The organism is Lentzea sokolovensis (assembly GCF_033949975.1).
Lineage (GTDB): Bacteria > Actinomycetota > Actinomycetes > Mycobacteriales > Pseudonocardiaceae > Lentzea > Lentzea sokolovensis.
Window position 1 is genome coordinate 1 of record NZ_JAXAVU010000019.1, and the last position, 114,696, is coordinate 114,696.

The following is a 114,696-nucleotide window of genomic DNA, read 5'->3' on the forward strand; positions in this document are numbered from 1 at the left end:
CCTTGCCTCAAAGGAACTACCTCGACGAGGAGGTAATTCATATATTACTGGCTGTGTTTCGGCACGCTGTTGAGTTCTCAAAGAACACGCGCTCACCGGATCCTCACTCCGTTTCCGGAGTTTCTCTCTCGGGGCTGTGTTTGAAGCTTATTTGGTGTTGCTTCCCGGTGTCAAATCGGCCTCTTGGAGGCTCTTTGTCTTCCGGTTTTTTGGCCAGGCCCGTTCCGGTCTGTATTTCCCGGCCCGCTTCGCTCTGACATGGAGAACATTACACGGGCCTGTTTCGATCTCCAAATCGGGGGGTCCTGGTGACCGCGAAACGTGCGATCACCAGGACAAATGCGTTCGTCAGGGCGCGGAGACCCCGACATCGGCCTTCGTCAGCGGCTTCCGCACCGCCGACGAGTTGTACTCATCCGCCCCGACATCAGGCTTGCCCGAGCGAGCCTGCGGATCGAAGTCACGCGTCACATAGGAGTAGGTGCCCACCGACGCGTCGATGGCAGGGCTACCGGAAGACAGCCGGAACAGTCCGTTGGCGTCCTTCACCAGCTTCGGGTCCACGGACTTGTAACCGGACGCCGGCATGTTGCCGCCGGTCCCGCCCCAGATGACGTTGCCCTCGTACTTCACGGTCGAACCCGAGTGCATGGAGACGACGCCACCCGAAGAACCCTTGATGACGTTGTTCGCGAGCACGCAGTCCTTCGGCTTGAAGTCCCCGCCGTCGCTGTCGACCACTGCGCCGGTACCGATCAGCGTGTTGAACGCGACCGTCACGCGGTCAGGACGATCGTGCAGCTTCGAGTCGGGGCCGCTGTCGGCCTCCTTGCCGGAGCCGAACACGATCGCGCGGTCCTTGGTGGTCTCCACGTAGTTGTTGATGACCTTGTGGTCGTTTCCGTGGAAGCGGATGCCGCTGTTGAACAGCAGGTTGCCCTCGACCGTGGTGCGGTGGCCGTGGCGCAGGACGATGTAGCCCTTGCTGTTGCGGATCGTGTTGTAGCGGACGATGTTGTCCGACGACTTGATCGAGATGGCCTCGGCGTCGCCGTCCGCCTTCTCGAACAGGTTGTGCTCGACGATCGCGTTCGCCGACTTCGACTGCTTGTGGCTGTAGCCGAGCCGGATCGACTCACCGCCGTTCGCGCCGGTGAACTGGTGGTTGTAGAAGTAGTTGTGGTGGATCCACGACCGCTTGGCGATCTCGCTGCCGGGGCCGGTGATCTGCAGGTAGACGCCCTCGTTGGTCCGGTTCTGGAACGTGTTGTGGTCGATCTGGACGTCGTCGGCGCTCACGCTGAGCGAAGCGCCGTCCTTGTTCCCCGAGTACGTGTTGCGGGTGATGCGCGTGGCCTGCGCTTCCGCGGGGATCGAGAGCGTGCTGGTTCCGTTGAAGACGAAGCCCTCGATCGTCACGTCTCGAACGGCTCCGAGTTCGAAGCCGCCGCGGGTGAACACCGTGCCGCCGACGGTCTGCGCGGCGACGGTGATGCCCGATTTGGTGATCTTGATGGGCTTCTCGGCGGTGTGCAGGCCCTGGGCCAGCACGATGCGCTGACCAGCACGCGCGGTGTCGAGAGCGGCCTGCAGGGAGGACACGCTCGAGACGCTGACGACAGCCGCGTAGGCCGGCACCGGGACGAAGGACGACAGCAGGGCGGCCGCGCCGAGTGCGGCCAGTGATCGGATCATTCGCCAACTCCATTGGAGGCAAGTTGGCGGCGGTAGAGCGAAATCTACCGCAAGATTCCGGCAGGTGGGGCAGTTCGATACAAACCAAGGGCCGTATCGAGGGACGGCACGCGTTCCAGTTGTCCGACCTCTGACACGTGGAACCACTGCGCGAGGTCGGTCGAGCCGCCCACCTCGTTGCGCAGCTCGCCGCCCACGATCCGCACCTCGTACATGATGCGAAGCGCGTGGTAGTCGCGGTCCGGCTCCTCGCGGAGCTCGGAGTCGATGCCGAGCAGGCGGAGCACCTCGACGGTGTGGCCGGTCTCCTCCGCGAACTCCCGGATGACCCCGTCGTACGGGTGCTCGCCGTGGTCGATGCCGCCTCCGGGCAGGATCCAACGTTTGCCCTTTGGGCCAATCCAGCGCGCCAGCAGGATCTCGTCGGCGTCGTTGATGCACACCCCGTACGCGGCCACGCGCTGCTTCTTCGCCCTCATGCGATCCAGCCTACTGGCGATCACCACGTAAAAGTGATATCACTTAGATACTACTTCGCTAGGGGGTCCTGGATGACTGCATCCATCGATACGACGGTCCAGATGCCGGCACCTGTCGTCCGCGAGAAGCAAGCGCGGGAACTGCCCGGTCTCCTCATGTTCTTCGCTGGGTTGGCGGTGCTCGGTGTGGGCGTGTGGACGATCATCGAGGGGATCAAGGCGACCGACGCTGCCAACGGCGACCCGGCGGCCGGGCTGCTGCTCACTGGAGTGCTGCTGTTCCTGGCCGCCGCGGTGATCTGGAAGGGGCTGTTCACCGTCGCGCCCGGCGAGGTGCGCGTGCTGCAGTTCCTCGGCCGTTACGTGGGCACGGCGCGCACGGACGGTCTGCGGTGGGCGAACCCGATCACCACGCGGGAGAAGATCTCCGTGCGGATCCGCAACCACGAGACGGCGACGCTCAAGGTCAACGACGCCGACGGCAACCCGATCGAGATCGCAGCCGTGGTCGTGTGGCAGGTCGAGGACACTGCGCGCGCACGGTTCGAGGTCGACGACTTCGTGCGGTTCGTCGGCATCCAGACCGAGACCGCCGTACGGCACATCGCGAACAGCTACCCGTACGACAACCACGAGGAGACCGGTCTGTCGTTGCGGGAGAACGCGGACGAGATCACCGAGACGCTCGCGATCGAGATCTCGGCACGGGTGCAGTCCGCGGGCGTGAAGGTGATCGAGTCGCGGCTCACGCACCTCGCGTACGCGCCGGAGATCGCCCACGCGATGTTGCAACGGCAGCAGGCGAGCGCGGTCGTCGCGGCACGGACCCGGATCGTCGAGGGCGCCGTCGGCATGGTCGAGCTCGCGCTGGCCCGGCTCGCCGAGCACGACGTCGTGGAGCTCGACGAGGAACGCAAGGCGGCGATGGTGTCGAACCTGCTCGTCGTCCTGTGCGGTGACCGATCCACCCAGCCCGTGGTGAACGCGGGATCGCTCTACACCTGATGGCTGAGCGTAAAAGCGTTCTGCTCAGGCTGGACCCGGCGGTGCACGACGCGTTGAGCAGGTGGGCGAACGACGAGCTGCGCAGCACCAACGCGCAGATCGAGTTCCTGCTGCGACGTGCGCTGGCGGAGGCCGGCCGGTTGCCCGATGGGGCAAAGAAGATGCCGCGTCGGGGCAGGCCACCGAAGAATCCTGAGCAGAACGCCGAGGACTGACCGGACGGTCGTGCGTACGGTGGAAATCGATGACAGATCTCCACACATCTGACGCACGATCGCTTGCGTTGGCTCTGCAGGGGTTGTTGGAGGAGGCCAGGAAACTGGTCTCCGACGGCGCTGAGTCGACGCTGGTCCGGAAGGTCTCCGGGCACATGGGCATTCCGATGGCACAGGTTCCCACCGTGACGGCCAAGTTCATGGCCTGGGAGCACGTCAACGTCCACCGCGGGATCGAGACGTACCTCGCCGAACACTCTCCGGAGGCGGAGTGGTTCGGCATAGCGGGAAAGCGCGCGTTCCAGTACCTCGTGGACATGGTGAGCGGGGCGGTCCACGACGGCAGCTTCGGGCTCGGGCCCGTCGACTACGCGACGGTGGCCACCGGTCCCGACACCGCGGTCGAGGCGGTGCAGCTCGGACTGGTCCTCTCGCGGTCACCGGACGGCGAGCCGGTGGTCCTCGCGTTGCAGGGGCCGGGAGAGGACTGCGACTCCCTTTGTTCGTTGCAGGTGCTGGCGGGGTCGAGAGAAATCGCGACGGCCACGCGTGAGGCGGTCGAACGACAGATCGCGCGGCACAACCTGTTCCAGGGCAAGGTGATGGCGTTCGGGCTCAGCGAGCACCGGCGCAACCAGCTCCTGACCTTCTTACCGAGACCGTCGTTGCGGTCCGAGGACGTTGTTCTGCCAGAAGGCGTGCTGGACGCGATCGAACGCCACGTGGTGCGCACGGCCGAGCAAAGCGCACGGCTGACGGCACACGGACAACACCTGAAACGCGGACTGCTGCTCCACGGACCGCCCGGCACCGGTAAGACGCACACGATCCGGTACCTGATGGGACGGCTGGAGTCCTCGACGGTGATCGTGCTGAGCGGCGTCGCGATGCTGAAGCTCCTGAAGGTGGCGACTTCGATGGCGCGGAAGCTCGCGCCGTCGGTGATCGTCGTCGAGGACGTCGACCTGATCGCCGAGGACCGGCGGCACACCGAGTCGGGCAGCCCGGCGTTGTTCGAGCTGCTGAACGAGATGGACGGCATCGGTTCCGAGGCGGACGTGACGTTCGTGCTCACCACCAACCGCGTGGACGTGCTGGAGCAGGCCCTCACCCAGCGGCCCGGCCGGATCGACCTCGCGACGCACGTGCCGTTGCCCGACGCGGACGCCCGCGAACGGCTGCTGCGCCTCTACGCCTCCGGCACCGATCTCGATCTTCCCGACGCGTCGGAGATCGTGGCGGCGAGTGAGGGCGTGACGGCGTCGTTCGTGAAGGAGCTCGTGCGGCGGGCGACGCTGCTCGCGTTGGACGAGCAACCGGGCGTCGGACGCGTGCGGCTCGACGAGGCCACGATCTCGGCCGCGCTGGCCGGGCTGATGGAAGAAAAACAGTCACTCACCCGCACTCTCCTGGGCGGCTGAACAGGCGTTTCACCAGCATGAAAACGCTGTCATTTAGTTCAGCCGTTCGGGGGTGTTTTGACCGACTCCTCCACGCGATCGTGTGCGGCGGGCGCACCGGGGTACGTGGAGGAGTCTTGTCTTTGTTCTCCCGCAAGCGCGCTGGTCTCGGCGTGCTGGGCGTTGCTGTGGTGATCGCGTCGCTGACACCGGCGGGTGGTCTGGCGGCGGGTAAAGAGATCTATTTGGACAGTCGGGCGTCATCGGAGCGGCGGGTCGAGGACCTGCTGCGCAGAATGACGGTCGAGGAGAAGATCGGGCAGATGGCCCAGATCCGCGTCGGGAAGCTGCGCGGTGACTGCAACAACGTCAACGGGCCGTTGGTCGACTCCTGCCTGAAGGCGGTGCTCGCGGACGCGCACGTCGGCTCGATCCTGTCCGGCGGCGGTGACGCGCCGCTCGACAACACGCCCAGGGCGTGGGCCGAGATGAACAACGCGATCCAGCGCTATGCGTTGGAGAACAACAGGTTGAAGATCCCGATCATCTACGGCGCGGACGGCGTGCACGGGCACAACAACGTCATCTCCGCGACGATGTTCCCGCACCAGATCGGGCTCGGCGCGACGTGGGATCCCGGGCTGCAGGAGAAGATCGGTGTGTCGGCGTCGAAGGCGTTGCGCGCGACCGGTGTCTTCTGGAACTTCGCGCCGGTGTCGGACATCGCGCGGGACACGCGCTGGGGCCGTTTCTACGAGACCTACAGCGAGGACCCGTTCCTGGCCGGGCAACTGGCGGCGGCGAACGTGCGCGGGCAGCAGTCCAAGGTGGACGACACCGCGCAGCTGACCGCGACGGCGAAGCACTTCGCCGGGTACTCGGCGCCGGCGAACGGGCACGACCGCGCGGCGGCGCAGATTCCGATCCGGCAGTTGCAGGACCTCGTGCTGCCGTCGTTCCAGGCGCAGTTCGACGCGGGCGTGAAGACCGTGATGATCAACTCCGGCTCGCTCAACGGTGTGCCGGTGCACGCGTCGAAGTACATGCTGCAGACCCAGCTGCGCGACAAGATGGATTTCAAGGGCGTCGCGGTCTCGGACTGGCAGGACATGAAGTACCTGGTGGACCGGCACAAGGTCGCGCCCGACTACAAGACGGCGATCGCGATGAGCGTCAACGCCGGTGTGGACATGGCGATGGAACCGTCGAACGCGGCCGAGTTCACGTCGTTGCTGCTGGCGAACGTGCGCGATGGTTCCGTGTCGCGCGGGCGGATCGACCAGGCCGTGCGGCGCGTGCTGAAGCTCAAGTTCGACCTCGGGCTGTTCGAGAAGCCGTACGTGGACCCGGCGAAGGCCGACGGCAACGTGGTGAACGTGGATCGCTCGCTGGCACGCCAGGCGGCCGCCGAGGGCACCGTGCTGCTGAAGAACGACGGCGCGCTGCCTCTTTCGGCGTCTGTCAAGAAGATCGTCGTGACCGGGGAGACCGCGGACGACGTGCGGCGCCAACTCGGCGGCTGGACCGTCGAGTGGCAGGGCGTGCCGGACGACTCGCCGTTGCCGCCGACCGCGACCGTGCTGACCGGTGTGCGCGAAGCCGTTCCTGGTGCGTCTGTCGTGCACGCTCCGACTCAGGCCGCGGCGGTGGCTGAGGCGGACGGCGCGGACGCGGTCGTCGTCGTGCTGGGTGAGAAGCCCGGTGCGGAGGGTCCCGCCGACACGGAGAACCCGGTGCTGACGCCCGAGCAGCAGGCGTGGGTGGACGCGGTGCAGGCGACCGGCAAGCCGGTGGTCGTGGTGCTGCTGACCGCGCGTCCGCAGGTGCTCGGTGCGGCGGCGGACGCGAACGCGCTGGTCGCGGGCTGGTTGCCGGGCAGCGAGGGTGGCCGGGCGATCGCCGACGTGCTGTTCGGCGCGGTGAACCCGAGCGGCAAGCTGCCGGTGTCGTGGCCGAAGGCGCTGGGCGACCCGACGCTGACCTACGACCAGCTGCCCGGCGCGAACACCTCGGCGGGCGCGAAGTACGACCCGCTCTACGCGTTCGGGCACGGGCTGTCGTACACGTCGTTCACGACCTCGGGGACCTCGGTGTCCGTTGATCGTTCGAACGGGGTGGTGAAGTTCACGGTGGCGAACACCGGCGGGCGTGCGGGCACCGCTGTGGTGCCGGTCTACGTGCGGCAGCCGGCCTCCCCCGTGCTCACGCCGGACGCCCGGCTGGTGGGCTTCACGCGCGTGGACCTCGCCGCGGGACAGTCGAAGCAGGTCGAGGTGTCGTTCAAGCTCTCACAGCTGGCCCTGACGGTCGGCGACGTGGACGGTGACGGACGGCGTGAGGTCGCCCGCGGCGGCTACGAGGCCGTGGTGGGTGCCGAGAAGGCCACCTTCACGGTGCGCTGAGCTGGCCTGATATCCTTCGTCGTCGTGAACGCGCGGCTCTCCGCCGTGGAGGAGACCTGGCCCTTGTGGCCGGTGCCGACATAGCGCGTCACGAACTCCGGTTTCGACAAGAAGGGTGATGTCGCATGGCGAACATCAAGTCCCAGCTCAAGCGGATCAAGACCAACGAGAAGGCTCGCCTTCGCAACAAGTCGGTCAAGTCGTCCCTGAAGACGGCTGTCCGCAAGTTCCGCGAGGCTGCCGAGGCCGGTGACAAGGCGAAGGCCCTGGAGCTGCTGCAGGACGCGTCCCGCAAGCTCGACAAGGCCGCCAGCAAGGGCGTCATCCACGCCAACCAGGCCGCCAACAAGAAGTCGGCGATGGCACTGCGCGCGAACTCCCTCGAGGGCTGATCTCGCTCGTAGCTCGCATCGAGCTTCTGCAAAGGGCTCCACTTCCTCGCGGAGGTGGAGCCCTTTCGCATGCGGCCTCGGGCACGGTAGGCGTAGCTCCATGGAATCGCTTCCGCGCATCGAGTTCGTCGAGCTCCACGATCTCGACGGCACGCCGGCCGTGTTGCGCACGCTGCACACGGAGTCCATCACGACCATCTACCGGCTCACGGACGCCGCGCGCGAGTACGCACGCCCGTTGGCGCTGGCCCTGCGGTCGGGCGCGGACCACCGAATCGTCGACCTCTGTGCCGGTTCGGGCGGGCCGGTGCCGCTGATCCAGCGCCGGCTGCACGCTTCGGGTGTCCACACCCAGGTCACGCTGACGGACCTGGTGCCGAACGTGCCCGCGTTCGAGCGCGTCGCCGCGGGGAATCGGCGGCGGCTGCCGGACCCGTGCTGCTCGGTGGACCACGTGCCGTCGTCGGTCGACGCCACGGACTGCCGGCTGGAAGGGACGCGGACGATCTACGGCGCCTTCCACCACTTCCCGCCCGCACTGGCCACGCGCATGCTGCAGAACGCCGTCGACACCCGGCAGCCGATGGTCGTCGTGGACACCAAGCGGTCGTGGCTCTACGTGCTCGTCTTCCCGTTCTTCCTCACGCTGGCCGTGCTGCTGGCGGCGCCGTTCCAGCGCAATCCCCTGCCGCGCTACCTGCTGCGGCTGGTGCTGACCTACGTCGTGCCGGTGCTGCCGTTCATGATGTTCTGGGACAGCGTCGTGTCGTTCCTGCGCATGTACGGGCGCGCGGAACTGCGGCGGATGGTCGACGGCCTGGACGGCACCGAGTCGTTCACCTGGACGATCGGCGTCGAACCCGGTTTCACGGGAGCCCAGTACCTGATCGGGATCCCGCGCTCGCGGTGATCTCGCGGATCAGCGGCGGCTGTGCGCGGCCACGATCCGAAGCACGGCACGTTCCAGCGCGTAGTCGGCGTCGGCCGCCACGCCCTTCACGTCGGCGTTGAGCCCCGCGACCACCTGCATCGCGTCGGCGAGCCCCGCCTGGTCCCAACCACGCGACTGGGCCTGCGCCTTCTTGATCTTCCACGGCGGCATGCCGAGCGGACCGGCCAGGCTGAACGGGTCGGCGCGCCCCACCGCGGTCACGCGTGCGACCGTGCGCACCGCGTCCGCCAACGCGTCCGCGACCAGCACGTGCGGCACGCCGAGCTGCATGGCCCAGCGCAACGCCTCCATGGCACCCGCCCGGTCACCGACAACGGCTTTCTCCGCGACGGCGAACCCCGTCACCTCGGCCTTGCCCTGGTGGTAGCGGCGGATCTCCTCGACCGTCACCTTGCCGTCGGTGTCGGAAACGAGCTGCGACGAGGCCGCCGCGAGCTCGCGCAGGTTCGTGCCCACGGCGTCGATGAGCGTGGCGACGGCGTCCGGGTCGATCTTGCCGCCCGCCCGCCGCACCTCGTTGCGCACGAACGCCTCGCGCTCAGCGGACTTGGTGACCTTGGCACACTCCGTGACCACGGCACCGGCCTTCTTCAGCTGTCCGGGCAGGTCCTTGGCCGCCTTGCTGCGACCACCGCCCGTGTGCACGACGACGAGCGTGACCCCGTCCGCGGGCGCCTTGACGTAGGAGAGCACCGTGTCGGCGACCTCCTTGCTGATGTCCTGCCCGTTCTGCAGGACGATCACGCGCCCCTCCGCGAACAGCGACGGACTCACCAGTTCGGCCAGCTCCGGAGCCGTGAGATCAGTCACCTGGACGCGGGTCAGATCGGCGGTCGAATCGACCTCGCGGGCAGCCTCGAGAGCCGCCCGAACAGCACGTTCGACCAGCAACTCCTCCTCGCCGATGACGAGGTGCAGTGACTCCGGTGCGCTCACGCTCCGCATCTTCCCACGTCCCGAATCGTGGACGTTGGTGGCTGACCACCGGACGGGTGCCGTACGTTGGTAGCCACAACTGAACACCGCTCATCCAGAGGGGCAGAGGGAACGGCCCGACGAAGCCCCGGCAACCGGCGTCACCGCTGTGCGCAGAACTGCGCGTAGAAGACGATCACGGTGCCAATTCCGACCCGTTCGATTTCGCGGGAAAGATGAGGAGATACCTCGCGATGACTGCTGTCTCTGTGCCTACGAGCACCAAGTTCGACCTCGGCCCCGCCCGCGCGCTGCTGTGCCGTGAGTGCGGAAATGAAACGCCTCTCGCTCCTGAGTACGCCTGTCTCGAGTGTTTCGGGCCGCTGGAAGTGGCCTACGACTTCGGGAAGATCCGGCGCGAGGACATCGAAGCCGGCCCCAGGTCGATCTGGCGCTACCGCGGCCTTCTCCCTGTTCCGTCCACTGTGGAACAGCACCCGAACACCGATCCCGGCGGCACCCGCCTGGTCGAGGCGCACAACCTCGCCAAGGCCCTGGGCGTCCGCAAGATCTGGGTGAAGGACGACACCGGCAACCCCACCCACTCGTTCAAGGACCGCGTCGTCGGCGTAGCGCTCGCCGCCGCCCGTGAACTCGGCTTCAAGGTGCTGGCCTGCCCGTCCACCGGCAACCTGGCGAACGCCGTCGCCGCGGCCGCCGCCCGCGCGGGCTGGAAGTCGGTCGTTCTCGTTCCCTCCAATCTTGAGCGCGCCAAGATCCTCATGAGCGCCGTGTACGACGGCGCCCTGATCGCCGTCGACGGCAACTACGACGACGTGAACCGCCTCGCCCAGGAACTCGCCGCGGAGAACGAGGACTGGGCGTTCGTGAACGTCAACGTCCGCCCGTACTACGCGGAAGGCTCGAAGACGCTCGGCTACGAGGTCGCCGAACAGCTCGGCTGGCGCCTGCCCGACCAGATCGTCGTGCCGATCGCGTCCGGCTCGCAGCTCACCAAGGTGGACAAGGCGTTCCGCGAACTCGGCCAGCTCGACCTGGTCGAAGCGACGCCGTACAAGGTGTTCGGCGCGCAGGCCACCGGCTGCTCCCCGATCTCGGCCGCCTTCAAGGCGGGCCACGACGTCATCCGCCCGGTCCGCCCGGACACGATCGCCCGCTCGCTGGCGATCGGCGCACCGGCCGACGGCCCGTACGTGCTCGACGCCGTGCGCCGCACCAACGGCGCCATCGACGACGTCACCGACGAAGAGGTCGTCGAGGGCATCAAGCTGCTCGCCCGCACCGAGGGCATCTTCGCCGAGACCGCCGGCGGCGTGACCGTCGCGACGGCGAAGAAGCTGTTCGAGTCGGGCCAGCTCGACCCGGACGCCGAGACCGTGCTGCTGATCACCGGCGACGGCCTCAAGACCCTCGACGCGCTCGGCGACACGATCGGCCCGCGCGCGACGGTCCCGGCGTCCGCCGAGGCCGTCATCAAGGCACTGGGTTAATCACCTCCCTCCGGTTCGGGGACGCGCCCGCGTCCCCGAACCGCGTTGTGCTTGATCATCGGCTCCTGCCATGCTCCGGGCGTGGACCTGTGCCCGACCTGTTCTGCACCGCTGAACGGCCGCACCGTGCGCCGACCTGCACCTGATGAGCCTCTTCAGGTACGTGAGCTTCGGCGGTGCAAGACCTGTGACCACGTCGCATGGCGACCGGAAAGCGACACGGGCCCGTGGTCCGATGCGGGCTCTGGTCCCGAACACGACTACCTGTTCGCGACGCTGCAACCTCTGCCTGAGCCGTGGTCATTCATCCCGCACGGCGAGAAAGCGGAGCTGGAAGCTCAACTGCGGACCGAAGTCCCGGACGAACACCCGTTGCGTGGCAAGAAGGTCATCGCGATCGCTCGCTGCGGCGGCTGCGACGAGGTCGTCTACAGCGTCGAAGAAGACCCTGGGTGGTTCGCCCGAGTGCATCTCACCTGGCGATCGGCTCCAGGCAGCTTGCCGTGGCCCACAACGACACCGCTGGCCCTGCCACTGGTCAACAGTCTTGCCGACCACGCCCACTGAACGCGTTGCTCACAGGGAGATCGCCTCCGTCTTGAGCCAGCCCGTGCGCGGGAAGCGCTGCAGGCCGTCCACGACGTGTGGTCCGACCGGTTCCACGTTCGCGCGCCACGCCACGATCCGTTGCGGCCACGGGGCTTCCGCCTTGAGCGCGTTGTAGTGGTAGTCGTGCCAGGTGTCCGGCGCGATCCGCAGGCCGTCGTCGAACACGTGCTCCGCGGCGAGGTCGTACGCCTCCTCCGGGGCCGCGGCCTTCGTCGGCGGCAGCACGTGCGTGGTCGTCGCCCGGTACGTGACGGCGCGTGTGCCGTCTTCGAGCGTTTCGCAGATGTAGTAACCGAAATCGGGTTTGAGCTCGTCGTGCGGCCACGGCGTCGCCGAGTAGTTCGTCTGCCACAGCGCCCATGCGAGTCCTGGCGTGCCACCGGGAATCGGGTAACGCGCGTTGAACAACCTGACCCAGACCATCTCTTCTCCTTCGTACGATTCGGTTTCCCGGCAACACCGCCAGGTCTCCGTCCTTGTCCGTGCGCAACACCAACGCGCCTCCCGTTCGCAACACGTCGAGGACGTGCGGACTCGGGTGCCCGTACCTGTTGCCCGTGCCGACGCTCACCAGCGCCACCCGCGGCCGCACCGCCTTGAGGAACGCGGGCAGCGAGTACCGCGAACCGTGGTGCGGCACCTTGAGCACCTCGGCATTGAGGTCCCGCTCCCCCAGCAACGCCGCCTGGCCGGCCAGTTCGACGTCACCGGTGAGCAACACCCGGCCTGCCTTCGTGTGCGCCTTGAGCACGAGCGAGTAGTCGTTCACCGTCGTGTTCTCGTCCTGAGCGACCGGCGGCCGCCTCGGTCCCAGCACCTCCAACTCCAGTCCTGGCAACGTGAATCGCTCACCCACCTTCGGCTCGACCACCCGCACGTTCCGGGCGCGGGCTCGTTGGCCGACCTCCCTCCACGCCCACGCGGGCTCCTTGAGCGGCCCGACCGCGACCGCCCCCACCGCACGCCCGGTGAGCACGGCGTCGAGACCGCCGATGTGGTCCGCATGCAGGTGCGTCAGCACCACCAGCGGGATCTTCTTGATTCCCAACGTCTTCAGGCAACGGTCCACCGCGCCGGGGTCGGGCCCGGTGTCGACGAGAACCGCCGTGTCCGCTGTGTCGGTGGCCAGGACCAGCGCATCGCCCTGGCCCACATCGCAGCTGACGACCTTCCACCCGTCGGGCGGCCAGACCGGCGCCACGACTCTCATGGGCACCAGCACCACGAACCCGCCGACGAGCACAGCGACGACCAACGTCCGCGTCTTCTTGAACCGCAGCAACGACACGACCACGACGGTGACGGCCGTCAGCGCGATCGCCCCGGCCCAGCCGGCGGGCCAGCCGACCGCCGCACCGGGCACGGAAGCCGCCTGCCGGCCGACCTGGATCAGCCAGGTCACCGCGGGTCCGGCAACGCGGGTGATGACCTCGGCCGCCCAGGGCGAGAGCGGCGCGACGGCCGCCGCCAGCACACCCAGCACCGTCGCCGGCGCGACCACCGGACCGGCGACCAGGTTGGCCACCACCGACACCAGGCTCACCTGCCCGGACAATCCCGCCACCAACGGAGCCGTGGCGAGGCTCGCGGCCATCGGCACGACGATCGCCTCGGCCAGCCCGTTCGGCACGCCACGCCGTTTGAGCGCACGCGCCCACCTCGGCGCGACGAGCACCAACGCCGCCGTCGCCACCACGGACAACGCGAACCCCGGATCACCGCCCAGCGCCGGATCGTGCAGCACCAGGACGACCACCGCCGTCGCGAGGCTCGGCACCGCGGACCGTTGCCGGCCCAGCACCAGCCCCACCAACGCCACGGCACCCATGACCGCGGCCCGGAGGACGCTCGGCTCCGGCCCGGCCAGGATGACGAACCCGACCAGCGCCGCCAGCGCGGCCAAAGCCGCCGGACGGGGACCGAGCCGCCTCGTCAAGAGGTAGACCGCACCACAGACGATGGCCAGGTTCGCCCCGCTCACCGCGAGCAAGTGGGAAAGGCCCGCCGTGCGGAACTCCTCCACGATGCGCGGTGCCATCTGCTCGGTGTCGCCCACCACCAGCGCCGGCAGGAGACCGGCTTCCTCGTCGTCCAGCACTGTGCTGGCTTGCCGCAGGCCGTCACGGAGCTCATCGGCCCAGGCCTGCCAGACCGGCGGAGGCTGCGGATCGCCCGGCGGACCTCGTACCCGCAGCAGTGCCGACGCCAGGTCGCCGCCCCTGGGTGGAGCGAGCGAGCCTTTGACCGTGACCTTCTGGCCTGGCAACAGATCCCGCCACTTGTCCGCCGGGGCAAGCAGCACGAGCTGGGCGCCGTTCGCGGTCGCTCTGATCACGACGTTCTCCACGCCTGCCTGGGTTCCGCCGAAGCCCGCGGCCCGGATTCCCTTCGGTCTGGTGGTGAGCTCGACGGTGAGGGTGGTGGTGCGGCCCTCGTTGGCGGCCAGGTGGAGCGGGTGGGACTCGGCTCGCAGGACGTGGCCTCCTACCCAGGCCGCCGCCAGCGGGCCGGAGACCAGGAGGGCTATCGCACAGGTCCTGGCCCACCACGCTCTTCGCCAGGCGATCAGGCCTACGGCTCCTGCTGCCAGGCCGGTGATCGCCGCTGCCTGCCAGCTCACGAAGAGGCCTGCCACGGCGGTGGTCCAGACTGCGGCGGCCGCGGGGACCAGGCGGTAGTCGTGGGTTACCGGGTGTTTGCGAGACATCGGGGCCTCCCCTGGTCGGTGGGAGGTCTCAGGTCAGGAGTGGGGCTGCCCTGGCGGGGTTGGGGCAGCTTCGGAGGGCGCGGCCGTGAGTGGCGTGGGAGAACTTGCGGCTGGACCTGGGGGCGTCGGGCTGTGGGGTGGTACCAGGCGGTGTCGATGCGGGTGTGACGGGTGATGCGGACCGAGGGCATGGCTGACTCCGATCGGTGGGTTGGGGGTGTGCGGCCGTTGCTCGGGGGTGAGCGCGAACCGGCGGCCGATCCGGGTCTGGAATCACGGCTCGGCGGGCAGGTCGCTGGTTTTCGTTGGGATGGCAGCACGTTCCAGGACTGCGGCACGGTGCAGCGAAGAAGAGGGCTGCGGTGGGAGAGGAAGCGGATCGGACGGCAGGGCGCGGAGAAGCGGCTGATTCCGTTGTGCCGGCCGCAGATTCAGGGTTGGACGGTCGCCGCGCACAGGCGGCATGGTCGTGGGCGGGGAACCGCCGGGCTTGAGGGCGGAGCGGGTGGCACTGGGCGCGGTGGTGCGGGCGGGGGGAAGGCTTCGGTCAGCAGGTGGCGGAGGGCTGTCGTCAGCGGGCGGGATCGGCGGCGGGGTGGGGTCGGGGAGCGGTGGACCGGGAAGGCGACGGCCAGTGGGCGGGTCACGTGGTTGTGGTCGGCTGGGACGAGCGACGGCCTGGTCAGGTGGCGGTACTGGGCCCTGGTGCGGTGGTAGAGGCCCAGGACTTGGGCGGCGAGGCTCATGTGTGGACCAGGTCGACCAGCTTGGCCAGCTTCGAATCGCCGATGCCCTCCACGTCGCGAAGCTGGTCGACCGAGGCGAAGGGACCCTTGCGGGCGCGGTGGTCGACGATGCGCTGAGCCGTCACCGGGCCCACCCCGGGGAGGGCGTCCAGGTCGGTCGCCGTGGCGGAGTTCAGGTTCAGCTTCGGCTGCGACGCACCGGCCTGGGCCGCGCCGCCCTGGGGTGGGGGCGGGATGCCCACCGCTATCTGCTCGCCGTCGGTGAGTTTTCGGGCCAGGTTCAGGTTGTGGAGGTCGGTGCCCGGTTTCATGCCTCCTGCCAGGCGGATGGCGTCGGCCACCCGTGCGCCTGACGGTGCGGTGATCAGACCTGGGGTGGCCACCTCGCCGATCACGTTCACGACCAGTTCGGGGGCCGACGCCGAGGTGCTGACCAGCGCCAGGTCCGGAGCCGGTTCGGCGGCGGGGCTCTGCCACCAGCTGCCCAGGCCTATCACCGCGCACGCCACGGCCACGCCCAACGCCAGCAGGCCTCGGCGTGGGAGGCGCGGCAGGGAGAAGCGGCGGCGAGGCGGGCCGTGTTCGTCCGAGTCCTCTGATCGTGCGTAGACCAGGGTCGGGTCGGCTCTCACCTTGTCGGCCAGGGCGGCCAGGCGTTCGGTCGGGAGGGTGTCCTGGTGGGAGCGGGGGAACATGCGAGCGACGTTACGGAGCGGGGTGGGCGGGGATGTGGGGTTGGCTCCGGGGCTGTGGATTACTCGCGGGTTGTGGACAGGTCGCGATCACTCGGGCCGTGAGGACGGGGAATTGTCGGGGGTCTGTGGGAGACTGTCCGGTCCTCCCGGCAGCACCACGACTCCCAGCACGCCTGGGCCCGTGTGCGCGCCGATCACCGCGCCCACCTCCGAGATCACGCATCCCGTCGAGCCGGGCAGCCGTTCGTCCAGGCGGGTCGCCAGTTCCGCGGCGCGTTCGGGAGCGGCCAGGTGGTGCACGGCCAGTCCGACCGGGCCGTCACCCGCCGCGGCCGCCGCCAGATCGACCAAGCGGCCCACGGCGCGGCTCATGGTGCGCACCTTCTCCAGCGGCACGATCCGGCCGTCGTCCATGTGCAGCAACGGTTTCACCGCCAGCGCGGTCCCCACCAGCGCCGCCGCCGTGCCGATCCGGCCGCCTCGGCGCAGGTGCTCCAGCGTCTCGAGGCAGAAGAACATCCGGGTCTGGGACGCGGCCGCGGAAGCAGCGTCCTCCACTTCGGCGTGCGAACCTCCAGCCGCCACGGCCGCGCACGCGCGCAAGACCGCGAACCCGAGTCCCATGCCCGTCGACCGCGAGTCGACGACGCGGATCTGCGAGGGGCCGACCTCCTCGGCCGCCAGCCGTGCGGCCTCCCACGTCCCGGACAGCTCACGAGAGAGATGTACGGACACGACGGCATCGGAGGACGACAAGGCTTCGCGGTAGACGGCGGCAATTTCGCCAGGCGTGGGACGGGACGTGGTCACCCGGCGGTGCTCGGCGAGGGCAGCGGCCAGTTCGAAGGGACCGAAGTCGACGCCGTCGAGGCGTCCGGCACCGTCCACCGCCACGTGCAAAGGCACGACAGTGATCGCATGGCGCTTCGCGAACCCCTCAGGCAGGTATGCCGTCGAGTCGGTGACGATGGAGATGCGCACGAGCGACGAGCCTACGGGGCTCACTCCTCCGAGGGACTCAACGCCACGGACGAGATGGCGTCCAAGGAAGAGATCAACTCCGCCATCGCCTTGCCCACCAGCTCGTGTCCCTCCCAGCCCCAGTGCATCCCGTCCGGATTTCCGGCACCGGATCGCACGTGCTCCCCGATCACGGCGGGCAGGTTCAGCAACGGCACTTCCGCACCTGCGGCCCACCCGCGCACAGCCGCAACCGCAGCCGCGTGCCCCTGATGCGCGTACGCGTACGTAGCCGCGCGGTGCACCGACGGCACGATCCCGACCGCCGGCATCGTGTACTGAAGATTGCGGACCGACTGGTGCATGTCCCGCAGATAGCGCGCCGTCAGCGCAGGAGGCAGCGACGCGCGCGTATAAGGCGCCAACCGCGGCTGCACGGCCTGATAACCCGCACGCACCCACCGCCGCAGCCAGTCCGGCCGCACATAACGCAGGCCCTCGCGCAGGTACGTCGGCAACGGCGAGGGCAGCGTGTCCATGCTGCCCACCGCGAACACCAGCACGTCCGTGCGAGGCAGCAACGACCAGATCCGCGGGTCCCCGGTCAACGCCCACCAGGCGTCCCGCGCCGTCCACCCGAACCCGGCCGCGAGCTCCGCCGATCCACCCAGCGCCTCGGCACAGATGTTGTGCCACAGGCGTGGATGATCAGCGGGCAGCGGCCCGGAAGGCCCGAAGAACGACAGCGAGTCCCCGAGGACGAGCAGTCTCAACGCGTGGTGCCCGCGTTGTACGACGACAGCCGCCACCGGTCGTTGCGACGGGTGAACACGGTCCAGTGGCAGTTCGAGATGCCACCGAGCTGCGACCAGTTCGCCACCGGCAGTTCCAGCAGTCGCCCGGTCAACGCGCTGATCAGGCCGCCGTGGGCGCACAGCAGGACGGTGCCGGAGAACTCCGCGTCCACCTCGTTGACCACCTGGATGGCCCGTTCGGCCACCTCGACGCGCGACTCGCCGTCCGGCGGCGCGAAGGTCGGATCGGTGCGCCACACCGTGACCGCGCCCGGCCACTCCTGCTCCACCTCGGCCACGTTCAGGCCCTGCCACTTGCCCAGGTGGGTCTCGCGCAGCCGTTCGTCGATCCGCAGCGGAACGTCCGTCGACGAGGTGAAGACGCCGGCGGTGTTGCGCGCGCGTTGCAGGTCGGAGGCCACGACGATCTCAGGTTCGAACCCGGCGAGCACCGGCACGGCGAACCTGGCCTGGTTCAAGCCGGTCTCGGTGAGCGCCGAGTCCAGATGACCCTGCAGACGACCTGTCGCGTTGTAGTCGGTCTCACCGTGCCGCCACAGCACGAGCCGGCTCAGGGCCATCAGCTACCTCATTCAGCCGTGGACTCGGCGGGGACGTCCGCTTCGAACTCGATGCGCGGGCAGTCCTTCCACAGCCGCTCCAGGCCGTAGAAGCTGCGCTCCTCCGTGTGCTGGACGTGCACCACGACGTCCACGAAGTCCAGCAGCACCCACCGGCCCTCGCGGGCTCCTTCGCGGCGCACCGGCTTCGTGCCGGCCTCCCGCAGCTTCTCCTCGATGTTGTCGACGATCGCGCCGACCTGCCGCTCGTTGTGAGCGGACGCGATCACGAACACGTCGGTGATCACGAGCTGGTCGGAGACGTCGAGCACCGTCACGTCGTGCGCCTTCTTGTCGGCCGCTGCGTTCGCCGCGACCAGCGCCAGCCGTCGTGCCTCGTCGGTGGCTGCCACGTCACTCCTCTGACTTCCGGCGAGCGTCGATACGCCCACACGAGTTACTGAGGGTACCGGCGCGCGCCAACGTGTACTTCACACCCACGCATGACGAAGGCCACCTCAGCGCCCTGAGGTGGCCTTCACCGGTGCCGAAGCCTTAGAGCGGGCGGACCTGCTGGGCCTGCGGCCCCTTCTGGCCCTGTCCGACCTCGAACTCGACCTTCTGGTTCTCTTCGAGCGAACGGAAACCCTTGGACTGGATCTCCGAGTAGTGCACGAAGACGTCAGCCGAGCCGTCGTCGGGCGCGATGAAGCCGAAGCCCTTTTCGGCGTTGAACCACTTCACGGTGCCTGTAGCCAAAGTCTTGCCTTCCACGAACCAGCAACAACCCGCTGATTGTTGCTCCCCGAGCGCTCGGATGCACGCAAAATCCACTCGAACGTGGTTACGACTCGGAGTACAGACCTGTTTTTGCGATGTATTGGACGACCCCATCGGGGACCAGGTACCAAACGGGCTGACCGGATGCAGTACGCGCGCGGCAGCCGGTGGACGAGATGGCCATGGCAGGGACCTCGACGAGCGACACGGACCCCGGCGGCAGGTGCCGGTCGTTCAACGTGTAGCCCGGACGGGTGACGCCGATGAAGTGAGCCAACTCGAACGCGTCCGCCGCGCGTTTCCAGGACAGGATCTGCTCCAGCGCGTCCGCGCCCGTGATGAAGAACAGGTCGGCGTCCGGGTACTGCTTCTTGAGGTCTGACAGCGTGTCCACGGTGTAGGTGGGGCCCTCGCGGTCGATGTCGACCCTGCTGACCGAGAAGCGTGGGTTGGAGGCCGTGGCGATGACCGTCATCAGGTAGCGGTCCTCGGCGGCGGAGACCTCCCGCGACGACTTCTGCCAGGGCTGTCCGGTCGGCACGAAGATCACGCGGTCCAGGTCGAACCTGGCCTGCACTTCGCTGGCGGCCACGAGGTGGCCGTGGTGGACGGGATCGAACGTGCCGCCCATGACGCCGATGCGCATCGAAACAGCGTAGACCGGCGTCGGGCCGCTCCCATGGCCTGACGCCGGTCGTGCTGATCACACCGCACGGCCCAGGGGGAGGACGGGCCGTTCGGGTCGCGGCTTACCCCGAAGCAAAGCCGCGCGCACTGGAGGAACGCGCGGGCCGGTCCCCCATTACGCGAGTTGGTCCAAGATTTTTCTCACCAGGCCACGACGAGCCTCAGCGGGCCCCTGACCAGCGATCCCTTGCGGAACTCGACGGGCTCCGCGAGGCGCAGACCGGGCATCCGGCGCAGCAGCGTGCCGAGTGCCACCCGCAGTTCCATCCTGGCGAGCTGCGAACCGAGGCAGAAGTGGATGCCGTGGCCGAACTGCAGGTGCTGGCCGACCTCGCGTTCCAGGTCCAGTTCGGCGCTGTTGGCGTACATCGCCTCGTCGTGGTTCGCCGACGACAGGACCACCAGCACGGCGTCGCCTTCCTTCACCAGCGCGTTGCCGACCTGGACGTCCTCGGTCGCGATGCGGGGGAAGCCGGCGCCGCTGCCCAGCGGGATGAACCGCAGCAGTTCCTCGATCGCGTTCGGCAGCGTCTCGGGGTGGTCTTGGAGGCGCTTCATCGCGTCCGGGTGGTCGAACAGCGTCACGACGCTGTTCGCGAGCATGTTCGCCGTCGTCTCGTGTCCCGCGACCAGCAACGTGATGCCGAACCGGACGAGTTCGTCCTCGCTCAGCCTGTCGTCGTTGTCACGGGCGGCGACGAGCGCGCTCATCAAATCGTCCGTGGGGTGCGCACGGCGTTTCGCGACGAGATCGGTGAAGTAGGCGTACAGCTTCATCACGCCGTCCATCGCCTCTTCAGGCGTGTAGCCACCGACCGTGGACAGCGCCTGGTTCGACCACTTGCGGAAGTCCTCGCGGTCTTCGAACGGCACACCGAGCAGTTCGCAGATGACCGTGATCGGAAACGGCATGGTGAAGCCTTCGACCAGGTCACCGGGGTTGTCCAGCCGGTCGAGCAGCTCGTCGGTGATCTGCTGGGCGCGCGGCCGCAGTTCCTCGATCCGGCGCACCGTGAACGCCTTGGACACCAACCGGCGCATGCGCGCGTGGTCCGCGCCGTCGTGCGTGAGGATCGACCCGCCTGGTGCGATGAGGGGCTGCATCCGCGGCACGTCCTGGTCGACCGTGCGCGCACGACTGAATCGCGGGTCGCCCAGGACGAACTTCGTCTCTTCGTAGGACGTGACGAGCCAACCCTCGCCGCCGTACGGGTACGTCACGCGCGTGACGGGCTCATCACGCCGTAGACGTTCATAGGTCGGATCGAGGGTCAGGCCGTCAGTTTCGGAGAACGGGTAGGTGGGAGCCATGTCTCCGAACGTAGAGCTACGCCTTCGGGCGTGTGTGTCCTTCGCCCCACACGACCCATTTAGAGGACGTCAGCTCGGTCAGGCCCATCGGGCCGCGGGCGTGCAGCTTCTGCGTGGAGATGCCGATCTCCGCGCCCATGCCGAACTCCGCGCCGTCCGTGAAGGCCGTGGAGGCGTTGACGAACACCGCCGCCGCGTCCACACGGGCCGTGAACCTGCGTGCGGCCGCCACGTCGTTCGTGACGATGGCCTCGCTGTGGCCGGAGCCGTACGTCGCGATGTGCTTCACCGCCTCGTCCAGCGAGTCGACGACCTTCGCGGCGATGTCGAGGCTCAGGTACTCGGTGCCCCAGTCGTCGTCGTTGGCGGCGACCACGTCGGACTGCTGAGCGAACTGCTCATCACCGTGGATCGTCACGCTCTCCTGCTGCAGCGCCTTGGTGATGCGCGGGACGAACTCGTGCGCGACGTCCTTGTGCACCAGCAGGGACTCCGCCGCGTTGCACACGCTCGTGCGCCGTGTCTTGGCGTTGAGGACGATCGCTTCGGCCATGTCGAGATCGGCGTTCGCGTCCACGTAGACGTGGCAGTTGCCGACGCCGGTCTCGATCGTGGGAACCGTCGCCTGCTCGACGACCGCGTTGATCAGACCTGCGCCACCGCGCGGAATCACCAGGTCCACCAGGCCGCGCGCGGTGATGAGGTGCGTGACGGACGCTCGGTCGTGGCACGGCAGGAGCTGCACGCAGTCGGCCGGCAGATTCACGCTTTCGAGTGCGTCGCGCAGGACGGCGACGAGCGTGGTGTTGGAGTTCTCGGCGGTCGAGGAACCCCGCAGCAGCGCCGCGTTGCCCGACTTCAGGGCGAGACCGGCGGCGTCGACCGTGACGTTCGGGCGGCCCTCGTAGACCATGCCGACGACGCCCATCGGGACGCGGACCTGCTTGAGCTCCAGCCCGTTCGGGAGGATGCCGCCGGTGATCACCTGGCCGACCGGATCCGGAAGTCCCGCAACGGTTTCGAGGCCTGCGGCGACGCTGTCGACGCGAGCTTCGGTGAGCGTGAGACGGTCCAGGATGTTCTCCGGGAGGCCCGCCGCCCTGCCTGCTTCGAGGTCCTTCTGATTGGCCTCGATGATCTCTGGCGTGCGCTTGCGGAGCGCGGCGGCCATCCCGAGCAGCGCGGTGTCCTTGCGCTCACGGGTGGCGAGGACTAGTTCGTCGGCGGCGACACGGGCGCGGCGAGCTGCCGCGTGCACCTGATCGCGCAGGTCATCAGTCACGCCACACAGCTTACGACCTGCGACAATCACAATTGTCAGAGTGGCCTGGCAAGCTTGCCCCTCATGGACGACATCGCGTTGCGAGAACTGGCGGAGGAACGGCTCCGGGCACTGGCGGGCCCGGAGGCGGTGCTGCGCGAGGACCAGTGGACCGCGATCCACACCCTCGTGGCCCAGCGCCGCCGGGCTCTCGTCGTCCAGCGCACCGGCTGGGGCAAGTCGGCCGTGTACTTCATCGCGACGGCGTTGCTGCGTCAGCTCGGTGAGGGCCCCACGATCATCGTGTCGCCGTTGCTCGCGTTGATGCGCAACCAGATCGACGCGGCGGCACGGGCCGGTGTGCACGCGGTGACGATCAACTCCGCGAATCCCGGCGAGTGGGACGCGGTGCAGGAGCAGGTCGCGGCCGGCGAGGTCGACGTGCTCCTGGTGAGTCCGGAACGGCTGAACAACCCTGACTTCCGCGATGCGGTGCTGCCGTCGCTGACGGCGTCGGCGGGTTTGCTCGTGGTCGACGAGGCGCACTGCATCTCGGACTGGGGTCACGACTTCCGGCCGGACTACCGCAGGCTGCGGACGTTGCTGACGGAGCTGCCCTCGGGCGTGCCGGTGCTGGCGACGACGGCGACGGCCAACGACAGGGTGGTCCACGACGTCACCGAGCAGCTGGGGCTCGGCGCGGACGAGGGCACGCTGGTGCTGCGCGGGCCGCTGGACCGCGACAGCCTGCGTCTGTCGGTCGCCCTGCTGCCCACGGCGGAGTCGCGCCTCGGGTGGCTGGCCGAACAGCTCGACCGCATGCCCGGTTCCGGGATCATCTACACGCTCACGGTCGCGGCGGCGGACGACATCGCGGCGTTCCTCGCCTCACGGGGCTTCGCGGTGGCCTCGTACTCGGGCAAGACCGAGCCCGCCGAACGGGAACGCGCCGAGGAGGACCTGCTCGGCAACAAGGTCAAGGCGCTCGTCGCCACCTCCGCTCTCGGCATGGGGTTCGACAAGCCGGATCTGGGGTTCGTCGTGCACGTCGGCGCCCCGTCCTCGCCGATCGCGTACTACCAGCAGATCGGCCGTGCGGGCCGTGGCGTCGAACGGGCCGAGGTGGTGCTGCTGCCGGGCCACGAGGACCGCGACATCTGGGCGTACTTCACGTCGCTGGCGTTCCCGCCAGAGGCGGTGGTGCGGCAGGTGCTGTCCGCGCTCGACGGCGCGAGCAAACCGCTCTCGACGGCGGCGCTCGAACCGATGGTCGAGCTGTCGCGCGGCAGGCTCGAAGTGGTGCTGAAGGTGCTGGACGTCGACGGCGCGGTACGGCGGGTGCGCGGCGGCTGGGAGTCGACGGGCCGGCCGTGGGAGTACGACGGTGAGCGGTACGCGCGCATCGCGGAGGCGCGCAAGGCCGAGCAGCAGGTGATGATCGAGTACCAGCGCACCGGTTCGTGCCGGATGAAGTTCCTGCAGGACCAGCTCGACGACCCGACCTCGCACGACTGTGGGCGTTGCGACAACTGCACCGGCGAGCGGTTGTCGGTCGAGGTGTCCGAGGTGGCCGCGGAGGCTGCCCGCGAACGGCTGCTGCGCCCCGGCCTGGACGTGGCACCGCGCAAGATGTGGCCGACGGGCATGGGCGCGATCGGCGTCCCGCTGTCCGGCAAGATCCCGGCGGGCGAGGTGGCGGCCACGGGAAGGGCACTCGGCCGGCTCACCGACATCGGCTGGGGCAACCGGCTGCGCGACCTGCTCGCGGACGGCGCCGACCGCGAGATCCCGGACGACGTGTTCGCGGCCTGCGTGAAGGTGCTGACAGCGTGGGGCTGGGACGAACGGCCTGTCGGCGTGGTGACGGTCGGCTCGCGCCGGCGTCCCGAGCTGGTCGGCAGCTTCGGCCAGAAGATCGCGTCGATCGGACGGCTGCCGTTCCTGGGCACCGTGTGGCTCGGTGAGTCGACGCACCGGGCCAACAGCGCGCAGCGGCTGGCCGGGCTGGTGCGGGCGGGCGAGGTGCCGGACCTGTCCGGTGTGGACGGTCCGGTTCTGCTGGTGGACGACCACATCGACACCGGGTGGACGATGACGGTGGCGGCTCGGATGCTCAGGAAGGAGGGGGTGTCCGCAGTGCTGCCGTTCGCGCTGGCGGTGACGAACTGACCCTCCCGCGAGTGGTGTGGCCCGGAACGTTGCCGGGCGAATTCGCGGTCGGACGGATGCATCGTGGTGCCGCCCCCACGTCCGCCTACCGGAGTCGTCGGGGGCGCGGGCCGGCACCACGATGCGCCCTGCTGAGCGTGAACACGCCCGCCAACGGGTCGGGCCACACCGCTAGCAGTTGTGGATGGCCGAGGTCGCGGACGACACCACCAGGTCGACGCCGGGCAGGGTGATGTGGGCGCCGTTGACCTTGAGGCCGCCGGGTACCGGGACCTGTTCGTTGATCACGATTTTGCCGCCGGGCAACGAGATCGTGGTGTTGGGTGCCGTTGTCACGGTGACGGGGAGGCCGGCGACCGTCAGCGCGCCGATGGTGACGGTGCCGGTCGCGGTGCCGCAGGTGCTGCGGGAGGTTGCCACCACGTCTCGCAGAGCGACCAGGCCTACGCCCAGTTCCGCGACGGACGTGCGGGTGGTCGAGGTGCCGGGGGCCAGGGTCGTGGTCGCCGACGTGCACAGCGCCCAGGCTCCTACCGGGGCTGAGATCGTCGCGGCGCAGGGTGGTGCGGTGGTGGTGGCTTGGGCCGTGCGGACTTCGCCGGTGTCCGGCGTCGGCGCGACGGTGAGGCCCGCTGCCTTGCCGGAGAGGCCGAAGCCTCGGCCTGTCATGTGTCGCAGGGCGAGCGTGGCGGAGGTGGTGCTCGGTTCGTAGAACTGGTCGCCGGGGAACGTTGCTGTCACCGGGACGGTCGCGGCGGCGTTGAGCGGTTGGTCCGTGGAGGCGATCGTGCACTCCGCCAGGCCTGCGGCGTCGGTGGTGTCCACACAGGACTGGATGCCGCCCAGGGTGAGCTGGATGCTGCGCCGGGCGACCGGGGTGGTGTCGTCTTCGGTCAGTTTGACCGCCAGGCGGGCTGGTTCTGCGTTGGCCACCTTGGAGTCGCCGAGGTAGGTCAGGCTGGTTTCTTCTTTGGTCACCACGAAATCTGTGGTGGCGTTGGAGGGGAGGAGCGCCTTGCTGCCGGTGAACGTCGCGGTCAGCTGGTAGGTGCCTGCCGGTTCGCCGGGCGTCAGGGAGCACGAGGCCGCGCCGTCGGCGTTCGTGGTGCCTGTGCAGGTTTCGGTGTTGTTCAGCTTGAACGCCACGGGCTGGGACGCGATCGGGGTGCCGGAGCCGGTCAGGGTGAGGCGGGCGGACACCGTTGCGGGGTCGTGGAAGTCGCCGGTCAGGGCGCCGGTGTAGGTGAGCGTGGTCGGTTTGCGGGTGACGGCGAACTGGACTTCGGTGCTCGACGGCTGGTGGGTCACGTCGCCGCCGTAGCCGATCGCCAGCGGGTAGTTGCCCGCGGACTCGGCGGGGGTGATCGAGCAGGTCGCGACGCCGTCGGTGTTGGTGGTGCCGGCACAGGTCTCGTCGGCGTTGAGCCGGAACACCAACTGGGCCCCCGGCACCGGGCCGGTCGCGGTGGTGAGGCGGGCGGAGAGGCTCACCGGGTCGCCGGTGAAGCCGGACGTGGGGCCGGTGTAGGTGATCGTGGTGGATTCGACCAGGTAGCTGATGGTCACGGACGGCTCGTCGGTGGTTTCCGCCGTGGCGAAGTTCGAGACGCCGGCGCCTGCCCGTGCGGAGCCGTGGCCGCCGTCGCCGCCGTCCACGGCGACGGCCAGTGGTGTCGGCGCCTGGGAGCCGGATGCGCCGCCTCCGCCGCCGTACCAGCCACCGCCGCCTCCTCCACCGCCGCCACCGCCCGCGGTCGCGGGGTTGCCCGGCGCGCCTACGCCGGCGAGGCCGAAGATGCCCGGGAAGCCGGGGAATCCGCCTGGGCCGGGGATGCCGGGCGTGCCGCCGTTGTTGTCACCGCCGTTGCCTCCGTCGTTGCCGGAGAGGCAGCCGATCGCGAAGCAGCGTCCGCCGCCGCCTCCACCGCCCGGGGCCACGACGACCTTGTCGCACGACTGTCCTGAGCAGATCCGCACGTCGCTCGCGCCACCGCCCGCGCCGCCCGCGAACGGGGTGCCGAAACCGCCGGACGCGCCACCGCCGTAGCCGGGGTCGCCGCCGGTCGCGCCGTTGCCGTCGCCGCCGTTCTGGCCCACGCCGACCACCAGCTGCGTCACGCCTGCGGGAACGGCCAGGTCCGCCTCGGCGCGGTGGCCCGGTCTGCCGCTCGGGCCCGAGTCGTCGCCGCCGTCCGCGCCCTGGCCGCCGCGTCCGCCGATGGCGACGACGTGGAGCTTCTTGACGCCCGCGGGGATCGTGTAGGTCTGTTCGCCGCCGGTGGGATTGAAAGTCTTCGAGACGAAGTGGTCGGCGAGTGCCGATGGAACTAACACGACGCTCGCGCCTACAAGGCCGATGGTGAGTGCCATCGCGAGCCTGGCTCGGGACATCAAGGATGCCTTCCGTGCAGAGAGTCCCCCGACCCGGCGAAAGGGTCTCGCAAACCAGTTCGGGATGACACGATCTTCACCCGAAAGCGAGTCGATGTGAGCCGTTTGGCCGTCAGGGCAGGAAACGCAGCACGGCGTCGCGGAAGTCGGCGGGCCGCGTGCTGTGGATCCGGTGGCCCGCGTCGATCGTGGTCAGCTCGGCGTGCGGGATCTCGGCGGCCATCGCGGCGAGCCTCTCCCCCGGAATGGTGCTGCGCGGGCCGCCACCGATCACCAGGGTCGGGGCCTTGATCGCGGACAGGCCGTCCCACCACTGTGGATCCGGGGCGCGGAGCTGGGCCAGGACCGGGGACACCATGCCGCGGTCGAACTCACGCCGAAGCAGGCCTTGCACGGCGAGGAACAGCGACAGTCCACGCCTCAGCGACCGGGGCGGGCCTGATCGCGGCGGCACCGGCGGGTCTTCCAGGACGAGTGTGCGGACGCGGTCCGGGTGCCGGCCGGCCAGCAGAGCGGCGACGTGAGCGCCCAGCGAGTGGCCGACGAGGTCGAAGCCGGCGATGCCGAGCGCGTCGAGCACGCCCACGACGTCCTGCCGCACCGAGTCGAGGAGATAGTCGCCGGTCCACGAGCTTTGACCGTGTCCGCGCAGGTCCACGGCGATCACCTCACGACCGGACGCCACCAGGTCACGGGTGAACGAGGACCACGTCGAGGAACTGCTGGCCAGGGCGTGCAGCAGCACGACGGCCGGACCGGTTCCCTCACGGCGGTAGGCGATGCGCACGCCACCGACGTCCACGGTGGGCAGTGAAACCCGTGCTGCCATTGCGAACCGTCCCCCGGCGCGGTGTGGCACTGTCAGCGCCATGATTCCGGACGTCGTGCGGTACCGGCAGGCAGACCTCCTTTCCGGTCTGCACCGGCGGTTCGGACCGGTCGTGCGGGTGGGGCCGTACACCTACCTGCTCGGGCCGGAGGCGAACCAATTCGTGTTCGGCAACTCCGAGCTGTTCGAGGTGGAACAGGCGTTCCAGTCACTGGTGCCGGTGGACGGGCCCACGTCGTTGATCGTGAGCGACGGCGAGGACCACAAGCGGCGGCGCCGGTTCGTGCAGCCCGCGTTGGCGCATCGGCAGATCGCGAGCTACGTGCCGGTCATGCGGGCCAACGCCGAGACGACGATCGACGCGTGGCGGCCGGGCGAGACCGTCGACGCGTACCAGGAGTTCCGCAGGGCGATCCGGCGCAGCACGATCCACGCGCTGTTCGGCGAGGAACTGGCGCAGGATTCGGACTTCTTCGGCGCGCACCTGCAGGTGCTGATCAACCTGATCGACCGCAACCCGGCGGTCGTCAAGGTGCTCAGGACGATGAAGGCCCCGGCCTGGCGCAACGCGATGAGAGCGCGCCGAGCCGTCGACGCGCGGGTGTACAAGGCGATAGAGGAGACGCGTCAGGGCAAAACGGCCGGTGACGTGCTCACCTCTCTCGTGCAGGGTGACGGACTGAGCGACCTGGAGGTGCGCGACCAGATCGTCACGCTGATCGCGGCCGGGTACGAGACGACCAGTGGCGCGATGGCGTGGGCGGTGTTCAACCTGTTGCGGCACAACGGGGTCTGGGAGCGAGCGCAGCAGGACGACGACTACCTGGCCAACGTCGTCAACGAGACGCTCAGGCTGTACCCGCCGGCGGTCGTCTCGGCACGGGTCGCCGCGCAGTCGTTCGAGTTCGCCGGGAAGAAGATCAAGCAGGGCACGTTCCTGCTGTACAGCCCGTACGTCACGCACCGGCTGGCCGAGGTGTTCCCGGACCCGCTGAAGTTCGACCCGGACCGCTGGGAGACCAAGCCGGCGCCGCACGAGTTCCTGCCGTTCGGCGGTGGCCCGCACCGTTGCGTCGGCGCCGGACTCGCCACGACCGAGCTGACCGTGATGCTGAAAGCGTTGCTGCAAAGGCCGAAACCCGAACTGCTCCCCCAGCGCCTCACGCCGACCGGCCTCGCCGCGATGCGCCCCAAGAACGGCCTCAGAATCCGAGCAGCAGGATGACCATCGACGCGAGGCAGGCCAACGCGCGCACGTGGTTCCAGATCGTCCACGTGCGCAGGTACTCGGGCCAGTAGGCGTCGTCGGTCCGTTCGAGACGGTTGTTCATCGGCACGTTGACGAACATCGTCAGCAGGAACGACCCGACGACGTAGGCCAGGCCGCCGACGATCCGCCCCTGGAAGACCTCGATGCCGCACAGGACGGCGGTGCCGAGGAACACCAGCAGGAACACCGGGTTCTGGATGCGCGCGTTGATCCGGCGCATCGCCTCGCGAGCCTGCTCGGCGGGCAGGTCGGCGAGACCGGGCATGACGGCGACGGAGAAGGCGAAGAACAGACCGGCCATCAGACCGGTGGCAGCGGCTGCGATCAGCGTGATTGTCCCCATGGCGCTCACTCTGACCTGCGAGCGCCGGACTCTCAATGACAATTCATCGCGCGAGCTTGCTCGTTCGTCCAGAATCAACGCCATGACGGACGCACTGGGCGAGGCACTGCACCTGTTGAGGATGTCCGGCACCTTCTACTGCCGCAACGAACTCACCGAGCCGTGGGGCGCGACCATGCCCGACATGGCGGACTGCCTGTGGTTCCACGTCCTGACCAGCGGCCGGTGCGACGTCGAGGTCGACGGCCAGGTCATCTCGCTCGAACCCGGCGACGTGTTGCTCGTCCCCGGCGGTCAAAGCCACCGGCTCTTCCACGGCGACGCGGAGTCGCCGATCGTCACGACGTTGCCGCACGAGTTCGAGACCGACAACTACGCGATCCTGCGGCACGGTGGCGGCGGCGCGGTGACACACCTCGTGTGTGGTGCGGTCCGCTTCGACCATCCGGCCGCGAAGCACCTCATCAACGTGTTGCCGAACGTGCTGTACGTGCGGCGCGCCGACGACATGCGCGCCACGATCGACCTCATGGCCGCCGAGGCTCAAGCCGTGCGGCCCGGCGGCGAAGCGGTCATCACCAGGCTCGCGGACGTGCTGGTCATCCAGACGATCCGCTCGTGGCTCGCCAACGACCCGGCCGCGCGCACCGGCTGGCTCGGCGCGTTGCAGGACCAGCAGATCGGGCAGGCGCTCGCACTGATCCACCGCGATCCCGCCCAGCCGTGGACCGTCGAACGCCTCGCGCACCAGACCGCCATGTCCCGGTCGGCGTTCGCGGCGCGGTTCACCAAACTCGTCGGCGAACCGGCCATGCGCTACGTCACGCGGTGGCGCATGCACGTGGCGATGAACAGGCTGAAGGACCGCGACAGCACGGTCAGCGAGGTCGCCCGCGGCCTCGGCTACGAGTCGGAGGCCGCGTTCAGCCGGGCGTTCAAACGGATCGTCGGGGTGTCGCCCGGTCAGGCGCGGGCGGGCTGAAGCAGGTCCCAGCGGTTGCCGTAGAGGTCCTCGAACACGGCCACGCGACCGTAGACCTCGTCACGCGGCTCCTCGCGGAAGTGCACGCCGAAAGCGACCATGCGGGCGTGGTCGCGGTCGAAGTCGTCGGTGTTCAGGAAGAACCCGACGCGGCCGCCGGTCTGGTCGCCCACTCGTGCCTGCTGCAGACCTGTGTCAGCCTGTGCCAGCAGCAGCGACGTCCCCTGCCCCGCCGACACCACGACCCAGCGCTTGTCGCCCTGCGGGGTGTCCTCGACCAGCGTGAACCCGAGTCCCTCCACGTAGAAGCGGATCGCCTCGTCGTAGTCGCGGACCACCAACGTCACCAAACCAATAGATCGCACGGCGATGAGTATCGCCTTCCGGGAAGGTCTACACGCGTATGGCTGCCTCACTCGTACTTCTGCACCCCGGCGGCGCGGACCCTTCAGCGTTCGGGCCGCAGTTCGACGCGCTCGCCGACTTCGCTCTGCACGCGCCTCATCGCGTCGATCAGGCCACTCAGGACCACACCGAGATGGCGCACGAGACCATCCAGTTCCTGGAGCGGACCGGACCCGCTCACCTGCTCGGTTGCAGCGACGGCGCCACGGTCGCACTCCTCACGGCCGTGCTCAGACCTGATCTCGTGCAACGGCTTGTGGTCGTGTGCGGCGTCTACCACCACGACGGCTGGGACCCGGCCACGGAACTCACGCCGATGCACCACCGTTCGCCCGCGCTGACCGGCGCAGATCTCGGGAAGCTTCCGAACCGGACGCTGATCATGATCGGCGACGATGACGAGGTGACGCTGGAGCACGCCACGGCCATGTACCGGGCGCTGCCGAATGCCGAGCTGGCAGTCGTTCCTGGCACGTCACACGGCTTGCTGCACGAGAAACCCGCGCTGTGCAACGCGATGATCGTTGACTTCCTGACCAATGAACCGGTTGAGACATACGCGCCGATTCGTCGCCGTATGTGATTGGGTGCGTCTATGGCGGTTACTTCGGAGACGCATCGACTGCCCGTACGCACGCTTGTCGCGTCCAGCGCCGGCAACGCAGTGGAGTGGTTCGATTGGGGGATCTACACAGCGTTCAGCATCTACTTCGCGACGCAGATCTTCCCCTCCGGCAACGAAACCGCCGCGCTGCTGAGCACGTTCGCCACCTTCGCGCTCGCCTTCTTCTTCCGGCCGCTCGGCGGCTATCTGCTCGGCCGGTTCGCGGACCTGAAGGGCCGCCGCACCGCGATGATCTTCACCATCGTGCTGATGTCCGGTGGCTCGGTCGCGATCGGACTGCTGCCGACGTTCGAGCAGGTCGGCTGGCTCTCCCCGGCACTGCTGGTGCTCGCGCGCATCGCACAGGGCATGGCGCTGGGCGGCGAGGTGTCGAACGCGTCGGCGTACCTGGCGGAGATCGCGCCCGCAACCCACCGCGGCCGCTACTCGTCGTTCTTCTACATCTCTACGGGCGCCGCGGTGCTGATCGCGTCGCTGCTCGGGTTCTTCCTGTCGCGCAACCTCGACAAGGCCGCCATGGCCTCCTACGGCTGGCGCGTGCCGTTCCTGATCGGCGGTGTGCTGGGCCTGATCGGACTGTGGCTGCGGCGAGAACTCAAGGAGACCGACCAGTTCGAGGAGAACAAGGCCAAGGCCGAGAGCCTGCGCAACCCGTTGATGATGACCCTCAAGGAGCATCCCAAGGCTGTCGGGCAGCTCATCGGCATCACGCTGCTCTCGACGCTGAGCTTCTACACGTTCTTCAGCGCGTTGACGCCGTTCGCGGTGAAGACCAAGGGCGCCAACGACATCGACGTGTTCCTGGCGCTGTCGATCGGCACGGTCGTGTTCATCGCGCTGCAGTACCCGATGGGGTGGATGGCGGACCGCTACGGCCGCAAACCGCAGATGCTCGTGTGGTCGGCGGCGATGGCGTTGCTCGTTGTGCCGCTGTCGAGCCTGGTCAAACCCGGCCTGACGAACCTCGTGATCGTGTTCGCCGTGGGGCTCGGGCTCTACACGGCGATCACGTCGATCGCGCCCGCGATCATGAGCGAGCTGTTCCCGACCGAACTGCGCGGGCTCGGCATCGGGGCTTGGTACAACCTGACCGTCGCGGTGTTCGGCGGCACCGCACCGCTGGTCATCCAGGCCGTGGGCGGCACCGTCTTCTTCTGGTACGTCGCGGTCAGCGCGGTGATCACGTTCCTCGTGGTCCTCACGCTTCCGGAGACAAAGGGTGTTCGGTTGAGCTGAGGCAGAACTCGTTGCCTTCGGGGTCGGTCAGCACGAACCAGACGCCGTCGCGGCTCACCACCGAGGCACCGAGATCGACGAGCCGCGCCACCTCGGCCTCGACGTCGTCGCACCACAGGTCGACGTGCACCCGGTTCTTCACCGTCTTCGGCTCCGGCACGCGGTTGAAGAAGAACCGCGGCGACCCGTCGAGCAGCACCGACGGGTCGTCCTCGGGGTCGTCGATCCCCATGGCGCTCAGCCGTGCCAGCTCGGCCTCGTCGTACGGGGCGATCTCGTGGTCGTCGAGCGCCTGCGCCCAGAACCGGGCGAGCGACGCGGGATGAGCGCAGTCGATGACGACATCGTGCATCCGTGCCATGCACCGACACTAGCGATGTAGTGGCACCAGGTCGTCCGCGTGCACGACTTCGCGGCGCTGTTCCTCCGGCAGGTCGTGGGTCTTGCGGCCGATCAACGACGGGAGCTCCGCCGCGTCGTAGCCGACCACGCCGCGGGCCACGACCTCGCCGGCCAGGCTGACCAGCTCCACGACGTCGCCTGCCTCGAAGTCGCCGTCCACCCCGGTGATTCCGGCGGCCAGCAGCGAACGACGCCTGCCCACGACCGCGGCGACCGCGCCGTCGTCGAGGTGCAGGCGACCGTTGGCGTCGGTGGCGTAGCCGAGCCAGAAACGGCGGGCGGTGAGGCGCGAACCCGTGGCGGCGAACGCGGTGCCGACGTCGGCGGTGGTCAGCGCACGACCGGCCTCGGCGGAACCGGTCAGCAGCACCGGGATGCCCGCGGACGAGGCCAACCGCGCTGCGGCGAGCTTGGAGGCCATGCCGCCGGTGCCGAGGCCGGACGCACCGACGGTTCCGGCCTGCACACCGTCCACATCGGACGCTGACGAGACCTCGGAGATGCGCACGGCTCCCGGCTTGCGCGGGTCGCCCGAGTAGAGAGCGTCCACGTCCGACAGCAGGAACAACGCGTCGGCGCCGACGAGGTGGGCGACCAGGGCCGCGAGACGGTCGTTGTCGCCGAAGCGGATCTCTTCGGTGGCCACGGTGTCGTTCTCGTTCACGACCGGGACCGCGCCGAGAGCCAGCAGACGCGAGAACGTGCGCTGGGCGTTGCGGTAGTGGGCGCGGCGCACCACGTCGTCGGCGGTCAGCAGAACCTGGCCGACCGTCAACGAGTAACGGCCGAACGAGTTCGCGTAGGCGTGCGCGAGAGTCAGCTGCCCGACGCTCGCGGCGGCCTGCTGGGTGGCGAGGTCGCGCGGGCGGCGGGACAGCTTCAACGGCGCCAGGCCGGCGGCGATCGCGCCCGAGGACACGAGCACGACCTGACTACCTGCCGCGGCGCGGGCGGCGAGGGCGTCGACCAGCGCGTCGAGACGCGCCGGGTCGAGGCCACCTTCCGCTGTGGTCAAAGAAGAAGAGCCGACCTTGACCACGATGCGGTTCGCCGAAGCGACCGCGGTTCGAGCTTGTGAGACCGCGGGGGCCGTCACGGGTTACTCCTCGCTGACATCACCGTAGTCACCGGGCGCGCGGCGGGCCTTCTTCAGGGCCTTGCGCTCGTGCGCGCCGATGCGGTCGTTGTTCTCGAGACGGATGTCCGTGCCACGTCCGGTCATCGTCATCGCGATGCCGGCCGGAGTGGTCGGTTCCCAGTCGAAGATCAGGTCGCCGATGGTGACCTGGCAGCCGGGGACAGCACCCATCTTCACGAGCTTTTCCTCGACACCCAGCCTGTTGAGGCGGTCCGCGAGGTAACCGACGGCTTCGTCGTTGGAGAAGTCGGTCTGGCGGATCCAGCGCTCGGGGCGTTCGCCCTTGACGATGAAGCCACCCTCGACCGAGGGGTCCTCGATCACGGTGAAGCCCTGGTCGTCGACGGCGGTCGGCCGCAGGACGATTCGGGTCGATTCCTTCTTCGGCTGGGCGGCGCGGTACTCGCGCACGACCTCGGCCAGCTTGAACGTCAGCTCGCGCAGGCCCTGGCGGGTCACGGCCGACACCTCGAAGACCGGCAGGCCGCGGGCCTCGATCTCGGGACGGACGATGTCGGCGAGGTCCTGGGCGTCCGGGATGTCGACCTTGTTGAGGATGACCACGCGCGGGCGGTCCTCGAAGTTGCCGCCGAGGGACGGGGTGTACTCCGCGAGTTCCTTCTCCAGCGCGTCGATGTCCGCGATCGGGTCGCGGCCCGGCTCGTACGTCGCGCAGTCGACGACGTGCGCGAGAACGGCGGTGCGCTCGATGTGACGCAGGAAGTCGAGGCCGAGGCCCTTGCCCTGCGACGCACCGGGGATCAGGCCGGGGACGTCCGCCATCGTGAAAATGGTCTCGCCCGCGGTGATCACGCCGAGGTTCGGGACCAGCGTCGTGAACGGGTAGTCGGCGATCTTCGGCTTGGCCGCGGACAGCACCGAGATCAGCGACGACTTGCCGGCCGACGGGAAGCCGAGCAGGCCGACGTCCGCGACGGACTTGAGCTCCAGCACCAGGTCGCGCGTCTCGCCCGGCTCACCGAGCAGCGCGAAACCGGGGGCCTTGCGGGCCCTGGACGCGAGCGAGGCGTTGCCGAGGCCACCACGACCACCACTGGCGGCGATGAGCTGGGTGCCCTCGCCCACGAGGTCCGCGACGACCTCGCCGGACTCGGTCAGCACGACGGTGCCGTCCGGGACGCGCAGGACCAGATCTTCACCGTTCGCACCGTCGCGGTTCGCACCGGCGCCGGACTTGCCGCTCGTGGCGGAGGCGTGCGGGTGGAAGTGGAAGTCCAGCAGGGTGTGCACCTGCGAGTCGACGACGAGGATGACGTCGCCGCCACGGCCCCCGTTGCCGCCGTCCGGTCCGCCGAGCGGCTTGAACTTCTCGCGGTGCACTGAAGCACACCCGTTGCCCCCGTTGCCGGCGGCAGCGTGGATCACCACCCGGTCTACGAAGCGGGCCACGGAAATACTTCCTCTCAAAAGACTTTGGACAAACAACGAGGGGCGGGAGCCGGTTGACCGGTCCCGCCCCTCGCAGAGGTATGACTACGTTGCGGAAACGGTCCTCAGACCGCGACCGGAACGATGTTGACGGTCTTGCGACCGCGCTTCGAACCGAACTCCACCGCACCGGGCAGCAGGGCGAACAACGTGTCGTCCTTGCCGATGCCGACGCCGACGCCGGGGTGGAACTTGGTGCCGCGCTGGCGGATCAGGATCTCGCCGGCCTTGACGACCTGACCGCCGAACCGCTTCACACCCAGGTACTGGGCGTTGGAGTCACGGCCGTTGCGGGAACTGGACGCACCCTTTTTGTGTGCCATGAGAAGTCAGGTCCTCACTTACCGGTGATGCCGGTGACCTCGACGCGGGTCAGCTTCTGCCTGTGACCCTGTCGCTTGTGGTAACCGGTCTTGTTCTTGAACTTGTGGATGCGAATCTTCGGGCCCTTGGTGTGCTCGACCAGCTTGCCGGTCACCGAGAACTTCTCCAGGGACGCCGCGTCTGCGGTGACGTCGGTGCCGTCGACCACGAGCAGCGCCTGGAGGGAGATTTCGGTGCCCGGCTCGCCCTCGAGCTTCTCGACCTCGACGATGTCGCCGACAGCGACCTTGTACTGCTTGCCGCCGGTCTTGACGATCGCGTACATCAGGACGGAAGTCTCCTGCTACTCGATGGTGACGGGCCGCGCGCCAACCCGTCTGCGAAGGAAAACAGCAGAGGGGGCACACGACAGGACCCGTCGGATGGCGGGCCGTCCACAAGGTTACGGGAGTGGGTACTGCCGGAGCAAACTGGGGTGCCCTGATCACGTTCCCGCAGGCTGTGCGGTCCCTCACAAGCGAAAACCGGGGCCGCCCGCAGGCGACCCCGGTTCTCACTTCATTCGCGTCAGTCCTCCTGGACCGGCGGTCCCGCGGGCCGCGACACGGCGCGGCGCCTGCGGGTGGTGGTGACCACCGGTGCGGGCATCTGGACCTCGGGCTGCTTGGGCACCTCGACGACGATCGGCGCGGGCGCCTCCGCGGCCGGGGCACCGGCGGCGCGCTTGGCCGCACGACGCCGCGGGCGTGCCGCGGGGGGCTCCGCGGCGGCCACCGGGGCCGCCGCGACGGGCTCGGGCGCGGAGACCGGCTGCGGGGCAGCCACGGGCTCCTGCTCGGGCTCGGCCACCTGCACGGGCCGCTGGGCACCGATGCGTCCGGTCACGAGCGGCCTGGCGATCTCGACCGGCGCCTCTTCGGCGACCGGTTCGACGAGCTCCTCGGCCGTCTCCTCGATCACGTCGGGCTCGGCGTCGGTGACGACGGGCTCGAGTTCGACGGGCGCCGGGTCCTCCGCGACCTCGTGCGGCACGTGTCCGTTGAGCGCCTGCTCCTCGACCACGACCGCGTCGACCACGGCCTGCGGCTCCTTGTCGCGGCCACGGCGACGACGGCGACGACGGCCGTGGGCCTCGTGCTCCTGGTCGGCCGCGACCACGTCCTCGGAGGTGTCCTCGGGCTCGCCGGGTTCGACGATCTCGGGCTCGACCGGGGCCTCCGGCGCCTCGACGGACGCCTCGACGACCTCGCTGGTCTCGGTGGTCTCGGCCGCCTGCTCGCCGCCACCCTTGTTGCGGCGCGACTTGCGGCCACCGCTCTGCTGCTGCGGCTGCTGCTGTTGCTGGCCGCCACCGTTGCCACCGCCGTGCGAGTGCACGGGCTCGGTGGACACGACGACGCCACGGCCGCGGCAGTGCTCACAGGTCTGGCTGAACGCCTCGAGCAGGCCGGTGCCGACCCGCTTGCGCGTCATCTGCACGAGACCCAGCGAGGTGACCTCGGCGACCTGGTGACGCGTGCGGTCGCGGCCGAGGCACTCGGTCAGGCGGCGCAGCACCAGGTCGCGGTTCGACTCCAGGACCATGTCGATGAAGTCGATGACGATGATGCCGCCGATGTCGCGCAGCCTGAGCTGGCGGACGATCTCCTCCGCCGACTCCAGGTTGTTGCGCGTGACGGTCTCTTCGAGGTTGCCGCCGGAACCGGTGAACTTGCCGGTGTTGACGTCGATGACCGTCATCGCCTCGGTGCGGTCGATGATCAGGTAGCCGCCCGAGGGCAGCCAGACCTTGCGGTCGAGCGCCTTCATCAGCTGCTCGTCGATGCGGTACTCGACGAACGCGTCGTTGTTGCCGACGTGCTTCTTCAGGCGGTCCTGCAGGTCCGGCGCCACGTGGCGGACGTACGAGTCGATGACCTCCCACGCCTCGTCGCCCTGGACGACGAGCTGGGCGAAGTCCTCGGTGAACAGGTCGCGGACGACCTTCACCAGCAGGTCCGGCTCCTCGTAGAGCAGCGTCGGCGCCTTGGTGGAGGTGCTGGCCGACTTCTCCTTGATGACCTTCCACTGCGCCTGCAGACGCGTGACGTCGCGGCCCAGCTCCTCCTCGGCGATGCCTTCGGAGGCGGTGCGGATGATCACGCCGGCGTCCTCGGGGACGACGCGCTTGAGGATGTCCTTGAGGCGCTTGCGCTCGTTGTCCGGCAGCTTGCGGCTGATGCCGGTGGCACCGCCGCCCGGCACGTAGACGAGGAAGCGGCCGGGGAGGCTGATCTGCGTGGTGAGGCGGGCGCCCTTGTGACCGACCGGGTCCTTGGTGACCTGGACGAGCACGCTGTCGCCGCTGGACAGGGCCTGCTCGATCTTGCGGGACTTGCCCTCGAGACCGGCGGCGTCCCAGTCGACCTCACCGGCGTAGAGCACGGCGTTGCGGCCGCGGCCGATGTCGATGAACGCGGCTTCCATGCTCGGCAGCACGTTCTGCACGCGGCCGAGGTAGACGTTGCCCACGATCGAGCCGGAGCCCGACGACGTGACGAAGTGCTCGACCAGCACGCCGTCTTCCAGCACGCCGATCTGGGTGCGGTCGCCGCGCTCGCGGACGACCATCGTGCGGGCCACCGCCTCGCGGCGGGCCAGGAACTCGGCCTCGGTCAGCACCGGGGCGCGGCGGCGGCCGGCCTCGCGACCGTCACGACGGCGCTGGCGCTTGGCCTCCAGGCGCGTCGAGCCGCGGATGCTGCGCACCTCGCTCTGCGCGGCCTCGGAGTCGGCCTTGTCGTCGCGCGCGTCCCGCGTCTCGCGGACGTGCACGACCGTGTTCGGCGGGTCGTCCTCGGACGTGACCTCGTCCTCCGCGCCGGTCTTGCGGCGACGGCGGCGACGGCGGCGACGGGTCGAGCTCTCGTCGCCCTCGTCCTCGGCCTCGGCGGCGTCGTCGCTCTCGGCGGGCTCGGAGGCGTCCTCGGCCGAAGCCTCGTCGGTCTCCTCGCCGCCCTCGGCGTCCGTGCCCTTGCCGCGGCCTCGGCCACGACGGCCACGACGGCGCCGGCGACGGCTGTCCGCCTCGTCGTCACCGTCCACCTCGGCGTCGGCTTCGGAGGCTTCGGCGGCCTCGAGCTCGTCCGCGGCGATCTCGCCGACGGACTTCTCCTCGGCGACCGGCTCCTCCTCGACGACGAACGGCGAGGGCGGAGCCTTCGGCCGTTCGATCGGCTGGGGCGGCAGGAACACCGCGCTCGGCGCGGCGAAGATCGGCGCGAGCGCCGGTGCCTCGAACGCCGGGATCGCGGGCGCCTCGTAGTCCTCGGTGACCTCACCGGTGACCACGTCGTCCCAGTCGACGAGCGTTTCGGCGACCTTCAGCGCGACGTCGCGGCTGACGCTCGACTGCGCGCTCTTGGGGACCTCACCGAGGTCCGCCAGCGCCGTCATCACGTCCTTGCTGCTGACGTCCAGCAGTTTCGCCAGAGCGTGGACCCGCAACTTGTCCGGCAGGTCCGCCAGTTCAGGGCGTGCGGCAACCACGCCCTGCCCGCCGGTGACACCGGCAGGCTTGTCCTTGTTCGACATGCAGCTCCTCCACCCCCGGGCGCGTCCCGTGAGGACGCGGCCGCGCAGGGGCCTCTCTTGGTCTCTCTCCACCGCTGCTCGCGGCGGGAATCCTTGCCTCGCGCGCAGTGGCGTGGCGCCTCACTGGGCGCACGCTTGCGCAGGTCCCACGACGACGCCGCTGTCAGCGCCGCTCCTCCTGTATGCGCATCACAAGGTTGGTCCGAACCGAACTGACACCGTCAGCGCTCGTCAGGACTCTCTGTCCTGCTGGAGCGGGTCCACCAGCCTGCCCTCGCCGTCGAGCCTTCCCTGGGCCATCCGGGTTGCTCTCGCAGGTACCGGCGGCACGAGATCGGCCACGACGCGAAGCGCATTCAGCACGTCGTCGGGTCGCACGGTAGGCGTTACCTGCCGTACAACCGTCATGAGTATCCCACACGGTCGTGACAAAGCGGTGTCATCGTGTCCGGCGTCGCTCGAACGTGGTTCGACCAGCGCTGACACGACGGCGGGCCGCACGTCGAGCATCTTCGTGCCGTTCTTGGTGAGCCGCTCGACCTCGACGGACTCCTCCGCGAGGAAGACGCTCACCGCCTTCGCGAGCTCATCGGGCTCGACACCGTCGAGCTCGATCCGCCATTCGCTCGCGTCGATGCGCTCGGTGAGGTTGCCACCGCGCGCCTGGACGATGTCGACGACGTCGATGCCGGGTGGCAACGCCTCGTCGAGCGCGATCCTGAGCGCCTCCGGGTCGAGCTCCTCGACCACCGACACCTCGACGTACTCCGCCTCGCTGGCGACACCGGTCGGCGCGGCGCCGACCCACGACACCTTCGGGTGAGGGCTGAACCCCTGCGAGTACGCCATGGGTACGCCTGCCCTGCGCAGCGCACGTTCGAACGTGCGAGCGATGTCGCGGTGCGAAGTGAAACGCAGCCTCCCCCGCTTGGTGTAGCGAAGGCGCAGTTTCTGCACGGCGACGGCCGACGGGTTGTTGGGCAGGTTGCGGCTCAGCGGTGCTCCCCTTGGTGTTCCGACGGGTGAGCGGTCCCATCGGCGCAGGCTGTTCGTCCAGTAGGACGGTACCGTGAACCTGATTCAGAACGTTCAGCTTGTCTAGATCGTTGCGCGTGGCTACGGTCCGGCTGACTGGACGCCCTGCCGACTGGAGGTCCCTGGTGCCTCTGCCCCACCGCGCTCGAGCGGCGGCGATGACCGCACTGCTCGTCGCCGGGTGTCTGGCGGCATCCCTGCCCGCCGGCGCGGAACCGGACCCCGCACCGGAGGCTCAGTCCTGCATCCAGCCCGGTCCGCTGCTGCGCTACCTGGTGGTGTTTCCGCAGTCCACGCCCGCTGAGACGGCGAACGCGGAGATCACGGAGGCGTGCGGCCTGACCACCGTCTACTACCCGCAGATCTCGGTCGCCGTGGCCACTTCTCCCGACCCGGGCTTCCTCAGGCTGATCGGCCCGGAGCGCGCCTACAGCGCCCAGGGCGAGAGCATCGCCAAGCGGTCGGTGAAGCGGAAGAAGGACGACACGGAGCTGTTCCGGCCCTCTGGCGTGCGCTCGGCCGAACAATGGGACATGGATCTCATCAAGGCGCCGGCCGCGCACGAGATCACGACGGGTTCCAAGTCCGTCGTCGTGGGCGTCCTGGACTCCGGCGTCGACGCCCGCCACCCCGATCTGGTGGGCGCGCTGGCCCCCGAACTGTCCGCGGGGTGCCTGACCGGCAAGCCCGACACGTCGCCGTCCGCCTGGATCCCGACGACCTCCGCCCACGGCACGCACGTCGCCGGCACCATCGCCGCGGCTGACGACGGTCGCGGCACCACAGGCGTCGCACCGGGCGTGCGCATCGCGTCCGTGAAAGTCGTGGACGACGACGGGTTCATCTACCCCGAGTACGCGGTGTGCGGCTTCATGTGGGCCGCCTCACAGAACATGACGATCACCAACAACAGCTACTTCATCGATCCGTACCTGTTCACCTGCCAGAGTGAGCCTGGTCAGCGCATCATCTACGAGGCCGTACGGCGTGCCGTGGACTACGCGACCTCGCGCAACGTGCTGACGGTCGCCGCCGCCGGAAACGCCGGCGCGGACCTGTCCCGGCCGGGCCGCGACTCGATGTCGCCGACCAACGGCGAGGCGCAGACGCGGCCGGTGGACTCGACGTGCGTGGTGCTTCCGGCGCAGCTCAAGAACGTGGTGGGCGTGTCGGCGGTCGAGTCGACCAAGACCAAGGCCGGGTACAGCTCGTACGGGCTGGGCGCGATCGACGTGACAGCACCGGGTGGCGATCCGCGCACCCCGACCGGCTGCGTGCTGTCGACCGTGCCGTCCGGCTACGACTACTCGTGCGGCACGTCGATGGCGACTCCGCACGCGACGGGGGTGGCGGCGCTGATCGCGTCGACGCATCCCGAGACCGACGCGGTGTCGCTGGGACGCATGCTGAACGCGCAGGCGGAGACGCTGGCCTGTCCTGGCGACTACGACCTGAACGGGACCGGTGTGCAGGACGCGTTCTGCACCGGGTACTCGGAGTACAACTCGTTCTACGGCCACGGACTCGTGGACGCGCTGGCCGCCGTCACGAAGTAGGGCCCCGCTTTCGCGGGGCCCTGACCTCGGATCGTGCGTTCGGAGAAGCCTCCTACGGCGTGAGCGACGGGTTCTTCACCGGCGAGCCGACGCCGACCGGGGAGATCGGCAGCAGCTTGCGACCAGTCGGGCCGACCTCGATGTCCGTGCCCATCGCCGGGCAGACACCGCAGTCGAAGCACGGGGTCCAGCGGCAGTCGTCCTGCTCGCGCTCGTCGAGCGCGTCCTGCCAGTCGGCCCAGAGCCATTCCTTGTCGAGGCCCGAGTCGAGGTGGTCCCAGGGCAGGACCTCCAGCTCCTCGCGCTCGCGGGTGGTGAACCAGGCGAGGTCGACGCCGAGCGGCTCCAGCTGTTCCGACGCCTTCGCGGTCCAGCGGTCGTAGGAGAAGTGCTCGCTCCAGCCGTCGAACCGGCCACCGTCGCGCCACACGGCCTCGATGACCTTGCCGATGCGGCGGTCACCACGGCTGAGCAGGCCTTCGATGAGACTCGGCTTGCCGTCGTGGTAGCGCATGCCGATGTTGCGGCCGAGGCTGCGGTCGCTGTTCACGGCGTCGCGGAGCTTCTTCAGCCTGTCGTCGACCACGTCCGGGTCGCACTGCGGGGCCCACTGGAACGGCGTGTGCGGCTTGGGCACGAACCCGCCGATCGAGATGGTGCAGCGGACGTCGTTGCGGCCGCTGGCCTGCCGGCCGGCGCGGATGACGTTCTTCGCCATCTCCGCGATCTGCAGGACGTCCTCGTCCTCCTCGGTCGGGAGGCCGCACATGAAGTAGAGCTTCACCTGCCGCCAGCCGTTGGAGAACGCGGCCGACACCGTCCGGATGAGGTCCTCTTCGGACACCATCTTGTTGATGACGCGCCGCATCCGCTCGCTGCCGCCCTCGGGCGCGAAGGTCAGACCCGAGCGCCTTCCGTTGCGGGACAACTCGTTCGCGAGATCGATGTTGAACGCGTCGACGCGGGTGCTCGGCAGGCTCAGGCCCGTGTTCGTGCCCTCGTAGCGGTCCGCGAGGCCCTTGGTGATCTCGGCGATCTCGCTGTGGTCCGCACTGGACAGGGACAGCAGGCCGACCTCTTCGAAGCCGGTCGCCGCCAGGCCCTTCTGGACCATGGCGCCGATGCCCTCGATGGACCGCTCGCGCACCGGGCGGGTGATCATGCCCGCCTGGCAGAAGCGGCAGCCGCGGGTGCAGCCGCGGAAGATCTCGACGCTCATCCGCTCGTGGACGCTCTCGGCGAGCGGCACCAGCGGCTGCTTCGGGTACGGCCACGCGTCGAGGTCCATCGTGGTGCGCTTGAAGACGCGGAACGGGACCCGGTCGCGGTTCGGCACGACGCGCTGGATGCGGCCGTCCGGCAGGTACTCCACGTCGTAGAAGCGCGGGATGTACACGCCGCCGGTCTCGGCGAGCCTGGTCAGCACCTCGTCGCGGCCGCCGGGGCTGCCCTCGGCCTTCCACGTCCTGACGATCTCGGTGATCTCCAGGACGGCCTCTTCGCCGTCGCCCAGCACCGCCGCGTCCACGAACTCCGCGATCGGTTCGGGGTTGAACGCCGCGTGCCCGCCGGCGACCACGATCGGGTCGTCCTCGGTGCGGTCCTTCGCGTGCAGCGGGATGCCGGCGAGGTCCAGCGCCGTCAGCATGTTCGTGTAGCCCAGCTCCGTCGCGAAGCTGATGCCCATCAGGTCGAACGCCTTCACCGGGCGGTGGCCGTCCACCGTGAACTGCGGGACGTCGTGCTCACGCATGAGCTTCTCGAGGTCCGGCCACACGGCGTACGTGCGCTCGGCGAGCACGTCCGGCAGCTCGTTGAGGATCTCGTAAAGGATCATGACGCCCTGGTTGGGCAGCCCGACCTCGTACGCGTCGGGGTACATCAAAGCCCAGCGCACGGACGCCGCGTCCCAGTCCTTGACGGTCGCGTTGAGCTCCCCGCCGACGTACTGCACCGGCTTCGAGATCCGCGGCAGCAGTGGCTCCAACCTGGGGAAAACCGACTCGACACTCACACGACCAGAGTAACGGCCCCCACAGGCGTGGGCCGAATCGCGCCTCAGTCCAGCAACAACTTGCCCAATCGGCGCGCCGCCACGACCGTTCCGACGGCCGCCAGCACCGCGAAGTACGCGACGTGGCCGAGCATCCCCCAGCCGACAACGCCCAGCGTGAGGCCCCGCATCAGCTCGATCGCGTGGTAGAGCGGCGTCCACGTCACCACGGTCTGCAGCCAGCCCGGGTAGACCGACAGCGGGTAGAACGTCGTCGAGAACAGGAACAGCGGCAGCACCGCGAGCTGCACGAGGTCGAAGTCCTGCCACGACCGCATGAACGTCGTCGCCGCCATGCCCACCGCGGCGAACGCGAACGCCACCAGCAGCGCCGCCGGCAACGCCAGCACCGCCCACGGCGAGAAGATCAGCCCCATCCCGAGCATGACGGCCAGGAACCCGGCCGAGTACAGCCCGCCCCTGATGAGCGCCCAGGCGATCTCGCCGATCGCGATGTCCATCGGCCCCATCGGCGTGGTGAGCATCGCGTCGTACAGCTTCACGTACTTGAACTTGAAGAACACGTTGAACGTCGCGTCGTACACGGCACCGTTCATCGCGCTCGCCGCCAGCAGCGCGGGCGCCACGAACGTCGCGTAGCTGATCGGCCGCCCGTCCGGCCCGGCCACCGCCGTCACCATCTGCCCGAACCCGAGTCCCAGCGACCACAGGAACAACACGGGTTCGAACGCCCCGCCGACCAGCACGAACCACGCGCGCCGGTTCACGAGCGCGGCCCGTTCGACGAGCATGCTCGCCTTGCCGCCGTAGAGCCCCGGCGGAATCACGCGCCACAACAGCCCCACGCTGGCGGGCACGGCCTTCTCGCGATCGAGGGTCTGCGTCATACCGCCAGCCTCCGGTGGAAGAACTTCACGCCGAGCGCGATGCCCGCGGCCGTCAGCGCCGTCAGGTACGCGAGGTGTCCCAACGCCGGTAAGAGGTCCATCGTGCCGAACGCCGTGCCTCTGGCGAGCTCGATGCCGTGCCACGCGGGCGTCAGCCACACCAGCGGCAACAGCCAGTCCGGCAGCTGGCTGACCGGGAAGAACGCCCCGGTGAACAACGTCATCGGCATCATCACGAACCGGAAGATCGTGGTGAAGCCGTCCGGCTTGTCCAACGTCGCGCTGTAGGCGACCAGCGGCGCGCTGAACGCCAGCGCCGCCAGCGTCGCGACCGGGATCGACACGAGGATCCCGGGCCCGGCCGCCGCGCCGAGAACCACCGCGATCCCCACGAACACCGCGGACCGCACGAACATCTGCGAGCCGATCCACAACATCTGCCCGTAGAGCACCTGCGCGGGCGTGATCGGCGTGGCCACCATCCCGACGTACGACTTCTGCCACAGAAACGCCGACATGATCGCGTACGTCGACTCGAACGTGGCCCCTTGCAACGCCGTGACGACGACCAGCGCGGGCGCGAGGTACTCCAGATACGGCACGCCGCCGATCAACGCCGTCGACTGCACCTGCGACCCGAACCCGAGCCCCAGCGCGAGCAGGAACAACACGGGCGTCAGGAAGCTCGACACGACCGTGGCCCGCCAGTTGCGCCGGTACCACGTCCAATGCTTCTCGAACCCGAACCAGGAGGCCCTGAGCGTCTGCATCAGTCCACCAACGTCCGGCCGGTGAGCCGCAGGAACACGTCCTCCAGCGAACTGCGCCGCACGAGACTCTGCACCGGCTGGACCCCGTGCTCGTGGACTCTTTGGAGGGTCGCCTCGCCGTCCTGCGTGTAGAGCAGCAACCGATCCGGCAGCACCTCGACCCGTTCCGCGAACCGTTCGAGATCCGGCTTCTCCGCACCGGGCTGGAACCGCAGCTCCAGCACCTCCTTGGTGGAGTACCTGTTGATCAGCTCGCCGGGCGACCCCTCAGCCGCGATCCGCCCACCGTCCATCACGACGAGCCGATCGCACAGCTGCTCGGCCTCGTCCATGTAGTGGGTGGTGATGATGAGCGTGACACCGTCCTGCTTCAGCCGGAACAGCCTGTCCCACAACAGATGCCGCGCCTGCGGGTCCAACCCGGTGGTCGGCTCGTCGAGCAGCAGCAGCTCCGGGTCGTTGACCAGCGACCGCGCGATCGTGAGCCTTCTCTTCATCCCGCCGCTGAGCGGCTCAACTTCGTGATCGGCCCGGTCGGCGAGCTGCGCGAACTCCAGCAACTCCTCGGCCTTCTCCCGGCACTTCTGCCGAGACATCCCGAAGTACCGCCCGTAGGTCTGCAGGTTCTGCCGAACCGTCAGCTCCGTGTCGAGGTTGTCGAGCTGCGGCACCACTCCGAGCCGAGCCCGAATCCGCGGCCCTTGCGTGGCCGGATCCATGCCCAGCACCTCGAGCTCGCCACCGGTGCGCCCGGAAACGCACGAGATCATCCGCATGGTCGACGACTTCCCCGCCCCGTTGGGCCCGAGAAACCCGAACGCCTCACCTCTGCGCACCTCGACGTCGATGCCGCGCACGGCCTCGAACGACCCGAAGTGCTTGGTCAGAGCCTTGGCCTCAACGAGGTTGTCCACCCGCCCGACGTTAACGAACAGGTCTGACAATTCTCGACGCAATTACGATCACCCCATGCCCACGACGACCCTGCGCTGGCTCTCGGAAGCCGACGACCACCTCCGCACCGAGATCCACACAGTCGTGCACGACGTAGTAGCGGCAGGCGGCGCGGTCGGCTACCACGAACCCCCGACTCACGAGCGCATCTCGACCTGGCTGGACACCGTCCTGAAGCAGGTCCGCGACAACAACGCGGCCTTCACCGTCGCACTCGTGGACGGCGTAGTGCGCGCCGTGGGCCTGTGGCGCCGAGGCACAACCGCCGTCTTCCAGCACCGCGCAGAAATCCAGCAGATCATGGCCCACCCCTCAGCCCGAGGCCTAGGTCTGGGCAAGCTGGTGGTGGAGGGCCTGATCGCCAACGCCCGCGCCCAGGGCATCGAGATCGTCATGCTCGGCGTACGAGGCAACAACCACGGCGCCATCGAACTGTACGAAGCCTTGGGCTTCCAGGAATGCGGCCGCATGCCGAACGCGATCGCCGTGGGAACCGAGCGCTGGGACGACGTGTGGATGTACCTGCCGCTCGGCTACCCGGAGGGCACCACCCTGAACGGCGCGACAGCGGGTGGACTGGGCGCCAGCCCACGACGAGGGGCCTGAGTCCACGCACAATCCGGGCACACAGCCCACCCGCGATGCCGAAGGCGAGCCGTTCTTACCGCGCGGTCCGGGTGGGGTGGTTTCGCCCCACCAACGCAACCCTCTAAGCAACGCGCCTCCGCCCAAAGCAGCAGGCGTGCCATCTACCTGCGCGTGGCGTGGACCCCGGTTTTTGATCAGATTGGCGGGGTCTGGGGCGGAGCCCCAGGAATCAGCGCAACGCGACGCCCGCAAGCTGACCACCTACGAACTCGAAACAGGCACCCGCCAACGAAACAGGGGGACGCCCGCACAAACGCAGGCGTCCCCCCGAATCCTCAAACCCCTCAGAGGTTCGGGAACCAGATCTTGATCTCGCGCTCGGCGGACTCGGCCGAGTCCGACCCGTGCACCAGGTTGTACTGGACCTCGGTCCCGAAGTCCCCACGAATCGTGCCGGGCGTGGCCTTCTCAACGGGGTCGGTCCCGCCGGCGAGCTGACGGAAGGCCGGGACGGCCCGAACACCCTCCACCACGATGGCGACCAACGGCCCACCGGTGATGAAGTCGACGAGGTCGCCGTAGAACGACTTGCCGTCGTGCTCCGCGTAGTGCTGCTCAGCGGTCGCGCGGTCGGCGGTGCGCAGCTCGAGGGCGGCGAGCTTCAGCCCCTTGCGCTCGATGCGGGCGATCACCTCGCCAACGAGACCACGGGCAACGCCATCGGGCTTAACGAGAACCAGGGTGCGCTCGGACACGACGGTGTGACTCCTTGAAGAACAGGTACGGGATGTGCGCAACAGGGTAGCCACCCGCTTGCCCAGGGCTGTGCCTGACCTCATACCAGCGGCGCCGGACGATCTGACCGGGCAGACCCGATGCGCCATAGTTCTGCCTCATGAGCGCAAAGCACACGGGGTCCGCTCTGACCGGCGCCGCTGTCCTGTTCATCCTCCTGCGGCTCCTGGCCGTGAGCCACTACAACTGGCACACGGCGTTCGCGCTCCTTCACACGCTCGAACTGGACGACGCTCCAGGCCTGTTCCTGGGCACGTTCATGGCCGACGACCGCATCAGCACGGTTCTGCTGATGATCGTCACGCCGGCGACGTTCTTCTTCTACTTCCGCACGCGCGAGGACCCCGAGCGTGCGAACACGACGGCGCTTCTCACGCTGATCGTGCTCATCGCGCTGATGGTGTCGCACACGCTCACGTACCACCGTTGGTGGCTTGCCCTCGGGGCCGTGGCGATCGGCGCGGCCATGGTGCTGGCCATTCGCAACGCTCGCTGGCTGCTGAAGTGGTTCGCCTGGCTGCTGGCCGGGTCGGCGCTCGCGGTCGCCGCCATCGTCAGCACGCCGTGGGTGCCCAAGGAGCGGATCAACGACGCCGAGGAGGTCTACGTGTTCGAGACGAGCCCCGGCTTCCTGAAGGTCCTCGGCGCCCACGACCGCAAGTTCAAGATCCTGCGCACGGAAGACGTCCGCAAGCGCGAAGAGCTGGCCGAGCACTGACAATTTCCATAGACATAAAATAAATGCATCAGCAATATTGCCACACGATCTGGAATGCTTCACTCGATCGTGTGATTTCGGGCGTGCCCGTACGACTCCTGCGGGTAAGAAGTAACAACGGCGGTCGCTCTTCAGATGAGCGTAGGTGCCCATTTGGGTGATGAGTACGCCAGGATTCCGCCGAGTAATCTCGAATTAACCCGGAGTGACTTCTGAAACGCGACTACCGTGCCGCATTCGACGTCCTCGCGCACGCCCTGGCGCAATGCCACATTGATCGGCTCACCGGGGCATTGCGCGTCGCGGGCAACGCGGGCGGAGTGTTCCACCTGCGTGACGGCGCGGTGGTCGCGGTGGACAGCGCGGGCTCACCCGGAGTGGAGGTGCTGCTGCTGAGCTCGGGCAGGGTCAGTGCGGAGGACTGGAACGCGGCGCTGGTGGAGAGCGTCGGGACGGGGTCGCTTCAGACGGCGCTCGTCGCTCGCGGGCACCTCGGGCCCGACGAGATCCAGGCCGTCGCGATGGCCGCCATGCAGGACGGCGCGTTCGCCGTTGCCGCCGGTGACGTCGAACGATGCGTCGTCGAGGACAACGCCGACGAACCTCTGCTGCCCTCGGCCGACGGTGTCGCGCCGGAGGTGTTGCTGTCGGACACGGCCGGGCGACTGGACGTGGTCGCCTCGCTGCCGGTCCCGTTGTCGCCCTATCTGGACCGCGTGGTGGCGGCCCGCGGAGCCGATCCGCCCACCGCGGAACGACGGGAGATCATCGCGCTCGCCACCGGCAGACGCAGTGCACGGGACATGGCGTTCGCGACCGGACGGAGTCTGCACTCGGTCACCGTCGAGATCTCCCGAATGCTCGGTGAAGAACTGCTGGAAATCGCCCCGCCGGCGACCGCTTTCAGTTTTTCACACTGGGGCCTGCCCTCGTTGCGCCCCCGCGCAGAAACAGGGCAGACCAGCGGAAAGGAACTGCATTGGACTACGACGCCCTGGCCGCCGAACTGCGGAAGCTCCGAGAAAACGTCGCCGGAGTGACCGACACGGTGCTGGCCGCGTCCGACGGAATTCCCATTCTCACCGACGTGGCGAAGAACGTCGAGCCCGCGCACATCTCCGCACTCGCCGCCGCCGACCTCGGCATCGCACGCCAGGCGGCGGAGGTGATCGGCCTGGGCAAGCTCAACCAGACCGTGGTGTTCGGCAGCAGCGGCTACATGGCCGTGTACGCCGTGAGCAGGACGGCGCTGATGGTCGTGCTCGGGGACAAGGGACTCAACCTCGGGCGTCTTCTCCACGAGTCCCGTCCCGTGATCGAGCGGATCGGCTCGATCATGGCGCCCAACGCACCGTCCACCGAATAAAAATGGTCGCAGCACATGTCCGAATTGGGTTCATTGCTCTCGGCAATGTGGAGACGTGTCCGCATGCGATCGAGGAGCGAGAAACCGGTCACGTCGCCTCGATCACCAGTTGACACAGAAAAGTGGAGTCTGATGAACATCGATATCGCAATGAAAGAGGCCATGTCCATCTCCGGCGCCGTCGGCGTCGCGCTCGTGGACTACGACAGCGGGATGTCGCTCGGCACCAGCGGCGGCGGTGACTGGCTGAACCTGGAAGTCGCGGCGGCTGGAAACACCGAGGTCGTCCGGTCGAAGCTGCGCGTGATGCAGACCCTCGGCCTGAGCGACACCATCGAGGACATCCTGATCACGTTGCACCGCCAGTACCACCTGATCCGGCTGATGAGCGGCATGAAATCCAGAGGCTCGCTCTTCCTGTACCTCGTGCTGGAAAGGGATTCGTCGAACCTCGCGCTGGCACGCCACCACCTCAAGCGCATCGAGTCCGAGCTGCAGATCTAGCCCGCGGCAAAGAAGAAAGGGTGTCGGAGCTGGCTCCGACACCCTTTTCTCCGCATTTTCGTCAGTGCACCAGAACGGGTCCGGCATCCCGCGACACGGTGACCTGCCGCAGCACGAACACCGCCAGCCCCAAAGCCACCGCCACGAGCACGGCCGAGATCCAGAACGCCAGGTGGAAGCCCGAGGTCAGGGCCTCCAGCCGGCCGACGCCCGAGGCCAGCAGCGACGACGTGTAGGTGGTCGAGGTCGTGGCCAGCACCGCGAGGCCCAGGGCACCGCCCACCTGCGCGGTCGTGTTCACGAGACCGGACGCGAGGCCCGCCTCGTCGTGGGAGGCGCCGGACATCGCCAGCGTCATCAGCGCCGGGAACGACAGGCCCAGGCCGATCCCCAGCGGCGCGACGGCGGGCAGGATGTGCGCGAGGTACGAGCCGTCGACCGGCACCTGCGTGAACACGACCATGCCGACGAGCATGAACAGCAGGCCCACGATCAGCATGTTGCGCTCGCCGAACCGGGAGTTCAGACGTGCCGAGAGCGACACCGAGAACACCGCGATCGCGCCGGCGACGGGCATGAACGCCAGGCCGATCTGCAACGGCGTGTACTGCAGCACGAGCTGCATGTAGAGCGTGCCGAGGAAGAACAGCCCGAACATGCCGGCGACCATGGAGATCTGCACCAGGTTCGCGCCGGTCACGTTGCGGGACTTGAACACCCGCAGCGGCAGCAACGGCTTCGCGGCGGTTCGTTGGCGCAGCACGAATCCCGCCAGCAACGCCACCGCGACAGCGCCCAGACCCAGCGTGTGGGCGGAGCCGAAGCCGTAGTGCTCGGCCTTGACGATCGTGTAGACGCCGAGCATCACTGCGGCGACGATCAGCAGCGCCCCAAGAACATCCGCGCCTTCACGCAGGCCGAGGCCGACGGAGTCCGGCACCAGACGCACGGCGGCGATGGCGGCCACGATGCCGATCGGGATGTTCACGAAGAAGATCCAGTGCCACGACATGGCGTCGGTCAGCACACCTCCGAGCAACAGGCCGAGGGACGCGCCCGCCGCCGCGACGAAGCTGAACACGCCGATGGCGCGCCTCTGCTCGTCAGGCTCGGGGAACATCGTCACGACCATGCCCAGCGTCACGGACGTGGCCAGCGCACCGCCCGCACCCTGCACGAAGCGAGACACGATCAGCATCTCGGCGCTGAGCGACAAGCCGCACAGCAGAGACGCGACCGTGAAGACGCCGAGGCCGATCAGGAACACCTTCTTGTGCCCGATCAGGTCGCCCAGACGACCCGCGAGCAGCAGCAGACCGCCGTAGGCGATCAGGTACGCGTTCACGACCCAGGCCAGACCGGCCTGGCCGAACTTGAGGTCTTCTTCGATCGCGGGCAGCGCGACGTTCACGATCGTCTGGTCCAGCACGATCATCAACATCCCTGCGCACAACACGATCAGCGCGAGCCAGCGCGAATCCGTCTTCGGTCCCCCTGAAGTCATAAGAGGAACCGTAGCAGATGGTTTTGTACGGGACTATCTTCTACCCAACGGCATGACGCAGAGCACGCTTGCGGGGCGGCTTCGCACACGGCACGACAGTGCCCAGACGACCTTCCACCAGCCTCGTCAGGCCGTTGACCAGGCCCGCACGCTCGTCGTCCGGCAACGAACCGAGGACACTGCCCACGACTTCCTCGTACACGTCGTCGGCCTTCGCCACGATCTCGCGCCCTGAGTCGGTCACCACCACAACGCGCGCACGACGGTCCGTCGGCGACGGCCTGCGCTCGGCATACCCGGCGGATTCGAGCGCGTCCATCGTCACGACCATGGTCGTCTTGTCGATGTCGACCACGTCGGCGATCTCTGTCTGCGTGCGTTCCGCGTCCAGAGCGACAGACAACACGCAGCGGGCTCGCGGAGTCAGTCCGATCTCCGCGAGCCTCGCCGTCAACTCTGTCTCCAGCGCGTGAGCCGTCCGATGCAGCAGCATCATCAGGTCAGTACACCCCGTCGTGCCCATGAGCACCACGGTACCAAACTAATCTGGAACGAAACTATTTCTCAGCGGGACTATCGCTCCAGCACGACCACCGATCGCGCCGCGCCGGCCTTCTTCTCGCTGGTCACGGGCTTCCAGTCGCCTGGGGGCAGCGTCACGGCCTGGTCCGTCGGGTACGGGTTGATCACCACGACCAGCCCGCGACGAGCCGGGTCGACGTCCGGCCCGGCCGTGTCGTCGACGTGCATGACGATCACGCCGGACGCCGCGGCCGGGAACGACACCTTCTGCTGCACCAGATCCGCCGACCCCAGGGAGAACAGGGGCGACGACTGCCGGATCCGCAGCAGTTCCAGGGTCGCGTCCAGCGAGGCCTTCATGTCCGCGGAGGACGGCTTCGGCCCGGCCAGCAGCGGCTTCGCGTACGGCCACTTCGACTCGTTGTCGGCCTTCGGCGGCAGGCCGCGGCCGAACCCGTTGTCGCGCAACGACGGGTCGTAGGCGTTGAACCAGTCCCCCGAGTCGTAGCTGTTGCGGTCCAACGACTTCGAGCGCAGGAACTCGGTGCCCGCGTGCACGAACGGCCGCCCCTGCCCCAGCAACGCCGGTGCCAGCGCCACCGTCTGCATCTTCACGCGGTCGGCGGCGGACGTCTCGGGCTTGAGCTTGTAGGTCAACGCGTCGAACAACGTCTCGTTGTCGTGCGCGTCGACGTACGTGATCGCCTCCAAAGGCTGTCCGGTGTACCCGGCGGCAGAGCCGTTGTACTTCACGTCCCGGCCGGCGACGACGGGCCCGGCCGTCGACTGGAAGCGGTACGAGGCCATGTTGCCCGCCATGCCCAGCTTCACCAGGTCGCTGTAGTTCTCCAGCCGCGCGGCCACGTCGCCGTTGGCGGGCGAGGAGTTCACGTCCCCGGCCAGACCGGAGCCAAGACCCTGCACCCGCGGGTCGTCGTCGAACGGACCGCCGCCGCGCACGGCATCACGCAGCCGGTCGCTGAACGTGCCGACGCCCGTGCCGGCCATGTTCGCCTGCGTGGCCTGCTCGAACCGGGCGTTGCCGGCGACCTCGCCGAAGTCCCAGCCCTCGCCGTAGACGCCGATCTTGCGCCCGTCCACGCCGTCACGTTCGACGGTCAGCGCGTCCAGTGCCGCGCGCACCGCGAGGATGTTCGCCTTCGGGTGGTGACCCATCAGGTCGAACCGGAACCCGTCGACCTTGTAGTTGCGCGCCCAGCGCACCACCGAGTCCACGACGAGCTTGCCCATCATGGCGTTCTCGGTCGCGGTGTTCGCGCAGCACGTGGAGTTCGCGACCGAGCCGTCGAGGTTGAGCCGCTGGTAGTAGCCGGGCACGACCTTGTCGAGCACGGAGGTCGGTGCGTCACCGAACGCCGCCGTGTGGTTGTAGACCACGTCCACCACCACGCGGTTGCCGTTGTCGTGCAACGACTTCACCATCTCGCGGTACTGCTTCGAGCGCGCTGCGCCGTTTTGCGCGTCCGCCGTGGCGTACGAACCCTCCGGCACGTCGTAGTGGAACGGGTCGTAGCCCCAGTTGAAGCCGTCCTTGCCCGCGACCGCGCCGACGCAGGCCTGCTGCTGGTCGGAGTCCGCCGGCAGCGAGGGCAGGTCGCAGGCCGGGGTGGCCTGCTCGGAGCGCTTCTCGGGGATCGTCGCGATGTCGAACGTCGGCAGCAGGTGCACGGTGTCCATGCCCGCCGCGGCCAGCGTTTTGAGGTGCTTCATGCCGGTCGAGTCGCGATGCGTGAACGCCTTGTAGGTGCCGCGATCCCCTGCCGGGACGGACTGGTCGTTGATCGAGAAGTCCCGCACGTGCAGCTCGGTGATCGCGCCGCCCATGCCCTTCGCGACGTCCTTCGACCACCCGGCGGGCATCGAGCGGCTGTCCTTGAGGTCGGCGAACTGCGAGTGCGTCGAGTTCACCGAGAGCGCCACGGAGTACGGGTCGGTGACCACGACCGTGCGCTGCCAGTTGGTGACCTCGAACTGGTAGTACTTGTTCTTCCAGTCACCCGAGCCGTTCCACGACCCCGAGGCGTCGTCGCGCTTGAGCTGCACGACCTTCTTCGGTTCGCCGGAAGGCTGGTCGAACAGGCGCAGCTTCACGTTGGACGCGGTCGGCGCCCACAGCCTGACCGACGCGCGGTCGTGGTCGAACGTCGGCCCGAACGTCAGTTTCGTTGCGGCAGCAGCGAACCGATCGTCGAGCACGCCCGCGATCTGCACGCTCGTGCGGTGCCGGATCGCGCCACCCGCGTCGACGTGCACGGCGGAAAGCCTGTCCCGCAACGCCTCGTCCACGAACCCGCGCACGGCGAACACCGGCTTGCCCTTGAGGTGCGGGAACTGCGCCGGAACCTCCTCGGTCGTGGGAGCCATCCGCAGCACCCGTGAGCCGTATTCGAGGCGGTAGCCGTCGGACTGCACGGACGGCACGTCCCAGACGACCTTGTCCTTCGAGATCCAGATCGCCTTGGCCTTGGTCAGGTCGTCGTCGGCGGCCGGGCCGACGCTGGACGGCAGCAGGTAGGTCTCGTTGCCCTGCAACTGCCACACCTCGTTCCCCTTCTGCCCCAGGTCGAGGAACTGGTCGGGGCCCGGATCCTTGGCGTCGCCGCGGTGAACGATGTAGCTCAGGCCCGCCGCGCCGGCCGCGAGCGGCACCGACCAGTAGACGCCGAACTGGTCACGCCCGTCCGGCACCCGTGACTGGTTCCAGCCCGGCGACGGCTCCGCGGAACCCGTCCAGTGGTACATCGTCCAGTCGGTGTAGTCGCCGGCCGCGCGGTTGTAGTGGATCACCGCCCGGTTCTCGGCGGCGGCCTTCGTAGCGTGCACCTTCCCGCCCGCGACCCACGAGTGGCCACTCGTGAACTTGCCGGAAGCCTCCACGGTCGTGCCGCGCACGACGGAGAAGTCGGTGGTGGGCGGAAGTTCCGCGATGCCGTTGGTGAACGGCACGTCAGCCCGTCCGGCAACCCGCACCACCGCATCGGAAGCGTCGCCGACGTAGTGCACGACCGCCTTGCCCGTCGCCGCCTGCTCGGACGGATGCACGGCCGGATCGCCCTGCTTCAGCCAGATCTCGGGCGTCACGCTCGGGTCGACGAACCGGTCGACCGACGTGTCCTTCTCGTCGCCCTTGTGCGCGATGAGCCCGACCGACTTGGCACCCGGCTTCAGCTTGATCCACGCGAAGCGCCCGTAGGCGTCCTCCCCCGCGAACGGCAGCGGGGCGTTCCACTCGGTCGGCGTCTCGACGTCGCCCCAGGCGTGCAGGCCCCAGCCGTCGTAGTTGTCGCGCGCGTAGTGCACGACCAGCCAGTCCGGGTTCTTCGTGCCGGGATCGGGGATCGGCGGCGCGGCCACGAGCGACACGAACGCGCCGTCCGCGCCGATCTCACCGGACTTCGCCACCACGCGCAGCTCGACGCGCTTGCCGACGGCCGCGCCCGGAAGTGCGGACAGGTCGGCGAAAACGCGGTAGGGAGCGGCGTCGTCGGTGCCGAGCACGGTCCAGTCGCGGGTGCCCTCGACACGGGCCGCGAAGGTGGTGGCCGCGTTGGGCGCGCTGATGCCGTCCGCGCGGAGTTCGACGCGCTTGTCCAGCACCGTTCCGGTGGCCGGGGCGACCAGGACGGGCGCGGGCTTCGACTTCGCGACGTCGCTGGTTCCCTTGAGCACCAAGGAGGACAGCGCGGGCACCGTCACCGTGACGCGGCCGTTCTGGACCTGCGCGTTCTCAAAAGCCGAGGACGACACGGGCACGGTGACGGTCGCGGGCGAGGTGCCGGCGTTCGCGACGACGAGGTGCTCGCGGCCGAGGATGCGGCTGAACGCGAAGACGTCACCGTCGGCGTAGCGGAGCACCTGGTTGCCGTCACGCCACACCGGATCGCGGTCGACCTGCGCGGCCAGGGCCTTGAGCTGCTGGTACAGCGGGTGGGTCGGGCTGAAGTTGTCCTGGGCGCCGGTGCGGTCGCTGCCGACGAGCTTCTCCGCCATGTACTCCGGCGTCTTGGAGGCGAACATGTCCTGACGTGCCAGCTTGTCGCCGCCCGTGCCCGCGAAGCCCTGTTCGTCGCCGTAGTAGACGACCGGGTTGCCGCGCCACAGGTACATCAGGGTGTTGCCGAGCTTGAGGCGCTCCAGCAGTTCCGCGTCCGAGATGCCCGGCTTGTCGTTGCGGATCATCCACGCGACGCGGCCCATGTCGTGGTTGCCGAGGAACGTGGGCAGCGAGGAGGCGTTGGAGTCGGCGTCGGTGTACCGGTCGTCGTCCAGCAGCACCTCGCCGAGGCGCTGGGAACCCTTGCCGGACAGGAAGCTCAGTGCGCTGCTCTGGAACGGGAAGTCCAGCGTGGCCTGCATCTTGCCGTCGGTCGTGTACTTCGAGGTGTTCTCCGGGGAGGAGTCGAAGACCTCGCCGAAGACGAAGAAGTCCTTCTTGCCCTTGCGGTTCGCGTACTGCTTCACGTGCGGCGCGAGAGCCTGCCAGAACTCCAGGTTGACGTGCTTGACCGTGTCGACGCGGTAGCCGTCGATGTCGAGCGTGTCGATCCAGCTGGTGAAGATGTCCTTCATGCCGTTGACCACGCGCGGGTGCTCGGTCATCAGGTCGTCGAGGCCGGAGAAGTCGCCCTGCTCGCTCGACTCGCCGGAGAACGTCGAGTCGCCGCGGTTGTGGTAGAGCGTGGAGTCGTTGAGCCACAACGGGTACTTCGTCTGGCCGTCCTTGACGGGGGTGTACGGGAAGGACTTCTGGGCGTCGAGCTTCGGGAAGTCCTTCTTGCCCGCGTAGTCCGCGATGTCGAACGGCTTTCCGTCGGCGTCCAGGTACGGCTGCGCGCCCGTGCTGACGTACTGGGTCTTGTTCTCCGCGTACTTGATCACGTCGGCGGTGTGGTTCGCGACGATGTCGAAGAAGACCTTGATGCCACGCCGGTGCGCGTCCTTGATCAGGTCGCGCACCTCCTGCGTGGTGCCGAAGTGCGGGTCCAGCTTGGTGAAGTCGAGCGTCCAGTAGCCGTGGTAGCCGGCGCTGTCGCCCTGCACCCAGCGGTTGAGGAACATCGGCGTCATCCAGATCGCCGTGATGCCCATGCCGTCGAGGTAGTCGAGCTTCCCGCGCAGGCCCTTGAGGTCGCCGCCGTGGTAGAAGCCCTTGTCAGCGGGGTTGAAGCCGTTCTCGGCGGCGTTCGAACGGCCGCGGTCGTTGCCCGGGTCGCCGTTCGCGAACCGGTCGGGCATCACGAAGTAGAAGCGCTCGCCCCGCAGGTCGTCTCGCTTGGGCGGCAACGCGAGTCTCGCGTCCCCGTCGCGCACACCGGGCGCTATGTCCACCACCTCCCCCACGGCCAGACGTTGCGGTGGTGCGGCAACGGCCTGAACGGGTGTGAGGGGCAGCAGAACCAGTGCAGCGAGCGCGGCGACGACCCGACGCATCGCGACCTCCTTGTCGCAAACTCTTGCAGGGTTGCTGCACGAAACCACGACAAACAGCGGGAAACAATACGTCGGGCGTTGCAAATGTTTGCGATCAGCCCGCCGGACGCTTGTAGGTGATCGCCATCCGCAGCGGATGCGAGCGCCACTCGTTGACCGCCATCCCGGCGATCAGGCCGATGCCCACGACGGACTCCCGGGTCGCGGGCGCGCTGCGGCTCGGTGAGCCGGCGAGCGGTCCTTCGGTGGGCGTCGGCGAGAACTGGGCGATGGCCATCGGCTGTCCATCGTGCGGCTGCACGGCCAGCAGGACGTGCGGATCCACCTGCTCGCCCTGGTTCTCGATCGGTTCGAGGGAGAGGTACTCGCCGCGTTCCGCCGCCTCGCCGCACATCTGACCGGCCCACCGGAAGGCGTCCAGGACGTCCTCGTCCGAGAGCTCGGCGTCCGCCTGGTGCAACGTGACCTGGGTCAGGCGCGTGCCGTGCGCGGTCATCTCGCCGCTGGTGGTGAAGCGGTCGGGAATCATCACCTCGCCCGTCTCGGGGTCGATCATGAGCATGTCGCGGAACCTGGTCTCGGCGAGCGGCGACCGGCCCATCAGGCCACGGCCGAGCATCTCCCGCAGCTTCGGGTCCGTCATCCGCCAGAACGTCGTCTCCTCGCCGATCTGCAGGCCGACGAAGTCCTTGACCGGCAGGCTCGGCAGCGCGGTCACCAGCGTCTGACCTGGCGCGACCGGTGGCGGCGACTGAACCTGGAACGGCGGCAGGGAGGCGAACTGCGGATCCACCTGTGCCGTGCGGACCACGTGATGCGCCCACGCCCGTGCGCGCGACAACGGGTGGTCGGGGAACCGTGCGTCGTGGCGCGGGTCGTCGCCCGCGTGGAACGGCAGCACGCCCTGCAGCTCAGGCGCGTACGGGTGCGGCTTGATCCAGTTCTGGAACCCGATCTCGGCGGCCAGGATGGCCTCGCGCGTGCCCGTCATGCCGCGTTCCATCGCCCCGAGCTGCAGCACCGCGCTGCAGTTGGCCTTGGGGATGGTGAAGGAGCAGACGAAGCCCTGCCCGTTCGGCTGGTTCGGCAGCGGCATCTTGACGATCCGCAGCAGCGCGGGCACCCCGCCGAGCTGGACGACGTGCGCCTCGATCAGGCAGCCGGTCTCGCCGTGGATCAGGGCGAGGTGGTGCCTGAGCCTCTGCAGGTCGTCCAGCCCGGCGGGTAGATCCGGGACCACGCCGTAGTAGGTCAGTTCGGCCTGGTCACCGCTCGGGTGCTGCCAGTTGTTCTGGTCGAGCTGACGGAAGCCGGAGGTGTCGAACGAGATGGGCACCCACCGACACTACGTCTCGCGTCAGGCGGCCCTGAGCGTTTTGGACCAGAGCGAAGCGCCGGTCGCGTCGCGCAGCCACACCGTGAGCTCGTGCTGCGACGCCTTGACCTCGCCGAAGTGCTGGAACCCGTCCAGCGGCGTGGTGTTGGCGGCGGGCGGGGCGTGCACGAACACGGCCTGCGGACCGAACGTCGGGTCGAGCGTGTTGGGTCCGAACGCGCCGGCGTGCAGCGGGCCGGACACGAACTCCCAGAACGGGTCGAAGTCACCCACGGCCGCGCGGTCGGGCGAGTAGTGGTGCGCGGCGGTGTAGTGGACGTCCGCCGTCAGCCAGACGGTGTTCTTGACGCGGCGGCGCTTGAGTTCCCTGAGCACCCAAGCGATCTCGTGCTCACGGCCGTTGGGGGCGCCCGGCAAGCCGTTCGCGACACCTTCGATGTCATTGCCGTCCGGCACGGTGAGTCCGATCGGCAGGTCCGCCGCGATGATCTTCCAGGTGGCGGTGCTGCGGCTGAGCCCGTCGACGAGCCACTTCGCCTGCCGGGCGCCGAGGATCACGCCCGGCTGGTCCTTGGGCGAGGTGTTCTTGTCCTTGTAGGTGCGCATGTCGAGCACGAAGATCTCGACGTTCCGCCCGTACGCGAACTTCCGGTAGACGCGGCCGTCCACCGCGCGCTTCTGGTCGATCGGCATCCACTCGTGGAACGCCTGGAAAGCGCGCTGTGCCAACACGTCCACGCGCTTCTCGGTGTACTGCGGAAGTTCCAGGATCTCGCCGGGGTACCAGTTGTTCGTGACTTCATGATCATCCCATTGTGCGTAGACCGGCACCTGGGAGGCGAAGCGCTTCACGTTGTCGTCGAGGAAGTTGTAGGCGAACTGGCCGCGGTACTCGTCGAGCGTCTCGGCCACCTTGGACTTCTCCGGCGTGACCACGTTGCGCCAGATCCGGCCGTCGGGGAGCGTCACGCTCGCCTGCATCGGGCCGTCGGAGTAGACGCTGTCGCCGCTGTGGATGAAGAAGTCGGGCCTGCGGTCGGCCATGGCCTTGAAGATCGGCATACCGCCGATGTCGGGGTTGATGCCCCAGCCCTGGCCCGCGACGTCACCGGACCACACGAACCGCACGTCGTCGCGGCCGAGCGGGGCGGTGGTGAAGCTGCCCGTGACGGGTTCGCTGCGGGTGCGGCCGTGCAGGTCTTCCGCCGTGACGCGGTAGTAGGCGGGGCGTCCCGGCAGCAGGCTCGACACCCTGACCTGCCCGGTGCCGCCGGTCTCCGGAGTGAGCAACGGGCCGCGGACCCGGCGGGAGAAGCGGAAGCTGGGGTCGTTGGACACCTCGACGAGCATCCGCGAGGGACGGTCGGCGCGCGTCCACACGATGCCGCCGTCCCAGGTGACGTCGCCGGACTGCACGCCGTGGGGGAGGATCGGGCGGTCGGTCTTCGCGAGGCTGATGCCCGAGGGCACCAGCGCCGCGGCCGTGCCCAGTGCGCCTGCCTTGAACAACGTGCGACGGTCGAAGGTCATGCGCGGTTTCTAGTCGCCGGTTCTGGCCAGTTCTGAAACCCGAGGTGAACTTCAGCAGCGCAGGTCTGTCCAGCCGCTGACGTAGCCGCCCGGCACGGTCTCGGCGTGAGCGGTGCCCATTCCCGCGGACAGCAGCGTCGCGGCCAGTGCGGCGGCGATGGCGAATGGCTTTCTCACGGCCGCGACGCTCGCGCATTTCGGTTGTGCGGCGGTAAATCCGTTATGTGAGGCGCTTGAGCCAGTCCGTGATGATCTGGCGCGTCGCCGGCGTGGCGTGCACCCACGTCTGGTGGTTGTGGTCGGTGTACTTGACCACGAGCCAGCGGCCGTCCTCGAAGTCGATCGTGGTGAGGAAGGTCTTGGCGCGCTGCCTGCCGTCGCCGTTGCGCTTCGCCGCGTACAGCTTCGCCGTGCCCTGGCGGGGCTGGGCGAGCAGCTGGCGCAACGAGATCGACGGCGACGCCTTGCCCGGCTGGTGCACGTTGATCTCGGTCGCGTGCACGTTGATCGACGCACCACGCCCGGCAGGCACGTCCGGCAACTGCATCGCGAGGACCTCCGGCGCGTTGTCCGGCCGGATCGGGTGCAACTGCACGAACCCGTTGTCGTGCACGGCAAGCACACCGTGCTGCGAGTTCGCCGCCACGACCACGGGCCTGGTCTCGTTCGGAGTGACCGCGATCCAGGCCGAGTAGTCGTGCTCCGCCTTGGCGATCAGGTGCAGCGTCCCCCGGACGTCGGGGTGGTCGAGCCCGACCCGGCGCAGCTCACCGATGACGTCGCGCTCGATGAGCACGCGTTCGTCCTCGGTCTCACCGGGCGAGTCGACGGACAGCGCGGGGTGGTACTCCCCCAGCTTCTCCTGCTTCCACAGGACGTCGAAGGCGAGGTCGGACAGTTGGATGGACGACCGAAGCACGTCACCCCCCGATCGTCGGCGGTGCGACCATCGGCATGTCACCGATGATCTCGTTCGTGTTCTCCTCGGTGATGAGGTAGTCGGCGGACTTGTGTTCCAAGTCGTCCTCGCCCTGGCCCTTCTGGCCCTGACCACCCATCCCGCCCATACCTGCCGCGCCTGCGCGACCAGCCGTGCCTGCCGCACCACCCCGACCGGCCGCGTTGGCACCGGTCTCGCCCATGCCGCCGAACACACCGGCCTTGCCGCCGGGCTGCTGGGTGGACGTGCCACTGGCCGTTCCACTGCCACCGAGGCCGCCGCCGAACTTGCCCGCACCGCCCGCGCCCGCGCCTGCTCCGCCGAACTTGCCTGCTCCGCCGGGACCGCCGGTGCCACCGGGGCCGCGACCGGGGCCGGTGCCACCAGGTCCGCCGGGGCCACCCGTGGTGGGGCGGACGGGCACGCCCATGGGCGGGAGGCCGGTGTTGTTCGGCCTGTCGATCACGCCGCCGACCGGGGGCTTGCCGGTGAGGTTGTCACCGACGGAGGGCCTGCCGGTGTTGCTCGTGTTCGTGTTGTCGGACGAGCTGGTCGTGGTGGTGGTCTGGTCGCCGTTCGTGGTGGGCACGGTCCAGCCGGTGCCGGTCGTGCTCTGCGGCGTGCTCGTCGAGGAACTGCTCGAGGTGTTGGACGTCCGCGTGGTCGTGGTGTTGTTGTTCGTCGTCTTGTCGTCACCGTTGTTGCCGCCGGTGTCGGCGATCTCGACCACGAGACTGTCAGTCGTGACGCCGGGGAACTCCTTCGGCAGCTCACCGCGGTTGGTGTTGCTGGCGCTCTGGAACTCCTTGTAGACCTCGCGGTTGTGCTTCTCTTCAGCGTTGTAGCTGTTGACCTTGTCCTCGGTGTCGGTGTCCCAAGGGGTCGCGTCGTCCCAGAAGCTCGTGTCCGGCTTGGCCGCCGGCATGTCCTTGAGCTGACCCTTGTTCAGGTTGAACTGGTAGACCTGGTTCGAGATCGAGTGATCGGCCTGCCGCAGCGCGTCCTGCATCTGGATCATGGCCTGGTTGATCGGGTTGGCCGCGGTCTGAGCGGCGTTCGCACTCGCTCCGGTCCACGCCTCGCCGAGCGTCTCGCCGACCCTCTTGAGCCTGGCCTCGATGCCCGCGTAGCCGCGCTCCAACGCCGCGGCGGTGGTCGCCGCCGCCTGCGCCGACCCCGTACCGGGACCGCTGGTCATCTGGGAGTAGATCTGCGCTCCCGAGAACCCCTCGGCTCTGGTGTTGTCCTCGGTGAAGCAACTGGGCGCGGGCCGTGTCATTTCGCACCTGCCTTGATCGTCGTTATGGCGAGATTGGCGAACTCGGTGATAGCGGCACACGGGTCGGCGAACCTTGGACTGCCTTGGTCGCTCTGGAGCGAGATGAGCAACGCCTTCTGCTCGGAGACCCCGACGAGCACGGAGCAGTAGCCGTTCTTTCGGCTGTCGGCGACCAGCGCCATGTAGGTCGGGTAGCCCTGGATCGCGGGCAGCGACTCGAACGTCTCGTACGTCGTGTCCTTGTTCGGGAGGATGGTGGAGAGGTTCGTACCCTCCGGCAGAATCGTCACGCTGGGGGCCATCTTCGCCGGAATGCTCAATCCCAGCCAGGCACAGGAAGCACCGGGTGAAGTGGTGTTCACCCTTCCAGCCACCCCAGGCAGCCCGAACGCCTCAACCTGAGCCGGAGTGACCGTGCTGCACGGGTCGGCTTCGAAGGCCTTGACGTCGAGCGGGTTCTCGATCTTGGGAGCTCCACCGCTGTCGCTGGTGCTGCTCGACTGAGTGGCGGTGGTCGGCGTGCCGGTCGTGCCACCGCTGTCGCCGCAGCCGGCCAGCAGTGCGAGTGCTGCGATGCCTGCGACGAGGGTTCGGATGCGCAACAGCTCAGTCCTTCTACTTGAGGTTGTCCAGGTTGCCCTGCTCGGTCTGCTCGTACTGCCGCAGCGTGGCCTTCAAGTTCTCGATACGAGTGTCGAGCGTCTTCTGCAACTGCTCGTTGGACAGTTGGTGCCCCTTGCCGGCGGCGCTCGCCCAGTTCGCGTAGACCTGACTCGGCATGTCCTTGCCCGCGCCCTTGACGGCGATCAGGGCTTCACCGGACTTGTGAGCCAGCGCGAGCTCTTCCTTGACGGACTCGTACTCCTTGATCGCGGCGCGCAGCGTCTCCAGATCGACCTTGGTCCCGCTCATCCCCAGTGCCCTCCCTGCAGAATCGTGCGTCTAACAGCATAGCGCCAGGTCGCGGGACCCGTCCCGGTTTCAAAGCACGATCGGGTGAACAAGGCGAGGTAGCCGCAGCATTGCGACGAGCAACGGTACGAACTGCTTTCTCGTTGGTGTTTCCCATCAACGAGAAAGCAGCGGGTATCAGGAAGGAGACGCAGTGGGACCGCATTACTGGTGTACGGCCATCACCGGTAAGTACTCGTGCGAAATCGTGCGGGCACCTACAAACAGTCCGGTCATGACAAGAACCTTCGCATTCACCTGGTGCCCTATGAGCCCGGGAATGGCGTGTACGACCGAACCTCACCGGTCAGGACTGCTGTTCGGCCTGCTGCTGTTGCTGCGCGGGCAGCCGGCCCTCGGCCATGCGCTTGAGCAGGTCCTTGCGCAGCCACAGCAGGTACGCCCAGACGAGCCCGAAGATCACACCGATCACGCCCATCGCCGGCAGCAGCAGCCAGGTGGCGATCAGCAGCACGTGCAGGCCGACGACGGCGCCGATCGCCCACGGTTTGCGGACGAACGCGCACATCGCGATGAACACCGCGATGAAGCCGAACGCGATCCAGCCGACCAGGGAGGTGACGCCGCCGTGCAGTTTGGCGATCACCGGGAGGGCCAGGGCGACGACGATGACTTCGAGGATCAGCGTGCCGGCCATGATGCCCCGGAACGCCTTCATCGGGTCCTTCTTCAGAGGGGCCGGGGTGGTCATGCCGGCTCCTTTCCGAACAGCGCGCGGGCTTCGCCGGCGGTGACGACGGAGCCGGTGACGATCACGCCGCCGCCGGACTGTTCGTCCTCGATGAGGTGGATGGCTTCCTCGATGGCGTCGACCAGGCGGGGGCGTACCTCGAAGCGGTCCTCGCCGAAGATCGGGACGGCGAGACCGGCGAGGACGTCCGGGTCCATGGCGCGCGGGGAGGAGTTGGTGGTGATCACCAGTTCCTGCACGACCGGCTCCAGCGCGGCCAGGATGCCCTCGGCGTCCTTGTCGGACATGACGGAGACGACGGCGACGAGCTTGCGGAAGCCGAACTCCGACTCCAGCGCGCGGGCCAGAGCCGCGGCGCCGTGCGGATTGTGCGCGGCGTCGACGAAGACGTTGGGCGCGGAACGCACTCGTTCCAGGCGGCCCGGGGTGACCACCGAGGCGAAGCCCTCGCGGACCATCTCGATGTCGATCTTGCGCTCGGGGCCCGCGCCGAAGAACGCCTCGACGGCGGCCAGTGCCAGCGCGGCGTTCTTCGCCTGGTGTTCGCCGTGCAGCGGCAGGAAGATGTCCTCGTAGACGCCGCCGAGGCCCTGCAGGGTGATCATCTGGCCGCCTACGGCGACCGCGCGTGACAGGACGCCGAACTCGCTGCCGAAGCGGGCGATCATGGCGTCCACCTCGGCCACGCGTTCGTGGATCACCCTCATCACTTCGGGCGTCTGCTCGGCGACGATCGCTACGGCGCCCGGCTTGATGATGCCGGCCTTCTCCACCGCGATGTCCTCGGGACGGGTGCCCAGGTATTCGGTGTGGTCGATGCCGATCGGGGTGAGCACGGCGACGCGGGTGTCCACGATGGACGTCGCGTCCCACGTGCCGCCCATGCCGACCTCGACGACGGCGACGTCGGCCGGCGCTTCCGCGAAGGCCGCGTACGCCATGCCGGTGAGCACCTCGAACTTGCTCATCCGGATCTCGGACTTGGCGTCCACCATGGCGACGTACGGCTCGATGTCGCGGTAGACCTCGACGTAGCGCTCCGGGCTGATCGGCTGGTTGTCCAGGCTGATCCGCTCGGTCGCGAGCTGCAGGTGCGGGCTCGTGAACCGGCCGGTGCGCAGGCCGATGCGCGTGAAGAGCGCATCGACCATGCGCGACGTCGACGTCTTGCCGTTCGTGCCCGTCAGCTGCACGACCGGGTACGACGTCTGCGGGTCGCCCAGCACGTGGGCGAGCGCCTTGATCCGGTCCAGCGACGGCTCGAGCTTGGTCTCGGGCCACCGCTGGTTGAGCTCGTTCTCGACGTCGAGGAACTCGTCGAGGTTCGTTTCCACGGTGCTTACGCCTCCGGGAGCGCGGCCAGGCGCTCGTTGATGCGGGCGATCTCGGACTCGGCGGTGGCCTTGCGCTCCTCGATCTTGGCCTTGACGTCGGCGGGCGCCTTGGCGAGGAACGCCTCGTTGCCCAGCTTCTTCGTTGTGCCTTCGAGTTCCTTCTGCGCCACGGCCAGGTCCTTCGCCAGGCGCTTGCGCTCGGCGGCGACGTCGATCGTGCCGGACAGGTCCAGCTCGACCTTCACCGCGCCCTTGGGCAGGCCGACCTCCAGCGTCGCCGAGACGGTGAACTCGTCACCGGGCTCGGTGAGCCGCGTCATCGCGCGCACGGACGGGACCTGGTCGATCAGGCCGACGCAGCACGCGCCGCGGACCTTGCCCGCGACCTTCTGGCCCGGCTTGAGGCCCTGCTCGGAACGGAACCGGCGGATCTCGGTCGCGAGCTTCTTCAAGCCCTCGATCTCCGCTGCCGCGTCAGCATCCCGCTCGGCACCCGAGACGGACGGCCACGAGGCGACGACGAGCGACTCTCCACCCGTCAGCGACGTCCACAGCGTCTCGGTGATGAACGGGATCGACGGGTGCAGCAGGCGCAGCAGGACGTCGAGGACGTGGCCCAGGACGGACTGCGTGGCCTCGGCGCGCCCGTCCGCGATCTGGACCTTCGCGATCTCCAGGTACCAGTCGCAGAACTCGTCCCACGTGAAGCTGTACAGCGCCTCGCAGGCACGGGAGAACTGGAACGCCTCGAAGTTGGAGTCCACAGTGGACACCAGGGCGTCGAGCTCGTCGAGGATCCAGCGGTCGGCCGCCGTCAGCTCGGAACGCTCCGGCAGCGGACGGTCCACCGTCGCGCCGTTGGCCAGCGCGAAACGGGAGGCGTTCCACAGCTTCGTGGTGAAGTTGCGGGAGCCGGCCGCCCGCTCCTCGGAGACGGCCATGTCCGAACCGGGGTTCGTGCCGCGCAGCAGCGTGAACCGCGTGACGTCCGCGCCGTAGCGCTCCATCCAGTCCAGCGGGTCGATGCCGTTGCCCTTGGACTTCGACATCTTCTTGCCGTGCTGGTCGCGGATCAGACCGTGCAGGAAGACGTGGTCGAACGGCTGGACCCCGTCCATCGCGTAGAGGCCGAACATCATCATCCGGACGACCCAGAAGAACAGGATGTCGTAGCCGGTCGAGAGAACGGACGTCGGATAGAACTTGCGAAGGTCCTCAGTGGACTCGGGCCAGCCCAGCGTGGAGAACGGCCACAGACCCGAGGAGAACCACGTGTCGAGGACGTCCTCGTCCTGACGCCAGCCCTCACCGGTGGGCACCTCGTCGTCCGGTCCGACGCAGACGACCTCGCCGTTCGGGCCGTAGAAGACCGGGATCCGGTGACCCCACCACAGCTGACGCGAGATGCACCAGTCGTGCAGGTTGTCGGTCCAGTCGAAGTACCGCTTGTTCAGCTCGGCCGGGTGGATCTTGGTGCGACCGTCGCGGACGGCGGCGGACGCGGCCTCGGCGATGGTCTCGACCTTGACCCACCACTGCAGCGACAGGCGCGGCTCGACGACCGTGTTGCACCGCGAGCAGTGCCCGACGGAGTGGACGTACGGCCGCTTCTCCGCGACGATCCGGCCGTCGGCGCGCAGTGCCGCGACGATCGCGGGACGGGCCTCGAACCTGTCCATCCCCTCGAACGGGCCGTGCGCGGTGATGGTCGCGCGGCCGTCCATGATCGTGAGGTTCGGCAGGCCGTGGCGCTGGCCGATCTCGAAGTCGTTCGGGTCGTGGGCAGGCGTCACCTTGACCGCGCCCGTGCCGAACTTCGGGTCGACGTGCGTGTCGGCGACGATCGGGATGCGCCGGCCGGTCAGCGGGAGTTCGACCTCGGTGCCGATGAGGTGCTGGTAGCGCTCGTCGTCCGGGTGGACGGCGACCGCGGTGTCACCGAGCATCGTCTCGGCGCGCGTGGTCGCGACGACGATGGACGCGTCCCCGTCGCCGTAGCGGATCGAGACGAGCTCGCCGTCGTCCTCGCTGTGGTCGACCTCGATGTCCGACAGCGCCGTCTGGCAGCGCGGGCACCAGTTGATGATCCGCTCGGCCTGGTAGATCAGGCCGTCGTCGTACATCTTCTTGAAGATCGTCTGGACGGCGCGCGACAGCCCCTCGTCCATGGTGAAGCGCTCGCGCGACCAGTCGATGCCGTCGCCGAGCCTCTTCATCTGGTCGAGGATCTTGCCGCCGTACTCCTCTTTCCACTCCCAGACGCGCTCGACGAACTTCTCGCGCCCGAGGTCCTGCCGGGACATGCCCTGCTTGGCCAGGTCGCGCTCGACGGCGTTCTGGGTCGCGATGCCCGCGTGGTCCATACCGGGCAGCCACAGGACCTCGTAGCCCTGCATGCGGCGGCGCCTCGACAGCGCGTCCATCACGCTGTGGTTCATCGCGTGGCCCATGTGGAGGCTGCCGGTGACGTTCGGCGGGGGCAGCACGATCGTGAACGGCGGCTTGTCGCTCTTGACGTCGGCCTCGAAGTAACGCCGGTCGACCCACCGCTGGTACAGCTCCGCCTCTACCTCCGCCGGAGTCCACGCGGCGGGGAGGTCAGGACGCTGGGTTGCGGTGTCGAGTTCAGTCACAGCCGTGAAGTCTACGGAGGCCAGGGTCTCGACTTGAAACGAGATACCTGATAACGCCCCCGCGGCAACCGGGAGCCGGTCGACAGCGTGGTTCGGAGTGACCGAAGATGTGCCCCGAACATCTGGGGGGAACGTTGCAGTACGACATTGACGATCATCCTGATCTGAAGGACGCGGCCTGGATCCGCGCCGCGAACAAACGCGCCAAGCGGGACATCCGCAAGCAGCGCCGCAAGGCCAGACGAGGCAGACACAGCGGCAAGGTCGTGTCCGCCATCGCCCTGGTCGTGATCGGCGCGGTGCTGTTCGGGCTCTACAGGGCGGGCAAGTTCGGCGAGGTCTCGATGCCGGACGTGGAGCTGCCGCACACGGGAGCGAACGTCGAGGTCCCGTTCGCCGGCACGCCCGCGGAGCAGTGGCCCGACGGCGACAAGGGCATCGTCGCGCCGGACGCGAATCCGGCGTTCGAGCAGGTCCGGCAGGCGCTCATCGCGTCGCGCCTCGACCCGGTGATGCTCGGCGAGCACAAGCCGGACCGGTTCCTCGCGATGCTGGCGCCGGAGGTGCGCGAGTACGTCGTGAAGGAGATCGCGGGCTGGACCACCCGGCTCAAGCAGGGCACGAAGCTGCTCCCGAACGGCATCAAGGTGTCCGGGAAGATGACTCTCGGGGAGAAGGACGGCTATCCGGCCGTGACGGCGGACTACGTGTTCGCCTACGCGTTCGAGCCGCCGGAGCCGAAGAAGCTCCTCAGCCAGATGGAGATGGTCGCGGCGGTCCGCGAGAAGGTCACCTACTCGATCACTCCCGAAGGACTGTGGCCCTCGGACTCGACGGGTTTCCAGTACTCGATCGCGTGCCAGGCGGCGAAGGACGGTTTCCTCGCGCCGCAGTTCACCGAGCCGCCCAAGCTCGGTGAGGGCGTCGCCGGTGACGAGAAGCAGTACTTCTCCGTGGACGGACAGGTGCCGACCGAGAACAGCTGCGATTGATCACTCTTTCAGAGGTGCCGGACGAGAGTGACGGCGATCACAATTGACCGTCACGGACCGTTCAAACCCCTTGGGGCCCGTGTCGACGGCGCCGCCGCGTTCTTCGGGGGCGCTGGCGGCGCCGACCTCGATCAGCGAACAATGCACGTATGAGCAGCAAGCCCCCGCAGCACGACGTCGACGAGTCCGCGCTCGAAGTCAGCACCCCCAAGACCTGGGCAGCGGGAATTCCCGGTGTTCTCGTGTCGCTCGACCGCGCGGTCGAGCAGATGGGTGTCGGGCGCACGGTCAAGACGTTGCGACTGCTCAACCAGCGTGAAGGTTTCGACTGTCCTGGTTGCGCGTGGCCCGAACCGCAGGGTCACCGCAAGATGGCGGAGTTCTGCGAGAACGGCGCGAAGGCCGTCGCGGAGGAAGCCACCAAACGACGAATCGGGCCCGAGTTCTTCGCCGAGCACTCCATCGAGAGCCTGCGGACGAAGACGGACTACTGGCTCGGCCAGCAGGGCCGGATCACCGAACCGATGGTCCTCAGGCCCGGTGCGACGCATTACACACCGATCAGCTGGGACGCGGCGTTCACGCTCATGGCCGACGAGCTGACATCGCTGTCGTCCCCGGACGAGGCGATCTTCTACACCTCCGGCCGCACCAGCAACGAGGCCGCGTTCCTCTACCAGCTGCTGGTCCGCTCGTTCGGCACCAACAACCTGCCGGACTGCTCGAACATGTGCCACGAGTCGTCCGGCTCGGCGCTGAACGAGACCATCGGCATCGGCAAGGGCTCGGTGTCGATCAAGGACTTCGACCTCGCCGACCTCATCGTGGTCATCGGCCAGAACCCCGGCACGAACCACCCGCGCATGCTCAGCGCGCTGGAGGACGCGAAGAAGAACGGCGCGAAGATCATCGCGATCAACCCGCTGCCGGAAGCGGGCCTGATGCGGTTCAAGAACCCGCAGAACGTCGCGGGCGTCGTCGGCCGCGGCACCGCGCTGAGCGACGAGTTCGTGCAGATCAAGGTCGGTGGCGACCAGGCGCTGTTCCAGGCCGTCGGTCACCTGCTGCTGCAGTGGGACAAGCTCGACAAGACGTTCATCGAAGCGAAGACGCACGGTTTCGAGGCCTACGCGGAGAGCCTGCGCGAGCTCGACTGGGACGCCGTGCTCACCGCGACCGGCCTGACCCGCGAGCAGATCACGCGCGTGGCCGGGATGTTCGTCGACTCGAAGCGCACGATCGCCTGCTGGGCGATGGGCCTGACGCAGCACAAGCACAGCGTGCCGACGATCCGCGAGGTCACGAACGTCATGTTCCTGCGCGGCATGATCGGCAAGCCGGGCGCGGGCCTGTGCCCGGTGCGCGGCCACTCGAACGTGCAGGGCGACCGCACGATGGGCATCTACGAGAAGATGCCGGAGAAGTTCTTGCTGGCGCTGGAGAACGAGTTCAGCATCTCCGTGCCGCGCAAGCACGGTTTCGACACCGTCGACGCCATCAACGCGATGCGCCAAGGCCGCGGCAAGGTGTTCATCGCGATGGGCGGCAACTTCGTCAGCGCCACCCCGGACACCCCGGTGACGGAGAAGGCGCTGGAGCAGTGCTCGCTGACCGCGCACGTCTCCACGAAGCTCAACCGCTCGCACGTGGTGCACGGGAAGACGGCGTTGATCCTGCCCGCCCTGGGCCGCACCGAGAGCGACGTGCAGCACTCGGGCGAGCAGTTCGTGACGGTCGAGGACTCGATGTCGGTCGTCCATCGATCCCGCGGCCGGCTCAAGCCCGCGTCGGAGCAGCTGCTGTCCGAGGTCTCGATCGTCTGCCGGCTAGCCCGTAAGACGCTCGGCGCCTCGCACCCCGTGGCGTGGGAGGAGTTCGAGAAGGACTACGACGTCGTTCGCGAGCACATCTCCCGTGTCGTACCGGGTTGCACCGACTACAACACGCGCGTGCGTCAGCCCGACGGTTTCGTGCTGCCGCACCCGCCGCGTGACTCGCAGGAGTTCGCGACGGCGACCGGCAAGGCGAACTTCACGGCGAACGAGATGACGGTCATCGAGATCCCCGAGGGCCGCCTGCTGATGCAGACCCTGCGCAGCCACGACCAGTACAACACCACGATCTACGGCCTGGACGACCGCTACCGCGGCGTGAAGGACGGCCGTCGCGTGGTGTTCGTGAACCCCGACGACATCAAGGCTTTGGGGTTCTCCGACGGGCAGATGGTGAACATCATCTCGGAGTGGAAGGACGACCCGACGGGCGTCGTCGAACGCCGCGCCGAGTCGTTCCGGATCGTCTCCTACTCGACCGCGCGGGGATGCGTGGCCACGTACTTCCCCGAGGCGAACCCGTTGGTGCCGCTGGACTCCAAGGCGGACATCTCGGGAACGCCGACCTCCAAGTCGGTGATCGTGCGCCTGGAAGCTATTTGACGATCACCGTGAGTGGCCCTTTCTTCTACTCGACAAGCACCGTGTAGTTGCTGGCACCGCCGTTGGGTCCCAGTTGGACCTCCCCCGCCCGGAAACCCTTGGCGTACAGGCGGAAGGTCTTCGGGGACCCTTCGGTGTTGACCAGCTGCAGGCCGCTGTCGAGCCACAGCGCGTCCATCCACGGACGTTTGCCGAGCCGCGTGTCGACCGCGACGTAGACCAGCGCGTCGCGGTTGATCGTGAAGCGCGCCAACGGGTTCTGCGTCGCGGACTTCGAGTCGTTGGCCGTGCGGATCCACTTCACTCCCGTCACCTCGGCTGGCACGGCACTGAACGTGAAGTCGCGGTCGCCGTACTGCGCGACACCCGTGCGCAGGCCGGTCCGCACCGACCAGTCGCCCGCGTTCCCGGTGTCCGCCACGGTCAGTCCGCTCAGTTCCAGTTCCGCGGGCTGGTCGCCGACGGTCAGGATCGCGACGGCCGACCGCGTGATCTGACCGGCCGTGCCGATGACGTTGATGTTCGTGGAGCCGTGCGGTGTGTCCGGCAGCGTCGCCACGGTCATCGTGGACGTCTGACCTGGGTTGATCGTGGGCGGACTGAACTGCACCACGGTCCCGGCGGGCACGTTGTCGGCGTCGAGACTGATCGGGCCCGGCGAACCGGTCGAGGCCGCGCTGACGGTGAACGATGCCGTCTCCCCCGGTTCGACCACGCGTGACGCGGGGTCGACGGCAAGACTGAAGTCGTTCCCGCACTTCTCGGTGGAGCCGGTGTTCTGCACGCGTGGCGAACCTGAGTTGCGGACGCAGAAACCGTTGGTGTTGCGGAAGAAGAAGTCTGTCGGACTGCTGGTGCCCCGCTCCCAGCCGAACGTGTCGAAGGTGAGGTCGGTGGAGTTGTCGGCGATCACCGCGGGCCGGCCGTCGTTGCTGGTGAACGACACGGCGCTGTTGAGGAACTTGATGCGGTCGGCGTAACGGACGTACCAGCCGTAGGCGGGCCGGGTGCCGATGCTGTTCGGGTTGTAGTTGGTGCGGTCGTTGCTCGGCGGGTTCGTCGACATGGTGCCGTTGCCGCCGGGCACGTTGATCTTGACGTTGGTGAAGGTCACGTCGGTGACGTGGCCGTCGACGTCGCCCATGATCGTCGGGCTGAACGACGGCGAGGCGCCGTTGATCGTGATGTTGTCGTAGGTGATGTTCTTGATGGTGCCGACGCCGGGACTGTTGCCGCAGCGTTTGCGGGCGCCGACCTTGAGCATGATCGGCGACCGCACGCCGCTGACGGTGATGTCCTTGTAGTGCACGTCGGAGATGACCGAGCCGTCCATCGAGACGAGCCCGAGCCCTGACTTGTTCGAGCCCTGGATGTGGATGCGCTGGAAGTCGTAGCCGGTGAAGTCGCCGCACGTCTCCGAGCCGAACATCAACGCGTTGCAGCACCCCGCGCTGAGCTTGGTGTCGTAGACCTTCACGTTGCCGTTGCTCAGCTTCTGGCCGAGGGCGTAGTCGCTCTTGAACGCCAGCGCGTCGTCGTTGCCCGCGAAGTTGCCGTTGGTGATCGTGACGTTGGTGGTGCTGATGACGTTCCAGCCGTCGCGGTCGCTCGCGGTGTCGATCGTGAGCCGGTCGGACACGACGTTGCGGCAGCCGTTGATCAGCATCGCGAAGTGCCCGCCGCGGCGGAGCTTGATGCCGCTGACCGTGAGGTTCTCGCAGCGCGTCAACGAGATGATCTTGTCAGCCTGCCCGCTGTCCGGGTTGCCCGTGATCAGCGCGCCACCGCCGTCGATGGTGCCGGAGCCGACGAAGCCGATGTTGGTCAGCCGGTCGCCCCAGATCATGGCGTTGTGGAAGTGGCTGTGCCCGTAGTCCTGGTACTTGTCGTTGGGGTTGGGCTCCGGCTTGTCGTAACCGCTGCCGCTCGCGCCCATGATCGTGGCGCCGGAGTCGAGCTGGAGCGTGACGTTGCTCTTCATGTGGATCGAGTTGGGCGAGCGGTACGTGCCGGACGGGAACCGCACGGTCCCGCCACCCGCCGCGTTCGCCGCCGTGATCGCCCTGTCGATGGCCGCTGTGTCGTTCGCGCTGCCGTTGCCGGCGGCCCCGTAGTCCTTGACGTTGAAGTCCGCCGCCTGCGCGGGTTCCGCCAGCATCATGATGCCCAGCAGTGCCGCGGTCACCGCCACGCCGAGTCTCCGTAACACCGATGTCCTCCCCGTTGTAACGTCGTGAAAACGTTTACGGCGGCGGGGAGGTCACACGCTACGCCGGTCGAACGCGACCGAACAGCCTCCAGCGGCGGCGACCTGTCGCGAGCAAGCCTCCGCCGACCCGCTGCTCGGGTTGCGTGGCCTCCTCAGGTGCGCGAACGAGCCTGCGCGCGGCCGCGTCGGCCTCGAAGTCGGCCTGGCGCTGCTTTGCGATAGCAAACGTGTCGTGGTGCGACAACATGATGAATCCCCTCAGTTCGGACTTACTCGGGCGAAACGGTTGTACTGACGAAGAAGCGCACCGCTCGGGCGCCTTCAGGTCGCAACTCCGGGTTCTCCACGCGCTCGTCGTAGCGATCAAGCAACGCCCGTATCCCGTGCTGAACCTCGCGCAACTCCTCGCGCGTCAGGAACGTCGTGGCGCTGCTGATGCCCCAGTGATCGCGCCACTCCTCCGACAGGTGCTCGTGCTGGCGCGCGTATTCGCGGATGCGCTCGAACTCCTGATCCAGATAGGCCATCTCAGCGGCCTCGGCAGCCAGCGCCCCTTCGTCATCGAGGCCTTCGGTCGAGATCATCTGGTGACGCGTGACGATCCTCCACGGCTTCTGCCTGCCCGGGCCTTCCACCTCCGCCACGAAGCCGTACTTGGCCAGCATGTTCAGGTGGTAGGAGCAGGTGGCAACGCTCTCCCCGAGCTTCACCGAGCACTGCGTCGCAGTACTCGGTCCCTGCTCGGTGAGCAGGTTGATCAACTTCCACCGAAACGGGTGCGAAAGCGCCCGAAGCGCCTTGGGGTCACTGATGCGAGCGTCGGCCATGGCACCACGGTACCCACATCAACAAACCTTTAGCAAGGTTCCTTGATATATAAATCCTGATATAAAACCGGCCAAGATCCGCCAGGCTGTGCGCATGACACGGGGGCAGTTGTGGCTGCTGGGGGCATTCGGTGCGCTGGTGGCGGTGACGTGGATCAAGCCGCCCTGGCCCGCCGAGCAGGCGTTGCACAGCTCGTTGACGGCGGTGGCGATCGTGGCGCTGTGGCTGCTGAGACGCAGGCTGGACACCACACAGTGGGCGTGGGCGCTGGTCTTCCTCGCGCTGCACACGATCGCGGCGCGGTGGATCTACTCGTTCGTCCCGTACGACGACTGGACGGACGCGCTGTTCGGCGTGCGGCTGTCGGAGGCGTTCTCCTGGGACCGCAACCACTTCGACCGGCTCGTGCACTTCGCGTACGGCGTGTGCCTGACCGCGATCCTGCGGCGGAAATGGGTGCGGTCGGTGGAGATCGTGCTCGCGACGAGCGCGCTCTACGAACTGCTGGAGTGGGCGATCGCGATGACGCTCGCCCCTGATGTCGCCGAGGCCTACAACGGCCAGCAGGGCGACATGTGGGACGCGCACGCCGACATGGCGCTGGCCGGGTTGGGCGCGCTCGTCACCAGTCTGGCGAGTTGCGCGCTACGGCGGTCACGAGCGGCAGCGACTCGATCACGGGCACCCGCAGCAACTCCGCCGGAACGTCCGGGTCGCGAACCGGCTCGATGAGCTCACGCAGCAGTGCGCCGACGACGTCGTCCGCGGCCTGGTCGACCTCGTGGATGAGGTCGCGCAACTGGTCCGCGGCCTCGTTGAGCACCCGCGGCCGTTGCGGTTCTTCCAGCATCAACGCCGCGAGCCGCAGCACTCGGCGGCAGGTGCGCAGACGAAGGCTCCTGCTCGCGGACTCGCGCGTGCCCGCGAGGCCCAGCCGGCCGCGCGTGCGTTCGATCCACGGCTCGACCGTCTCGCGCCGCCAGATCGGGCCGGACGCGAGTTCCGCGTCAGGCTCGGGGATGCCGTGCGAGCGTCTTTTGCGCCAGACGGCCACCAGCTGCCGACTGAGCCCCATGGCGTCGGCGATCTCCGCGATCCCGTAGAAGTCCCCCACGCCGCCAACTGTAACCAGAGATGACGCGGAGTGTCATCAAAAATGTCTCAAATGCGTTCGAGAACCGCGCTCGCCGCGTTGTGGCCGCCGATGCCGCTCACGCCACCGCCGCGCCGGGAGCCCGCACCGCAGACGAAGACGTTGTCCACGTCGGTCTCCACGCCCCACTTGCCGACCTGGTCGTCGCTCTCGGCGAACGGCCAGTCGAGCTCCCCGTGGAAGATGTTGCCACCCGGCAGGCCGAGCTCCTCCTCCAGGTCCAGCGGAGTGCGCGCCTCGATGCACGGGTTGCCCTGGGCGTCGACCGCCAGGCAGTCCTGGATCGGCTCCACGAGGTGCGCGTTGAGCTGGTCGAGGTAGCGCTGCACCAGTTCGTCGCGCAGCTCGGTGTTGCGGCCCTCGAACAACGACGCCGGCAGGTGCAGGCCGAACAACGTCAACGTCTCGTGGCCCCGCAGCGACGGCCCGAGGATCGACGGGTCGGTCAGCGAGTGGCAGTACATCTCGCCCGGCAGCACCGACGGCACCTGGCCGGCGGCGCTCTCCAGGTACGCGGTCTCCAGCTGGTCGTACGACTCGTCGAGGTGGAACGTGCCGGCGAACGCCAGCCGCGCGTCGACGCCGGACTTCAGCTCGGGCAGCCTGCGCAGCAACATGTTGATCTTCAGCTGACAACCGGGCGCGTCGTGGACTTCGAGGCCCCGCAACCGTCCCAGTACCGACGGCGCCACGTTGGACAGCACGAACCGGGCCTCGGCAGTCGTGTCGCCGTAGGTCACTGAGGCGGTCTTTCCGTCCGACTCGACGGAGGTGACCTCGGCGCCGGTGATGATTTGCGCACCCGCCTCGCGCGCGACCCGTTCGAGTTCGGCGGTGACCCCGCCCATGCCGCCGACCGGGACCTTCCACTCACCGGTGCCGTTGCCGATCACGTGGTAGAGGAAGCACTTGTTGGCGCGCAACGAATGCAGCGACGAGTGCGTGCCGATCAACGCGTCCGTGGCGACGACCCCGCGCACCAGGTTGTTGTCGAACAGCTCCTGCAGCGTCGCGCCGATCGGCCGTTCGAAGACCTGCTCCCACAACCGGCCGCGCACCACCTTGTCGACGTGCACGCGCAGATGTTCCCGTGACACCAACGGTTCCAAAAGAGTCGGCGCCAGCGCCTCCGCCATCAGCTCCAGGTCGGCGTACCAGCGCTGCCACCGCTCCCAGTCCTCCAGCGACCCGCAGACGGCCTCGAACGACGCCACCGTCGCCGCGCCGGGCGAGCGTTCGACCAGCAGCCCCGACCTGCCGTTCGGCGTGTACGAGGAGGCCGAACGAGACTTCAAGGCCAGCTTCAGCCCCAGATCCGACACGATCCGGTCGGGCAGCAGCGACACGAGGTACGAGAAGCGCGAGAGCCGGGCGTCGACGCCCTCCCACGGTGAGGCGCTCACCGCCGCTCCGCCTACGTGCGACAGCTTCTCCAGCACCCTGACCGATTTCCCCGCCTTCGCGAGGTACGCGGCCGCCACCAGCCCGTTGTGGCCGCCCCCGACGATCACGACGTCGTCCATGCCCCGGAATCCCTCCCACGTAGCCTGGTCGCTGGGGAACATAGCGTTCCGAAGGAGATGTGCACATGGGCCGAGTGACGGTGCGCCGAGCGGTCGAACGCGTGTCGCCGAGCGGTCGGCGCCGCAGGATCGACGCGCTCGCCGCCGAGGAACCCATGGAGTTGCGGGTCAACGGCAAGGCTTTGGCCGTCACGATGCGCACTCCCGGTCACGACGTGGAGCTCGCGCACGGCTTCCTGCTCAGTGAAGGCGTCATCGGGTCGTCGGAGGACATCTCGATCGCGCGGTTCTGCGAGGGCACCGGGCCGGACGGGATGAACACCTACAACGTGCTGGACGTCGCGCTGGCCGAGGGGGTGCCGCCGCCGGACACCGGGGTGGAGCGGAACTTCTACACCACGTCGTCGTGCGGGGTGTGCGGCAAGGGCGCGCTGGACGCGGTGAAGCTCAAGACCCGCTACTCCCCCGCCCTGGACGAGGTGAAGGTCACGCCCGAGGCGCTGACGGGCTTCCCGGACGCGTTGCGGGAACGGCAGAAGGTCTTCGAGAGCACCGGTGGGCTGCACGCGGCCGGACTGTTCGTCGATGGTGAGCTGCTGGTCGTGCGCGAGGACGTGGGCCGGCACAACGCCGTCGACAAGGTGCTGGGCTGGGCGGTGCTGCAGAACCTCGTGCCGTTGCGCGGCGCGGTGCTGATGGTGTCCGGGCGGGCGTCGTTCGAGCTGGTGCAGAAGGCCGCGATGTCCGGGATTCCGGTGCTCGCGGCGGTGTCGGCGCCGTCGTCGCTCGCCGTCGAGCTGGCCGAGGAGCAGGGCATGACGCTGATCGGCTTCCTGCGCGGCGACTCGATGAACGTCTACACCGGTGGGGAGCGCGTGGTTGAGACCGCTTGACGGTGTCGTGGTGGTGAGCCTGGAGCAGGCCGTCGCGGTGCCGTACGCGACGCGGTTGCTGGCTGATCTCGGCGCGCGCGTCGTCAAGATCGAACGACCTGGCGCCGGCGACTTCGCGCGTCACTACGACTCGTCGTGCGGCGAGGTGTCGTCGTACTTCGCGTGGACGAACGTCGGCAAGGAGTCGGTGTCCCTGGACATCTTCCACCCGGACGGCCGTGAGGTGCTGGAACGGCTCGTGGCGCGCGCTGATGTGCTGCTGTGCAACCTGTCGCCACGGGTGTGGGAGCGGCTCGCGCTGGAGCTTCCCGCGACGTTGATCGTCGGTGAGCTGTCGGGCTACGGCTGGGACGGCCCGTACGCGGACCGCAAGGCCTTCGACGCGCTGGTGCAGTCCGAGGCCGGGCTGGTGTCGCTGACCGGGGAGGGCGACGTGATGGCCCGCGCCGGGATCTCGGTCGCGGACATCGCGGCGGGCGTCCAGTTGCAGGCGGCGGTGCTCGCGGCGTTGCTGCGACAGGGCCGGACGGGTGAAGGTGCCCGGCTGCGGTTGTCACTCTTCGCGGCGATGGCCGAGTGGATGCACCAGCCGATGCTCTACGCCGCCGGAACGGGTGCCGCGGCCCCGCGGTCGGGCGCGCACCACCCGAGCATCGCGCCGTACGGCCCGGTGGCCTGCGCGGATGGTGCCGTGCACCTGGCCGTGCAGAACGACGGGCAGTGGCAGCGCCTGTGCGACCTGATCGGGCTCGCGCCGGAGGAGAGGTTCGCCACAGTGGCGTCCCGCGTGGAGCATCGCGCTGCGCTGCAGAAACTGCTCGAACAGGCCTTTTCGGGCCTCACCGCGGCCGAGTTGCTGACCACTCTGGACGCCGCCGACGTGCCGGCCGCGCTGACCCGCCCGATCACCGACCTGCCCACCCACCCGCAGCTCGACACCTGGGTTGACGTGCGCGTTCCCGGCGGAACGGCCCGGATGCTGCCGCCGCCGGTGGCCGGTTTCGAGTGGACACCGGGTGCGGTCCCGGCACTCGGCGAGCACAATCAGGACGTGCTGACGTGGCTGGGCTATTCGAGTGAGGAACTGTCTTCCTTACGCGTGCGTTCCGTCCTCTGAGAAGGAAACGAGGAACGGTGCCCACGCGATGAGGTGAGCATGGGGGAACCGAGGTACAGCCGCCGCACCCTCCTCGCGGCGATCGGCGTGGTCATCGCGACAGCCACCGGCGTCGCGACGTACGTGTCGTCGTCCAACGCCGTCGAGCAGCAGATCGCGACCACGGACCGGGTGAGGACCGCCTCGGCCGCGAAACCGGCGATCCGCTTCGAACGCGTGTACTCGGCCGCCCGCCACCGCGACGTCACCCTCGCCTTCTACCTCCCGGCCGGCGCGAACCCCCGCGGCCTGCCGATGTCGATCCTGCTGCACGGCCTGCACGGCGACGCCCGGCACGCGGCCGTGGGCAACCTGCCCGAGGTCCTGGCCGCCGCCGTCGCGAAGGGCTCGGTGCCCGCGTTCGGCTTCGTCGCGGTCGACGGCGGCGACAACTACTGGCACGAGAACATCCCCGGCGACGACCCGATGGCCATGCTGCTCGACGAGGTCCCGCGCTGGCTCAAGGAACGCGGCTACGGCGAACCCTTCGCGGTGACGGGGGTGTCGATGGGCGGCTTCGGTTCGCTGCTCTACGCCCGCCGCAGGGCCGAGCGCGGCGACCCGATCGCGGCCGCCGCGGTCATCTCTCCCGGCCTGATCACCACGTGGCCGGAGATGGCCAAGCGCAAGGCGTTCAAGGACGAGGGCGAGTGGGCCTCGCTCGACCCGTTGCGCCACATCAGGTCCACCGGCCCGACCGCGCTGGGCGTGTGGATCGGCGACCGCGACAGGTTCATCGAGGGCACCCGCCGCTACATCCGCGAGGTGCGGCCCGAGGTGAGCGCGGTGAAGAGCGGCGGCCACGACGACGGGCTGTACCAGAAGGTGACGCCCGACGTCGTGCAGTTCCTCGCCAAGTACGCGAAGCGCGCCGTCTAGACGCGCCGGGCCGCACGGCCCCAGTGCAGCCACTTCACCCGGTCCTGCTCATCACGGCCGCACAGCACGACCACCGGGTGGAACCCGTTCTCCTCCTCGACGGCGATCAGCGCGTCGTCCCGCAGCCCGGTGTACTCGTGCTCGTCGTCGTCGACGAAGGACTCCCAGCCCGGGTCGAGCGCCACGTACCGCAGCTTCACCCGGCCCCCGTCGCCTTCGGTGACGTGCCTCTCCAGCCCGGTGGAGCGGTAGACGCCGACGACCCTCTCGACGTCGACCGGCACCGGCAGCACCGGCGGAGTGGGAAAGTCAGGCACGGTGAGGCCCGCCAGGTCGCCCAGCACCTCGTCGAAGACCGCGCGCACGAGCGGCAGGGGCGGTCCTCCGTTCGTGAGGATCGCGACCGCGAGTCCGGCTTCCGGAACCACCCGCAGGAAGGCCCGGAATCCCACGGTCGATCCGGTGTGGCCCATTCCGGTGACTCCGCCGGCGTAGTCGTGCAACATCCAGCCGAGCCCTTGTTTGCCGTTGTAGCCGAAGTCCGGCGGCACGACCTGAGGCTCGCGCATCGCGTCGAACTCGCTGGTGCCGAGGTGCATGCGCACGAACTCCATCAGGTCCCGCGCGCTCATCGCCAGCACCGTGCCGGCCGGGGCGTCGCTCTCGGCCATCAGCCTGTCCGCGGGCTGGGGCTCCTTGCCCGGATGCCCTGTCGCACACGTCTGGTCGGCGTACTCGGCGTGGCTCACGGCGGCGGTGCGCAGGCCGAGCGGGTCGATCAGGCGTTCCCGGAGCACGACCTGGAAAGGCTTGCCGCGCAACACTTCGACGATCCGGCCGAGCAACGTGAAGCCGCTGTTGCAGTACGTGTAGAGCTCGCCCGGCGGGACTTCCTGCTGGGCTTCCGCCAGACGCTCGACGTACTTCGCCAGCATGTCGTCACCGTTGCCGGTGTCGTGGAACAGGTCGCCCTGGAAGCCCGCGGTGTGGGTGAGGAGGTGGCGCGGCGTGATGATCCGCGCGGCCTCGTCGTCGGCGAGCGTGAACTCCGGCAGGACGTCGCGCACCGGACGGTCGAGGTCGAGCAGACCCTCGTTCACCAGTTCCTGGACGAGCGTCGCCGTCCAGATCTTGGTGATCGACCCGATCTGGAAGATGGAGTCCGTCGTCACCTTCTCGCCGGTGACGTTGTTCAGCACACCTGCTGCCATGTCGACGATTTCGCCGTTGTGCAGCACGGCGACCTGGGCGCCGACGACGCCGTGTTCCTCGATCAGTTCGTGCAGATTGATCATGCTTCTCCCCCAGGAGTTCTCAGATCCGGGCGGCTGCCCGCCCGAAGTGCAGCAAGTCGCTTTTGAGCACCAGCACGGTGTGCGGCTCGTCCACGGCGATCAACGCGTCGGAACGCAGAGCCACGAACTCGCGCACGTCGTCGTCCAGGTTGACCTGTACGCGGCCGTGATCTGCTGGTGTGACAACCACTTCATGGCCGGCACAGCGGTACGTTCCGAGGAAGCGCTCGTCCACCGCTTCCGGCGCGGCGGGCGGCCTCGCCGGCTCCGGCCTGCGCACACCCGCGAGTGCGCTGAAGACGTTCTCGATGACGTCGTCGAACGCTTCGCGTGCGGCGCCGCCGTTGGTGAGCAGGGCGACGGCGATCCCGCGGTCCGGTGCGATCCTCAGGAACGAGGCCAGGCCCCTGTTGGCGCCGTGGTGGCCGATCACCACGCCGCCGGAGTAGTCCGGCAGGTCCCAGCCCAGGCCCCAGGACGCGCGATTCCCGAAGTCCGGCAACGAAACCTGCGGCTCGCGCATGACCGCGAACGCCGGTGTCGCCAGGTGCATGCGCGCGAACGCGAGCAGGTCCCGGGCGCTCATCGCGAGCGCCGACCCGGCGGGCCAGTCGGACTCCGGTCCCGGATCGGTCACCGGCTGTCCGTCCACGTGCCCCACCGCGGCGTGCAGTGCCTCGCCCTCCGCGTAGGTCGTCGCGACGGTGAGACCGAGCGGTGCGGCCAGCCGTTCCTTGAGGACGATGTTGAAAGGCTTGCCGCGCAACACTTCCACGATCCGGCCGAGCACGGTGAACCCGCTGTTGCAGTAGGACCAGAGCTCGCCCGGCGGCGCGATCTGCCGAGCGTCGGCCAGGCGCGCCACGAACTTCTCGACGGCGTCGTCGCCGGAACCGGTGTCGTGGAACAGATCGCCGTCGATGCCGGACGTGTGGGTCAGCAGCTGCCGCGGTGTGATCACCGGCCTGAAGCCCGGCAGGACATCGCACACCGGGCGGTCGAGGTCGAGCCGGCCCTCGTTCGCGAGCTCCTGGACGAGCGTCGCCGTCCAGACCTTGGTGATCGACGCGATCTGGAACAACGACTCGGTCGTCACCGGTGCGCGCGTGTCGGCGTTCAGCACGCCCGCGGCGAAGTCGGCGATCTCGCCGTCGGTCAGGACGGCGAGCTGGGCGCCGACGACGCCGTGTTCCTCGACGAGCTCGTCAAGGTCGATCACGTTCCCCCCAAGGAAGTGACGTCTAGCGCGGCGAGAGCGGCACCGTCTTCGACCGCACCCACTTGAGCACCGCCGGCCACTCCCCGTAGCCCGCGTCGATGTTGATGTGCCCGGCACCCGGCAGCACGTCGATCTCGATCCGCAACGCCTCGGCGAGCTGCTTGGCGGCCTCCATCGAGCAGTGCGGATCGCCCTCGCCCGCGATCAGGCGGGTCTCGGTGGCGGCACGGCGCAGGCCCGCCGGGTCGAGCGGGGCCGGGAAGAACGACTTGATGGCCGGTTCCGGGTGGTCCAGCTCGGGCGGGGCGACCAGCAGCACGCGGTCGACGTGGGCGATGTTCTCGCGGGCCGCGTGGTGCAGCCACAGGTAGCAGCCGAGCGAGTGCGCGACGACGACCCGTTCACGATCGGACGGCAGTGCTTCGAGGTGGGTGTCGAGCTCACTGAGCCAGGTGTCGCGGTCGGGCGCCTCGGGGCTGCTGAAGTGCGGCAGGTCGGCGAGGCCGCCGTGCTCGGACACCGTCTGGGCCAGCCAGCGCTGCCAGTGGCCGGGGCCGGAACCGGTGTAGCCGTGGAGCAGGAGCACGTGAGGCAACGACATGCCTCCACCTTAGAACCTCACAACGACGAAGGGCGCCCGGTCCGGAGACCAGGCGCCCTTTCGACTGTGCCCGGGGTCTGGGGTGTCCCCGGAAAACACGGCGACGGACTTTCGGGCGAGCGCTCTGTGCGAGCAGAACTGCCCCAGGCCGTCGCCCCTACTACGCGGACTTCTCCCGACGCTCCCGGCGCGAGGGCTGCCGGGCCACGATGGTCGGGTTCACGTTCTCCTTCACCGTCTGCTCGGTGATGACGACCTTGGCGACATCCGTGCGGCTCGGGATGTCGTACATCACGGGCAGCAGGACCTCTTCCATGATCGCCCGGAGGCCACGAGCACCGGTCCCGCGCAGGATCGCCTGATCGGCGATCGCTTCGAGCGCGGTCTTGGTGAACTCGAGCTCGACGCCGTCCATCTCGAAGAGCTTCTGGTACTGCTTCACCAGGGCGTTCTTCGGCTCGGTGAGGATCATCACCAGCGACGGCTTGTCGAGGTTCGTGACGGAGGCGACCATCGGCAGACGCCCGATGAACTCGGGAATCAGGCCGAACTTGATCAGGTCCTCCGGCATGGAGTCGGCGAAGAAGTCCGACGCCTCCACCTCGGCCTTGGAACGGACCTCGGCACCGAAGCCCAGGCCCCGCTTGCCGACGCGGTCCTGGATGATCTTCTCCAGGCCTGCGAACGCACCCGCCACGATGAACAGCACGTTCGTCGTGTCGATCTGGATGAACTCCTGGTGCGGGTGCTTGCGGCCGCCCTGCGGTGGCACCGACGCCGTCGTGCCTTCCAGGATCTTCAGCAGTGCCTGCTGAACGCCCTCACCGGAGACGTCGCGCGTGATCGACGGGTTTTCACTCTTCCGAGCGATCTTGTCGACCTCGTCGATGTAGATGATGCCCGTCTCGGCGCGCTTCACGTCGTAGTCGGCGGCCTGGATGAGCTTCAGGAGGATGTTCTCGACGTCCTCGCCGACGTACCCGGCCTCCGTCAGCGCCGTCGCGTCGGCGATGGCGAACGGCACGTTCAGCATCTTCGCGAGCGTCTGCGCGAGGTAGGTCTTGCCGCACCCGGTCGGGCCGAGCATCAGGATGTTCGACTTCGCCAGCTCGACGCCGTCGTCACGACCCTCGCGCCCGCGGTCGCCCGCCTGGATGCGCTTGTAGTGGTTGTAGACGGCGACGGACAGGGTGCGCTTGGCGTCACTCTGGCCGATGACGTACTGGTCGAGGAACTCGTGGATCTCGGCGGGCTTCGGCAGCTCGTCGAGCTTCACGTCACCGGCTTCGGCCAGCTCCTCCTCGATGATCTCGTTGCAGAGATCGATGCACTCATCGCAGATGTAAACGCCGGGGCCGGCGATGAGCTTCTTCACCTGCTTTTGGCTCTTTCCGCAGAAAGAGCACTTCAGCAAGTCGCCGCCGTCACCGATACGCGCCATGACCGCTGACCTATGTCCCCTCCGGCGCACACCTGCTGTAGTGCGCCTGCTGACTTGCTGTGGCAGTCCCACTGGCTGTGGGTGCTGAGCCCGTTCTCCTGACGGTACCTGGCCGACCCCGTTTCAGGGGAGGACCCGCGGCCCCCCGACGCGCCGATCAGGCCAGATAACCGGTCACATCGGCGTGTCGGGTGGGCGCGCAGTGCCCGGGCTCTGGGGTTTCCCAGAGCATGGGCGCCGCACTCAGGACTTGGCGGAAAGCTTGCGGTAGGGCAGCACCGTGTCGACGATGCCGTACTCCCTGGCCTCCTCGGCCGTCAGAATCCGGTCGCGCTCGATGCTCTCGCGAACCTCCTCCGCCGTCCGGTTCGTGTGCCGCGCGAGGGTGGATTCCATCAGGCGGCGCACGCGCTGGATCTCGTTCGACTGGATCTCCAGGTCGGACACCTGACCGTACGCGCCCTCCATCGAAGGCTGGTGGATCAGGATTCGCGCGTTGGGCAGAGCGTGGCGCTTTCCGGGCGTGCCAGCGGCCAGCAGCACGGCCGCGGCGGAGGCCGCCTGGCCGAGGCAGTACGTCTGGATGTCCGGGCGCACGAACTGCATCGTGTCGTAGATGGCCATCAGCGAGGTGAACGAGCCACCCGGCGAGTTGATGTACATCAGGATGTCGCGGTCGGGGTCCTCGGACTCGAGCACCAGCAGCTGTGCCATGACGTCGTTCGCCGAAGCGTCGTCAACCTGCACGCCGAGGAAGATGATGCGCTCCTCGAAGAGCTTGTTGTACGGGTTCGACTCCTTCATGCCATAGCTGGTGCGCTCGACGAACGACGGCAGCACGTACCGCGACTGAGGCATGTGGAACTGGCTCACTTGAGGTCTCCTAGCTGACGTCAGTTGTTCGAGTCGCCGACGGGCTGAGCCCTGGTGACGACCTTGTCGACGAAGCCGTACTCGAGCGCTTCCTGCGCCGTGAACCAGCGGTCGCGGTCGGAGTCGCGGGTGATGGTCTCGAGCGTCTGGCCGGTGTGCTCGGCGATGAGCTCGGCCATCTCGCGCTTGGTGCGCGTCAGCATGTCCGCCTGGATCGCGATGTCCGCGGCCGTACCGCCGACACCGGCCGACGGCTGGTGCATGAGGATCCGGGCGTGCGGAAGCGCGTGGCGCTTGCCGGGTGCGCCGGCCGAGAGCAGGAACTGCCCCATCGAGGCGGCGAGGCCCATCGCGTACGTGGCCACGTCCGGCTGGATGAGCTGCATCGTGTCGAAGATGGCCATGCCCGCCGTGACGGAACCACCCGGCGAGTTGATGTAAAGCGTGATGTCCTTCTCGGGGTCCTCTGCGGCGAGAAGCAGCAACTGAGCGGTGATCTGGTTCGCGATGCCCTCTTCGACCTGTGAACCCAGGACGATGATCCGCTCGCGGAGCAGCCGCTCGTACACCGAGTCGTTGAGGTTCATCCCGGCGGTGGCCGACCGCATCTCGGGGGTCGGGAAGGAGTGCTGCGTCACGTCTGCCTGCCTAACTCCAGGTGGAACGAATCTGGATGTCAAAACTCTCTGCGATCGACCTTAACGAAGACGGGCGGCGTCAGATGCCCGACACCGCCCGCGTTCGCTAAGGGCTTTACTTCTCCGAGTCCTCTTCGGACTTGGTCTCGCCGAAGAGCTCGTCGAGGTCCAGCTTCTGACCGGTCGAGTCGCTCACCTCAGCCTGGCGCACGACGCTCGCGAGAGCCTTGCCCCGGCGGACGTCGGCGAAGATCGCGCCGAGCTGACCGGACTGCTGCGCGCGCTTGACGTACTCGTCGGGCGAGATGCCGAAGCGCTGCGCCTGGTAGATGATCCGCTCGGTCAGCTCGCCGTCGGACACCGTGACCTGCTCGGCGTCGGCGATCGAGTCGAGCACGAGCTGCGTCTTGACGGCCTGCTCGGCGGCGGTGCGCAGCTCGGCGTCGAACTCCTCCTCCGACTGACCCTGCTCGGTCAGCCAGGCGGCGAACTTCGCGTCGTCGTGGTCGAAGGCGTGCACGGCGTCGTGCTTGCGCGCGTCGATCTCGCCCTGGACGATGCCCTCGGGCAGCGGGACCTCGGTGGTCTCCAGCAGCGCCTCGAGGACCTTGTCGCGAGCCTGCACGCCCTGCTGCATCTTCTTGACGCGGCCCAGGCGGGTCTGCAGGTCGGTCTTGAGCTCGTCGAGCGTGTCGAACTCGCTGGCGAGCTGCGCGAACTCGTCGTCGAGCTCGGGGAGCTGACGCTCCTTCACGCTGCTCAGCACCACGGTGACCTCGGCCTCGCGGCCCTCGTGCTCACCGGCGACGAGCGTGGTGGCGAAGGTCTTGGTCTCGCCCTCGGACGCGCCGACGAGCGCGTCGTCGATGCCCTCGACGAGCTGGCCGGAGCCGACCTCGTAGGACAGGCCGCTGGTGCGCGCCTCCTCGACCTCTTCGCCGTCGACGGTGGCGGACAGGTCGACGACGACGAAGTCACCGGTCTCGACCGGGCGGGTGACACCGGTCAGCGTGCCGAAGCGAGCGCGGAGCTCGTCGAGCTGGGTGGTCACGTCCTCGTCGGTGACCTCCTGCTCGTCGACCGTCACGGCGAGCTCGCCGAACGCGGGCACGGTGATCTCGGGACGGACGTCGACCTCGGCGGTGAACTCGAGCGTCTGACCGTCCTCGATCTTCGTGACCTCGAAGTCGGGACGGCCGAGCGTGCGCACCTCACCGGCGTTGACGGCTTCCAGGTACTTGGCCGGGATGGCCTCCTGGATGACCTCGTCCAGGACCGGGGCGCGGCCGATGCGGTTCTCCAGAACCTTCGCGGGGGCCTTACCCGGACGGAAGCCGGGGATGCGGACCTGCTTCGCGAGCTTCCGGTACGCCTGGTCGAAGTTCGACTTGAGCTCGTCGAACGGCACCTCGACGTTGATCCGGACCCTCGTCGGGCTCAGGTGCTCGACGGTGCTCTTCAACGTGGACTCCTCGTAACGAACAAAGAACGTGCAAGACAGCCGGTACCACCACCTGGGCGCCCGGATTTCCAGCGAGTCTAGGCGAGACCCGTGCTGTGACCGCCGCCACCCCGGCGAGCACGACCGCCCAGCACTGTCAGCCCCGTTCGCTAACGTCATCTCCAGACGGCGGATTCGCGCTGTCATGGGGGCTTCACCCGACTTCCGGGAGTTGGACTTGCACCGTTCTTTCACCAGATTCCTCGCCATGACCGCTGCGGGCGCCGCACTGGCGACCGCCGCGGCGGCACCCGCGTCGGCCGGCACCCCGGTCTTCCCGCAGATCGCCACGGCGTCCGCCTACGCGCTCACCGTCAACGGTCAGACCGAGGGCTTCAGCCGCACCTGGCTCCCCGGCGACGAGCCGATCTCGTTCTGGGCCGACGAGGTCGTGGTCGGCCGCACCCCGCTGCATCCCGGCTGGGGCGTGCACCTGGCGGACGAGGACGCGGCGCCGCAGTTGCCCGAAAACGGGGTGATGCTCTACGCCGGCGTCGGCGCGGGCACGAACGTGATGGCCGAACGCGTCGCCTCGATCGCGCTCACGGACTCGCAGGGCCCGTTCCTGGCGTTCGGCGAGATCAACCGCAGGGCGAAGTGCAACATCGACCCGGACGGCTACAACGCGATCGGCGACACGTCGAAGCTGGCCCTCTACCTCCGCGACGCGGCGGGCGAGATGGTGAAGGCCCCGACCAACGGCATGGGCGTGCACACTCTGACGAACGTCGACGCGGGTGACTCGGCGACCCCGGACGGCGCGCAACGGACCACCACGATCGAACTCCGCGGCGGGCAGCGCGCGTCGATCCTCGAAACGTGGCGCAGCGAGTTCCCCCACACCTACGAGTGGGCGGACGGCATCCGCCTCACCGTGACCCAGCAACTCGGCACCGAACCGCCGGTCGTCTACAGCTTCCTGCTCGGCGGCGGCGCCTGCGGGGCCTGATCCACCTCTACAACGCCGGCACCTCCCCACGGAGGTGCCGGCGTTGTTTTGTTCGCCTGGCGAAAGGCTTAACCGAAAAGAGTCGCCCAGCTACGGCCCGTCAAAGCGCCCGTCTCACTTTCACTCTTTCGGCCGAAACAGCCTTTCCCGACCGATCAAGATGACTCCATAAGCACCAATCGTGCCGGCGCGGCTGACAGGTAGCGTTACTGCTCCCGCACCATCCGTAACAGGACCACGGGAACGAACGAGAAAAAGTCGTCGCACCGTTTTACCCCGAGGATCCGCCTGATGGAGACACGCCAGCTTCTCGCGTTCACGACCGTGGTTCAGACAGGGAGCTTCACCAAGGCCGCTGCCACGCTCAACTGCTCGCAGCCGACCATCACCACCCGCATCAAGGCGTTGGAGGAGGCCCTCGGGGTCGTCCTTTTCCGACGCCTTCCCAGAGGTATCCAGATGACCTCCGCGGGCGTGGAACTACTGCCGTTCGCGCGAAACATCATCAACCTCACCGAAAAGGCCCGAAAAGCCATCACGATGAACGGTGAGCCGCACGGCAAACTCGTCATCGGTTCCGCACAGAGTTTGACCGACTACCGTCTGCTACCGCTCATCGAATACATGTGCTGGCGCTACCCGTCGGTCCAACTCTCACTGCACTCCCGCAACGCGCTGAACAACCTGAACTCGGTGCGCGACGGCCAACTGGACTGCGCGTTCTTCATCGGCGCGATCGAGCCCCGCGAGGGCCTCGAGACCACGGTCCTGTGCCCCGAGCCCCTGGTGATGATCGCGGGCCCGAACCACGTGCTCACCCAGCGCCAGTCGCTGTCCGAGGACGACCTCACGAGCAGCACGCTGATCCGCGCCGAGAACGGCGCCTCGTACCACGAACTCTTCGAACACTCCCTGGGCTACGACGACACCCGTGCCCCCGTTCTGGAGCTGGACTCGGTGGACGCCGCCAAACGCGCGGTGGCGTCGGGCCTGGGCATCGCGCTCATGCCGGAGGTCACCGTGTCCGCCGAACTCGCCGACGGCAGGTTGGTCCGCTTGCCCTGGTCCTCGACGTTCCGCGTCTACACGCAGTTCGGCTGGCGCCAGGACAACTCGACGAACCCGGCGGTGACGGCCCTGGTGTCCGCGGCGGCCCAGGTGGTGAGCGACCAGGTCGCCTCTCTCACCTGACGTGTGAGGTGGGGTGGTCTCACCCCACCTGCACCGCCGGTGCCGTCCCGGTGCTCCCCCGGACCACCAGTTCGGGCAGCACGTCCTCGACGTCCGTCGGCGAGGCCCCGCCGATCACGGCCACCAGCGCCCGAGCCGCGCGGGCCCCGAACGCGAACGTGTCCCGCGACAACGCGGTCAGCCGCCCGTGCTGACACAGCACCGAGTCGTCCCAGGCCACGAGCGACAACTCGGACGGCACGGCGACCCCCAGCGACGCGGCCACCTCGGCCCCCGCCACGGCCATCACGTCGTTGTCGTAAACGATCGCCGTGGGCGGAGCGGCCATCCCCAGAAGCTCTCGCGTGGCCCGCGCTCCGGACTCGGCCGTGTAGTCCCCGGCCACCACGACACCGTCCACAACGGACGAGGCGAACGCCGAATCCCGCCGGACGGTGTGCAGCAACGAGGACAACCCGGCCACCCGCGCGATCCGCCGATGCCCCAACGACTTCAGGTACTCGACGACAGAGGTCATGGCCGCGTAGTCGTCAGCCCAGACCGAGGCCAGTTCCCCGTGGTGCCCGGCGCCGCCCACCACCACGGCCGGCAACCCCAGCGCGGACATCAGCTCGATCCGGGGATCCGACACCAGCAGGTCCACCAGGAACACCCCGTCGACCCGGTGCTCGGCCCACCACCGCTGGTACAGCGCGATCTCGGCCTCGCGCGAGTCCACCACCTGCAACAGCAGCGCGCAGGACATCTCGGACTGCATCCCGGCGATCAACTGGAAGAAGAACGCCTCGTCCCCCAGCGCACGGGGCGGCCGCACCAGCACCAGCCCCACCGCGTCGGCCGAGGCGGAGGACAGCGCCCGAGCGGTGACCGAAGGCCGGTACCCCAGGGCCGACGCGACCTCCAGCACCCGCGACCGCGTCCGCTCGGACACGCCCGACCGGCCGTTCAACGCCAACGAGACAGCGCCTTTGGACACCCCTGCCGCCGCCGCGATGTCCTTGATCGTTGGCCTCTTCACCGCACCCGCACCCTGTCCAGAACGAGACAACAAGACGTTCGGAGGCTAGCCGGAGATAAACCGGTTTAGCTAGGGTCCGCGACCAAGGAGGTGGGTGTCATTGGCTTCCTCCTCAGCTGAAGGCCGAGGAGTCCTGTCGGGCTTGCGCCCGTCGGTTCCTGTTTCCTCACCCTCGGAAGGGAGGTTGCGACGGTTGCCTCGCCAGCGAATGCCGGGTCGGTCTGACACCATCTCCACAGGCTGTGACCGCCAGCCCGGCGGCCAGAACGTTCTTCGCGGCGTTCACGTCCCTGTCGTGGACGGCGCCACATCGGCATGTCCATTCCCGCACGCTCAACGGCAGGGAATCGACCCGCAGGCCACAGGCCGAACAGGTCTTGCTCGACGGGAACCACCGATCGATCGCGATCACCTCACGGCCGTGCCAGACAGCCTTGTACTCCACCATGGATCGCAGCTGCGACCACGAGGCATCGGAGATGAGGCGCGCCAGACGGCCGCCGCGGAGCATGCCGGAAACGTTGAGATCCTCGATCACGATCGTTTGGTTCTCACGAACGAGCCGAGTGCTCAACTTGTGCAGGAAATCCCGCCTCCGATCGGCGGTGCGAGCACACAAGCGCGCGACCTTGCGGCGCGCCTTCTCCCGGTTGGCCGATCCTTTCCGCTTGCGGGCGAGCGTGCGCTGCGCCCTGGCCAGTCGTTCTTGATCCTTCTGCTGATGTCGCGGGTTGGCGATCCGCTCCCCTGTCGACAGCGTTACCAGCGTCGTCACACCCACGTCCACGCCCACCGCGGTGGCAATTGGCGGGTAGTGATCCACACTGGTCTCCACCAGGAGAGACACGAACCACCGTCCAGCAGCGTCTCTGCTGACGGTGACGGTCGAGGGCTCCGCTTCCTCGGGCAAGGGCCGGGACCACACGATCGCCAGCGGTTCGTTCATCTTCGCCAGCGTGAGTCTGCCGTCGCGCCAGCGGAACGCCGACCGCGTGTACTCCGCCGACGCACGAGACTTCTTGCGCGACTTGAAACGCGGATGACGGGCACGCCCTGCGAAGAAGTTTCCGAACGCGCCCTGCAAGTGCCGCAGCGTCTGTTGCAGCGGAACGCTGGACACCTCGCCGAGGAAGGTCAGCTCCTCGCGCCGCTTCCACTCGGTCAACATGGCCGATGTCTGGCCGTAGGTAACACGCCGCTGCCCGCAGTTCCATGCCTCAACCCGGGCAGCCAATGCCTTGTTGTAGACCAGACGCACGCACCCGAACGTGCGCGACAGCTCCATTGCCTGCGCACAGGTCGGGTAGAAGCGGTACTTGAACGCCCGCCTCACCAGCGTCCTGCTCATGGTTCACATTCTGGCAAGCGATCAACTGCAGCTGACTCCGCGGGTGTACGTCCCAGTGCCCGGACGACCGGCACGGACGCGCGGGTTCACTTCTCCCTGCCCGACGGCAGGACCACCCGTCGATTGGAGCTTCAATGAAGAGGCGCACGTTCCTCGCGGGCCTGGCGGCGGTGCCCGTGGCGGGATGCGGACTGTCCGGGACGTCGAGCACGTCCACAGGCGGAACCGGCCAGGTCACGGGCGAGATCACGTTCCAGACCTGGTCCCTCAAGCCCAAGTACACCGACTACGTCAACGGTGTCATCGACGCTTTCCAGAAGCAGCACCAGGGCACCTCGGTGAAGTGGGTCGACCAGCCCGCGGACGGGTACCTGGCGAAGGTCATGGCGGACGCGAGCGCGGGAAGTCTTCCCGACGTCATCAACGTGCCGCCGGACCTGAGCTTCCCGCTCGCCAAGGCCGGCCAGCTGGTCAACCTCGACGAGTCGTTGAAGGAGGCCAAGCCCGAGTACCTCGGCAACGCCTGGCAGGCGTTCGAGATCCCCGGCAAGGGCGGCTGCTACGGCTTCCCCTGGTACCTCAACACCGGCCCGATCTTCTACAACAAGGCTCTGTTCAGCCAGGCGGGCCTCGACCCGGACAAGCCGCCCACGAACTTCAAGGAACTCGAAGAGCAGGCGCTGAAGCTCGCCGAGAAGAAGATCGCGATCCTCGGCCAGACCCCGAGCATCGCGGACTTCGGGCTCTACGGCGTGAAGCTGTTCGAGAACGACAAGTTCACCTTCAACGAGCCCAAGGGTGTCGAGTTCGCCGAGAGCTACAAGCGGATGTACGACGCGGGCGCGCTGATTCCCGAAGCGCTCACGCAGAACTACACCGGGGCCGGCACGAAGTTCATGGCGCAGCAGACGGCGCTCAACTCCGGCTCCGCGTACGACCTCGCCAAGTTCAAGACCGACGCGCCAGGCCTGTACGCGAACATCGGCATCACCACGCCCATCACGAACACGGGCAGCGCCAACATGTTCCTGCACGGCGTGAGCGTGCCGAAGAGCAGCAAGAACCAGGCGACGGCACTGGCGTTCGGCAGGTTCGTCACCAACGCCGAGAACCAGGTGAAGTTCGCCAAGCTCGCGTCGATCTTCCCGAGCACGTCGAAGGGCGGGGACGACCCGTACTTCACCACGGAGGACGGCACCGACGAGGCGCGCGTGCGGGTCGCGGCGGCCAAGCAGCTCAAGACCGCGGTGAACTACACGCCCGTGCAGTTCAGCGACCAGATGCGCGAGGCACTCTTGCAGCAGCTGGCCGACGCCATGCTCGGCAAGAAGTCGCCGAAGCAGGCGCTGGACGACGCTGTCAACGAGTGCAACCGGCTCTTGAAGTAGGCCGCCGCAGATGACTCATCGCCCGTACACGCCGTGGCTGTTCCTGGCTCCAGGACTGGCCGTCTGCCTGCTGTTCGTCATCTTCCCGTTCCTGAACATGATCGTGCTCGCGTTCACGGACGCGAGCGCGCTCGGCGGCGGCCAGTTCACCGGTGTGGACAACTTCGTGCGGATGTTCGGGGACCCGAAGTTCTGGGCGGCGGCGCGCAACAGCCTGCTCTACATGGTGGGCGTCGTCCCGCCGCTGGTGCTGTTGCCGCTGCTGATCGCGATGCTCGCGCAGAAGATCGTGCCGGGCATCGGGATCTTCCGGACGGCGTTCTTCACACCGGTGATCGCGTCCACGGTCGTGGTCGGGCTCATCTGGACGTGGCTGCTCGACAGTCGCGGCCTGGTGAACAGCGTGGTAGAGGCGTTGGGCGGCAACAGGATCCCGTTCCTGACCGACTCGACGCTGCTGCTGATCAGTTCGATGGTGGTGACGGTCTGGCGCGGCCTGGGCTACTACATGGTGATCTACCTGGCCGCGCTCGCGAACGTGCCGAAGGACCTGCACGAGGCCGCGATGGTCGACGGCGCGGGACCGGTCAGGAGGTTCTGGTCGGTCACCGTGCCGAGTCTGCGGCCGACGATGGTGCTCGTCGCGGCGCTGAGCGCGGTCAACGGGTTCCGCGTGTTCTCCGAGATCTACCTGCTGTCGGGCGGATCCGGTGGTCCGGGCGGGGCGAGCACCACGCTGGTGATGCTCATCCAGTCCGTCGGCCGCGGTCTGACCGGCGAGGTCGGGTACGCCTCGGCGCTGAGCGTGGTGCTGTTCGTGATCCTGCTGGGTCTGCTGCTGATCACCCTGAAGCTCAACCGGCGGGAGGATCAGCTGTGAGGCGCGCCCACGTCTATCTGGCACTGCGTTATCTCGGGCTGCTGAGCATCCTCGCGATCAGCATCGGGCCGTTCCTGTGGCAGTTCGCCACGAGCATCAAGGGTCCCGGCGAGGACGTGTTCGTCCCCGACTTCATCCCGGACGACCCGACCTTCGGCAACTACGCGGCCGTGGCCGAGGTGGTGCCGGTCTGGACGTTCGCGCTCAACTCGCTCGGGGTCGCGAGCGTCAACGTCATCACGAACTGCCTCGGTGCGGCGATGGCCGGCTACGCGTTGGCACGGCTGAAGTTCCGGGGCCGCAGGTTCGCCGCGGTGATCTTCGCCAGCAGCATCCTGGTGCCGTTCGAGGCGATCATGATCTCGCTGTTCCTGGTGATGCGCGGGTTCGGTCTCACCAACACCCTCACCGGCGTCGTGCTGCCCGGCGCGATCGCCGCCCTCAACGTCCTGTTGCTGCGCAACGCGTTCCTCGCACTGCCCGCCGAGGTCGAGGAGGCCGCGGTCATCGACGGCGCCAACGCCTGGCAGCGCTTCACCCGGCTCGGGTTGCCGTCGGTGAAGGGCACGCTGGTCGTGGTGGCGCTGTTCTCGTTCATGTTCAGCTGGGACGACTTCCTGTGGCCGCTCATCGTGCTGAGCGACCAGGAGAAGTACACGCTCACCATCGGCCTGGCGTACCTCCAGGGCACGTTCGTGCAGAACCAGCGGCTGGTGGCGGCGGGCACGATCATCGCCGTCGTGCCGCTGATCCTGTTGTTCCTGTTGTTGCAGAAGCACTTCTTCCGCGGAGTGGGAGAAGGCGCGATCAAGGGATGATCAATTGCGTTTCGGCGTGAACTACACCCCTTCCCAAGGCTGGTTTCACCACTGGCTCGACTTCTCCCTCGACGACGTGAAGGCCGACTTCGAGTCCATCGCGGCTCTCGGCCTCGACCACGTGCGGGTCTTCCCGCTGTGGCCGGTGTTCCAGCCCAACCGCGGGTTGGTCCGTCCCCAGGCCGTCGAGCAGCTCTCGCAGATGCTCGGCGCCGCCCGCGAGACAGGTCTCGACGTCCAGGTCGACGTCCTGCAGGGGCATCTGTCGAGCTTCGACTTCTATCCGTCGTGGGTGCAGACCTGGCACCGCCGCAACATCTTCACCGACCCGGACGTCATCAGCGGGCAGAAGTTCTACGTCCGCACGCTCGCCGAGGCGCTGCGGGACAAGCCGAACTTCCTCGGCTTCACCCTGGGCAACGAGGTCAACCTGCTCACCGAGTCGAACCCGTGCTCGCCCGAGCAGGCCGGCGAGTGGATCGACGCGCTGCTCGACGAGTGCGAGAAGGCCGCTCCGGGCCACCTGCACGTCCACTCCGAGTACGACGCCGTCTGGTACGAGAGCGAGCACGCGTTCCTGCCGGAGCACGCAGCGAACAAGGGTGCGATGACGACCGTGCACTCGTGGGTCTTCAACGGCACCGCGCAGCGCTACGGATCGCTCAGTCCGGAGAGCGTCCACCACGCCGAGTACCTGATCGAGCTGGCGAAGGCGCACGCCGAGGATCCGCAACGGCCTGTGTGGCTGCAGGAGGTCGGCGCCGCCCAGCCCGAGATCACCGCCGAGCAGGCGCCGGAGTTCGCTGAGCAAACGCTTGCGAACGCACTGACCTGCTCGAATCTGTGGGGCGTCACGTGGTGGTGCTCGCACGACGTCGACCGTGCGTTGGTGGACTTCCCCGAACGCGAGTACGAGTTGGGGTTGTTGACGACGGAACGCGAGGTCAAGCCGCTCGGCGAGGCGATCGCCCGGATCGTGCGCGAGGCAGCGCACGTGCCGGCTGAGCGCACGCCGATCAAGCTGCACGGCGACCGGCCCTCGTGGGGTCCGGGCGGTGCTTTCTTCGACGAGTGGATGGGCCTCGCGCGGGACGGCGTGCGGGCCTCGATCGAACTGGGGTGACCACGTGCACGACGAACGCGAGCTGCTGGAAGAACGACTCAACCGCACGCTGAAGGAACGCATCCGCCCGGCCGTCTACGGTGAGACCGCGCCGCTGGACCTCGCCGTCTGGACCGTGCCGGACGAGCCCGTGCCGGTCGAAGAGGCCCTGGAAGCCACCTACTCGCCCGCGAACGTCGGCGACGCCTGGGGCGCGCCGTGGAGCACGAGCTGGTTCCGGCTGACCGGCAGCGTCCCGGAGGCGTGGCGGGGCAAGCAGGTCGAGGTCGTGCTGGACCTCGGCTTCACCCACCCCGGCCCCGGCTTCCAGTCCGAGGGCCTCGCGTACACGGCTGACGGCGTGCCCATCAAGGGCATCGAGCCGCGCAACACCTACCTGCCCGTCGACGGCTCTGAGGTGCTGTTCTACCTGGAGGCCGCGGGCAACCCGACGATCCTCGACTTCCACCCGTTCCTGCCGACCGCGCTGGGCGACAAGGCGACCGCGGGCACCGAGCCGTTGTACAAGATCCTCAAGGCCGAGCTCGCGGTGTTCCAGCCGCAGGTGTGGCACCTGATGCTGGACATCGAGGTGCTGCAGTCGCTGATGAAGGAGCTGCCGGACCACGACCCGCGCCGGCACAAGGTCCTGCACGCGCTGGACCGGGCGATGGACGCGCTGGACCTCAACGAGGTGGCCGCCACCGCCGACCTCGCGCGGGCGGAGCTGGCCGGCGTGCTGGCGTTGCCCGCCAACGCCTCCGCGCACAAGGTTTCCGCGATCGGCCACGCGCACATCGACTCCGCCTGGCTGTGGCCGTTGCGCGAGACGGTCCGCAAGTGCGCGCGCACGTTCTCGAACGTCACCAAGCTGATGGACGAGTACCCGGACTTCTACTTCGCGTGCTCGCAGGCCCAGCAGTACGAGTGGATGAAGGACCACCACCCGCACGTGTGGGACCGCGTCCGCGAGAAGGTCCGGAGTGGACAGTTCGTGCCGGTCGGCGGCATGTGGGTCGAGTCGGACACGAACATGCCCGGCGGCGAGGCGATGGCCCGTCAGCTCGTGCACGGCAAGCGGTTCTTCCTGGACAACTTCGGCGTCGAGACCGAGGAGGTCTGGCTGCCGGACTCGTTCGGCTACAGCGCGGCACTGCCCCAGCTGATCAAGCTGTCGGGCTCGCGCTGGTTCCTCACCCAGAAGCTGTCGTGGAACCAGATCAACAAGTTCCCGCACCACACGTTCTGGTGGGAGGGCATCGACGGCACGCGGATCTTCACGCACTTCCCGCCCGTCGACACCTACAACTCGTCGCTTTCAGGCGAGGAGCTGGCACGGGCGTCACGCCAGTTCGCCGAGCACGCCAAGGCGTCGCGGTCCCTGGTCCCGTTCGGCTACGGCGACGGCGGTGGTGGCCCCACCCGCGAGATGATGGAGACCGCGCACCGCGTCGCGGACCTCGAAGGCTCGCCGACCGTCCGCGTGGAGCCGCCGCGCGAGTTCTTCCAGGCCGCGCAGAACGAGTACCCGGACGCGCCGGTGTGGGCGGGCGAGCTGTACCTGGAGAAGCACCGCGCCACCTACACCACGCAGGCCAAGACCAAGCAGGGCAACCGCCGCAGCGAACACCTGCTGCGCGAGGCCGAGCACTGGTCCGTCGCGGCCGCCCTGGCAGGCGCCGACTACCCGTACGACGAGCTCGACCGGTTGTGGAAGACCGTGCTGCTGCACCAGTTCCACGACATCCTGCCGGGCAGCTCGATCGCCTGGGTGCACCGCGAGGCCGAGGCCACCTACGCCCGCGTGGCATCCGAGCTCAAGGCGCTGACGGCCCGGGCCATCGACGCGCTGAAGGGCGACGGCGACGACGAGCTGACGTTCGACGTGCTCGGCGGAGGCGCGCCAAGGCCGTTCGTGGCACCGGCTGACGGCGTGCTGGACAACGGCCGGCTGCGCGTCACGATCGACACCGAGGGCATCGTCACGTCCGTTCTGGACCTCGAGGAAGACCGCGAAGTCCTGCCACCGCACGGTTTCGCGGGCATGCCACAGCTGCACCGCGACAACCCGAACCAGTGGGACGCCTGGGACATCGACCCGTTCTACCGCAACTGGAAGGCCGACCTGATCCCGTCCGAGCGCGTCGACGCCTCCGACGGCGTCGTGGTGCGGGCGAAGTTCGGCGACTCCGTACTCACCCAGAGCATCCGGCTGCGCGAGGGAGCCAAGCAGGTCGACTTCGACACCGAGGTCGACTGGCAGGAGCGGGAGAAGCTGCTCAAGATCGCGTTCCCGCTCGACCTGCGCGCCGAGGTCTCCACGGCGGAGACCCAGTTCGGCCACCTGCACCGTCCGGTGCACACGAACACCTCGTGGGAGGCGGCGAAGTTCGAGATCTGCGCCCACCGCTACCTGCATGTGGGCGAACCCGGCTACGGCGTCGCGGTGGTCAACGACTCGACCTACGGCCACGAGGTCACCCGCACCACCCGAGAAGACGGCGGAACCACCACGACCGTGCGCCTGTCCCTGCTGCGCGCACCGAGGTTCCCCGACCCCGAGACCGACCAGGGCGAGCACCGCTTCCGCTACGCCCTCGTGGTCGGTGCGGGCATCCCGGAGGCCATCGACGCCGGGTACCGCATCAACCTGCCGCCGCAGGCCGTCCGCGGGTCGAACGCACCGGAGGAGTTGGTGCGCACGGACAACCCCGCGGTCAGGGTCGAGGCCGTGAAACTGGCCGACGACCGGTCGGGCGACGTGATCGTCCGGCTCTACGAGGCGCACGGCAGCCGTGCCCGCGCCTCGATCAGCACCTCCTTCGCCCACACGGCGATCCAGGAGACCGACCTGCTCGAACGACCCCTGGCCGACGCGTCGGCAGAGGTGGTGCTGCGCCCGTTCCAAGTGATCACCCTGCGAATCACGAGGTAACGCATGAAGAAGCTGTTCCTGGCCCTGCTGCTGGTGGCGCTCGCCGCGCCACCGGCCCAGGCGGCCGCCCAGAAGCGCACCGTCGTCTACTACCAGACCCAGTACAGCAACGGCGCGACCGGAACCTACGTCTCGCCCAAGCCCCTGCTCGACCGCAACACCGGCGTCACGGACGTCCTCGTGGCCGCGATCCACCTCAACGACAACAGGATCGTGCATCTCAACGACCACCCGCCGTCGCACTCGCGCTACACCCAGATGTGGAAGGACCTCGCCGCGATGCAGGCCCGCGGCGTCAACGTGATCGGCATGGTGGGCGGCGCCGCGCCCGGCTCGTTCACCAGGCTGGACACCCAGTTCGACACCTACTACCCGTTGCTGCGCGACACGATCCGCACCTACAAGCTCAACGGCGTCGACCTCGACGTGGAGGAGCGCATGTCGATCGCGGGCATCCGGCGCGTGATCGACCAGCTCAAGACCGACTTCGGCGCGAACTTCATCGTCACGCTGTCACCGGTGGCGAGCGCGCTCTGGGGCGGCGGCAACCTGTCCGGCTTCAACTACGAGGAGCTGTACCGCAGCCACGGCTCGAAGATCGCGTGGTTCAACGGCCAGTTCTACAACGGCTGGGGCAACGCGGGCAGCACCGCGAACTACGACCAGATCATCAACCGGCGGCTGATCCCGGCGAACAAGGTCGTGCTCGGCGTGCTCACCAACTCGGCCAACGGAGGGTCGGGCTACGTGAGCATGACGACGCTCGGCAACACCGTGCGGTCGCTGAAGACCAAGTACACGAACTTCGGTGGTGTCGCGGGCTGGGAGTACTTCAACTCGCTGCCCGGCGGCACCGCGGCGCCGTGGCAGTGGGCGGCGGACGTGACGGCCATGCAGAAGTAGACCGAACGGCGCGGTCGGGCGAGGTGGGCGAGAAGCACCTCGCCCGTCGCGGCGGCCGAGGACTCTGCCGTGCGAGTCCCTAATCGAAGCGGAAGGTGGCTGTCTCCAGGTCGTCGAGCATCCACTGCCTCCGCACGAGTGGTGCGCCGGTCTCTCTGCGCAGCAGGGGAAGCCGGCGCACCATCTCTTCGAGCAGCACGCGTTTCTCCAGCCGCGCGAGTCCGGCGCCCAGGCAGTGGTGGGGCCCGTGCCCGAACGTCATGATCCGAGTCTTCCGCCGGATGTCGAACGTGTCCGGGTCGGCGTAACGCTCCGGGTCGCGGTTGGCCGCGCTGAGCCAGCCGCTGATCCACTGTCCCGCCCTGATCTCCTGTCCGCCGATCGTGACGTCCCGCATCACCTGCCGGCGCGGGCCCGGGAAGACCGGGTACCAGCGCATCGTCTCCTCGATCGCCCCCGGGATCAGCGACGGGTCCTCGCGCAGCTCGTCCCAGCAGCCGAACTCGGTCAGGAACAGCACGGCGTTCGGGATGGTCGCCGCGGTCGTGTCCACACCGGCGCCGAGCAGCATCGCGCAGTAGCCGATGAGGTCCCAGTCCGACATCGGCCTGCCGTCGACGAGGTAGCCGGTGGCCTGCACGGCGAGCAGTTCGGCGATCAGCCCGTCGCCCGGCTTCGCGCGCTGGCGCTCGAGTTCGGCGGCGAAGAACTCCGCCATCTCGGCCTGCGGCGGCACGGTGTTGGTGGTGGCGTCGTCCTCGAACCGCCGTTCCTGCCACTCGGTCATCCGCTCCTCAGCGCTCAGGTCGAGGCCGAGCAGGTGGCAGATCACCCTGGCGGGCAACGGCTTGCCGATCGCGGTGACCACGTCGAAGCCGCCGGGGTCGAGGCCGTCGACCAGCTCGACGGTGATGGCGCGGATCAGCGTCTCGAGCCGGGACATCACCCGCGGGCTGAACGGGTCTGCGACCGCGGCCCTCAGGTCGCGATGACGTTGCCCGTCCGCGGCCCACATGCCGCTCAGGAGCGGGTTGGCGAGCGGCCTGGACTCGTCGGTGAGGCCGTAGTTCGACGAGAAGCACTCGACGTCGGAGAGCACGCGCTGGACGTCGGCGAGGGAGAAGACGTTCCAGGAACCCAGCTGCTCGTCGTAGTGGACCTCGGTGGTGGGATCGAAGAACTTCGCAGGTCGCGTGGGTAAGTGGGCGACAGTCATGCCCTCGATCGTGGCCCCTTACCCAGGCTGCGGGGATCCGCTGATCCGGCTATCCGAGTGCGGCGTAAGGGGTCGTACGCCGATGCCTTAGGTGATCGTCCGATGTAAGGGGTCACCCCTCAGGAGCAATCTCATCGTTGTCAGCAAGCGAGAGAAACGCACTGAGGAGTGAGTCAGATGGAGTGGACGCCCGAGGCGATCAAGGCGGAGATGGACTACCGGCAGGCAGCCCTGCGGGAGGACGCCCGCCGCGTCCAGGAGTACTACCGCAACGGCGGGAAGCCGCGGTCGTGGTGGCACCGCATGACACACCGGCACGAGCCTGAGGTACCCAACGGTCACCAGGCCGCCTGATGCCGGGGGTAGCCGTGGGGGTGTGGTTCCTCTCGTCCAGGAACCACACCCCCACGGCTCTTTTCACGTTCTGACTAGGCCTTGGGCAGCCACGCCTTGACCTTGTCGGCGTTGGCGTCCGCCCACTTCTTGGCGGCGTCCTCGGGCTTCATCTTGTCCTCGGCGATGTACTTCGCGACCGTGTTCTGGTCCTCGTTGGTCCACTTGAAGTTCTTGACCAGCTGGAAGGCCGGGCCGTTGGCGTCGGCGAACTTCTTGGACACGAGCTTGTCGAGGTCGTAGTCCGGGTAGTCGCAGGCGACCTTCTCGGCGTCGGCGTCACAGCCCGCCTTGTACTCGGGCAGCTTCACCTTCTCGAGCTTGATCTCGTTGAGCAGCCACTGCGGCGAGTAGAAGTAGCCGATGACCCACTTCTTGTCCTTCTCCGCCTGGCGGAAGGCCTGGATCAGCGCGGTCTCGCTGCCGCCGTAGACGACCTTGTAGTTGAGGTTCAGGTTCTTCACCAGAGCCTCGTCGTTGGTCACGAACGACGGGTCGCCGTCGAGCAGCTGGCCCTTGTCGCCGGACTCGGACGTCTTGAACTGGTCGGCGTACTTGTTGAGGTTGTTCCAGTCGAGGATGTCGGGGTGCTCCTTGGCGAGCCACGGCGGCACGTACCAGCCGATCTGGCCCTTCACACCCGTGGAACCCGCGCTGACGGCGGTCTTCTGCTCGTCGATGTACTTCTTGCGCAGGTCGTCGTGGCCCCAGTTCTCGACGACGGCGTCGACCTCACCGGTGCCGAAGCCCTGCCAGGCCACCTCTTCCTTGAGCTCCTTCTTGGTGACCTTGCACTTGAGTTCCTTCTCGGCCACGTACGCGAGAACGGCCGCGTTCGCCTCGTAACCGACCCACGGGTTGATCGCGAGGTTGAACGTGCCGCAGTCGCCGGTCGCACCCGAGGAGGTGTCACCGACCTTGGCGCCACCGCAACCAGCAAGGGCGAGTGCTCCTACGAGCACTGCTCCCAGCACGCTGTGCCTAGCCACTTTCCAGACCTCCTAGTTGGTCCACCGCTTGGCGGCCGCCTGCGTGAGGCGGTCGAGCATCACGCCCAGCACGACGATCGCGACACCGGCCGCGAGCCCCTTGCCGTACAACTGGCCTTGCGAGAATCCGGCCACCACGTCGTAGCCGAGCGCGCCGGCGCCGACGAGACCGCCGACGACGACCATCGAGAGCACGTAGATCAGGCCCTGGTTGGCGGCGAGGGTCAACGCCCCGCGCGCCATGGGCAGCTGCACCTTCACGATCGTCTGCCACGAGCTCGACCCGAGTGCCGTGGACGCCTCGACGGTCGCGGCCGACACCGCGCGGATGCCGTCCGCGATGATCTTGATCGCCACCGGCGCCGCGAACACCACGGCCGCGATGATCGCGGTGAAGCGGGACGCGGAGAACAACGCCAGGAAGGGCACCAGGTAGACGAAAGCGGGCATCACCTGCGCCGCGTCGAGGATCGGCCGGATGAACCGGTCGGCCCGCCTGCTGCGTCCCATCCAGACACCGACGACGATTCCCAGCAGCATCACCAGGATCGTGGCGACCAGGGTGGACGCCAGCGTGATCATCGAGTCCTGCCACAGGCCCGTCGCGATCAGCGCCGCGATGCACACGGCGGAGACGATCGCCGGTCGCACGCCGCCGATCATGAACGACAGCGCCACGATCACCAGCGCCACCAGGAACCACGGCGACTCGGCCAGCAACGCCTGCAGCGGGTTGATCAACGCGAACGTGACGAAGTCCTTGAAGCCGTCCGTGATCACCGGCAGCGAGTCCTGCGCCCACTCCGTCACGGCGGTCGCGCCCTTGCGGATCGCGCTGCCGATCTCCACGTCCGACTGGAACTCCGCCGCCCACAGGTAGGTGTAGGAGAGGTAGACGCAGACGCCCGTGACACCGAGGCCGCCGAACAACGCCCAGCGCGGGAGCTTGCGGCGCTCGCTCGCGGCGGCCGTCGTCACGCGGTCCAGCACGATCGCCAGCACCACGATCGCGAGGCCCGCGTTGAACGCGGTGCCGACGTCGAGGGTCTGCAACGCCTTCACGACCGTCTTGCCGAGACCCGGCGCGTCGATCAGCGCGGCGATCGTGACCATGGACAGCGCGGCCATGATCGTCTGGTTGACGCCGAGCACGATGGTCTTGCGCGCGGACGGCAGCAGCACCTTCACCAGCGTCTGCTTCTGCGTCGCGCCAAGGGACTCGCTCGCCTCGACGGTGGTGCGCGGCACCGAGCGGATGGCGTGCGCGGTGATCCGGATCGCCGGCGGCGCGGCGTAGATCAGCGTCGCGATCGTCGCACTCGCCGGACCGATCAGGAAGAACAACGTCAGCGGCGCCAGGTAGACGAACGTCGGCATCGTCTGCATGAAGTCGAGCACCGGCGTCAGGATCCGGTGTGCCCGATCGGACAGTCCCGCCCAGATTCCCAGCGGGATGCCGATGAGCAACGAGATCACGACCGCGGCGAGCGTCAGGGAGAGCGTGTCCATGCTCTCCTGCCACAGGCCCTGCAGGCCGAGGAACACGAACCCCGCGACGGCGAGCAGCGCGACCCGCCAGCCGGCGACCGCGAGGCTGACGAAGCCGGCGATCGCGACCACGCCGAGCCAGCCGATCACCGGCACGGGCCGGCCGAACGACGGTTGCGCGATCAGGGCCTGGATGAAGGTCACGAACTCGTCGATGACGAGCCGGATCTCGTTGAAGAAGTACAGGAACACGGGGTTCGAGTTCCTGGACGCGCCGACGGCGTCGTTGACGTCGTTGACCCACCGGTGCAGCGGGGTGAGGTCGGCGGCGCCGAGCGACAGCGTCCCGACGTTGCGGAACACCAGCCACAGCACCAGCCAGGCCAGCACGATGCCGGCGAAGATCAACGGTTTGCGCGGTAGTTGCCTTGGGGCGGCGACGGCAACCATGTTCACGCCTCCCCGGCCACGACCCCGAGGATCTCCTCGTCCGCGACCACACCGAGCAGTTCGCCGTCCCGCACGACCTTCACCGGCTTGTTGGCGCCGAGGACGCTGCGCACGGCCTCGCGCACAACGGTTTCCGGCGACAGTTCAGGCCCGTCGAGCTCGTCGTCGGGACGCGGCGGGCGCATGATCCACTTCAGCGTCAGCACGTGCGCCTTGGGCACGTCCCGCACGAAGTCGCGCACGTAGTCGTCCGCGGGCGCGCCGACCAGCTCGTCACCGGTGCCGACCTGCACGACCTTGCCGTCGCGCATGATCAGGATGCGGTCGCCCAGCTTGAGCGCCTCGCTCAGGTCGTGGGTGATGAACACCATCGTCTTGCCGACCTCGCGGTGCAGCCTGATGACCTCGGACTGCATGTCGCGCCGGATCAACGGGTCGAGCGCGGAGAACGGTTCGTCGAAGAACAGGACGTCCGGGTCGCCCGCGAGTGCGCGTGCGAGACCGACGCGTTGCTGCATGCCGCCGGAGAGCTGATCCGGATAGGACTTCTCGTTGCCGGACAGTCCGACCAGGTCGATCACTTCCTGCGAACGCTCCGCACGTTTCGCCCGCGGTACCCCGCGGATTTCCAGCCCGTAACCGACGTTGTCGGCGACTGTCCGATGAGGAAGCAGACCGAAGTGCTGGAACACCATGGAGAACTTGTTCCTGCGCAGGTCACGCAAACGCTTGGGGTCCGCTTCGAGAATGTTCTCGCCCTCGAACATGATCGTGCCCGCGGTCGGTTCCACCAGCCGCGTGAGACAGCGGACCAGTGTGGACTTTCCCGATCCAGAAAGGCCCATGACCACGAACATCTCACCGGGAGCGACGTCGAAGTCAACTCCCCGTACTGCGGCAACGGAACCGGTGCGGTCCATCAGCTCCTGCCGCGACAACGCTTTGAGCTCGTCCGAGGCCACCACTTGAGATGCCTTGGGGCCAAACACCTTCCACAGGTCCCTGACCGAAATCACGGGATCCACGCCAAACCACTCCGACCTGTTGCGGACTGCGCACACCGTTTCTCGATGCGCGACAGCATTGACCTTCGCACGGGTACGGTCAAGGGCTGATACATATCTGATCCTTTGTGGACAACCAATCATCCCATGACTTGACGCAGTCTGATCGATCGGGAAAAGCTGAACTGAGCGGTCTCCTGCATCGCTCTTCCCCCCGACGAGGAGCTGTTCGTGCAAGCCCCCAGAATCGCTCTGGCAATGACGTTCGTGTTGACAATTGCCGGTTGTGGCGGTGGATCAACGGCGTCACCCCGCTCCAGTTCGGCAGCACCGACAGAGCCCTGCGACTCCGTCACCATCGCGGTCAACCCGTGGGTCGGCTACGAGGCGAACGCGGCCGTGGTCGCGTACCTCGCCGAGAAGCGGCTCGGCTGCAAGGTGACGAAGAAGGAAGTCGACGAGCAGACGGCCTGGCAGGGCCTCGACTCCGGCGAGATCGACGTGATCCTGGAGAACTGGGGTCACGAGGACCTGAAGCAGAAGTACATCGAGGAGAAGCGCAGCGCCGTGCGGGTGGGCCCGACCGGCAACAAGGGCGTGATCGGCTGGTACGTGCCGCCGTGGATGAAGAAAGAGTTCCCGGACATCACGAACTGGCAGAACCTCAACAAGTACGCGGAGAAGTTCAAGACCCCGCTGTCCGACGGCAAGGGCCAGGTGCTCGACGGCGACCCGTCGTTCGTGACGAACGACGAGGCCCTGGTGAAGAACCTGAACCTCAACTACAAGGTCGTCTACGCGGGCAGCGAGCAGGCGTCGATCAAGGCGTTCCGCCAGGCGGAGGAGAAGAAGACGCCGTTGATCGGCTACTTCTTCGAGCCGCAGTGGCTGCACCTCGACATCGAGCTGGTGAAGATCGAGCTGCCCGAGTACAAGGCGGGCTGTGACGCGGACGCGGCCCAGGTCGCCTGCGACTACCCGCGTTACGAGCTCGACAAGATCGCCGCCAAGAAGTTCATGGACAAGGGCGGCCCCGCGGCCCGGCTGATCCAGAACTTCCAGTGGAGCAACGACGAGCAGGACACGGTCGCGTCGTTCATCGCGAAGTACAAGATGTCGCCCGACGAAGCGGCGAAGCGGTGGGTCGAGGCGAACCCGGACCGGGTCGAGGACTGGCTGACGAAGGCCAAACCGTAACTATCGTTCTGGTTTGGCTGGCGTCAACTCCTGCCCCGCGACCACCACTTCTCGTCGGGGCCGGAGATGTCCTCGACGCTGAGCCTGCGCACGGACCCCGCTCGTCTGAGCCGGGCCACCAGCTGATCCTGTCGTTGCGCGAGCCGGCGGTAGATCTCCACGGCGGAGGTCTCCTGCCGGCTCCGTCGTTCGTCCTGGGCGCGTCTTTCGACGGTCCGCCAGTTTCCGAGGAACTCGAGTGTGAGATCGGCGACGGCCTGCCCGCCGTGCGCGGTCAGCGTGTCGGCGGGCGAGGCGAACCGTCCCGCGTGGAACGCCAGATTCCTGGTGACGTAGAGCCACTCCAGCAGCGCGGCGGCGGTGTCCTCCTGTTCGCGCAGCCAGCCGGCGAGGACCTTCGAGTCCGCGAGCCGGTCGCGCCAGAGTTCCGCGAGGTCCTGCACGAGTCCGCCCTCGCTCTCGGCGAGCGCGGTGATGGCCTTCTGGGCCGCGTCGAGCCGTGCGTCCGGGCGGTTGTGGCCGATCAGCACCTCCAACCAGGCGTCCACCGACTTCAGGTGGTGCTTCACGCCGGTGGTCGGCACCTGCTCGTCGAGCGGTTTGCGCAGCTCGGTGTCGTGGTTGGTGACCACGACGTGCAGGCTGATGAGGTGCTGCCGCAACATCTGCAGCGCACAGGCCTTGGCCAGCCATGCGATCTTGCTCGGATCCAGCCCCGTCGCCTCCAGCGCACTCCACGCGAGCCCGGCGCTCGCCATCGGCGCGTCGACCTGCCGCGCCAGGTTCGCCACCCGCATCGCGCTGCGCAGTTCGGCCGGCCAGTACGCGGTGAGCGGATAGGCGTTGCCGACCGTGCGCTGGTGCTCGGTGCCGCGGGTGACCCGCCCGCCCGGCGCGCTGACCTGCCAGACCGGCGCGATGGTCAGTTCGGTGAGCCGCTCCCCCGCCGCGTACTGGTCGAGCACCTCGCTGAGAATCCGGCGGGCCCTCAGGGCGGCCGTGTGCACGTCCGCGGCCTCGACCGGCACCCGTACCAGCACCGACGACCCGGTGACGGCGTCCTTCAGGAAGTCGTCCTTCGGCAACCTGTTGCGGTGCAAGGGCTCCTGCCGCGCATCGGGCAGCAGCTCGTCCAGGTGCCGGAGCACTCGCGCGCCCCTCACCACGAGCGCGACGACGTGCCGTTGTTCCCGGGGCCACAGCACTCCGGCCAGATCACCGGGCTTCTTGAGCCACCGCAGCAGGTCCGTGCGGAGCTGCCTGCCGTCCCGCCCGTGCATCGCCACGACGACGGCGATCTCGGCGATCATCCTGGTGCGCAACGGAAGCCCGACGCCGTTCCACAGTGGAGCGATCCACCCCTTCACGGCCTTCTCCAGCGCTTGCGGTTCGAGTTTCGCAGCGGCGGTGGCCGTCACCTGAGGATCGAGCCGCTGCCCGTCCGCCGCGATGGCCGCGTCCACGCCCTTCAGAACCTTGCGTGCTTCGGCGAGTTCCTCGGCGCCGCCGTGGGCGTACGCGGGCCTCGCCGCGTCCATGCACGCCAGCGATGTGGTGATGATGCGGCGCAACAGGTTCCACCGCGGCTGGTCCTCAGTCGCGTGACTCTCCAGGGCAGTCCGGGCGCGCGTGACGGCGAGAACGGCGCTGTTGAGGCCCGCGACGTGCTCGCCGAGGTGCGCGTCGGGGTCCAGTGCGCGCAGCACGCCCTGCAGCAACGCCCGCTGCCCGCGGTCGAGCCCGGCGTGGTCGAACGCCTGCCGCAGCCGGTCGTCGAGGTACTGGTAGCGCACGTGACGCACCATAGAGGGCATGGACAACCGGAAAGCGGTCTTCGCGGGCATCGACGGCCAGGCACTGGCGGGCCGGCTCGAACTGCCCGCCGGCGACGTCGTGGCCACCGCCGTGTTCGCGCACTGCTTCACCTGCGGCAAGGACTCGGTGGCGGCCACCCGGATCTCCCGCCGGCTCGCCGAACGCGGCGTGGCGGTGCTGCGGTTCGACTTCACCGGGCTCGGCCAGTCCGACGGCGACTTCGCCAACACCACGTTCACGTCCAACGTCGACGACCTCGTGTGCGCGGCCAACCACCTCCGCGACACCATCGGCGCCCCGAGTGTCCTCATCGGACACTCACTGGGCGGCGCGGCCGTGCTGGCCGCGGCCCGTCAGGTGCCGGAGGTCAAGGCCGTCGTGACGATCGGCGCGCCCGCCGACACCACCCACGTCGAACACCTGCTCGGCCCGTCCAAGGAGAAGATCGAGGCGCACGGCGTCGCCGAGGTGCTGCTCGCCGGACGGCCGTTCCGGATCAGCCACGACTTCTTGCTCGACATCAACCAGCAGAACCAGACCGCGTGCATCGCCGGCCTCGACCGCGCGCTGCTCGTCATGCACTCCCCGCAGGACGACACGGTGGGCGTGGACAACGCCAGGCTGATCTTCGACTCGGCCCGCCACCCCAAGTCGTTCGTCTCGCTGGACGGCGCCGACCACCTGCTGACCGACCGCGCGGACGCCGCGTACGTGGCGGAGGTGCTCGCCGCCTGGGCAAGCCGCTACCTGGTGAAATGAGCCAAAAGCCCTCGGCGAGGTTCCTTCGCCGAGGGCGTTCGACAACCGATCGGGGCGACAGGATTTGAACCTGCGACCCCCCGCTCCCAAAGCGGGTGCGCTACCAAGCTGCGCCACGCCCCGGTTGTACCTATCTTACCGCCACCCGCTAAGGTATTGATCGCAGCCCCTGAACGGGGCGGCACGCGGGCGTAGCTCAATGGTAGAGCCCTAGTCTTCCAAACTAGCTACGCGGGTTCGATTCCCGTCGCCCGCTCTGACGAAGGGCCGAGTGCATCAGCACTCGGCCCTTTCTCGTGATCCAGGTCACGCTGATGCGACACCGATCTGCGTGCGGCGGTGCTTCGGGTCGTCGATCTCGTCCACCACGGCCACGGCGAAGTCCTCGTAGGTCAGCTCGTCCGCCGGATCGACCTCGCTCAGGCGGTACCGGCCCGTGGGCGTGCCTCCGAAGTTGCCGGACGGGCTCATGACCAGCCAGTCCGCCTCGGATTCGGCCAGCACCTCGACGCCCGCCGCGTGGCCCAGGCAGAACGGCTTGTGCTCGTCCGGGAAGTCCGGACCGTCGACGACCCGCACGCCCGGTGAGGTCTCCAGCAACGTGTAGATGCCGACCACGATGATCCGGCCCGCACCGGACGCCACGAGCGCGCTTGCGGCCTCGCGGTAGAACTCCGCCGCGTCGCGCGAGAGGTCGGCCACCGAACTCACCGCGACGTCATGACCTGCCGCCACCTCGGCCGCGGCCTGCACGCCGGGGTCGCGCCCGATCCTGGTCACCTCGTGGCCGCGAGCCTCCGCGACGGCCGCGATCTCCTTGCCCGCCTTACCGGCCGCTCCGAACACAACGATCTTCGCCATGAGCGCGAAGGTAGGGTGCGGATGTCCGGTTTCCGCAACGATATCGGGGGTGAGCAGGTGGAATGCACGCATGGGGACCTGCCGTACCGCATCGGTGACAAGTGGACCGCGCACGTGCTGCGGGCGTTGCAGGACGTGCGGCGGCGGTTCACCGAACTCCGCTCCGAGCTGCCGGGCGTGACGCCCAAGGTGCTCATCGAGACGTTGCGGGCGATGGAGCGCGACGGCACGGTGGCGCGCGAGGCGTTCGACGAGAATCCGCCGCGGGTCGAGTACGAGCTGACGGCGCAGGGCCGCAAGGTGCTCGGACTGCTCGACCTGTGTTGCGACTGGGCCCGAGAGAATCTGGTGAAGACGTGAGGCTGCAGCAGATCGTCGTCGACAGCAACGACCCGTCCCGGCTCGTCCGGTTCTGGGCCGAGCTTCTCGGCGGCGAGCCGGTGAACCGCGAGCACGGGTGGGCGCACGTCGAACCACCTGGTGGAGTGCGGATGTCGTTCCAGCCGGTGCCGGAGCGCAAGGACGTGAAGAACCGGCTGCACCTCGACTTCGAGGTGGACGACATCGAGGCGGCGGTCGTGAAGGCGGTCAGTCTGGGCGGCACCCGTGAAGGTGTGGTCGTCACGGACGAGCAGGGCAGCTTCCAGGTCATGCGCGACCTTGAAGGGAACGAGTTCTGCTTCGTCCACTGAGGAACTACTGCACCGCCCGCCAGAGCGCCTCACCGAAGCGGATCGCGAGGATCAAAAGCAGCACACCGAGCGCGAAACTGATGAGGCACCGCACGACGATCATCAGTTTGGTGCCCTTCACCCCGCCATGATTCAACGTCGGCGGGCATGAACGACAGAGTCCATCGGTACCAATACGATGCGGGCGTGACCGACTGCCTGTTCTGCCGAATCGTCGCGGGCGAGATCCCGGCGACCCTGGTGACGGAGACCGACACGACGCTCGCGTTCCGCGACATCGACCCCAAGGCGCCCACGCACGTCCTGGTGATCCCCAAGGAGCACCACGCGGCGATCGGTGACGTCGACCCGGTGCTCGCGGGGCAGATCCTCGCCACCGCGCACCAGGTCGCGAAGGCCGAGGGCATCGACGAGTCCGGTTACCGGCTCGTCTTCAACACCGGCAGGGACGGCGGCCAGACCGTCTTCCACGTGCACTGCCACGTCCTCGGCGGACGTGGTCTCACCTGGCCTCCGGGATAGCCATCTCTCGGACGAACTGAGCGTCGACCGGGTCGCCGTGGCCGGGCACGACGATCCGCGGGTCCAGTTCGAGCATCAGATCGAGGACGTGGCGCCAGTTCGCCGGCGTCGCGTCCGGGCCGGCCTGAGCGGGAGCGCCCTGTTCCACCAGGTCGCCCGCGAACACGACGCCGGCGTCCGGCACGTGCACGATCACGTCGTGCGAGCTGTGCGCGGGGCCGAAGTGGTGCAGGTCGACCCGGCGGCCGCCGACGTCGAGCGTGACGGTGTCGCGGAACGTGTGCGTGGGCGCGATGAGCGTGCCTTCGAACGGGTCGTCGTAGTGCTTGGCGCGGTCGGCGAGGAGCTCGTCGTCGATGACGCAGTCCTCGTGCGCCCACACCTCGCACGGCAGGAACGCCTCGGTGGCCATCACGTGGTCGAAGTGGTTGTGCGTGAACACGATCCGCGACGGCCTCACCTGGCGCGCGAGTGCCGGGTCCATGCCGGAGTCGACGAGAAGCGAATCACCTGATCCGGTGATGAGGCCGAGCGTGAGGTCCAGCTCGGTGTGCCGGAGGACGAAGATCCCGTCCGCGATCTCGATCACCGCAGCACCCCCTCGACCAGCACGGGCACGGCGTCGCTCACGCCGATCCGGACGGCCAGGTCCACGTCCGCGGCGTGACCGTTCTCGATCAGCTCGCGGCCGGAGCCGCACTCCCGCACGGCGGTCTCGACGTCGGTGTTGCGGAACGCCGTGGCCGCGAGCTGCGCCTCGGGAGAGGCCTTGCCCTCCAGCGCCGCGAGCACCGCGCCCGCACCCAGGTAGTCCTCGACGCACGGCCGCAGCGGTCCGAACTCGCGCGGACCCGCGTTGAGGATGTCGAGCCCCCACCGCTCGCCGCCGGGGATCACGCCGATGGTCTCCCCCAGCTCCTGAGCGCGCCTGGCCACCGCCGAGGCGTTGCGCAGGCAGGCCGCGAGGACGTGGGCGCCGGTCTCGGCGGCGAGGAAGCACAGGTTCGACCCGTTCGGCGACGGCAGCTCGACCAGTCCGGTCGTCTCGACGAGTGATGCTGGTCGCAGCGTCTTGCCCGACGCCGGCTTCCACCGGGACGGCCGCACCTGGCCGCCGTTGCCCACGACCAGGTCGACGGACGTCGTGAACGACAGCACGTCGACGACTACCAGCACGTCACAGTCCCGCAGAGCGCCTACGCCCTCGGGCCCCCATTCCAGCTTCAGCTGGTACCCCTCCTGGCTGAACACACCCCCCAGCGTGTCAGACTCCGTGACGTGCGCGTTTATCTGGCAGCAGACCACGCTGGCTTCGAACTGAAGTCCCACCTGTCCACGGCTCTCACCGAGCAGGGCTACGAGGTCGTCGACGTCGGCGCCCACGAGTACGACGCGTTGGACGACTACGTGTCGTTCTGCGTCGACGCCGCGGAGAAGGTCGTCGCGGACCCCGGCAGCCTCGGCGTCGTGATCGGCGGCTCCGGCAACGGCGAGCAGATCGCCGCGAACAAGGTGAAGGGCGCCCGCGCCGCGTTGGCGTGGAACGTCGACACCGCGCAGCTCGCCCGCCAGCACAACGACGCTCTCCTGGTCGGCATCGGTGCTCGTCAGCACACGGCCGAGGAAGCGACCGAGATCGTGTCGGCGTTCCTCAAGACGCCGTTCTCGGGCGAGCCGCGGCACCAGCGCCGCATCGACCAGGTCAGCGCCTACGAGAACAAGCGTGCCTGAGGGCCACACGCTGCACCGCCTCGCGCGGCTGCACCAGCGCCGGTACGCGGGCAGGCCCGTGACCGTCACCAGTCCGCAGGGACGCTTCGCGGCGTCCCTTGTGGACGGACGCAAGCTCGTTCGTGCCGAGGCGCACGGGAAGCACCTGTTCCACGTCTACGGCCCGGACGCGATCGTCCACGTCCACCTCGGCCTGTACGGCACTTTCACCGAGTCACCGCTGCCGGTCCTGCTTCCCGTGGGCCAGGTCCGGATGCGGATGGCCGGCGAGACGCACTGGACGGACCTGCGCGGCCCGACGGCGTGCGAGGTGCTGAACAAGGACGAGGTCAAGCTCATCCGCGAGCGCCTCGGGCCCGACCCGTTGCGGCGCGACGCGGACCCCGACCGCGCCTACGAGCGGATCATCCGGTCGAAGCAGTCGCTGGCCGTGCTGCTGATGGACCAGAAGATCCTCGCGGGCGTCGGCAACGTCTACCGCGCCGAGGTGCTGTTCCGGCACAACGTGAACCCGCTGCTGGTCGGCAACAAGGTCAGCCGTGAACTGTGGGACGCGATCTGGGCGGACCTGGTCGTGCTGATGAAGGACGGCGTGAAGGTCGGTCAGATCAACACCGTCCGTGCCGAGCACATGCCCCGTGCCATGGGCCGCGCACCACGCGTGGATCGGCACGGCGGTGAGGTGTACGTCTACCGCCGTGCCGGGGAGCCGTGCCTGATCTGCGGCACCGAGGTCCTGACCACGGAACTGGCGGCGCGCAACCTCTTCTGGTGCCCCGCCTGCCAGCCCTGACGGGCTAGAAGTCGAAGCCGCCCATGT

At 68.2% G+C, this 114,696-nt stretch carries 105 protein-coding genes, 2 tRNA genes and 1 riboswitch (1 of these 108 only partly in view); of the genes, 42 read left to right on the forward strand and 65 right to left on the reverse strand.

The window, feature by feature from the left end:
- Positions 1-348: 348 nt before the first annotated feature.
- Entirely contained in the window at positions 349-1,695 is a 1,347-nt protein-coding gene (locus SK854_RS46655) for a polysaccharide lyase 6 family protein (RefSeq protein ID WP_319981644.1), read from the reverse strand.
- 44 nt (positions 1,696-1,739) lie between these two features.
- Complete coding sequence (locus SK854_RS46660) at positions 1,740-2,174, reverse strand: NUDIX hydrolase (protein ID WP_319981645.1); 435 nt, start codon at positions 2,172-2,174, stop codon at positions 1,740-1,742.
- 72 nt (positions 2,175-2,246) lie between these two features.
- On the opposite strand from SK854_RS46660, the gene SK854_RS46665 reads away from it, so the two are divergent.
- From SK854_RS46665 to SK854_RS46690, 6 genes are all read left to right on the forward strand, one after another.
- Positions 2,247-3,179, forward strand: coding sequence for an SPFH domain-containing protein (locus SK854_RS46665; protein WP_319981646.1), 933 nt, complete (start codon positions 2,247-2,249; stop codon positions 3,177-3,179).
- Entirely contained in the window at positions 3,179-3,394 is a 216-nt protein-coding gene (locus SK854_RS46670; RefSeq protein ID WP_319981647.1) for a hypothetical protein, read from the forward strand. Before SK854_RS46665 ends, SK854_RS46670 begins: the two co-directional genes overlap by 1 nt.
- A gap of 68 nt (positions 3,395-3,462) precedes the next feature.
- Positions 3,463-4,815, forward strand: coding sequence for an AAA family ATPase (locus tag SK854_RS46675; RefSeq protein ID WP_319981648.1), 1,353 nt, complete (start codon positions 3,463-3,465; stop codon positions 4,813-4,815).
- A 116-nt stretch (positions 4,816-4,931) separates the two neighbouring features.
- Entirely contained in the window at positions 4,932-7,196 is a 2,265-nt protein-coding gene (locus tag SK854_RS46680; protein ID WP_319981649.1) for a glycoside hydrolase family 3 N-terminal domain-containing protein, read from the forward strand.
- A gap of 125 nt (positions 7,197-7,321) precedes the next feature.
- Positions 7,322-7,588, forward strand: coding sequence for a 30S ribosomal protein S20 (gene rpsT / locus SK854_RS46685; protein ID WP_093605645.1), 267 nt, complete (start codon positions 7,322-7,324; stop codon positions 7,586-7,588).
- Between the two features lie 100 nt (positions 7,589-7,688).
- A complete protein-coding gene (locus SK854_RS46690; RefSeq protein WP_319981650.1) occupies positions 7,689-8,498 on the forward strand; it encodes a hypothetical protein in 810 nt (269 codons plus the stop codon).
- 9 nt (positions 8,499-8,507) lie between these two features.
- Here the strand turns inward: SK854_RS46690 and holA are convergent, their stop codons facing one another.
- On the reverse strand, positions 8,508-9,485 hold the full coding sequence (holA, locus tag SK854_RS46695) for a DNA polymerase III subunit delta (RefSeq protein ID WP_406601912.1): 978 nt from the start codon (positions 9,483-9,485) through the stop codon (positions 8,508-8,510).
- A 78-nt stretch (positions 9,486-9,563) separates the two neighbouring features.
- A riboswitch (SAM riboswitch) is annotated at positions 9,564-9,698 on the forward strand.
- A gap of 11 nt (positions 9,699-9,709) precedes the next feature.
- Between holA and thrC the strand changes: the two genes are divergently transcribed.
- Together thrC and SK854_RS46705 are read left to right on the forward strand one after the other, a co-directional pair.
- Positions 9,710-10,966, forward strand: coding sequence for a threonine synthase (gene thrC, locus SK854_RS46700; protein ID WP_319981652.1), 1,257 nt, complete (start codon positions 9,710-9,712; stop codon positions 10,964-10,966).
- Positions 10,967-11,017: 51 nt separating this feature from the next.
- Positions 11,018-11,533, forward strand: a complete 516-nt coding sequence (locus SK854_RS46705; protein ID WP_319981653.1) for a hypothetical protein — start codon at positions 11,018-11,020, stop codon at positions 11,531-11,533.
- Here the strand turns inward: SK854_RS46705 and SK854_RS46710 are convergent.
- The 10 genes from SK854_RS46710 to SK854_RS46755 form a co-directional block, all read right to left on the reverse strand.
- A complete protein-coding gene (locus tag SK854_RS46710) occupies positions 11,505-14,282 on the reverse strand; it encodes a DNA internalization-related competence protein ComEC/Rec2 (RefSeq protein WP_319981654.1) in 2,778 nt (925 codons plus the stop codon). The genes SK854_RS46705 and SK854_RS46710 overlap by 29 nt on opposite strands.
- Positions 14,283-15,024: 742 nt before the next feature.
- Entirely contained in the window at positions 15,025-15,723 is a 699-nt protein-coding gene (locus SK854_RS46715; RefSeq protein ID WP_319981655.1) for a ComEA family DNA-binding protein, read from the reverse strand.
- Between the two features lie 87 nt (positions 15,724-15,810).
- Positions 15,811-16,704, reverse strand: a complete 894-nt coding sequence (locus tag SK854_RS46720; RefSeq protein WP_319981656.1) for a DegV family protein — start codon at positions 16,702-16,704, stop codon at positions 15,811-15,813.
- Between the two features lie 20 nt (positions 16,705-16,724).
- Positions 16,725-17,456 (reverse strand): diglucosylglycerate octanoyltransferase, encoded by a 732-nt coding sequence (octT, locus tag SK854_RS46725; RefSeq protein ID WP_319981657.1) that lies wholly within the window; start codon positions 17,454-17,456, stop codon positions 16,725-16,727.
- Positions 17,453-18,058, reverse strand: a complete 606-nt coding sequence (locus tag SK854_RS46730; RefSeq protein ID WP_319981658.1) for a histidine phosphatase family protein — start codon at positions 18,056-18,058, stop codon at positions 17,453-17,455. Before SK854_RS46730 ends, octT begins: the two co-directional genes overlap by 4 nt.
- An 8-nt stretch (positions 18,059-18,066) precedes the next feature.
- Positions 18,067-18,450, reverse strand: coding sequence for a ribosome silencing factor (gene rsfS, locus SK854_RS46735; RefSeq protein WP_319981659.1), 384 nt, complete (start codon positions 18,448-18,450; stop codon positions 18,067-18,069).
- Positions 18,451-18,592: 142 nt separating this feature from the next.
- Positions 18,593-18,796, reverse strand: a complete 204-nt coding sequence (gene cspE / locus SK854_RS46740; RefSeq protein WP_030468099.1) for a transcription antiterminator/RNA stability regulator CspE — start codon at positions 18,794-18,796, stop codon at positions 18,593-18,595.
- Between the two features lie 85 nt (positions 18,797-18,881).
- Entirely contained in the window at positions 18,882-19,463 is a 582-nt protein-coding gene (gene nadD, locus SK854_RS46745; RefSeq protein WP_319981660.1) for a nicotinate-nucleotide adenylyltransferase, read from the reverse strand.
- A 182-nt stretch (positions 19,464-19,645) separates the two neighbouring features.
- A complete protein-coding gene (locus SK854_RS46750; protein ID WP_319981661.1) occupies positions 19,646-20,815 on the reverse strand; it encodes a cytochrome P450 in 1,170 nt (389 codons plus the stop codon).
- Between the two features lie 16 nt (positions 20,816-20,831).
- Positions 20,832-22,130 (reverse strand): glutamate-5-semialdehyde dehydrogenase, encoded by a 1,299-nt coding sequence (locus SK854_RS46755; protein ID WP_406601916.1) that lies wholly within the window; start codon positions 22,128-22,130, stop codon positions 20,832-20,834.
- Positions 22,131-22,160: 30 nt separating this feature from the next.
- On the opposite strand from SK854_RS46755, the gene SK854_RS46760 reads away from it, so the two are divergent.
- Positions 22,161-24,245: a RecQ family ATP-dependent DNA helicase gene (locus SK854_RS46760; protein WP_319981663.1), complete on the forward strand. Its 2,085-nt coding sequence runs from the start codon at positions 22,161-22,163 to the stop codon at positions 24,243-24,245.
- Positions 24,246-24,416: 171 nt separating this feature from the next.
- Here SK854_RS46760 and SK854_RS46765 read toward each other — a convergent pair whose 3' ends face one another.
- Positions 24,417-26,636, reverse strand: a complete 2,220-nt coding sequence (locus SK854_RS46765; protein ID WP_319981664.1) for an Ig-like domain-containing protein — start codon at positions 26,634-26,636, stop codon at positions 24,417-24,419.
- 112 nt (positions 26,637-26,748) lie between these two features.
- The gene (locus tag SK854_RS46770; protein WP_319981665.1) at positions 26,749-27,465 is read right to left on the reverse strand and encodes an alpha/beta fold hydrolase; all 717 of its coding nucleotides are present in this window, start codon (positions 27,463-27,465) and stop codon (positions 26,749-26,751) included.
- 40 nt (positions 27,466-27,505) lie between these two features.
- Here SK854_RS46770 and SK854_RS46775 point away from each other — a divergent pair, with 40 nt between their 5' ends.
- Positions 27,506-28,690, forward strand: a complete 1,185-nt coding sequence (locus tag SK854_RS46775) for a cytochrome P450 (RefSeq protein ID WP_319981666.1) — start codon at positions 27,506-27,508, stop codon at positions 28,688-28,690.
- Here the strand turns inward: SK854_RS46775 and SK854_RS46780 are convergent.
- Entirely contained in the window at positions 28,668-29,078 is a 411-nt protein-coding gene (locus SK854_RS46780) for an anthrone oxygenase family protein (RefSeq protein WP_319981667.1), read from the reverse strand. The genes SK854_RS46775 and SK854_RS46780 overlap by 23 nt on opposite strands.
- 82 nt (positions 29,079-29,160) lie before the next feature.
- Between SK854_RS46780 and SK854_RS46785 the strand changes: the two genes are divergently transcribed.
- Positions 29,161-30,060 carry an AraC family transcriptional regulator gene (locus SK854_RS46785; protein WP_319981668.1) on the forward strand — a complete coding sequence of 300 codons (900 nt, stop codon included), beginning with the start codon at positions 29,161-29,163 and terminating at the stop codon, positions 30,058-30,060.
- Here SK854_RS46785 and SK854_RS46790 read toward each other — a convergent pair.
- The gene (locus SK854_RS46790; RefSeq protein WP_319981669.1) at positions 30,042-30,425 is read right to left on the reverse strand and encodes a VOC family protein; all 384 of its coding nucleotides are present in this window, start codon (positions 30,423-30,425) and stop codon (positions 30,042-30,044) included. The genes SK854_RS46785 and SK854_RS46790 overlap by 19 nt on opposite strands.
- A gap of 38 nt (positions 30,426-30,463) precedes the next feature.
- Here SK854_RS46790 and SK854_RS46795 point away from each other — a divergent pair, with 38 nt between their 5' ends.
- Positions 30,464-31,048 carry an alpha/beta fold hydrolase gene (locus SK854_RS46795; protein WP_319981670.1) on the forward strand — a complete coding sequence of 195 codons (585 nt, stop codon included), beginning with the start codon at positions 30,464-30,466 and terminating at the stop codon, positions 31,046-31,048.
- Between the two features lie 12 nt (positions 31,049-31,060).
- Positions 31,061-32,326, forward strand: coding sequence for an MFS transporter (locus tag SK854_RS46800; RefSeq protein WP_319981671.1), 1,266 nt, complete (start codon positions 31,061-31,063; stop codon positions 32,324-32,326).
- Here SK854_RS46800 and SK854_RS46805 read toward each other — a convergent pair.
- The 7 genes from SK854_RS46805 to SK854_RS46835 form a co-directional block, all read right to left on the reverse strand.
- Positions 32,289-32,687: a VOC family protein gene (locus SK854_RS46805; RefSeq protein ID WP_319981672.1), complete on the reverse strand. Its 399-nt coding sequence runs from the start codon at positions 32,685-32,687 to the stop codon at positions 32,289-32,291. The two genes, SK854_RS46800 and SK854_RS46805, sit on opposite strands and share 38 nt — an antisense overlap.
- 9 nt (positions 32,688-32,696) lie before the next feature.
- Positions 32,697-33,824, reverse strand: coding sequence for a glutamate 5-kinase (proB, locus tag SK854_RS46810; RefSeq protein WP_319981673.1), 1,128 nt, complete (start codon positions 33,822-33,824; stop codon positions 32,697-32,699).
- Positions 33,825-33,827: 3 nt separating this feature from the next.
- Positions 33,828-35,276: a GTPase ObgE gene (gene obgE, locus SK854_RS46815; RefSeq protein WP_319981674.1), complete on the reverse strand. Its 1,449-nt coding sequence runs from the start codon at positions 35,274-35,276 to the stop codon at positions 33,828-33,830.
- Between the two features lie 104 nt (positions 35,277-35,380).
- Positions 35,381-35,638 carry a 50S ribosomal protein L27 gene (gene rpmA / locus SK854_RS46820; protein WP_319981675.1) on the reverse strand — a complete coding sequence of 86 codons (258 nt, stop codon included), beginning with the start codon at positions 35,636-35,638 and terminating at the stop codon, positions 35,381-35,383.
- A 14-nt stretch (positions 35,639-35,652) separates the two neighbouring features.
- On the reverse strand, positions 35,653-35,964 hold the full coding sequence (rplU, locus tag SK854_RS46825; protein WP_319981676.1) for a 50S ribosomal protein L21: 312 nt from the start codon (positions 35,962-35,964) through the stop codon (positions 35,653-35,655).
- 242 nt (positions 35,965-36,206) lie between these two features.
- On the reverse strand, positions 36,207-39,212 hold the full coding sequence (locus SK854_RS46830; protein ID WP_319981677.1) for a translation initiation factor IF-2 N-terminal domain-containing protein: 3,006 nt from the start codon (positions 39,210-39,212) through the stop codon (positions 36,207-36,209).
- Between the two features lie 231 nt (positions 39,213-39,443).
- Positions 39,444-40,169, reverse strand: coding sequence for a TIGR03936 family radical SAM-associated protein (locus tag SK854_RS46835; RefSeq protein ID WP_319981678.1), 726 nt, complete (start codon positions 40,167-40,169; stop codon positions 39,444-39,446).
- A gap of 236 nt (positions 40,170-40,405) precedes the next feature.
- Between SK854_RS46835 and SK854_RS46840 the strand changes: the two genes are divergently transcribed.
- Positions 40,406-41,803, forward strand: coding sequence for a S8 family peptidase (locus SK854_RS46840; RefSeq protein WP_319981679.1), 1,398 nt, complete (start codon positions 40,406-40,408; stop codon positions 41,801-41,803).
- A gap of 52 nt (positions 41,804-41,855) precedes the next feature.
- On the opposite strand, the gene SK854_RS46845 is transcribed toward SK854_RS46840, so the two are convergent.
- From SK854_RS46845 to SK854_RS46860, 4 genes are read right to left on the reverse strand one after another with little or no spacing between them, the layout of a single operon-like run.
- The gene (locus SK854_RS46845; protein ID WP_319981680.1) at positions 41,856-43,817 is read right to left on the reverse strand and encodes a TIGR03960 family B12-binding radical SAM protein; all 1,962 of its coding nucleotides are present in this window, start codon (positions 43,815-43,817) and stop codon (positions 41,856-41,858) included.
- 44 nt (positions 43,818-43,861) lie between these two features.
- The gene (locus SK854_RS46850) at positions 43,862-44,704 is read right to left on the reverse strand and encodes an ABC transporter permease (RefSeq protein ID WP_319981681.1); all 843 of its coding nucleotides are present in this window, start codon (positions 44,702-44,704) and stop codon (positions 43,862-43,864) included.
- On the reverse strand, positions 44,701-45,474 hold the full coding sequence (locus SK854_RS46855; protein WP_319981682.1) for an ABC transporter permease: 774 nt from the start codon (positions 45,472-45,474) through the stop codon (positions 44,701-44,703). Before SK854_RS46855 ends, SK854_RS46850 begins: the two co-directional genes overlap by 4 nt.
- A complete protein-coding gene (locus SK854_RS46860; RefSeq protein ID WP_319981683.1) occupies positions 45,474-46,388 on the reverse strand; it encodes an ABC transporter ATP-binding protein in 915 nt (304 codons plus the stop codon). Before SK854_RS46860 ends, SK854_RS46855 begins: the two co-directional genes overlap by 1 nt.
- A gap of 55 nt (positions 46,389-46,443) precedes the next feature.
- Between SK854_RS46860 and SK854_RS46865 the strand changes: the two genes are divergently transcribed.
- A complete protein-coding gene (locus SK854_RS46865) occupies positions 46,444-47,034 on the forward strand; it encodes a GNAT family N-acetyltransferase (RefSeq protein ID WP_319981684.1) in 591 nt (196 codons plus the stop codon).
- Positions 47,035-47,360: 326 nt separating this feature from the next.
- On the opposite strand, the gene ndk is transcribed toward SK854_RS46865, so the two are convergent.
- The gene (ndk, locus tag SK854_RS46870) at positions 47,361-47,771 is read right to left on the reverse strand and encodes a nucleoside-diphosphate kinase (RefSeq protein WP_319981685.1); all 411 of its coding nucleotides are present in this window, start codon (positions 47,769-47,771) and stop codon (positions 47,361-47,363) included.
- Positions 47,772-47,911: 140 nt separating this feature from the next.
- Between ndk and SK854_RS46875 the strand changes: the two genes are divergently transcribed.
- From SK854_RS46875 to SK854_RS46890, 4 genes are all read left to right on the forward strand, one after another.
- Positions 47,912-48,529 (forward strand): hypothetical protein, encoded by a 618-nt coding sequence (locus tag SK854_RS46875; RefSeq protein WP_319981686.1) that lies wholly within the window; start codon positions 47,912-47,914, stop codon positions 48,527-48,529.
- A 293-nt stretch (positions 48,530-48,822) separates the two neighbouring features.
- Positions 48,823-49,569 carry a hypothetical protein gene (locus SK854_RS46880; RefSeq protein ID WP_319981687.1) on the forward strand — a complete coding sequence of 249 codons (747 nt, stop codon included), beginning with the start codon at positions 48,823-48,825 and terminating at the stop codon, positions 49,567-49,569.
- Positions 49,566-49,895: a roadblock/LC7 domain-containing protein gene (locus tag SK854_RS46885; protein ID WP_319981688.1), complete on the forward strand. Its 330-nt coding sequence runs from the start codon at positions 49,566-49,568 to the stop codon at positions 49,893-49,895. The genes SK854_RS46880 and SK854_RS46885 overlap by 4 nt, the downstream gene beginning before the upstream one ends.
- A gap of 132 nt (positions 49,896-50,027) precedes the next feature.
- Positions 50,028-50,399 carry a hypothetical protein gene (locus tag SK854_RS46890; protein WP_319981689.1) on the forward strand — a complete coding sequence of 124 codons (372 nt, stop codon included), beginning with the start codon at positions 50,028-50,030 and terminating at the stop codon, positions 50,397-50,399.
- A 61-nt stretch (positions 50,400-50,460) separates the two neighbouring features.
- Here SK854_RS46890 and SK854_RS46895 read toward each other — a convergent pair whose 3' ends face one another.
- From SK854_RS46895 to SK854_RS46955, 13 genes are all read right to left on the reverse strand, one after another.
- Positions 50,461-51,903 (reverse strand): DHA2 family efflux MFS transporter permease subunit, encoded by a 1,443-nt coding sequence (locus tag SK854_RS46895; protein WP_319981690.1) that lies wholly within the window; start codon positions 51,901-51,903, stop codon positions 50,461-50,463.
- Positions 51,904-51,943: 40 nt separating this feature from the next.
- A complete protein-coding gene (locus SK854_RS46900) occupies positions 51,944-52,426 on the reverse strand; it encodes a MarR family winged helix-turn-helix transcriptional regulator (RefSeq protein ID WP_319981691.1) in 483 nt (160 codons plus the stop codon).
- A 50-nt stretch (positions 52,427-52,476) separates the two neighbouring features.
- Positions 52,477-57,876 carry a pullulanase-type alpha-1,6-glucosidase gene (gene pulA, locus SK854_RS46905; protein WP_319981692.1) on the reverse strand — a complete coding sequence of 1,800 codons (5,400 nt, stop codon included), beginning with the start codon at positions 57,874-57,876 and terminating at the stop codon, positions 52,477-52,479.
- Between the two features lie 94 nt (positions 57,877-57,970).
- The gene (locus tag SK854_RS46910; RefSeq protein WP_319981693.1) at positions 57,971-59,212 is read right to left on the reverse strand and encodes a hypothetical protein; all 1,242 of its coding nucleotides are present in this window, start codon (positions 59,210-59,212) and stop codon (positions 57,971-57,973) included.
- A gap of 21 nt (positions 59,213-59,233) precedes the next feature.
- Positions 59,234-60,742, reverse strand: a complete 1,509-nt coding sequence (locus SK854_RS46915; protein ID WP_319981694.1) for an alkaline phosphatase D family protein — start codon at positions 60,740-60,742, stop codon at positions 59,234-59,236.
- Between the two features lie 51 nt (positions 60,743-60,793).
- Entirely contained in the window at positions 60,794-60,919 is a 126-nt protein-coding gene (locus SK854_RS46920) for a hypothetical protein (protein WP_319981695.1), read from the reverse strand.
- 43 nt (positions 60,920-60,962) lie between these two features.
- Positions 60,963-61,661: an ESX secretion-associated protein EspG gene (locus SK854_RS46925; protein ID WP_319981696.1), complete on the reverse strand. Its 699-nt coding sequence runs from the start codon at positions 61,659-61,661 to the stop codon at positions 60,963-60,965.
- A 1-nt stretch (position 61,662) separates the two neighbouring features.
- Complete coding sequence (locus tag SK854_RS46930) at positions 61,663-62,961, reverse strand: hypothetical protein (RefSeq protein ID WP_319981697.1); 1,299 nt, start codon at positions 62,959-62,961, stop codon at positions 61,663-61,665.
- Entirely contained in the window at positions 62,958-63,563 is a 606-nt protein-coding gene (locus SK854_RS46935) for a DUF3558 domain-containing protein (protein ID WP_319981698.1), read from the reverse strand. The genes SK854_RS46930 and SK854_RS46935 overlap by 4 nt, the downstream gene beginning before the upstream one ends.
- Before the next feature lie 13 nt (positions 63,564-63,576).
- On the reverse strand, positions 63,577-63,873 hold the full coding sequence (locus SK854_RS46940; RefSeq protein WP_319981699.1) for a PE domain-containing protein: 297 nt from the start codon (positions 63,871-63,873) through the stop codon (positions 63,577-63,579).
- Between the two features lie 346 nt (positions 63,874-64,219).
- The gene (locus SK854_RS46945) at positions 64,220-64,624 is read right to left on the reverse strand and encodes a DUF4233 domain-containing protein (protein ID WP_319981700.1); all 405 of its coding nucleotides are present in this window, start codon (positions 64,622-64,624) and stop codon (positions 64,220-64,222) included.
- Complete coding sequence (gene folC / locus SK854_RS46950; RefSeq protein WP_319981701.1) at positions 64,621-65,958, reverse strand: bifunctional tetrahydrofolate synthase/dihydrofolate synthase; 1,338 nt, start codon at positions 65,956-65,958, stop codon at positions 64,621-64,623. The genes SK854_RS46945 and folC overlap by 4 nt, the downstream gene beginning before the upstream one ends.
- A gap of 5 nt (positions 65,959-65,963) precedes the next feature.
- Positions 65,964-68,591 (reverse strand): valine--tRNA ligase, encoded by a 2,628-nt coding sequence (locus SK854_RS46955; RefSeq protein ID WP_319981702.1) that lies wholly within the window; start codon positions 68,589-68,591, stop codon positions 65,964-65,966.
- Between the two features lie 134 nt (positions 68,592-68,725).
- On the opposite strand from SK854_RS46955, the gene SK854_RS46960 reads away from it, so the two are divergent.
- Both SK854_RS46960 and SK854_RS46965 read left to right on the forward strand, forming a co-directional pair.
- Positions 68,726-69,583, forward strand: a complete 858-nt coding sequence (locus tag SK854_RS46960; protein ID WP_319981703.1) for a hypothetical protein — start codon at positions 68,726-68,728, stop codon at positions 69,581-69,583.
- 149 nt (positions 69,584-69,732) lie between these two features.
- Positions 69,733-72,018, forward strand: coding sequence for an FdhF/YdeP family oxidoreductase (locus SK854_RS46965; RefSeq protein WP_319981704.1), 2,286 nt, complete (start codon positions 69,733-69,735; stop codon positions 72,016-72,018).
- Between the two features lie 25 nt (positions 72,019-72,043).
- On the opposite strand, the gene SK854_RS46970 is transcribed toward SK854_RS46965, so the two are convergent.
- Together SK854_RS46970 and SK854_RS46975 are read right to left on the reverse strand one after the other, a co-directional pair.
- Positions 72,044-74,227: a glycosyl hydrolase family 28 protein gene (locus SK854_RS46970; protein WP_319981705.1), complete on the reverse strand. Its 2,184-nt coding sequence runs from the start codon at positions 74,225-74,227 to the stop codon at positions 72,044-72,046.
- A 269-nt stretch (positions 74,228-74,496) separates the two neighbouring features.
- Positions 74,497-75,054, reverse strand: a complete 558-nt coding sequence (locus SK854_RS46975) for an ArsR/SmtB family transcription factor (RefSeq protein WP_319981706.1) — start codon at positions 75,052-75,054, stop codon at positions 74,497-74,499.
- Between the two features lie 94 nt (positions 75,055-75,148).
- Between SK854_RS46975 and SK854_RS46980 the strand changes: the two genes are divergently transcribed.
- Positions 75,149-75,787 (forward strand): DUF2238 domain-containing protein, encoded by a 639-nt coding sequence (locus SK854_RS46980; protein WP_319981707.1) that lies wholly within the window; start codon positions 75,149-75,151, stop codon positions 75,785-75,787.
- Here SK854_RS46980 and SK854_RS46985 read toward each other — a convergent pair.
- Positions 75,678-76,169 (reverse strand): hypothetical protein, encoded by a 492-nt coding sequence (locus SK854_RS46985; RefSeq protein WP_143139052.1) that lies wholly within the window; start codon positions 76,167-76,169, stop codon positions 75,678-75,680. The two genes, SK854_RS46980 and SK854_RS46985, sit on opposite strands and share 110 nt — an antisense overlap.
- 47 nt (positions 76,170-76,216) lie before the next feature.
- A complete protein-coding gene (locus SK854_RS46990) occupies positions 76,217-77,731 on the reverse strand; it encodes a phytoene desaturase family protein (protein ID WP_319981708.1) in 1,515 nt (504 codons plus the stop codon).
- A gap of 65 nt (positions 77,732-77,796) precedes the next feature.
- Here SK854_RS46990 and fdhD point away from each other — a divergent pair, with 65 nt between their 5' ends.
- From fdhD to SK854_RS47005, 3 genes are read left to right on the forward strand one after another with little or no spacing between them, the layout of a single operon-like run.
- Positions 77,797-78,624 carry a formate dehydrogenase accessory sulfurtransferase FdhD gene (gene fdhD / locus SK854_RS46995; protein ID WP_319981709.1) on the forward strand — a complete coding sequence of 276 codons (828 nt, stop codon included), beginning with the start codon at positions 77,797-77,799 and terminating at the stop codon, positions 78,622-78,624.
- On the forward strand, positions 78,611-79,741 hold the full coding sequence (locus SK854_RS47000; protein ID WP_319981710.1) for a CaiB/BaiF CoA transferase family protein: 1,131 nt from the start codon (positions 78,611-78,613) through the stop codon (positions 79,739-79,741). Before fdhD ends, SK854_RS47000 begins: the two co-directional genes overlap by 14 nt.
- A gap of 39 nt (positions 79,742-79,780) precedes the next feature.
- The gene (locus SK854_RS47005; protein ID WP_319981711.1) at positions 79,781-80,659 is read left to right on the forward strand and encodes an alpha/beta hydrolase; all 879 of its coding nucleotides are present in this window, start codon (positions 79,781-79,783) and stop codon (positions 80,657-80,659) included.
- Here SK854_RS47005 and SK854_RS47010 read toward each other — a convergent pair.
- From SK854_RS47010 to tig, 7 genes are all read right to left on the reverse strand, one after another.
- Positions 80,656-81,954, reverse strand: coding sequence for a serine hydrolase domain-containing protein (locus tag SK854_RS47010; RefSeq protein WP_319981712.1), 1,299 nt, complete (start codon positions 81,952-81,954; stop codon positions 80,656-80,658). The two genes, SK854_RS47005 and SK854_RS47010, sit on opposite strands and share 4 nt — an antisense overlap.
- Before the next feature lie 19 nt (positions 81,955-81,973).
- Positions 81,974-83,173, reverse strand: a complete 1,200-nt coding sequence (locus SK854_RS47015) for a serine hydrolase domain-containing protein (protein ID WP_319981713.1) — start codon at positions 83,171-83,173, stop codon at positions 81,974-81,976.
- 22 nt (positions 83,174-83,195) lie between these two features.
- Entirely contained in the window at positions 83,196-83,774 is a 579-nt protein-coding gene (locus SK854_RS47020; protein WP_319981714.1) for an RBBP9/YdeN family alpha/beta hydrolase, read from the reverse strand.
- A 160-nt stretch (positions 83,775-83,934) separates the two neighbouring features.
- Complete coding sequence (gene clpX, locus SK854_RS47025) at positions 83,935-85,215, reverse strand: ATP-dependent Clp protease ATP-binding subunit ClpX (protein WP_093605708.1); 1,281 nt, start codon at positions 85,213-85,215, stop codon at positions 83,935-83,937.
- A 243-nt stretch (positions 85,216-85,458) separates the two neighbouring features.
- Positions 85,459-86,073 carry an ATP-dependent Clp protease proteolytic subunit gene (locus tag SK854_RS47030; protein ID WP_090071479.1) on the reverse strand — a complete coding sequence of 205 codons (615 nt, stop codon included), beginning with the start codon at positions 86,071-86,073 and terminating at the stop codon, positions 85,459-85,461.
- A 35-nt stretch (positions 86,074-86,108) separates the two neighbouring features.
- Positions 86,109-86,696, reverse strand: coding sequence for an ATP-dependent Clp protease proteolytic subunit (locus SK854_RS47035; protein WP_189160236.1), 588 nt, complete (start codon positions 86,694-86,696; stop codon positions 86,109-86,111).
- 145 nt (positions 86,697-86,841) lie between these two features.
- Positions 86,842-88,188: a trigger factor gene (gene tig / locus SK854_RS47040; RefSeq protein ID WP_319981715.1), complete on the reverse strand. Its 1,347-nt coding sequence runs from the start codon at positions 88,186-88,188 to the stop codon at positions 86,842-86,844.
- Positions 88,189-88,435: 247 nt separating this feature from the next.
- Here tig and SK854_RS47045 point away from each other — a divergent pair, with 247 nt between their 5' ends.
- Together SK854_RS47045 and SK854_RS47050 are read left to right on the forward strand one after the other, a co-directional pair.
- Positions 88,436-89,176 carry a hypothetical protein gene (locus tag SK854_RS47045; protein WP_319981716.1) on the forward strand — a complete coding sequence of 247 codons (741 nt, stop codon included), beginning with the start codon at positions 88,436-88,438 and terminating at the stop codon, positions 89,174-89,176.
- Positions 89,177-89,467: 291 nt separating this feature from the next.
- Positions 89,468-90,367: a LysR family transcriptional regulator gene (locus SK854_RS47050; protein ID WP_319981717.1), complete on the forward strand. Its 900-nt coding sequence runs from the start codon at positions 89,468-89,470 to the stop codon at positions 90,365-90,367.
- A gap of 19 nt (positions 90,368-90,386) precedes the next feature.
- Here the strand turns inward: SK854_RS47050 and SK854_RS47055 are convergent, their stop codons facing one another.
- Positions 90,387-91,385 carry a LacI family DNA-binding transcriptional regulator gene (locus SK854_RS47055; protein ID WP_319981718.1) on the reverse strand — a complete coding sequence of 333 codons (999 nt, stop codon included), beginning with the start codon at positions 91,383-91,385 and terminating at the stop codon, positions 90,387-90,389.
- A gap of 166 nt (positions 91,386-91,551) precedes the next feature.
- The gene (locus tag SK854_RS47060; RefSeq protein ID WP_319981719.1) at positions 91,552-92,733 is read right to left on the reverse strand and encodes an RNA-guided endonuclease InsQ/TnpB family protein; all 1,182 of its coding nucleotides are present in this window, start codon (positions 92,731-92,733) and stop codon (positions 91,552-91,554) included.
- A 134-nt stretch (positions 92,734-92,867) separates the two neighbouring features.
- On the opposite strand from SK854_RS47060, the gene SK854_RS47065 reads away from it, so the two are divergent.
- From SK854_RS47065 to SK854_RS47090, 6 genes are read left to right on the forward strand one after another with little or no spacing between them, the layout of a single operon-like run.
- A complete protein-coding gene (locus SK854_RS47065; protein WP_319981720.1) occupies positions 92,868-94,121 on the forward strand; it encodes an ABC transporter substrate-binding protein in 1,254 nt (417 codons plus the stop codon).
- A 10-nt stretch (positions 94,122-94,131) separates the two neighbouring features.
- The gene (locus tag SK854_RS47070) at positions 94,132-95,001 is read left to right on the forward strand and encodes a carbohydrate ABC transporter permease (RefSeq protein WP_319981721.1); all 870 of its coding nucleotides are present in this window, start codon (positions 94,132-94,134) and stop codon (positions 94,999-95,001) included.
- Complete coding sequence (locus tag SK854_RS47075; RefSeq protein WP_319981722.1) at positions 94,998-95,819, forward strand: carbohydrate ABC transporter permease; 822 nt, start codon at positions 94,998-95,000, stop codon at positions 95,817-95,819. The genes SK854_RS47070 and SK854_RS47075 overlap by 4 nt, the downstream gene beginning before the upstream one ends.
- A 16-nt stretch (positions 95,820-95,835) precedes the next feature.
- Positions 95,836-96,942, forward strand: a complete 1,107-nt coding sequence (locus SK854_RS47080; RefSeq protein WP_319981723.1) for a glycoside hydrolase 5 family protein — start codon at positions 95,836-95,838, stop codon at positions 96,940-96,942.
- 4 nt (positions 96,943-96,946) lie between these two features.
- Positions 96,947-99,856, forward strand: coding sequence for an alpha-mannosidase (locus tag SK854_RS47085; RefSeq protein ID WP_319981724.1), 2,910 nt, complete (start codon positions 96,947-96,949; stop codon positions 99,854-99,856).
- Positions 99,857-99,859: 3 nt separating this feature from the next.
- Entirely contained in the window at positions 99,860-100,759 is a 900-nt protein-coding gene (locus tag SK854_RS47090; RefSeq protein WP_319981725.1) for a glycoside hydrolase family 18 protein, read from the forward strand.
- Positions 100,760-100,838: 79 nt separating this feature from the next.
- Here SK854_RS47090 and SK854_RS47095 read toward each other — a convergent pair whose 3' ends face one another.
- Positions 100,839-101,975 carry a cytochrome P450 gene (locus SK854_RS47095; protein ID WP_319981726.1) on the reverse strand — a complete coding sequence of 379 codons (1,137 nt, stop codon included), beginning with the start codon at positions 101,973-101,975 and terminating at the stop codon, positions 100,839-100,841.
- A 177-nt stretch (positions 101,976-102,152) separates the two neighbouring features.
- On the opposite strand from SK854_RS47095, the gene SK854_RS47100 reads away from it, so the two are divergent.
- Entirely contained in the window at positions 102,153-102,329 is a 177-nt protein-coding gene (locus tag SK854_RS47100; RefSeq protein ID WP_319981727.1) for a hypothetical protein, read from the forward strand.
- Between the two features lie 74 nt (positions 102,330-102,403).
- Here SK854_RS47100 and SK854_RS47105 read toward each other — a convergent pair whose 3' ends face one another.
- Genes SK854_RS47105 through SK854_RS47115 form a run of 3 tightly spaced genes read right to left on the reverse strand, consistent with a single transcriptional unit; the run spans position 102,404 to position 106,260 of the window.
- Positions 102,404-103,357: an ABC transporter substrate-binding protein gene (locus tag SK854_RS47105; protein ID WP_319981728.1), complete on the reverse strand. Its 954-nt coding sequence runs from the start codon at positions 103,355-103,357 to the stop codon at positions 102,404-102,406.
- 12 nt (positions 103,358-103,369) lie between these two features.
- On the reverse strand, positions 103,370-105,295 hold the full coding sequence (locus tag SK854_RS47110; protein ID WP_319981861.1) for an ABC transporter permease: 1,926 nt from the start codon (positions 105,293-105,295) through the stop codon (positions 103,370-103,372).
- Positions 105,296-105,297: 2 nt separating this feature from the next.
- Positions 105,298-106,260, reverse strand: a complete 963-nt coding sequence (locus tag SK854_RS47115) for a quaternary amine ABC transporter ATP-binding protein (RefSeq protein WP_319981729.1) — start codon at positions 106,258-106,260, stop codon at positions 105,298-105,300.
- A gap of 270 nt (positions 106,261-106,530) precedes the next feature.
- Here SK854_RS47115 and SK854_RS47120 point away from each other — a divergent pair, with 270 nt between their 5' ends.
- Positions 106,531-107,496, forward strand: a complete 966-nt coding sequence (locus tag SK854_RS47120; RefSeq protein ID WP_319981730.1) for an ABC transporter substrate-binding protein — start codon at positions 106,531-106,533, stop codon at positions 107,494-107,496.
- Between the two features lie 23 nt (positions 107,497-107,519).
- Here the strand turns inward: SK854_RS47120 and SK854_RS47125 are convergent, their stop codons facing one another.
- Positions 107,520-109,289, reverse strand: a complete 1,770-nt coding sequence (locus SK854_RS47125) for a hypothetical protein (protein WP_319981731.1) — start codon at positions 109,287-109,289, stop codon at positions 107,520-107,522.
- A 19-nt stretch (positions 109,290-109,308) separates the two neighbouring features.
- Between SK854_RS47125 and SK854_RS47130 the strand changes: the two genes are divergently transcribed.
- A complete protein-coding gene (locus SK854_RS47130) occupies positions 109,309-110,070 on the forward strand; it encodes an alpha/beta hydrolase family protein (protein WP_319981732.1) in 762 nt (253 codons plus the stop codon).
- A 49-nt stretch (positions 110,071-110,119) separates the two neighbouring features.
- On the opposite strand, the gene SK854_RS47135 is transcribed toward SK854_RS47130, so the two are convergent.
- A tRNA-Pro gene (locus SK854_RS47135) sits at positions 110,120-110,193 on the reverse strand.
- A 62-nt stretch (positions 110,194-110,255) separates the two neighbouring features.
- On the opposite strand from SK854_RS47135, the gene SK854_RS47140 reads away from it, so the two are divergent.
- Positions 110,256-110,326, forward strand: a tRNA-Gly gene (locus SK854_RS47140).
- Between the two features lie 50 nt (positions 110,327-110,376).
- On the opposite strand, the gene SK854_RS47145 is transcribed toward SK854_RS47140, so the two are convergent.
- Positions 110,377-110,931, reverse strand: coding sequence for an NAD(P)-dependent oxidoreductase (locus SK854_RS47145; protein WP_319981733.1), 555 nt, complete (start codon positions 110,929-110,931; stop codon positions 110,377-110,379).
- Between the two features lie 57 nt (positions 110,932-110,988).
- Here SK854_RS47145 and SK854_RS47150 point away from each other — a divergent pair, with 57 nt between their 5' ends.
- The 3 genes from SK854_RS47150 (at position 110,989) to SK854_RS47160 (ending at position 112,145) form a co-directional block, all read left to right on the forward strand.
- Positions 110,989-111,291 (forward strand): winged helix-turn-helix transcriptional regulator, encoded by a 303-nt coding sequence (locus tag SK854_RS47150; protein ID WP_319981734.1) that lies wholly within the window; start codon positions 110,989-110,991, stop codon positions 111,289-111,291.
- Positions 111,288-111,623 (forward strand): VOC family protein, encoded by a 336-nt coding sequence (locus tag SK854_RS47155; RefSeq protein ID WP_319981735.1) that lies wholly within the window; start codon positions 111,288-111,290, stop codon positions 111,621-111,623. Before SK854_RS47150 ends, SK854_RS47155 begins: the two co-directional genes overlap by 4 nt.
- A 147-nt stretch (positions 111,624-111,770) precedes the next feature.
- Positions 111,771-112,145: a histidine triad nucleotide-binding protein gene (locus SK854_RS47160; protein WP_319981736.1), complete on the forward strand. Its 375-nt coding sequence runs from the start codon at positions 111,771-111,773 to the stop codon at positions 112,143-112,145.
- On the opposite strand, the gene SK854_RS47165 is transcribed toward SK854_RS47160, so the two are convergent.
- Positions 112,126-112,734, reverse strand: coding sequence for an MBL fold metallo-hydrolase (locus SK854_RS47165; protein ID WP_319981737.1), 609 nt, complete (start codon positions 112,732-112,734; stop codon positions 112,126-112,128). The two genes, SK854_RS47160 and SK854_RS47165, sit on opposite strands and share 20 nt — an antisense overlap.
- Entirely contained in the window at positions 112,731-113,396 is a 666-nt protein-coding gene (locus SK854_RS47170; protein ID WP_319981738.1) for a 2-phosphosulfolactate phosphatase, read from the reverse strand. The genes SK854_RS47165 and SK854_RS47170 overlap by 4 nt, the downstream gene beginning before the upstream one ends.
- A 27-nt stretch (positions 113,397-113,423) precedes the next feature.
- On the opposite strand from SK854_RS47170, the gene SK854_RS47175 reads away from it, so the two are divergent.
- The gene (locus SK854_RS47175; RefSeq protein ID WP_319981739.1) at positions 113,424-113,876 is read left to right on the forward strand and encodes a ribose-5-phosphate isomerase; all 453 of its coding nucleotides are present in this window, start codon (positions 113,424-113,426) and stop codon (positions 113,874-113,876) included.
- Positions 113,869-114,669, forward strand: coding sequence for an Fpg/Nei family DNA glycosylase (locus SK854_RS47180; RefSeq protein WP_319981740.1), 801 nt, complete (start codon positions 113,869-113,871; stop codon positions 114,667-114,669). Before SK854_RS47175 ends, SK854_RS47180 begins: the two co-directional genes overlap by 8 nt.
- A gap of 4 nt (positions 114,670-114,673) precedes the next feature.
- On the opposite strand, the gene SK854_RS47185 is transcribed toward SK854_RS47180, so the two are convergent.
- On the reverse strand, positions 114,674-114,696 hold the 3' portion of the coding sequence (locus SK854_RS47185) for a hypothetical protein (RefSeq protein WP_319981741.1). 715 nt of this gene lie beyond the right edge of the window; 23 of the gene's 738 nt are visible here — the last part of the coding sequence; its start codon lies beyond the right edge, outside the window; its stop codon occupies positions 114,674-114,676.

Bases quoted from the DNA above. Each gene is read 5' to 3' on its own strand.
- SK854_RS46750 (WP_319981661.1), bottom strand. From the start codon at position 20,815: ATGGCTCCCACCTACCCGTTCTCCGAAACTGACGGCCTGACCCTCGAT.
- SK854_RS47050 (WP_319981717.1), top strand. From the start codon at position 89,468: ATGGAGACACGCCAGCTTCTCGCGTTCACGACCGTGGTTCAGACAGGG.
- rpmA (WP_319981675.1), bottom strand. From the start codon at position 35,638: ATGGCACACAAAAAGGGTGCGTCCAGTTCCCGCAACGGCCGTGACTCC.
- SK854_RS46770 (WP_319981665.1), bottom strand. From the start codon at position 27,465: ATGGCAGCACGGGTTTCACTGCCCACCGTGGACGTCGGTGGCGTGCGC.
- nadD (WP_319981660.1), bottom strand. From the start codon at position 19,463: ATGCGCATCGGCGTCATGGGCGGCACGTTCGATCCCGTCCACCACGGC.
- SK854_RS47030 (WP_090071479.1), bottom strand. From the start codon at position 86,073: ATGCCTCAGTCGCGGTACGTGCTGCCGTCGTTCGTCGAGCGCACCAGC.
- SK854_RS46785 (WP_319981668.1), top strand. From the start codon at position 29,161: ATGACGGACGCACTGGGCGAGGCACTGCACCTGTTGAGGATGTCCGGC.
- holA (WP_406601912.1), bottom strand. From the start codon at position 9,485: ATGCGGAGCGTGAGCGCACCGGAGTCACTGCACCTCGTCATCGGCGAG.
- SK854_RS46830 (WP_319981677.1), bottom strand. From the start codon at position 39,212: ATGTCGAACAAGGACAAGCCTGCCGGTGTCACCGGCGGGCAGGGCGTG.
- SK854_RS46780 (WP_319981667.1), bottom strand. From the start codon at position 29,078: ATGGGGACAATCACGCTGATCGCAGCCGCTGCCACCGGTCTGATGGCC.
- SK854_RS46655 (WP_319981644.1), bottom strand. From the start codon at position 1,695: ATGATCCGATCACTGGCCGCACTCGGCGCGGCCGCCCTGCTGTCGTCC.
- SK854_RS46795 (WP_319981670.1), top strand. From the start codon at position 30,464: ATGGCTGCCTCACTCGTACTTCTGCACCCCGGCGGCGCGGACCCTTCA.
- SK854_RS47110 (WP_319981861.1), bottom strand. From the start codon at position 105,295: ATGGTTGCCGTCGCCGCCCCAAGGCAACTACCGCGCAAACCGTTGATC.
- SK854_RS47035 (WP_189160236.1), bottom strand. From the start codon at position 86,696: ATGCGGTCGGCCACCGCCGGGATGAACCTCAACGACTCGGTGTACGAG.
- SK854_RS47010 (WP_319981712.1), bottom strand. From the start codon at position 81,954: ATGATCAATCTGCACGAACTGATCGAGGAACACGGCGTCGTCGGCGCC.
- SK854_RS47160 (WP_319981736.1), top strand. From the start codon at position 111,771: ATGAACGACAGAGTCCATCGGTACCAATACGATGCGGGCGTGACCGAC.
- fdhD (WP_319981709.1), top strand. From the start codon at position 77,797: ATGGGCCGAGTGACGGTGCGCCGAGCGGTCGAACGCGTGTCGCCGAGC.
- SK854_RS46875 (WP_319981686.1), top strand. From the start codon at position 47,912: ATGAGCGCAAAGCACACGGGGTCCGCTCTGACCGGCGCCGCTGTCCTG.
- SK854_RS47130 (WP_319981732.1), top strand. From the start codon at position 109,309: ATGGACAACCGGAAAGCGGTCTTCGCGGGCATCGACGGCCAGGCACTG.
- SK854_RS46940 (WP_319981699.1), bottom strand. From the start codon at position 63,873: ATGAGCGGGACCAAGGTCGATCTGGAGACGCTGCGCGCCGCGATCAAG.
- SK854_RS47090 (WP_319981725.1), top strand. From the start codon at position 99,860: ATGAAGAAGCTGTTCCTGGCCCTGCTGCTGGTGGCGCTCGCCGCGCCA.
- SK854_RS46980 (WP_319981707.1), top strand. From the start codon at position 75,149: ATGACACGGGGGCAGTTGTGGCTGCTGGGGGCATTCGGTGCGCTGGTG.
- SK854_RS47100 (WP_319981727.1), top strand. From the start codon at position 102,153: ATGGAGTGGACGCCCGAGGCGATCAAGGCGGAGATGGACTACCGGCAG.
- SK854_RS46690 (WP_319981650.1), top strand. From the start codon at position 7,689: ATGGAATCGCTTCCGCGCATCGAGTTCGTCGAGCTCCACGATCTCGAC.
- rplU (WP_319981676.1), bottom strand. From the start codon at position 35,964: ATGTACGCGATCGTCAAGACCGGCGGCAAGCAGTACAAGGTCGCTGTC.
- SK854_RS47045 (WP_319981716.1), top strand. From the start codon at position 88,436: ATGACCGCTGCGGGCGCCGCACTGGCGACCGCCGCGGCGGCACCCGCG.
- SK854_RS46900 (WP_319981691.1), bottom strand. From the start codon at position 52,426: ATGGGCACGACGGGGTGTACTGACCTGATGATGCTGCTGCATCGGACG.
- SK854_RS46660 (WP_319981645.1), bottom strand. From the start codon at position 2,174: ATGAGGGCGAAGAAGCAGCGCGTGGCCGCGTACGGGGTGTGCATCAAC.
- SK854_RS46760 (WP_319981663.1), top strand. From the start codon at position 22,161: ATGGACGACATCGCGTTGCGAGAACTGGCGGAGGAACGGCTCCGGGCA.
- SK854_RS46930 (WP_319981697.1), bottom strand. From the start codon at position 62,961: ATGACACGGCCCGCGCCCAGTTGCTTCACCGAGGACAACACCAGAGCC.
- SK854_RS46915 (WP_319981694.1), bottom strand. From the start codon at position 60,742: ATGACCTTCGACCGTCGCACGTTGTTCAAGGCAGGCGCACTGGGCACG.
- SK854_RS46895 (WP_319981690.1), bottom strand. From the start codon at position 51,903: ATGACTTCAGGGGGACCGAAGACGGATTCGCGCTGGCTCGCGCTGATC.
- SK854_RS46665 (WP_319981646.1), top strand. From the start codon at position 2,247: ATGACTGCATCCATCGATACGACGGTCCAGATGCCGGCACCTGTCGTC.
- SK854_RS46850 (WP_319981681.1), bottom strand. From the start codon at position 44,704: ATGACGCAGACCCTCGATCGCGAGAAGGCCGTGCCCGCCAGCGTGGGG.
- SK854_RS46990 (WP_319981708.1), bottom strand. From the start codon at position 77,731: ATGGACGACGTCGTGATCGTCGGGGGCGGCCACAACGGGCTGGTGGCG.
- SK854_RS47070 (WP_319981721.1), top strand. From the start codon at position 94,132: ATGACTCATCGCCCGTACACGCCGTGGCTGTTCCTGGCTCCAGGACTG.
- SK854_RS47060 (WP_319981719.1), bottom strand. From the start codon at position 92,733: ATGAGCAGGACGCTGGTGAGGCGGGCGTTCAAGTACCGCTTCTACCCG.
- SK854_RS46775 (WP_319981666.1), top strand. From the start codon at position 27,506: ATGATTCCGGACGTCGTGCGGTACCGGCAGGCAGACCTCCTTTCCGGT.
- SK854_RS46945 (WP_319981700.1), bottom strand. From the start codon at position 64,624: ATGACCACCCCGGCCCCTCTGAAGAAGGACCCGATGAAGGCGTTCCGG.
- SK854_RS46840 (WP_319981679.1), top strand. From the start codon at position 40,406: ATGACCGCACTGCTCGTCGCCGGGTGTCTGGCGGCATCCCTGCCCGCC.
- SK854_RS46855 (WP_319981682.1), bottom strand. From the start codon at position 45,474: ATGCAGACGCTCAGGGCCTCCTGGTTCGGGTTCGAGAAGCATTGGACG.
- SK854_RS46805 (WP_319981672.1), bottom strand. From the start codon at position 32,687: ATGGCACGGATGCACGATGTCGTCATCGACTGCGCTCATCCCGCGTCG.
- SK854_RS47005 (WP_319981711.1), top strand. From the start codon at position 79,781: ATGGGGGAACCGAGGTACAGCCGCCGCACCCTCCTCGCGGCGATCGGC.
- SK854_RS47065 (WP_319981720.1), top strand. From the start codon at position 92,868: ATGAAGAGGCGCACGTTCCTCGCGGGCCTGGCGGCGGTGCCCGTGGCG.
- SK854_RS46975 (WP_319981706.1), bottom strand. From the start codon at position 75,054: ATGGCCGACGCTCGCATCAGTGACCCCAAGGCGCTTCGGGCGCTTTCG.
- SK854_RS47145 (WP_319981733.1), bottom strand. From the start codon at position 110,931: ATGGCGAAGATCGTTGTGTTCGGAGCGGCCGGTAAGGCGGGCAAGGAG.
- pulA (WP_319981692.1), bottom strand. From the start codon at position 57,876: ATGCGTCGGGTCGTCGCCGCGCTCGCTGCACTGGTTCTGCTGCCCCTC.
- clpX (WP_093605708.1), bottom strand. From the start codon at position 85,215: ATGGCGCGTATCGGTGACGGCGGCGACTTGCTGAAGTGCTCTTTCTGC.
- SK854_RS46730 (WP_319981658.1), bottom strand. From the start codon at position 18,058: ATGGCCCTGAGCCGGCTCGTGCTGTGGCGGCACGGTGAGACCGACTAC.
- SK854_RS47095 (WP_319981726.1), bottom strand. From the start codon at position 101,975: ATGACTGTCGCCCACTTACCCACGCGACCTGCGAAGTTCTTCGATCCC.
- SK854_RS46865 (WP_319981684.1), top strand. From the start codon at position 46,444: ATGCCCACGACGACCCTGCGCTGGCTCTCGGAAGCCGACGACCACCTC.
- SK854_RS46715 (WP_319981655.1), bottom strand. From the start codon at position 15,723: ATGTTCCCCCGCTCCCACCAGGACACCCTCCCGACCGAACGCCTGGCC.
- SK854_RS46890 (WP_319981689.1), top strand. From the start codon at position 50,028: ATGAACATCGATATCGCAATGAAAGAGGCCATGTCCATCTCCGGCGCC.
- SK854_RS46710 (WP_319981654.1), bottom strand. From the start codon at position 14,282: ATGTCTCGCAAACACCCGGTAACCCACGACTACCGCCTGGTCCCCGCG.
- SK854_RS47020 (WP_319981714.1), bottom strand. From the start codon at position 83,774: ATGTCGTTGCCTCACGTGCTCCTGCTCCACGGCTACACCGGTTCCGGC.
- SK854_RS46670 (WP_319981647.1), top strand. From the start codon at position 3,179: ATGGCTGAGCGTAAAAGCGTTCTGCTCAGGCTGGACCCGGCGGTGCAC.
- SK854_RS46765 (WP_319981664.1), bottom strand. From the start codon at position 26,636: ATGTCCCGAGCCAGGCTCGCGATGGCACTCACCATCGGCCTTGTAGGC.
- thrC (WP_319981652.1), top strand. From the start codon at position 9,710: ATGACTGCTGTCTCTGTGCCTACGAGCACCAAGTTCGACCTCGGCCCC.
- SK854_RS46800 (WP_319981671.1), top strand. From the start codon at position 31,061: ATGGCGGTTACTTCGGAGACGCATCGACTGCCCGTACGCACGCTTGTC.
- SK854_RS46965 (WP_319981704.1), top strand. From the start codon at position 69,733: ATGAGCAGCAAGCCCCCGCAGCACGACGTCGACGAGTCCGCGCTCGAA.
- rpsT (WP_093605645.1), top strand. From the start codon at position 7,322: ATGGCGAACATCAAGTCCCAGCTCAAGCGGATCAAGACCAACGAGAAG.